Source organism: Nocardia sp. Tas62D01 (assembly GCF_055232035.1).
On record NZ_JBUYUZ010000003.1, the window covers coordinates 1 to 102,999 of the forward strand.

Sequence of the window (102,999 nt, forward strand, 5' to 3'; positions counted from 1 at the left end):
GTTCAGGGCAACGTTGCGGAGTCGCTGTTGTGAGCAGGCAGAACCCCCACCCGGCAGCGATGGAGCTGGCGGGTTCGTCACTCGACTCCTGTCGATCCGCAAGGTAGGACCGAACGGCAGCTCGAACCGTCCGACCAACCTTGCGGGCCGCAGGTCCACCGGTTGTCCGTCCGCAAGGTTCGTCGGAGTTGCCCGCGCGGGCGGGCGGAACGGACAACAGCAGCAGGGGCGGATGGCGGCGACGTGGCACGTGCAAGCGGGTCGCAACCGCGCGAAAACGATGAACGCGCGGCGCGGGACCCCGACCCACCCCACCCGCACCCCAGCCCACCCCACAGCCGCGCACGCCCCGCGCCGAATCCGACTATATAGACTTTTAAAAGTCTGACAGTCTATACTCCGGGTATGACTGAACGGACGGTGGTGGGAATCCTCAAAGGTGGTGCTGGCAAGTCCACCACTGCCTCGCAGTTGGCTATCTGGATGTCGCTGCTCGGCCTCGGGCCGGTGTTCGTCGGCGACGCCGACACCGACTTGACCACCTACGAGTGGATCATGGCGGTCCGCGAGAAGCTGCTGGAGATGAGCGGCGGCCGAGCGAGCTCGCGGCTGGACGCGTTCGACCTGACAGGCGGGCGCACGAAACGGCTGCACGAGCTGGAACGGTCCTACCCTCACTCGATCATCGATGTCGAGCCCAAGCGCGACAAGCTGCTGCGGGAGACGCTGTGGCGACCCGACACCGATCAGAAGACGAACCTGATCATGCCCATGAAGCCATATCCGCCGGATGTGCGGAAGTTGCCGCAGACGTTGGAGTTGGCCGGTGAGGTGGATCGCCACAACCCGGTCTTCCCCCGTGTGCTGCTGGTGCAGGTCCGGCTCAGTGCGGGGCACTCGACCGAGGTGCCCAGGCAGCTGGGCGAGGCTGGAATTCCGCAGTTCAAGACGATGATCACGCTCAAAGAGTCCATCGGGTACAGCCTGGGCACGACCCTCGTCGACTCCGCATACGCCGACGTGCTCACCGAGCTCGGCATCAACCCGAATGGAAAGGACAAAACCGATGTCTAGCAGCGGCGAACGCGCGGGCTCGATCACCGAGGCGCTGAAGAACGGATCCAAGCTCAGCCCCACAACCAAGGCATCCTCCACGGAGGACCGGTCCGACTGGCTGACGTGGACACTCAAGATGTCGCCTGAGCAGAGCGATCACTGGAACGACCTGCTGGCCAAGCTGGCCAAGCAGGCCGGACTGCGTGTGCGCACCAGCGGCCGCGCCAGCACCCGCAGCGTCGGCAGCATCAGCCGCCGCGACATGGTCGAGGCCCTGGTCGACCTGGCCGAGCACGACACGGCGGTCTGGGAATTGCTCGTCGACAAGATCCGGGTCTGGGAGCCGCGGTAGCTCGAAATCCAAAGCGGGCCTGGAGCATTGCTCCAGGCCCGCTTTGCGTATGCCCTGCAGAGATCTCACGATATATAGACTGTCAACAGTTGGACTGTTAGACTGTTAATAGTTGTTGAGCTCTCTCCGAAAGGGTCGCCCGCCATGTCGATTCAGCCCCGCCTCCGCTCCGCTTCTGCTTCCTGGCTGCGCCCAGCCCTGGCTCTGCGTCGCCGGATCGGCCACCTGGTCGCCTTCCTGTTCCGCACCCCCGCGCTGCTGGCGGCCATATTCGTCGCCGGAGTCGCCTTGTGCCTCTCGGTCCTGCTGACCACCGATCGCGCCCCCGCGGCCGCACTGCCGCCCGCCCCCGCAAGCGGCGACTGCGTCATGTTCTGCACCGACCGGGCCCCGGAGCCAGCGCGCGCCGCCGCGACCACCACGGCGTTCATCGCCGACCAGGGCGCACACGAGACGCAGTCCTGCTGGATGTTCTGCAAGACCTCCACCGACGCACCGGCCACCACGATCACCTTCGCTGGACCATCCAGCGCCACGACCGCTTGGCCCTTGGACCCGTAGCCGCCACTGAAACCCAGCCTGGCCAGGGTGTGCACTTTCGACACGCCGAGCCCGGATCGCACCATCACGACATGTTCACGGCACCACCAGGTGCCACCACGACAGGGGAAAAAACTCATGCTGATCATCAACGGCAACCGCCCGAAAATGTCGGGCGCGGAAAAGGCTGCGCTCGCCTGGCTTCAGGCCAGTGACCTATCCGGGATCGCGATCTCGGGCTGCCACATTCCCGACCGCAGCGGCCGCGCCAGCCAGGAAGCCGACCTGGTATTGATCACCCCCGACACCCTGGTATGCATCGAGGTCAAAGGCATCCTCGGCCGCAACAAAAACGGCGTGCTGGCCTGCGGCGTGAACTCCCGCTGGTCGCTGCCCGGCATCGACGGCGACCCCGTTCACGTCCGTGACGGTGACACCAACCCGATCAACCAGGTCTCCGACGCCATGTTCAACCTCAAGGGCGTCGCAGATCAGGCGGGGCTCGACGTGTTCGTGCCAGGCCTGGTCCTGGTCGAGCCGAACGGCGGCCAGATCACGCTCGACAAAGGCCAGGTGCCGATGCCGACAGGCCGCGACGTCGTGCTCGGCGGTGACGACGCCGCGCTGAGCGGATGGCTGCACACCGCCGCCCGCCAGCACCCACAGAACTGGACCATCGAGCGCGTCCACACCCTGCTCACCGCGCTGGACCTGGCCGACGTCGTCACCCGCCACGCCTTGGCCGACGAAGGGTTCCCCAACGCCGCCCCTGCGGCCGCGAACAGTGACGCGGTGGTCGTGCAGCTACGTCCCGCCGCTGTCATCCCCCAGCCCCCGACCGGAGGAGCGACCCTCTCCCGGACCAGCGCGCCCACAGCCGACCGCGGCGACCTCGGCCGCAGCCCCGAAGAGCAGATCCACCCAGAGACCGCGATGACCCTGACCACCGCCAGGACATCGCTTCACAACGCCCGCAACCGCCGGATCCGCAACGCCGTGCTCCTCGGCGCTGCAGTGGTCCTGATCAGTGGCGGTGTCGACGTGATGTGCTCAGTCTCCCCCGACCAGAGCTCCACCGACCACAGCACCAGCAGCGAGCCCGCACCGCTGCCCGCCGGCGACATCGTCAACGCCCCGGCCCCACAGGCCCCTGCCACGCCGGAACTCGCCCCGCCCGCCCCCGCGCCCCGCAAAGGCATTGACTTCAGCGGCGGCCAGGCCTGCTTCCCCTTCCAATCCGGCTGCTGAGACCAGCAGCAGGAAAGAAAGAAAACCGTGATGGACCACAACAACAGCGATCTGTGCCAGAGCGCCTCCTCGGCAGCCGACGCCAGCATCCGGGACCGGCTACTCGACCCGCACCAGATGCTGCCCGAGACCACATTGGCACCCGAAATCGCTGCGCTGCACGCCACGCTGCCCGCCGAGGTCCTCGACCACCGCGGCGCCCACCAGGCCATCGCACTCGCCGCCCACGGTCTGCACATCGTGAACACCCTCTACGGCGACCCGACGACCGGACGGATCGGCCGCATCATAGGCGACCTGGAGCGCCCCGAGTTCGGTGTTCTGGCGACCTACCACCACGGCGGCGGCCTGCTCGCCGCCGTCACCGCCCTGCACCAGCACCTCACCCGACTCGGAGCCAGCATCGACGACATCCTCGACGCCATCGCCGCCGACGCTTACAGCGACGCCGTGTACGGCAACGGCCGCCGCCGCGACAACCCCACCAGATACGACGAACTGCGCTCCGCCGAGCTGCTGCACGCGCACGCCCTCACCACCGGCTACCCCGCCGTCCGCGCCGAGCGACTGCGTGATGCGGTGCTGGGCACCGCATTCGACGAGCAGACCAAAGCCCAAGCCGGACGCGATCACCCCGATGTCGTTGTCCAGGCCGTCGTCGCAGTGGACCTGCATGTGCTCGCCTGCCCCGACGCGGTCACCACCGCCATAGACCTGGCCGTCGAGGACGGGATGTCGGCGCGCTGGTCGCCGGACCGCATCATCGGCCGTGCGATCGCCGAGACCGGCGCTCGGATCCGCTTCGTGCCAGAGGCTCTCGCCTTCATCGACGCCCACGCTGATCTGCGTCCACGGCTCGACGACGGCACCCGCGCCGACACCACCGTCATCGAGATGTTCGCCGACCGGCTCATCGGCAACGCGAATTTCATTGCCGCGCACCGCTACCCCGACACCTGGACCCTGGACAACCCCGAGCTGCGCGCCGCCAACGCGGCCGCCGAGCGGGATCTCGGCCAGCAACTGCGCCGCCCCGGCGCATCACCGCTGAAGAGGCATATCGCGCAGCGGCGGAGCACGCCACGACGACGGGGGCAGTCCAATGACCGGCGCGCATCCGGTTCTCGCCGCCGTTGGATTGCGCCACCAGCACAGCGCGCGGTCCGCGGTGGCTCCGGATGCTGCTCTCGGTCGTTCTGCTCATGCCGTGGCCAACGAGATCGACCTGGACATGCTGGCCTACGACATCGCCGACCTCATCGACCGGAACGAATACTCACTCGATGTCACCGCCGATGACATCCGCCTGGCTCTGCCGGATTTCCTCGCCAGAATTACCCATCACGCGCAGGCCCAGCGATGAATACACCTGAGCTGTCCAGGATTTCGTGGCGGCTGGAGGCCTACGCACGGCACTGGCTCGGCGACGAGTTGGCCGCGGTTATTGCATGGATGACCGAGAACGGCGTTCGGCGGGCGACATTCACCGAGCCGGTGACCGTCGAGCACGGCACCATCACCTATGCCCGGGACCGCTCACCGAGCTGGATCCCCGAACCCGATCGTGAGATCACCACAGAGTCGGTTGCGTTGCGGACGGCACCCCCGGTGATCCGGCGCCTGGACTGCGCACCGCAAGCACTGACCGAGTTGATCGCCACATTCGGTGAACACGTGTGGTCGGCCACCTTCGGCGGAGTGTGCGTTACCTGCTCACCCGCCGAACGCAGGGCCGATGGTCGCATGTGGGGCAACCGTAAAACCGTTGTCCGGTGGCCCTGCCAGCCTGTTCAGCACGCGATGGAGGCCGCAGGACTGGATTCCGCATCAATTCACGGGGGGACGGTCATGACCCAGTCCACCACCAATTCACCGGCTCCAGACCAGCCGTCCATTCCTGGTGTGGTTCAGCTCCCCGTGGGGTGAACAGGCCATCGCGGACATCCCGGATGCCGTACGTCACACCAGCTTGCGGATCCGAGTGATGACCGACCAAGAGGCTGTGCCGGTCGATCGTCCTCACACGGCACTGCCGACCGCACTCGGCGGCGATGTTTGCCAATTGGAACGCGAAAGCAGGGCTAGGAGCCAGTGTCCAAGGCTGCATGATCGGTCATGGTTCCGGCTGCTGCGCCTCACTGGCCGGTACGAGGGAGGTCACCGGCATCGGGAACATGTAGCCCGCATCCTCGACCGGCTTGAGCAGCGCCTGCCCGTCGTCGCTGATGGTTTCCACCCGAAAAACCGAGACACCGCCGGCGCCGATGCGGACCAGATCTTTCGCGTTCACCACGTCACGCAGACTATCTCGATCACGCGTCCAAATCCTCATCCGACAACTTCCAGCTATCGATGTGGAGTGGGCCCTCGACGCCACGCTCCCGCCGTGTCATTATACGAACATATGTTCGATAGTAATGTGGCTCCGGAGTCCAGCGGGGGCGCCGACAAGGCTCTCGCCGGTCTGCCGCGTGCCGCGCAGCTGGATGCGTTGCGAGCCCAGATGGCCGCGATCCCGGGCCGCGTCGGTGCCGAATCCGCACCGCCAGCAACCACCACAACCGATGTCCTGCCGATCAGTGGCGGACTTGGTGAAGTGCTGCCCGACGGTGGTCTGCCCCGCGGTAGCGTCGTCGGCTGTACCGGCGGTTCGGTGCTACTCGGACTGCTGGCCGCCGCGACCGCTGCAGGCGAATCGGTTGCGGTACTGGGCAATCCGCGCGCCGGATGGCTCGCCTTTCACGAGATGGGCGGCGACCTCAGAAAGCTCGCGCACATCCGGGACCCCGGTGACGACCCGATGGCCGTAGCCGCGATCCTGCTCGAAGGGCTGGCGGTGGTGGTGCTCGATGTGGTCGGATCCGCGGCGCCGTCGCGCTCGAGGGCGGTGATCGCGCGGGCCCGCAGTCACGGCGGCGTGCTCATCGTCACCGGCCCCGGGTGGGCCCGGCCGGATCTCCAACTGGAATGCCGCCACGCGGACTACACCGGCCTGGGCCACGGTCGCGGCCGACTGCAAGCAGTCCACCTCGACGTTCGGGTATCCGGCCGTGGCGCGCGCCCGCGGACCTCGCGCGTGACCCTGGCCGGAACCATTGGCGGGAATACCTGTTGGACTCACCAGGCCGCCTCGGCGGCCGCCGCCTCGTTCACTCGGACCGGATAGGCCGGCGGTGAGCGAAGAAGACAAGTCGTCGCCACTGCGGCGCGTGGAACCACCCCGACGCGTGTGGGTCGATCCGCGCCGCGTGTGGACCCATCCTCTGCGGGAGCGCCCGCGTGTCGAACCGGTCACGCTCGGGGAAAAAGCTGCAGCGCTGGACCTTCGGCTCGACGAAGAGTGGATTCGCGCCATGCTCTACGCGTGGGCTCGGCTGCGGCTGGGTCGCGACCCGGTCTGGTACGCCAACGTCGCCATCGAGTGGCGCGCCCACTCCGGCCTGGTCGCGGTGACGCTGACGCACTGGGTGCCGTGGGACGCGGTGCGCCCTCCGGTCAATCCGTAGCGGAAACCGGTCAGGTCTACACCTGACCGGCGTTGTCGATGCGTTCGAGCGCCGCAGTGATCAGCGGCATGGTGCCCTTCGCGAGGCGGTACTCCAGGATCACCGGGTTCTGCGAATTGGTGGAGTGGTGTGCTTCCACCAGGCGTGGCGGGGGAGCTACTTTCGCCGTGGCGGCACCAGCTCGGCGCATGGCCGAGATCATGCCCCCCAGGTTCTTGGCGCCGGTGAGCTCCTTGACACGGTCCGGGGTGGCTGCGCCTCCTTCAGCGACCAGCAGCCGGATCAGCTTCAGCCCAGAGGGGTGGAGGTGACGTAGGAACTTCTCGACCAACTCGTCGTCCCATACGAACTCTTCGTCGTCGTCCTGCAAGACCCGCCGCTCGCCGTTGATCCGCAGTGGCAGGCGTTCGGCCAGCGCCACCTGGGCGGCGAGCAAACCCAGTTGTAGCCGCTGGTCCAGGGTCATCGGGCCGCCCGGGTTGATGATCATCGCGAAGGTCAGCTGCTCGCGCGCGACCCTGAGTGCGTCGATGTCCCCTGACTCCCTCATACCGCTCAGGGTATACAGGTGACTCGCTGCGCCGGAGGGGATTCCGTCGGCGGCCTGGCTCCCTGCTTTGTGCAGGTGGCCGCGGCCGTACAGCAAGAGGCCCCCGGAACGGGATCTCGTTCCGGGGGCCTCTTGCTGTACCGGCGGTTACTCGGCGTTCAGGTATCCGATCGGGCCGCCGCTGGAGACCGAGATGCGGCTGGACATGATCTGCTCGACACGCTCCTTCAGGCGCGGGTCGATATCCGGTGTCAGCGGCTGACCCCAGCGGGCCAGCAGGTCGCCGCTGAACCTATGACGGGTCTCGGCTTCACCCAACGCCTGGAAGGTGTCTTCCAGGGCCGTGATGGCGTAGACCGCGACAGGCACCGTCGCGACGGTTACCGCGAACAGCTCGTTGTCGAGGATCCGTTGCGGGTCGCACCGCCACCAGCACAGCGCCGCTTCTGCGAGCTCGCGGGCGCTGAAACCGATGTGGAAGCCGATCCACTCGCGGTCGGCCTCACGTGCGGCGGCCCGTGCGGCGGTCCTCAGCACGGTCAGCTCCCCGGAGGCGACGACGAGACGGGGGCGGCTCGCCAGCGAACCAATCCGCTCTGCGTCGATCGGTGTTGGAATCACGCCGCAGGCGATGAGTTTCTCGCAGGAGGCTCGCGAGATCTTCAATACAGCCGCGGCATCGTTGATGTTCATCGGGCGGGTCGCGGTCGGCGGCTGCTGCGCGAACGTGGGCAGTGACATGTGTTGTCCCTTCTGTAGAGCTAGGCCTTTGTGGCCCTTCTTGTTTCGCCAGGTCAACTCTGGTCGAATGCGTTGAAACAGTGTAGTTGTTCAACGCACTGGCGAGTGTATGCGGTCGGCCGCATGAACGACAAACCGCCGATCGTGAGCTGCGACCCGACTAACCATCGACCGATCGCCAACGTCCTGAGACACCACACCTAGCGCGATCCTTAGAGTTTGTGGGTGCAGTATCAGGCGAATCGACCCGTCGTGATTTCCCCGGCGACACGACGCGCGTTCCGTGAGTTCGCGCCCGGCATCGTTCTCCGCGAGATCGATGGAATGTGGCAGGACGAGGGGTTTGCTCCTGGCCCAGATCCCGACCTCAACGGTCAACGGCGGAGCCTCTATCAAAGCTATCTGGACGTCGTCGACTGGACCGACCACGGACATGTACAAAGGGCACTCCGCGTGTTCGAGCGAACGATCGAGGGAGTCGAAGATGCATACCTCGGCACGGTTCGACGGGAGCTCGACCGTGACGGCTACCAGCTCGAACCCAACGGCCGAATAACCGGCGGTCCAGCTGGCCGCCTGCGTGACAGCGCCATAGCCGCAGTGAAGGACGCGTCAGCTATTCGGGAACACCTCGACCGCATCAGCCGCGCCGTCGAGCACGAAGACCCCGCCCAAGTGATCGGCTCCGCCAAGGAACTTATCGAGAGCACAGCCAAGGTCGTCCTCGGCCAACGAGGCAAGACAGTGAACGAAAAGGACGACCTGCCCAAGTTGGTCACCCTCGCTGAGCAGGCTCTGCTCGTTCATCCGACGAACTTTGCGGGTGGCCCTGACAGCAGCGAAGCTGTCCGCAAGATCCTGGGCGGCGCAACCACTGTCACGTCGGGAATCGCGGAACTGCGGAACCGGGGTTATGGCACTGGTCACGGACAGGCAGGCAAACGCGTGGGACTCAGTGCACGCCATGCCCATCTCGCCCTGAACGGAGCACGAACGTGGTGCGAGTTCATGCTGGACACGCTCGCGGACCCTCAAGCTCCCTGGCGCGACCAGCCCGGATCGACTCGAACCTGAACGCGCACGTGGTCGCGTTCCTGCGCTGGCTGGTTCACGACACCGACGACCTACCCGAGCGACCAGCCGGTGACATCAATCTCACAGCGCCCCTGCGCACGGTGTAGTCCGGATCTGTGACCGCCCGCGAGCCCAGGGCAGTGAACCCGGGGCATGCTGTGGCTACCCCGGGGTGCCCTCCTCCAGGGCACTACCCCGCTCCGGGTGCCTGCCCCCGGCCCCCGAATCGAACTGGATCGAGCCGTCGACACCCGACCCCAGTGCCCTGCCTGCGGCGTGCCCTGACGGTGCAAAAGATGTACGGGCCGCCCCGGGGCTCAACCCCGAGCTACCGGGTGTTGCGGAGCCGCAAGGTGCCGGACGCGACGAGGGCGTTGAGTAGATCGTTGGCGGCGGCGACGGTGGCGGTGTGCTCGCTGCTGGCGAGGATGCCGTCGCGGGAGCGGGCGGCGAGGGTGGTCAGAACTTCACGGGTGCTGCGTGGGGAATTGAGCACCAGGGCGACAGCCTCACGGTGCGCAGCGGCACGATTCTTCGGCGGCGTGTAGGCCGCGGGCAGCACCTCCGGCATCGCGGCGGGGTGCGATTCTTCGGCGGCGTGGTACGCCTGCCATAGCTCGTAGATGAACGGTTTCAGGCCCTTGTGTATCCACCGGTCGATGTTGGACATCGGCGGATCTGTGCGCATCCGATGCGCGAGCACGCGCAACAGTTTGCGCGTCGCCGCGCCATCGGACAGCACACGGTCGACCGCGCCATCCGCGCTGATCGGTCGGCTACGTTCGATGATCCGGTCCCGGATTTCCTCGTGGACTTCGACGACTTTTCCGGTGCTGCGGGCGGCACGGCGTTCCTCGGACGCGAGACGCCGGCACTCGATGGAGCACCATCGTCGAGGTCTGCCGCGGCCTCCTGCGGCAGGGAGCTTGGTGCCGCATCGCGGGCACGTTTTGGCCTCCATCTCGGCAGGCTACCGAATTTCGTCGGACGCAATTGCTCAAAATCACCACGTGGGTGCAAAAGGTGTGACCCCTTTCGGTGATGGTGTTGTGTTCGTTTTGTAGATGTTGGTTGTCGTTTTGTAGATGTTGTGTGTTGGTTGTGTTCGTTTTGTAGATGTTGTGTTGTGTTCGTCTGTTCTGTCCGGGGTTAGTTTGCGGGACTGGTTGCGGAGTTCGGACATAGGTTGCGGGTTTCGAGGGCATGGGCCCGCGGTCCGATCGGAAGACTGCGTGCCCGTGCTGCGGCTGGGAGTGGCAGCGGACTGGGGACGGCGAGTTCGAGATCGTCTATGTCGATGCCGAGTCCGGCGAGCGGCGGCTGGCGCTTGGTCTGAGAACGGCGCGGGCGCGTCACTCCGACAGTGACGGCCTCGTGCGCCTCCTGTTCTGTCCGTGTCGGGTCTGCCGGAAATGCACTGTGTCGCAGGGCATATCGTGCTCGCCATGCAGAGCGCGTATGCGAAGTTGTCTCGGGCGAAGAAGCACTTCACTGAGCTCCAGGCGTCCATCCACTCGTACCGGGACAGTGACGCGATCACCTTCAAGATGAGGCAGATGAACGACCCGCTCGATTCCTCGCAGGTGACCGTGGAATATGTCGCGAGGGTCAAGACGACGCCGCCGTCGGAGGAATGGGGGCTTGTGATCGGAGACGTCCTCACGAACTTGCGAGGCGCGCTCGACCACGCGCTGTTCGGCCATATCGTCGCTCGGCACACCACCCTGACCGAGAAGGAGCAGAAGGGGATTCAGTTCCCTATCGTGATCGACCCGACCAAGTGGCCTGACAAGGACAAGCAGTACGCGAAGTGGGTTGATCCAACGGTATGGGCTTTCGTGCGCGACAAACAGCCGTTCGTTCAGGCGAAGGCAGATCCGGAGTCGCACGGCCTGCACATCCTCAACGACCTAGTCAACCGGGACAAGCACAGGACGCTGCACGTCCTGGTATTCAAGGGGGCGGCGACGTTCGATCGCATCAACGAGCACATCACCGAACTTCCCGCGGCCGCACTGCCCATCACAGACGGTGCTGTTCTTGCGCGCACCAGCCTGCTGCGCGCGTTGAAGGCAAACAACCCGAAAGGGGTCGAGCCGGCCATCCTCCCCGGGGAGTCTGCGTACATCGAACACATTGATGCACCCGGTTTCGGGCGGAAACCGTCGGGGCGCTCGACCTCATGGAGAACCTCACCGCGGCCACCGAGACCTTCCTCGATGAGCTCCGCGGCAAGGGCTGCTGACCGTTCGGATATCGGTTGCGGACGTGCAGTAGTTGAACAGCGCGGTCCGGTAGGGCAGTGGCCCGATCTCTGGAAGTGCCCCGGTGAACCTGCGCGGGGCAACAGGCCTGCCCTGGGTGGCTACCCCTGGGCTACCCCAGGGCAGGCCGCCGCGACCTACCCCGGGGCACACCCCGCCACGACCTACCCCGGGGCCGCCGATGGTCCGGGAGCCGGGGCATGCCCCGGCTACCCCGGTCCCCACCTCCGGGGCACTACCCGGCCCGGTCCCTGCCTGGCTCCAGATCGAACTGGAACCGGGCCGGCCGACACCTGCCCCCGGTGCCCCGCCCGCGCGGGCGCCAGTAGTCGGCCCTCGCAGCCCGCCCGGCTGCGGATCGGCGTCGATGACGGCCGGTACGCCTTCGGCAACGTCTCCGGCCCGCACTTCCCGCGGGCGTGGGAGCACGACTGGACCCAGGACGGCCGGGCCTGCGCCGACCTCTACCCCGACGCCACAGTCTCTGAGTTGGCTGACCGCGAGCACATGAGGCGCGTCCTGGGCTGACTCGGCCTGCGGACCTCGCTCGCGCAGTGTCACCTTGAGTTGGACGTAGCGTTCACCGCAGCTCCAACTCAAGGTGGCGCGCCGCAGGCGATCGGATGGTGCGCCGCCACCTTCGGGTGGACCAGACAGCGCTCACCACGGAGCACGGACGCGAGACAGCACGAAGGCCCGGACCGCTGAACGCGCGTCCCGGCCTCCGCCGCGTGTGTTCACCCGTGAGGGGACGAAAGCATTTTTTCCGCCGCAGCAGCTCGAGATGCGCGAACTCGGCACGCGCCTGAACACGTCTTGCGAGGTCGGCCGGTGGCAGGCTGCACGATCTCCTTGCCGCACACCGAGCAGTGACTGCTCGACGTCGCCGAAGCTGGGGAAGAAATAGGCATTGGCATCGCTGACACCCCGATGCCGGGGGAAGAAATGGGCGCGGCAGGGACCGCGTGCAAAGCAGGTCGCTGAGCTGGCCGCCGCTGCCTGCTCTCGGCGGCACGTTTCGGGGCGCTGCACGCCGTTCTGACGGGATGAGCCTGCTCAACTGGCGCCGATGGAAACACAACCGGATCTGGCACGGGAGCGGGCTCTGCAGGCACGCTGTCGGACGGCTGCGCATCCCAGGTGATCTCCAGCCACATCGCGCCGCCCTTGCCCTTCTCGGCACGGTGGATGATCGGCTCGGGCTTGGCCATGAACTCGGGGGTGTCATCGAGCACCAGGCCACACCCGAGCTGGGCAGGGATCAGCCGCGGCTTCTTCTTGGGGTCCTTCGGCCGCGAGAGCCGCGCAGGCCGACCGTCGGTGAGCGCGTCGTAGGCCGGCTTAGCAGTGTCGACCAGGTTGTCCGTGTCCCGCCGCCGATTGTCTCTCGGGCGGTAGTGCAGCGTCACAGTGACATGGTCGAGGCCACGAGGCAGTCGCGCCGCCGTCGCCCGCTCATAGACCTCCTGGCGGACCTCCGCGATCTTCGCGGCGCGGGCGAACATGGCGCCACGCGTCGCACGACGCTGGTTCAGCGTGAGAGGCGGTGCCGTCCAAGACAATTCGATAATCGCGGAACCCGCGCCGATGTCCGCCCGCGCCGCCGCTGCTGGGTTGTTCACCACATCCAAGCCCTCTCGGAATCAGCCCTGAGTACGCGGGGTGGTCGGAGAGGGAATATTCTTACTTTCTTCCCCCTGCGCGACATTGTGTACCGCCGCAGTGGCATTTTTCAGCATTGCGCTGTAGTAGTCGGTTACCTCTTTGAGCCGCGTCCGGTACCGCTCGTCATCCTCGTCGCGGCGCTTCCGCTCCTTGTCCAGGTTGTCGATGAGCTGATCCACCTGCTTCCGAAGATGCACGGCTTCGTCTTCCGCGTGCTTCCGCGCCCGCTGAGCGGCCTGGACCTGGTCATGAGCAACTCGCGTATCCTCGGCTGCTTTCTGGGCAGTTGCAGCGGACTCGGCTGCAATCCGGTCCGCACGCCTCCGCTGCTCCTCGGCTTCCCTCAGCGCCTCGTCACGCTCCGCAACGGCAGCGGCAACCGCCTCGGCAGCCTCATCCTGAGCGGCCTGGATCGCGTCCACCGCCGTCTTCTGAGCCTCGGAAACAGCTTGATCCGCCTCCGTCTTCGCAGCCACTGCCTCAGCTTTCGCCTCGTCACGCTCAACCGCCATCCGACGACGCTCCTCAGCGTGCTTTTCGGCGAGATTGCGGCGCTCCTGCGCCAACTCCTCCGCGATCTTGCGCTGCGCGTTCGCGTGGACCAGCTCCTCCTCCGCAGCGGTCACGACCTGGATGATCTCGCGCTCAGCTGCCCCGGCAGCCGCGGCAGCCCCGATTACCGCGTGAGCTTCCGGAGCGATCTTCTCGGCGGCCTGGGCGATCTTCTCGGCGGCGGCCTGGAACTGCTCAACGAGCGCGGCGAACTGCTCGCGCGCCTCGGTCACCGGCCGATTGGATTCGTCACCGGCCGACTCCGCGGCGTGCGATGTAACGGAAGTGGATGTAACGAAAGTATTGGCCGCAGACTCGGCGGACACGGAAGGAACCGGCTCGGCGACGCGTGAAGGGGCAGGGGACTCCTGCTTTGGAGCGAGATGAATAGCCGGTGCCACGTTGAATCCGTGCAGCTCACGGGCCTTTGCGGCATTCTTCCCGTCGTGCCTTGCTGGAATTCCATTCTTTCCCGTGACCACCTCGCCGCAGTACTTCGGGCGGCGACCGTGGAGGGACTTCGCGTAGACCGGATTACCGCACAGATGACCCTCGTCATCCATCACGAACTCGCAGGTCCCGACCTGCTCGCCAACAGGCACCCTTTGGCCGCGCTCAGTCTCGATCATCACGTCGCCTTTCCGTTTCGTTTCCCGTCTGGTACCCTCTCATCCTACAAGAAAAATACCCCGGAAGTCAAGAAAGAAAGGAAAGAAAAAATGAGGAAGAAAGAGAAAGTAAGTAAAGAACAAACTGTTTGTTCTTTACTTACTTTCTCTTTCTTCCTCATTTTTTCTTTCCTTTCTTTCTTGACTTCCGGGGTATTTTTCTTGTAGGATGAGAGGGTACCAGACGGGAAACGAAACGGAAAGGCGACGTGATGATCGAGACTGAGCGCGGCCAAAGGGTGCCTGTTGGCGAGCAGGTCGGGACCTGCGAGTTCGTGATGGATGACGAGGGTCATCTGTGCGGTAATCCGGTCTACGCGAAGTCCCTCCACGGTCGCCGCCCGAAGTACTGCGGCGAGGTGGTCACGGGAAAGAATGGAATTCCAGCAAGGCACGACGGGAAGAATGCCGCAAAGGCCCGTGAGCTGCACGGATTCAACGTGGCACCGGCTATTCATCTCGCTCCAAAGCAGGAGTCCCCTGCCCCTTCACGCGTCGCCGAGCCGGTTCCTTCCGTGTCCGCCGAGTCTGCGGCCAATACTTTCGTTACATCCACTTCCGTTACATCGCACGCCGCGGAGTCGGCCGGTGACGAATCCAATCGGCCGGTGACCGAGGCGCGCGAGCAGTTCGCCGCGCTCGTTGAGCAGTTCCAGGCCGCCGCCGAGAAGATCGCCCAGGCCGCCGAGAAGATCGCTCCGGAAGCTCACGCGGTAATCGGGGCTGCCGCGGCTGCCGGGGCAGCTGAGCGCGAGATCATCCAGGTCGTGACCGCTGCGGAGGAGGAGCTGGTCCACGCGAACGCGCAGCGCAAGATCGCGGAGGAGTTGGCGCAGGAGCGCCGCAATCTCGCCGAAAAGCACGCTGAGGAGCGTCGTCGGATGGCGGTTGAGCGTGACGAGGCGAAAGCTGAGGCAGTGGCTGCGAAGACGGAGGCGGATCAAGCTGTTTCCGAGGCTCAGAAGACGGCGGTGGACGCGATCCAGGCCGCTCAGGATGAGGCTGCCGAGGCGGTTGCCGCTGCCGTTGCGGAGCGTGACGAGGCGCTGAGGGAAGCCGAGGAGCAGCGGAGGCGTGCGGACCGGATTGCAGCCGAGTCCGCTGCAACTGCCCAGAAAGCAGCCGAGGATACGCGAGTTGCTCATGACCAGGTCCAGGCCGCTCAGCGGGCGCGGAAGCACGCGGAAGACGAAGCCGTGCATCTTCGGAAGCAGGTGGATCAGCTCATCGACAACCTGGACAAGGAGCGGAAGCGCCGCGACGAGGATGACGAGCGGTACCGGACGCGGCTCAAAGAGGTAACCGACTACTACAGCGCAATGCTGAAAAATGCCACTGCGGCGGTACACAATGTCGCGCAGGGGGAAGAAAGTAAGAATATTCCCTCTCCGACCACCCCGCGTACTCAGGGCTGATTCCGAGAGGGCTTGGATGTGGTGAACAACCCAGCAGCGGCGGCGCGGGCGGACATCGGCGCGGGTTCCGCGATTATCGAATTGTCTTGGACGGCACCGCCTCTCACGCTGAACCAGCGTCGTGCGACGCGTGGCGCCATGTTCGCCCGCGCCGCGAAGATCGCGGAGGTCCGCCAGGAGGTCTATGAGCGGGCGACGGCGGCGCGACTGCCTCGTGGCCTCGACCATGTCACTGTGACGCTGCACTACCGCCCGAGAGACAATCGGCGGCGGGACACGGACAACCTGGTCGACACTGCTAAGCCGGCCTACGACGCGCTCACCGACGGTCGGCCTGCGCGGCTCTCGCGGCCGAAGGACCCCAAGAAGAAGCCGCGGCTGATCCCTGCCCAGCTCGGGTGTGGCCTGGTGCTCGATGACACCCCCGAGTTCATGGCCAAGCCCGAGCCGATCATCCACCGTGCCGAGAAGGGCAAGGGCGGCGCGATGTGGCTGGAGATCACCTGGGATGCGCAGCCGTCCGACAGCGTGCCTGCAGAGCCCGCTCCCGTGCCAGATCCGGTTGTGTTTCCATCGGCGCCAGTTGAGCAGGCTCATCCCGTCAGAACGGCGTGCAGCGCCCCGAAACGTGCCGCCGAGAGCAGGCAGCGGCGGCCAGCTCAGCGACCTGCTTTGCACGCGGTCCCTGCCGCGCCCATTTCTTCCCCCGGCATCGGGGTGTCAGCGATGCCAATGCCTATTTCTTCCCCAGCTTCGGCGACGTCGAGCAGTCACTGCTCGGTGTGCGGCAAGGAGATCGTGCAGCCTGCCACCGGCCGACCTCGCAAGACGTGTTCAGGCGCGTGCCGAGTTCGCGCATCTCGAGCTGCTGCGGCGGAAAAAATGCTTTCGTCCCCTCACGGGTGAACACACGCGGCGGAGGCCGGGACGCGCGTTCAGCGGTCCGGGCCTTCGTGCTGTCTCGCGTCCGTGCTCCGTGGTGAGCGCTGTCTGGTCCACCCGAAGGTGGCGGCGCACCATCCGATCGCCTGCGGCGCGCCACCTTGAGTTGGAGCTGCGGTGAACGCTACGTCCAACTCAAGGTGACACTGCGCGAGCGAGGTCCGCAGGCCGAGTCAGCCCAGGACGCGCCTCATGTGCTCGCGGTCAGCCAACTCAGAGACTGTGGCGTCGGGGTAGAGGTCGGCGCAGGCCCGGCCGTCCTGGGTCCAGTCGTGCTCCCACGCCCGCGGGAAGTGCGGGCCGGAGACGTTGCCGAAGGCGTACCGGCCGTCATCGACGCCGATCCGCAGCCGGGCGGGCTGCGAGGGCCGACTACTGGCGCCCGCGCGGGCGGGGCACCGGGGGCAGGTGTCGGCCGGCCCGGTTCCAGTTCGATCTGGAGCCAGGCAGGGACCGGGCCGGGTAGTGCCCCGGAGGTGGGGACCGGGGTAGCCGGGGCATGCCCCGGCTCCCGGACCATCGGCGGCCCCGGGGTAGGTCGTGGCGGGGTGTGCCCCGGGGTAGGTCGCGGCGGCCTGCCCTGGGGTAGCCCAGGGGTAGCCACCCAGGGCAGGCCTGTTGCCCCGCGCAGGTTCACCGGGGCACTTCCAGAGATCGGGCCACTGCCCTACCGGACCGCGCTGTTCAACTACTGCACGTCCGCAACCGATATCCGAACGGTCAGCAGCCCTTGCCGCGGAGCTCATCGAGGAAGGTCTCGGTGGCCGCGGTGAGGTTCTCCATGAGGTCGAGCGCCCCGACGGTTTCCCGCCCGAAACCGGGTGCATCGATGTGTTCGATGTACGCAGACTCCCCGGGGAGGATGGCCGGCTCGACCCCTTTCGGGTTGTTTGCCTTCAACGCGCGCAGCAGGCTGGTGCGCGCAAGAACAGCACCGTCTGTGATGGGCAGTGCGGCCGCGGGAAGTTCGGTGATGTGCTCGTTGATGCGATCGAACGTCGCCGCCCCCTTGAATACCAGGACGTGCAGCGTCCTGTGCTTGTCCCGGTTGACTAGGTCGTTGAGGATGTGCAGGCCGTGCGACTCCGGATCTGCCTTCGCCTGAACGAACGGCTGTTTGTCGCGCACGAAAGCCCATACCGTTGGATCAACCCACTTCGCGTACTGCTTGTCCTTGTCAGGCCACTTGGTCGGGTCGATCACGATAGGGAACTGAATCCCCTTCTGCTCCTTCTCGGTCAGGGTGGTGTGCCGAGCGACGATATGGCCGAACAGCGCGTGGTCGAGCGCGCCTCGCAAGTTCGTGAGGACGTCTCCGATCACAAGCCCCCATTCCTCCGACGGCGGCGTCGTCTTGACCCTCGCGACATATTCCACGGTCACCTGCGAGGAATCGAGCGGGTCGTTCATCTGCCTCATCTTGAAGGTGATCGCGTCACTGTCCCGGTACGAGTGGATGGACGCCTGGAGCTCAGTGAAGTGCTTCTTCGCCCGAGACAACTTCGCATACGCGCTCTGCATGGCGAGCACGATATGCCCTGCGACACAGTGCATTTCCGGCAGACCCGACACGGACAGAACAGGAGGCGCACGAGGCCGTCACTGTCGGAGTGACGCGCCCGCGCCGTTCTCAGACCGAGCGCCAGCCGCCGCTCGCCGGACTCGGCATCGACATAGACGATCTCGAACTCGCCGTCCCCAGTCCGCTGCCACTCCCAGCCGCAGCACGGGCACGCAGTCTTCCGATCGGACCGCGGGCCCATGCCCTCGAAACCCGCAACCTATGTCCGAACTCCGCAACCAGTCCCGCAAACTAACCCCGGACAGAACAGACGAACACAACACAACATCTACAAAACGAACACAACCAACACACAACATCTACAAAACGACAACCAACATCTACAAAACGAACACAACACCATCACCGAAAGGGGTCACACCTTTTGCACCCACGTGGTGATTTTGAGCAATTGCGTCCGACGAAATTCGGTAGCCTGCCGAGATGGAGGCCAAAACGTGCCCGCGATGCGGCACCAAGCTCCCTGCCGCAGGAGGCCGCGGCAGACCTCGACGATGGTGCTCCATCGAGTGCCGGCGTCTCGCGTCCGAGGAACGCCGTGCCGCCCGCAGCACCGGAAAAGTCGTCGAAGTCCACGAGGAAATCCGGGACCGGATCATCGAACGTAGCCGACCGATCAGCGCGGATGGCGCGGTCGACCGTGTGCTGTCCGATGGCGCGGCGACGCGCAAACTGTTGCGCGTGCTCGCGCATCGGATGCGCACAGATCCGCCGATGTCCAACATCGACCGGTGGATACACAAGGGCCTGAAACCGTTCATCTACGAGCTATGGCAGGCGTACCACGCCGCCGAAGAATCGCACCCCGCCGCGATGCCGGAGGTGCTGCCCGCGGCCTACACGCCGCCGAAGAATCGTGCCGCTGCGCACCGTGAGGCTGTCGCCCTGGTGCTCAATTCCCCACGCAGCACCCGTGAAGTTCTGACCACCCTCGCCGCCCGCTCCCGCGACGGCATCCTCGCCAGCAGCGAGCACACCGCCACCGTCGCCGCCGCCAACGATCTACTCAACGCCCTCGTCGCGTCCGGCACCTTGCGGCTCCGCAACACCCGGTAGCTCGGGGTTGAGCCCCGGGGCGGCCCGTACATCTTTTGCACCGTCAGGGCACGCCGCAGGCAGGGCACTGGGGTCGGGTGTCGACGGCTCGATCCAGTTCGATTCGGGGGCCGGGGGCAGGCACCCGGAGCGGGGTAGTGCCCTGGAGGAGGGCACCCCGGGGTAGCCACAGCATGCCCCGGGTTCACTGCCCTGGGCTCGCGGGCGGTCACAGATCCGGACTACACCGTGCGCAGGGGCGCTGTGAGATTGATGTCACCGGCTGGTCGCTCGGGTAGGTCGTCGGTGTCGTGAACCAGCCAGCGCAGGAACGCGACCACGTGCGCGTTCAGGTTCGAGTCGATCCGGGCTGGTCGCGCCAGGGAGCTTGAGGGTCCGCGAGCGTGTCCAGCATGAACTCGCACCACGTTCGTGCTCCGTTCAGGGCGAGATGGGCATGGCGTGCACTGAGTCCCACGCGTTTGCCTGCCTGTCCGTGACCAGTGCCATAACCCCGGTTCCGCAGTTCCGCGATTCCCGACGTGACAGTGGTTGCGCCGCCCAGGATCTTGCGGACAGCTTCGCTGCTGTCAGGGCCACCCGCAAAGTTCGTCGGATGAACGAGCAGAGCCTGCTCAGCGAGGGTGACCAACTTGGGCAGGTCGTCCTTTTCGTTCACTGTCTTGCCTCGTTGGCCGAGGACGACCTTGGCTGTGCTCTCGATAAGTTCCTTGGCGGAGCCGATCACTTGGGCGGGGTCTTCGTGCTCGACGGCGCGGCTGATGCGGTCGAGGTGTTCCCGAATAGCTGACGCGTCCTTCACTGCGGCTATGGCGCTGTCACGCAGGCGGCCAGCTGGACCGCCGGTTATTCGGCCGTTGGGTTCGAGCTGGTAGCCGTCACGGTCGAGCTCCCGTCGAACCGTGCCGAGGTATGCATCTTCGACTCCCTCGATCGTTCGCTCGAACACGCGGAGTGCCCTTTGTACATGTCCGTGGTCGGTCCAGTCGACGACGTCCAGATAGCTTTGATAGAGGCTCCGCCGTTGACCGTTGAGGTCGGGATCTGGGCCAGGAGCAAACCCCTCGTCCTGCCACATTCCATCGATCTCGCGGAGAACGATGCCGGGCGCGAACTCACGGAACGCGCGTCGTGTCGCCGGGGAAATCACGACGGGTCGATTCGCCTGATACTGCACCCACAAACTCTAAGGATCGCGCTAGGTGTGGTGTCTCAGGACGTTGGCGATCGGTCGATGGTTAGTCGGGTCGCAGCTCACGATCGGCGGTTTGTCGTTCATGCGGCCGACCGCATACACTCGCCAGTGCGTTGAACAACTACACTGTTTCAACGCATTCGACCAGAGTTGACCTGGCGAAACAAGAAGGGCCACAAAGGCCTAGCTCTACAGAAGGGACAACACATGTCACTGCCCACGTTCGCGCAGCAGCCGCCGACCGCGACCCGCCCGATGAACATCAACGATGCCGCGGCTGTATTGAAGATCTCGCGAGCCTCCTGCGAGAAACTCATCGCCTGCGGCGTGATTCCAACACCGATCGACGCAGAGCGGATTGGTTCGCTGGCGAGCCGCCCCCGTCTCGTCGTCGCCTCCGGGGAGCTGACCGTGCTGAGGACCGCCGCACGGGCCGCCGCACGTGAGGCCGACCGCGAGTGGATCGGCTTCCACATCGGTTTCAGCGCCCGCGAGCTCGCAGAAGCGGCGCTGTGCTGGTGGCGGTGCGACCCGCAACGGATCCTCGACAACGAGCTGTTCGCGGTAACCGTCGCGACGGTGCCTGTCGCGGTCTACGCCATCACGGCCCTGGAAGACACCTTCCAGGCGTTGGGTGAAGCCGAGACCCGTCATAGGTTCAGCGGCGACCTGCTGGCCCGCTGGGGTCAGCCGCTGACACCGGATATCGACCCGCGCCTGAAGGAGCGTGTCGAGCAGATCATGTCCAGCCGCATCTCGGTCTCCAGCGGCGGCCCGATCGGATACCTGAACGCCGAGTAACCGCCGGTACAGCAAGAGGCCCCCGGAACGAGATCCCGTTCCGGGGGCCTCTTGCTGTACGGCCGCGGCCACCTGCACAAAGCAGGGAGCCAGGCCGCCGACGGAATCCCCTCCGGCGCAGCGAGTCACCTGTATACCCTGAGCGGTATGAGGGAGTCAGGGGACATCGACGCACTCAGGGTCGCGCGCGAGCAGCTGACCTTCGCGATGATCATCAACCCGGGCGGCCCGATGACCCTGGACCAGCGGCTACAACTGGGTTTGCTCGCCGCCCAGGTGGCGCTGGCCGAACGCCTGCCACTGCGGATCAACGGCGAGCGGCGGGTCTTGCAGGACGACGACGAAGAGTTCGTATGGGACGACGAGTTGGTCGAGAAGTTCCTACGTCACCTCCACCCCTCTGGGCTGAAGCTGATCCGGCTGCTGGTCGCTGAAGGAGGCGCAGCCACCCCGGACCGTGTCAAGGAGCTCACCGGCGCCAAGAACCTGGGGGGCATGATCTCGGCCATGCGCCGAGCTGGTGCCGCCACGGCGAAAGTAGCTCCCCCGCCACGCCTGGTGGAAGCACACCACTCCACCAATTCGCAGAACCCGGTGATCCTGGAGTACCGCCTCGCGAAGGGCACCATGCCGCTGATCACTGCGGCGCTCGAACGCATCGACAACGCCGGTCAGGTGTAGACCTGACCGGTTTCCGCTACGGATTGACCGGAGGGCGCACCGCGTCCCACGGCACCCAGTGCGTCAGCGTCACCGCGACCAGGCCGGAGTGGGCGCGCCACTCGATGGCGACGTTGGCGTACCAGACCGGGTCGCGACCCAGCCGCAGCCGAGCCCACGCGTAGAGCATGGCGCGAATCCACTCTTCGTCGAGCCGAAGGTCCAGCGCTGCAGCTTTTTCCCCGAGCGTGACCGGTTCGACACGCGGGCGCTCCCGCAGAGGATGGGTCCACACGCGGCGCGGATCGACCCACACGCGTCGGGGTGGTTCCACGCGCCGCAGTGGCGACGACTTGTCTTCTTCGCTCACCGCCGGCCTATCCGGTCCGAGTGAACGAGGCGGCGGCCGCCGAGGCGGCCTGGTGAGTCCAACAGGTATTCCCGCCAATGGTTCCGGCCAGGGTCACGCGCGAGGTCCGCGGGCGCGCGCCACGGCCGGATACCCGAACGTCGAGGTGGACTGCTTGCAGTCGGCCGCGACCGTGGCCCAGGCCGGTGTAGTCCGCGTGGCGGCATTCCAGTTGGAGATCCGGCCGGGCCCACCCGGGGCCGGTGACGATGAGCACGCCGCCGTGACTGCGGGCCCGCGCGATCACCGCCCTCGAGCGCGACGGCGCCGCGGATCCGACCACATCGAGCACCACCACCGCCAGCCCTTCGAGCAGGATCGCGGCTACGGCCATCGGGTCGTCACCGGGGTCCCGGATGTGCGCGAGCTTTCTGAGGTCGCCGCCCATCTCGTGAAAGGCGAGCCATCCGGCGCGCGGATTGCCCAGTACCGCAACCGATTCGCCTGCAGCGGTCGCGGCGGCCAGCAGTCCGAGTAGCACCGAACCGCCGGTACAGCCGACGACGCTACCGCGGGGCAGACCACCGTCGGGCAGCACTTCACCAAGTCCGCCACTGATCGGCAGGACATCGGTTGTGGTGGTTGCTGGCGGTGCGGATTCGGCACCGACGCGGCCCGGGATCGCGGCCATCTGGGCTCGCAACGCATCCAGCTGCGCGGCACGCGGCAGACCGGCGAGAGCCTTGTCGGCGCCCCCGCTGGACTCCGGAGCCACATTACTATCGAACATATGTTCGTATAATGACACGGCGGGAGCGTGGCGTCGAGGGCCCACTCCACATCGATAGCTGGAAGTTGTCGGATGAGGATTTGGACGCGTGATCGAGATAGTCTGCGTGACGTGGTGAACGCGAAAGATCTGGTCCGCATCGGCGCCGGCGGTGTCTCGGTTTTTCGGGTGGAAACCATCAGCGACGACGGGCAGGCGCTGCTCAAGCCGGTCGAGGATGCGGGCTACATGTTCCCGATGCCGGTGACCTCCCTCGTACCGGCCAGTGAGGCGCAGCAGCCGGAACCATGACCGATCATGCAGCCTTGGACACTGGCTCCTAGCCCTGCTTTCGCGTTCCAATTGGCAAACATCGCCGCCGAGTGCGGTCGGCAGTGCCGTGTGAGGACGATCGACCGGCACAGCCTCTTGGTCGGTCATCACTCGGATCCGCAAGCTGGTGTGACGTACGGCATCCGGGATGTCCGCGATGGCCTGTTCACCCCACGGGGAGCTGAACCACACCAGGAATGGACGGCTGGTCTGGAGCCGGTGAATTGGTGGTGGACTGGGTCATGACCGTCCCCCCGTGAATTGATGCGGAATCCAGTCCTGCGGCCTCCATCGCGTGCTGAACAGGCTGGCAGGGCCACCGGACAACGGTTTTACGGTTGCCCCACATGCGACCATCGGCCCTGCGTTCGGCGGGTGAGCAGGTAACGCACACTCCGCCGAAGGTGGCCGACCACACGTGTTCACCGAATGTGGCGATCAACTCGGTCAGTGCTTGCGGTGCGCAGTCCAGGCGCCGGATCACCGGGGGTGCCGTCCGCAACGCAACCGACTCTGTGGTGATCTCACGATCGGGTTCGGGGATCCAGCTCGGTGAGCGGTCCCGGGCATAGGTGATGGTGCCGTGCTCGACGGTCACCGGCTCGGTGAATGTCGCCCGCCGAACGCCGTTCTCGGTCATCCATGCAATAACCGCGGCCAACTCGTCGCCGAGCCAGTGCCGTGCGTAGGCCTCCAGCCGCCACGAAATCCTGGACAGCTCAGGTGTATTCATCGCTGGGCCTGCGCGTGATGGGTAATTCTGGCGAGGAAATCCGGCAGAGCCAGGCGGATGTCATCGGCGGTGACATCGAGTGAGTATTCGTTCCGGTCGATGAGGTCGGCGATGTCGTAGGCCAGCATGTCCAGGTCGATCTCGTTGGCCACGGCATGAGCAGAACGACCGAGAGCAGCATCCGGAGCCACCGCGGACCGCGCGCTGTGCTGGTGGCGCAATCCAACGGCGGCGAGAACCGGATGCGCGCCGGTCATTGGACTGCCCCCGTCGTCGTGGCGTGCTCCGCCGCTGCGCGATATGCCTCTTCAGCGGTGATGCGCCGGGGCGGCGCAGTTGCTGGCCGAGATCCCGCTCGGCGGCCGCGTTGGCGGCGCGCAGCTCGGGGTTGTCCAGGGTCCAGGTGTCGGGGTAGCGGTGCGCGGCAATGAAATTCGCGTTGCCGATGAGCCGGTCGGCGAACATCTCGATGACGGTGGTGTCGGCGCGGGTGCCGTCGTCGAGCCGTGGACGCAGATCAGCGTGGGCGTCGATGAAGGCGAGAGCCTCTGGCACGAAGCGGATCCGAGCGCCGGTCTCGGCGATCGCACGGCCGATGATGCGGTCCGGCGACCAGCGCGCCGACATCCCGTCCTCGACGGCCAGGTCTATGGCGGTGGTGACCGCGTCGGGGCAGGCGAGCACATGCAGGTCCACTGCGACGACGGCCTGGACAACGACATCGGGGTGATCGCGTCCGGCTTGGGCTTTGGTCTGCTCGTCGAATGCGGTGCCCAGCACCGCATCACGCAGTCGCTCGGCGCGGACGGCGGGGTAGCCGGTGGTGAGGGCGTGCGCGTGCAGCAGCTCGGCGGAGCGCAGTTCGTCGTATCTGGTGGGGTTGTCGCGGCGGCGGCCGTTGCCGTACACGGCGTCGCTGTAAGCGTCGGCGGCGATGGCGTCGAGGATGTCGTCGATGCTGGCTCCGAGTCGGGTGAGGTGCTGGTGCAGGGCGGTGACGGCGGCGAGCAGGCCGCCGCCGTGGTGGTAGGTCGCCAGAACACCGAACTCGGGGCGCTCCAGGTCGCCTATGATGCGGCCGATCCGTCCGGTCGTCGGGTCGCCGTAGAGGGTGTTCACGATGTGCAGACCGTGGGCGGCGAGTGCGATGGCCTGGTGGGCGCCGCGGTGGTCGAGGACCTCGGCGGGCAGCGTGGCGTGCAGCGCAGCGATTTCGGGTGCCAATGTGGTCTCGGGCAGCATCTGGTGCGGGTCGAGTAGCCGGTCCCGGATGCTGGCGTCGGCTGCCGAGGAGGCGCTCTGGCACAGATCGCTGTTGTTGTGGTCCATCACGGTTTTCTTTCTTTCCTGCTGCTGGTCTCAGCAGCCGGATTGGAAGGGGAAGCAGGCCTGGCCGCCGCTGAAGTCAATGCCTTTGCGGGGCGCGGGGGCGGGCGGGGCGAGTTCCGGCGTGGCAGGGGCCTGTGGGGCCGGGGCGTTGACGATGTCGCCGGCGGGCAGCGGTGCGGGCTCGCTGCTGGTGCTGTGGTCGGTGGAGCTCTGGTCGGGGGAGACTGAGCACATCACGTCGACACCGCCACTGATCAGGACCACTGCAGCGCCGAGGAGCACGGCGTTGCGGATCCGGCGGTTGCGGGCGTTGTGAAGCGATGTCCTGGCGGTGGTCAGGGTCATCGCGGTCTCTGGGTGGATCTGCTCTTCGGGGCTGCGGCCGAGGTCGCCGCGGTCGGCTGTGGGCGCGCTGGTCCGGGAGAGGGTCGCTCCTCCGGTCGGGGGCTGGGGGATGACAGCGGCGGGACGTAGCTGCACGACCACCGCGTCACTGTTCGCGGCCGCAGGGGCGGCGTTGGGGAACCCTTCGTCGGCCAAGGCGTGGCGGGTGACGACGTCGGCCAGGTCCAGCGCGGTGAGCAGGGTGTGGACGCGCTCGATGGTCCAGTTCTGTGGGTGCTGGCGGGCGGCGGTGTGCAGCCATCCGCTCAGCGCGGCGTCGTCACCGCCGAGCACGACGTCGCGGCCTGTCGGCATCGGCACCTGGCCTTTGTCGAGCGTGATCTGGCCGCCGTTCGGCTCGACCAGGACCAGGCCTGGCACGAACACGTCGAGCCCCGCCTGATCTGCGACGCCCTTGAGGTTGAACATGGCGTCGGAGACCTGGTTGATCGGGTTGGTGTCACCGTCACGGACGTGAACGGGGTCGCCGTCGATGCCGGGCAGCGACCAGCGGGAGTTCACGCCGCAGGCCAGCACGCCGTTTTTGTTGCGGCCGAGGATGCCTTTGACCTCGATGCATACCAGGGTGTCGGGGGTGATCAATACCAGGTCGGCTTCCTGGCTGGCGCGGCCGCTGCGGTCGGGAATGTGGCAGCCCGAGATCGCGATCCCGGATAGGTCACTGGCCTGAAGCCAGGCGAGCGCAGCCTTTTCCGCGCCCGACATTTTCGGGCGGTTGCCGTTGATGATCAGCATGAGTTTTTTCCCCTGTCGTGGTGGCACCTGGTGGTGCCGTGAACATGTCGTGATGGTGCGATCCGGGCTCGGCGTGTCGAAAGTGCACACCCTGGCCAGGCTGGGTTTCAGTGGCGGCTACGGGTCCAAGGGCCAAGCGGTCGTGGCGCTGGATGGTCCAGCGAAGGTGATCGTGGTGGCCGGTGCGTCGGTGGAGGTCTTGCAGAACATCCAGCAGGACTGCGTCTCGTGTGCGCCCTGGTCGGCGATGAACGCCGTGGTGGTCGCGGCGGCGCGCGCTGGCTCCGGGGCCCGGTCGGTGCAGAACATGACGCAGTCGCCGCTTGCGGGGGCGGGCGGCAGTGCGGCCGCGGGGGCGCGATCGGTGGTCAGCAGGACCGAGAGGCACAAGGCGACTCCGGCGACGAATATGGCCGCCAGCAGCGCGGGGGTGCGGAACAGGAAGGCGACCAGGTGGCCGATCCGGCGACGCAGAGCCAGGGCTGGGCGCAGCCAGGAAGCAGAAGCGGAGCGGAGGCGGGGCTGAATCGACATGGCGGGCGACCCTTTCGGAGAGAGCTCAACAACTATTAACAGTCTAACAGTCCAACTGTTGACAGTCTATATATCGTGAGATCTCTGCAGGGCATACGCAAAGCGGGCCTGGAGCAATGCTCCAGGCCCGCTTTGGATTTCGAGCTACCGCGGCTCCCAGACCCGGATCTTGTCGACGAGCAATTCCCAGACCGCCGTGTCGTGCTCGGCCAGGTCGACCAGGGCCTCGACCATGTCGCGGCGGCTGATGCTGCCGACGCTGCGGGTGCTGGCGCGGCCGCTGGTGCGCACACGCAGTCCGGCCTGCTTGGCCAGCTTGGCCAGCAGGTCGTTCCAGTGATCGCTCTGCTCAGGCGACATCTTGAGTGTCCACGTCAGCCAGTCGGACCGGTCCTCCGTGGAGGATGCCTTGGTTGTGGGGCTGAGCTTGGATCCGTTCTTCAGCGCCTCGGTGATCGAGCCCGCGCGTTCGCCGCTGCTAGACATCGGTTTTGTCCTTTCCATTCGGGTTGATGCCGAGCTCGGTGAGCACGTCGGCGTATGCGGAGTCGACGAGGGTCGTGCCCAGGCTGTACCCGATGGACTCTTTGAGCGTGATCATCGTCTTGAACTGCGGAATTCCAGCCTCGCCCAGCTGCCTGGGCACCTCGGTCGAGTGCCCCGCACTGAGCCGGACCTGCACCAGCAGCACACGGGGGAAGACCGGGTTGTGGCGATCCACCTCACCGGCCAACTCCAACGTCTGCGGCAACTTCCGCACATCCGGCGGATATGGCTTCATGGGCATGATCAGGTTCGTCTTCTGATCGGTGTCGGGTCGCCACAGCGTCTCCCGCAGCAGCTTGTCGCGCTTGGGCTCGACATCGATGATCGAGTGAGGGTAGGACCGTTCCAGCTCGTGCAGCCGTTTCGTGCGCCCGCCTGTCAGGTCGAACGCGTCCAGCCGCGAGCTCGCTCGGCCGCCGCTCATCTCCAGCAGCTTCTCGCGGACCGCCATGATCCACTCGTAGGTGGTCAAGTCGGTGTCGGCGTCGCCGACGAACACCGGCCCGAGGCCGAGCAGCGACATCCAGATAGCCAACTGCGAGGCAGTGGTGGACTTGCCAGCACCACCTTTGAGGATTCCCACCACCGTCCGTTCAGTCATACCCGGAGTATAGACTGTCAGACTTTTAAAAGTCTATATAGTCGGATTCGGCGCGGGGCGTGCGCGGCTGTGGGGTGGGCTGGGGTGCGGGTGGGGTGGGTCGGGGTCCCGCGCCGCGCGTTCATCGTTTTCGCGCGGTTGCGACCCGCTTGCACGTGCCACGTCGCCGCCATCCGCCCCTGCTGCTGTTGTCCGTTCCGCCCGCCCGCGCGGGCAACTCCGACGAACCTTGCGGACGGACAACCGGTGGACCTGCGGCCCGCAAGGTTGGTCGGACGGTTCGAGCTGCCGTTCGGTCCTACCTTGCGGATCGACAGGAGTCGAGTGACGAACCCGCCAGCTCCATCGCTGCCGGGTGGGGGTTCTGCCTGCTCACAACAGCGACTCCGCAACGTTGCCCTGAACTCCGCAACCAGTCCCGCAAGGTAGCCCCGAACAGAACAGCACTCCATAACCACAACCCGGTGGACCTGCGAGCAAATAGCGTGGTTACACCTTTTGCACCCTTCCTATACCCCCCTGAGGTATTTACGTTTCCGCTGGTCACAGCGTTGCGCTGCTCGTCGCGGTGCGGGAAAGGGGTCGGTTGGGGTCGGCGACCCCGCCTCGGTCGCCGGTGCGCGGGGTGGTCGGGGTCGGCTCGGTGGGTCACCCCAACCCCACGCTGGGGTGACCCCGGGTCGGGTTGGGGTTGTTCAAGGGGTTGGGGTCGGTGACCCCAACCGCTCCGGGGTTGCCCTGACCTGGTTGTTAACTCCGAGGGCGCTGCTGCGGCGGGGTGGACCTCTGCTCGATGGGCGAGGCAGCCCGGGGTCGCCGGGTGGGCATCAACCCCATCGACCCCAAGCGAGTGTTGGGGTCGGGGTAGTTGGGGTCGGGGTCGGGTCGCCGACCCTGACCCCCCAGGTTTCCGCTGGTCATCACCAGCACACCCACAACATATGCCCGAACTCCGCAACCACTCGCAAACTAACCCCGGACACCGCAACTTACACCCGAACAGAACAGCTGTGCCGATAGTTCCGCAGGCTGGAAAACAAGCAAATAGCGTGGTCACACCTTTGCATCCTTCCTATACCCCCCTGAGGTATTTACGTTTCCGCTGGTCACAGCGTTGTGCTGCTCGTCGCGGTGCGGGAAAGGGGTCGGTTGGGGTCGGCGACCCCGCCTCGGTCGCCGGTGCGCGGGGTGGTCGGGGTCGGCTCGGTGGGTGACCCCAACTCCACGCTGGGGTGACCCCGGGTCGGGTTGGGGTTGTTCGAGGGGTCGGGGTAGTTGGGGTCGGGGTAGTTGGGGTCGGGGTAGTTGGGGTCGGGGTAGTTGGGGTCGGGGTAGTTGGGGTCGGGGTAGTTGGGGTCGGGGTAGTTGGGGTCGGGGTAGTTGGGGTCGGGGTAGTTGGGGTCGGGGTAGTTGGGGTCGGGGTAGTTGGGGTCGGGGTAGTTGGGGTCGGGGTAGTTGGGGTCGGGGTAGTTGGGGTCGGGGTAGTTGGGGTCGGGGTAGTTGGGGTCGGGGTAGTTGGGGTCGGGGTAGTTGGGGTCGGGGTAGTTGGGGTCGGGGTCGGGTCGCCGACCCTGACCCCTCCTCAGTGCTTGGGCCGGAGCTGTCGACGGACCAGAGCGTCGAGCTCGGTACAAGTCAAGTGGCCGGGAGCGGAAACCGCCCCCGGCCTTTTCATCTTTCAGGTTGGTCACTGCTGACGACTGAGCACATTTGTGTGCCGCAGCATGTCTTGGACCGCGGTCATCGCGTGGCCGCCTCCCATGCGGCGTGCTCGGTTGTCGTTGGTCCGTGATCGTCGGGAACGGTCTGCACATGCCTGGGTCGGCTGCTTGGGGAGGTGAGTTGGTCCCACCACCGCATCACCCATCGGGCGTCGCCGAGGGCGGTGTGTTGCTCGGCTTCGCTCGGGGGTTCGGCGCCGGCCGCGCGGGACAGGTCGTAGCTGCGCATCGGTTCTGCGAGGCCGAGGCGGCCTGCGGCCATGTTGCCCACATCGATCAGGTGGTAGTCCCAGCGCGGCAGCCGCCGATGACGGCGCAGCATCGCGTCCAGGGTGTCGGCGTCGAACCAGACGTTGTAGCCCACGAATCGGGCTCGCCCGTTGGTGCTGGGAGCGGTCCAGGCGTCGACGATGGCAGCGGCGGCGGCCTCTGTCAGGTAGAAGACGTCGTCTTCCACGGTGCGGCCGGCGGATTCGTTGACTATCTGCCAGGTGATCGACGGGGGCGGGTTGTCACGCACCAACGGCGGAATCAGCGCGTACTCCGGGTGTCGCTCATAGAAGCGCCCGACATCGAGCGCGCGGCGATCGGCGTGGGACAGGTCGACGTCTTCGATCAGGATCGTGATCTGCTTCTGCCAGCCGTTCGGTTCACGGCGGATCAGCGCGATCTCCCACGGCCGGCGCAGGTCTGGGTCGGTGTGGGTGGTCTCGATGTCGACGAAGACCAGCGGAGAAGCGGCAAGAGATGACACCGAATTCCTTTCGGATTGAGGGGATTTGGGAGTGGTTTCTCAGGACCTTGGTTCCACGGTCACTGCCGGGGCGGGCCAGCCGCGGCGCCTGGCGGATCGCCGACGCCGACCACGACGTCCTTACCGAGGAGGGCGATGGCCCTTCGCACGTATTCGCCGTGGGAGGCGAATAGTTTCGTGTAGAGCTGGGCGTCTATTGGCGTCCATAGCACCCGTGTCGCGTCGCTGCCCGCTGCGATCCGGACGGCGACAGCCTCGCCGGGGGTGAGGTGGTAGTGCAGGACGGTGGTTTCCATCCACGCGTTGTCGGTGTTCCGGGTGTCGTCCACGTAACCCTGGTAAAGGGTCTGGGCGTGGGCGAAGCCGAGCATCAGGCCGGCCTCCTCGCCGAGTTCCCTGCCCGCGGACTGCCACGGCTGTTCGCCCGGGTCGACTTTGCCGCCAGGCAGGGCCCACTCCCCGGTGTCGCCGCGCTCGATCAGCAGCACCTCGTGAACGCCGTGAATCGTTGTCCTGGTGACGACCGGGTCGGCGGCCTGTGTCGGTCCCCAGCGATCCAACATTCCGCGCCCCTGCAAACCCGTTCTGCCCCGGGGATTCAACGGGTAACCCTGATCATCCCGTTGCACCAGGGGCGTCTCCAGACTGGCGAAGGTTTCGATCCGCCGAGGATCGGCAGGGTCGGGCCGGTCTCCCGGTTTGGCGAATCGGGTGGCGCCTCGCGGCAGATCTACTCGAGGGGGTTGGTATTCGGGAAAGTCGGCCCGCCAAGAGATTTTGTCGGCCGGCACCGGGAACCGTTGAAGGTCGATCCCTGCTATCTCCTTGGCCATTGCCTTGAGTTTCTTGTTGATTCCCGCCGCGAACATCGGGTCACTCATCGCGATCGTGCGATTTCTTCGCGCCGGCGCAGCAGCGACGCCGGATGGAAGGTGAATGTGTCGCTTTCCCAGCGGACCTGGACGCGGGATTTGTCGTGCACCGGGATGCCGAACACGACACCGTGGCCGAACCACGGCGCGGCCGGAAGGTGTACTGGATCGCCGACTTTGAAGAGATTCACTACGGGCTCCTCGGGTTGGTGGCCGGTGCCGCCCGACTTGTACAGCCGAGCGGCACCGGGGTCTGTGGTGGTCAGGCGGCGGTCAGTCCGCGCTCGGCGAAGCGGGCCAGGATGTGCGTGCGTACAGCAGCCGCGACCGCGGCCGGGTCGGCGGGGGTGTAGCCCTCCTCGGCGGGTCCTGCGCCGCCCTGGGTCTGGATGTCGATCAGCTCGTCGAGCTCGGCGGCCGCTCCGGCGGCGCCCTCGACGTGGTCGCGCATGGAGCTCCACATGGAGCGGCCGGGCATCGAGGTCGCGCCCAGGGCCAGGGACAGCACCGCGTCTACCAGGGCGTCGGCCTGGGTGGTGATGGCGGTGGTGAGGTTGGTGTCGGTCATGAGATTCGCCCTTCCGTTGATGGTGGCGGGACCGGGCATGTTCACGATGCCCGTCCTCCTGCAAACACTTTAACAGTTTAAACTGTTATCCGTCTAGATGTTGGTTCGGGGTGTTTTGGCGGGACCGGGGGCCGCAGCGGGTTCACGCCGCTGCGGGCCCCGAAATCCCGTCAGCGACCGGGCATCTCGTCCCAAATCCGCCCATCGAGCAGCCGCCCGCCCGCCTTCGGCCGGATGCCGCCGACCTGTTTGAAGAAGAACGGGATGCCCTGCTCCTGGCAGCGGTCGCGTATGTCGCGGGCCCAGTCCAGATCCAGCGGCGTGAAACCGGGTCCGCTCTCGCCGCCGACGATGACCCAGTCGATGCCCTCGAGGTTCAGGCTCGGCAGCGGGCCCAGCAGCGGCTCCAGCGACAGGAACCGCACCGCGGCCGGCGTCGCCCGCAGCTCGTCGGCGCGCCAGCAGTACTCGTCCGACTCGATCGAGGTGCCGATCCAGACGTTCGACAGCGGCCAGGGCGCGTTGGCGGCCAGCCAGTCGCTGGCGTGGTCACCGCCGTTGCCGTCCTCGAACACCATCGCCAGCGCGATCCGCTCACGGATCGTGGTGTCGGCCAGCAGCTTCGCCAACCGGCGCGGCCTCTTCGTCAACACCTGGAACGTGTGCTGCTGCGCCATGCCCATGACCGCGAACACCGACTCGACGAACCCACGGTCGATCCGGGCGTGCCCGAGGTCACTCATGCTGTTGACGAACACCATGCGGGACCGGCGCCACCGCAGCGGCTCGCCCAGCACGTCCTGGTGGACCGCGACGCCGAAGCCTGGGCCGGACGTGCGCGGGTCACCGTCGGTCTGGTACTTCGGCGAACCCATCGCCTTGAGCCGCTTGGCCATGGCCATGGCGTAGCAGCGGTTGCAGCCCGGCGAGATCCGGTCACACCCGGTCGTCGGATTCCAGGTGGTCTCGGTCCACTCGATGCTCGTCACACTCACCGCTGTCTCCGTTCTTCGTGTTGGTTGGTGATCCAGAGCGCGGGGCCGGTCGCAGCGGGTTCACGCGGCTGCGACCGGCACGCGATCAGGTCAGGTGTGGATCGCCCAGTCGACGGGCTTGCCATGGTCGGTGGCGTAGGCGATTTCCGAGCGGGTGGATTCGCCGTGGTACCGGGTGTGATCGGTGACGACGACGATGCGGTCGGCGAGGTCGATCTTGTGGCGGTGCAGGACAGTTGGTGCTGGTCATCAGTGGTTCTCGCAATCGTGGTTGTCGACGACCTGGCGCGCCTGGCGGCGGTCATCGGCGCTGACAAGGTCGTAGGCGAGCCAGGAGCGGAATCCGCACTCGTGGGCCACATGGTGGATCTCCCACCACCCCGACGCGCGGACCAGCTCCCAGCCGGGTGGCAGGTAAAACATCACGACGTTGCCTCCTCTCCGCTCAGGGCGTGAACCATTCCGGCGAGCATCCGGCGCGCTTCTTCCACGCCGCCGTCGTGAAGAAACGCGTCGGCTTCGAGCAGCTGGCAGACGATCGCCCCGGCAGTGCTTCGTGCGATCGGAGCAGCGCCGATCAGCCGCCGCGCCTCCCCGATCCGTTCGTTCACCACGCGCATCGCCCGTTCCCGTTTCGCCTTCCGGTCGGCGATCTCGCTCTTGGCGTCGAGGTACGCCTTCGACGGCCTTCCACCAGCGGTTCGGTCGGGATGCGACCGCAGCCGGGCATTGTCATGTGCGTTCTGCGACATGATCGACTGCCGGATGCTGATGAGCGTCTGCAGCCAACGGACGCGGTTCTCCTTCCTGCGAAGCAACGCGTATTGCGTTCCGCTGCCGTGGCGGTCGCGCATGTCTGCGTTCACCATGCGTTCGAAATTTCGGTCGCAATGCCACACTGCAGTCGGCAGATGCAGGACCTCAGCCATGCGACACCTCTGGAAGGTCGGCGGCGTATCGGCGGACGGCGATCGGGGCGTATCCGACCGAGTCCGGCAAGCCGTGTTCGGCGCGGCGCGGGCTGTTGGTCATCGGTCGTCGCCGCCCTGTTCGCTGGCACGCAGGTCGGCCAGCAGCGAATCCAGGTCTTCGGCGCGCACGAGCACATCACGCGCTTTCGACCCGTCGGCTGGACCGACGATGCCGGCCTGCTCCATCAGATCCAGCAGGCGCGCGGCCTTGGCGAACCCGATCCGCATCCGGCGTTGCAGCATCGACGCCGAACCGAACTGTGACCGGACCACGAGATCGACTGCACGCAGGAACATGTCGCGGTCGTCGCCGATCTCGTCGGCGTCGAGGTCGACGATGTCGACCTGGGCGTGTTGGTCGATGCGCTCGGCCTCGGCCGCGGCGACGATGTCCGGCAGGCGTCGGTCCCATCCGGCGGACCATTCGCGGCGGTCGTCGCGGTCCTGGTCGAGTAGCTGTCGCGGCATCATCAGGCCGAGAAAGCTTTCTCCGCAGCGGATCAGCAGGGCGCGGCTGGCCGAGTGCGCCTCGATGTCGAGTGCCTGGCTGTAGGCGTTGGACGCGGCGCTGAAGCGCGCCATCATCTCACCGCCGACCGACATGTCCGTGAGCAGCGTGGCATCGCTGTCGTGCTGGCGGGCGATGAGTCCGGGGATGGTGCAGAGGGTGCCGCCGTCGGTGGGCATGCGCGGCACGGTGAGTGCGTGTCCGTCGATCAGGCCAGAGCAGTCGGTGATGGTGATCCGGTCCGTCGTGATGTCCAGGCGCAGCTCGAATTCCGGGGTGTCGCTCTTCTCCTTGCCCGCGGTGAAGATCTGCAGGATGTTCTTGATGTCGGAAGGCGCGATGTCGACGGTGCATGGGAACTGCCCGGGTTCGTCGGCGCTGCCCCAGACCGACGCGATGGCGAATCCGGCGGTGAACATGTCGGTCGCGGTGACAACGATGTTCTGCCGGTCGATGGCGAGTCGGATGCGGTGGATGGGCGGGATCTCGCTGTCGGTGCAGGCGTGCACGCGGACGGCGTTGAGGGCGTGACGGAAGTCGGTGGTACCGACGGTGACGGTGGTCATGATTCGGTCCGATCGGGGTCGATGATGTGGTGGACGCGGCCACGCGACACCTCCGCAACGTCGAGGGTGGTGGTCCGCCTGTCGGTGATGTGTTCGGGCCAGGCCTCGGCGCTTCCGCAGTCGCGGCAGGTGATCGCGATTCCGGTGTCGGTGTCGACTTCGTCGAGCGCCGCACCGCACAAGCACGTCAGGGTGGTGATCCTGTGCATCAGCTGGCCTTCTCGAGCAGCTGGAGGTCGGGGAACTCGTGCAGGGTCAGCGGGACGCCTTCAGCGATCTCGTTGCGCCACTGGAACATCCACTCGTCCATCGAGCAGCCGTCCTCCCATGCACCGACGAGGTTGCGGGCAGCGCGGTCAGCCGCGGCCGGGTCGACACGGTGCAGGACCGCCAGCAGATAGATCAAGCCGTATCCGGCGGAGTGGCGACCGAGGAGCGCCCCCAGCAGGTGGGCGTCGACGGTGCGGGCCAGATCGGGGTGATCGGTACGCAGGAGCTTGTCGGTCACCTCGGTGACGAAGTCATACTGCTGGGTGAACTTGAGCGCGAAGTCGAGTCGGCCGGCCAGCAGCGAGAGCGCGGGCTGGGATTCGTCGCCCGCCCAGTCCGGCCACGGCCAGCTCGTGTCGTCCTCGGCCATCAGCCGGTCGCTGACCGCCCGGACCTGCTGAGCCTGCTCGGCGGACAGCTCGGAGGCGTGGGTGAGCGTGGCCCAGTCGATGGGCAGGGCCTCCAGCTCGGTGGCGTAGCGGCGCAGGTCCAGCCAGCCGGAGCGGGTGACGAGCAGCCCCGTGGGGATGTGGGTCAGCGAGCGTCCGTGGTCGGCGAAGGTGACTTCGCCGTCCGGACGCACCGCGAGGGTGGGTGAGATCGCGAAGTGCGCGCTGACCTGGTCGGCGGAAATATTGATCGGCTCGTGGTCGCGGACGCGGACTGTGATGGTGGTCAGGGCCATTTTTTCCTCCTGGGTTGGGGTTTTCTTCCGGGGGGTTGGGGGATTTATGCGTCGGCGGCCGCGAGCTCCGGTGTGGCGAATCGTTCCGGCGAAGAACACCGTCGTCTTCAGGCTCATGCCGCCTCCCTCAGCCGGACGAACCTGCCCGCCACACCGCAGGTCGCCAACCGGGCGGCATCGAGGGCGCCGTAGGCAACCAGGCAAGACGGCGCGCCGGCGTTTCCGGCTGCTCGGGAGCCGTCTGGCAGGTAGAAGTGCAGGCGTCCGTGCAGGAACAACACGGCGGTCGCGCGTTCCCACACGGCGTCGATGAACCAGCGAGTCTCGGTGCGCGCGAACACAATCGCAGTTCCTTGGCCGTGCTCGGCGAGCTTGGACAGCCAGCGGTCGACGGCGGCGTAAGGCGGGTTCAGCCAGACCCGACCTATCCAGTCGGCGGCGAGACCGTCCTCCGGTGGGGCGATGTGCTGGCGCGCGGTGTCCCATGGCCGGTCGGTGGCTGCGCACGGGTCGAGGTCGAAAGGTCCGAGCGCAGTGAGGATCCCCGGCGGGGTGAGCCACACACTCGACCCGGCGCGGGTCGAATGGTGGCCGCCGATGCTGGTCAGGGTCATGATGCCGCTGACCACTGCGCGAGGATGCGCTGGACGTTGGCGTCGACGCGGGCGCCGAGGATCATCAGGTCGGCTTCGGTGATCACCACCCGCGGGTGGTCGCGGTGCCCGCAGGTGTTGGTCCAGACCTGGACGCGTCCGCGCCGGTGCGGCACGCCGCGGGGTTCGCCGCAGCGGGGGCAGCTGGTGGAGATCTCGACGGTGCGCAGCGGCCCCCACGCGCCGAGCAGCCACCAGTGCCCGCCGACGCGGTCGCGGAGGGTGACGGTGCGCAGGGAGCTGGGCTCACGGGCCTCGATCTGGGCGTGACAAGCCATGGTGTCGGGTTCGCGGCGGGCGGCGGCGGCCTCTCGGCGCACCCAGCGCCGGTACCGGAACATCGTGATCATCGGTTGTTGTCCTTCCTGTGCTGCTCGGCCGGGCTGTTCATGCGGCGCAGTTCAAGGGCGGTGTGCACCTGCGTGTGGAGGGCGTGAGCGTGGTGGATCTCGTCGGCCGGCCAGTTCGGGGTCGGGGTCATCTCGCCGCAGCTGCACGACCCGCTGAACAGCTGGCGGCCGGTGGCGTCGGTCTCTCGCGGCTGCAGCTGCAGCTGGTGTTGCTGGGTGGGCGCGTCCGCCGCCGCGAGGCGCGAATGCCGTTGGCGGTGTAGTGATTTCATGGATTCCTCCCTGGGTGCGGGTCCCGCTGTCTCACGAGGTTGGTCAGCGGCGGAGCTCGGCGCGGTTGAGCTTCGGGCCGCGCGAGGAGTTGTAGGCGCCGATCATCACCAGGGCGACAAGCGTGCCGTTCTGGCCTTTCTCGGTCTCTTTCAGTGCCATCGCGCGGGCCTTGACCTGCCGCGGTGCGAGGTCGACGAGGACGTCGCCGAAGCGGTCGTGGTCGAGCTGCTGCTCGTAGCTGCGCAGGATGAGGGCGACGCCGGCGACCAGCGGGGCGTCGACGGCGTCGAGGCGGTGCCCCCAGACGTCGACGATCAGCCGCAATGCGTTGCCCAGCAGCAACTTTCCGCCGGTGCGGTGGATCCGCTCGAGGGTGCTGGTGCAGCGGATGGCGCCGTCCTTGGCAGCCTCGGCGACGGTCAGCCCGACCTCGCCGACGATGTCCTCGATCGCGGCAACGGTCGGGTCAGCGGCCGCGCGGCGCGAGCGCCACCGGTCCCACGTGGTCAATCGCCGTGTCTTGGCGTCGATTTCGTGGAACAGACGAGCCTCGTCCGCCACGGTCAGACCGGTGTGGATGTTGGCGACGAGCACCATGTCCGGGTCGATCAGACGGGCGGCTTCGGCGCGGTGCTGGCCGTTGATCACCGCGTAGCGGGCCAGGGATCCGAGGCCGCGGTCGGCGACGTCGAGGACGCCGATCAGGCGGCGATCCCACGTCTTGGCCATCGCGCGGGCCCGGGGCTTGTCGAGCTCGCGCTGATAGCTGGCGTCGACGAACATCTCGGCCACCGAGATCGCCGAGATGTAGACCTCCGCAGCGGCGTCGACGGGCAGGTCATCGAGGGGAACAGGTCGGTCCAGGACCGCAGTGGCGGTCGCGTCAGAGGTGGTCATGATCGGTCTCTTCGTCGGTCAGGAGAGTGGTCAGTGCGTCGGCGATCCAGTCGCTGTTGTGGGCGATGGCCTCGCGGATGGCGTCGTTGACGGCCTCGACCGTCGACGGCTTGCCGATGTGCACGCGCATCCCGTCGGGGTGGGAGTCGGTGAGGACGTAGCGGTCACCGGCGTCGACGAGAGCGATGCTGATCTCGCCGAGCTTCGGCGTCCGGGGCTGGGCCGGGAAGCCGAGTTCGGCACGGCCGCGGGCGAGCAGCTGCTCGACGTGGGGTGAGTAGGCGCTGGTCACGGCAGGACCTCCGAACTGGTGTCGAATGCCGCGACGGCGGCGTCGAGCTGGCGGGCGACACGGCGCTGGAATTCGTGGAGGTCGAACGCGAGATCCTCGGTGTCGCTGGTGTTCTCGATGTCTTCGAGCGCGACGGACAGGTTGGCGGCCGCGGTGCGGGTGCGGTGCGTGGCGTCCAGGGCCCGGTTGATCGAGCCCGCCTCGATGGCAGCGGCCAGGTGCAGCGCGGCGGTGAACAGCGCGCCGGCGTCGGCGGCCGCAAGCGCGGGCAGCGCGGCGGACTCGGCGCGGGTCGCCTCTTCGTCACGGGCCTCGATCAGGTCCTGCAGCGCGGCGCCGTCGTCGGAGATGCTGGTGCTCATGCCACGGCCTCCGCGTCGTCGAGGGTGATGGCGAGAACGCGGCGGGCGATCGTCTTGTGCACGTGCTGCCAGCCGTCCTGGCTGTCGGCGAGCTTGCGGATCGTGGAGATACCGACACCGGCGCTGGCGGCGAGGCTTCGTGCGCTGCGTCCGGAATCCAGCAGGGCGTTGATGTGGCGGCGAAGGTCGGCGACCGGCGTGAGGCCTCTGCAGTCCTCGCAGGTGTTGAACTTGGTGCGGGTGGCGAACATTGCGCCGCACTCGGTGCAGCGGACCCTGGACGCCGCCGAGCGGCTGAATCCCAGCCATGCCTCCAGCTCGGCGCGCTCGTCGGGGTTGGAGGTGCGGTATCCGCCGGCGACGGCGTACTGCTCGCCGGTGCGGACCGCGATCATGCCGCAGACCTCGCGGACCGGGCAGCCCCGGCAGATCTCTTTGGCTTCGGTGGCGGGGTCGGCCGAGGAGACCGGGAACCAGAGATCCGGCTCGGGGTGGCTGGCGCAGGCCGCCTGATGACGCCAGTCGATGCTGGGGGCCGCGTCGTCGAGATAGGTGATGGTCATGGCTGTGGGCCTTTCGTGTCGAGCGGGTGTGGTCGCCGCGCGGGTCAGCGGATGGCGCGGCCGATGCCGACGACGTCGCGCAACTGCTCGGGCAGGCGCTCGCGCACGGCGGCGATCAGGGTCGACGCGGTGATGGGCAGGTCGCTGGTGTCGAGCACCTCGAGGCAGAGGGCGCTACCGGCGCAGTCGAGGCGGGTCGCCTTCTCGAGCAGGGTTTCGGGGTCGTCGAGTTCGGCCAGCAGCGTCAGCAGCTGCCGGGCGCTGGCGGCGATCTTCTCGGCCAGCGCGACCTCGGTGGGGGTGGTGGTTCGCATCGGGGCGTCCTGTCTGTGATGATCTGAAGGGGACGTCCCAGCCAGGTTCACGCTGGCTGGGGCGTCCCTGTTTGTTCAGAAGGTGGAGTAGTTGCGTTCGATGTGCGGGGCGGTAATCGTCAGCTCGGTGACGTTGCCTGCCAACGCCTTCAACTGCGGCCGACCGGCCGAGCCGGGGCGGTGGCAAGCGCGTCGGGCGCCATAAAGCTCGATCACCGCGGCTGAGGTCAGACACTCCATGTCGGGGGCGTTGAGGTGCATCGCCTCCCGGTCCAGCAGGTCGTCCATTTGCCGCCTCAGCTCGGCGAACTGCCGGTCCCGATCCGCCAGCGCCGCCCGCAGACCCGCGACCTCGTCTACCCGGGGGTGACGGCGGAACGGGTGCAAGATCGTCATGGCGCTCACCGCACCGTTTCCGCCGGGTACCACGGGCCGTTGCTGATCTCGTTGCCGCGGATGACGACCTCGCGGACCATCAGCTGCGGCTGGTAGTCCTCGGGGCGCACCCCGTAGTGATCGACGGCCTGGGCGGCCACGTCGAACATCTCGTCGGCGGCGCGGGGACGGTCGTGGAAGACGGTCGGGGTGGTGTGGTTCGGGGAGGCGACGCGGGTGGAGACCTTGCGCCACCAGCGGCCGTTGGGCAGCTTGATCGCGTACTGGTAGGTGACCGACGAGATGGCGCTCAGAGTGTCGAGCAGGGCCTGCTCGGCAGCGCTCGGCGCCGCGAGCAGGGTGCGGGCGAGATCAAAGGTGAGGGTCATGGGATTGATTGCCTTTCTGAACTGGGTTTTCTCTGTTGACCCACCCGTTGCGGGGGTGGGAGTTCAAAGCGGAACCTATATTTAACAGTCTAGACTGTTAACGATCTAGCCGTCTGGATTTCAGGCGGATTCGTCGGCATCATCGGTGTCGTCGCCGAGTTCGTCGAAGTCGATGCCGTCGAGCGGCTCGGCGTCGGCGTCGCGCTCCTCGCCCTCGGCCAGGGCGTCACCGATCTTCTTGCTCAGCTCCTCGGCCTCGGCATCTATCTCGGCCAGCAACCCCGTGACGTTGGGAATCTCGCCGTCACCGCGGCGACGACGCGCGGAGTCGATCGACACAACCGGCTTCTTCCCCCCAGCAGCGAGCTTCCCGCCGCCCGGGGTGGCGGCCTGGACGGTGGCGTCCTGCACATGCGGGTGCGGATACGGCGGGTAGGTCTGCGCGGCCCAGGCCAGGTTCTCGTCGGAGACGAAGTAGGCACGCACACGCACGATCTGGGAGCTGGAGTCGTCGAAGACGTAGGCGATACCGGCGCTGCCCTGGTCGGGGATGTTCGTGTTGTCGGCGCCGCGCTCGGCGGCGTGGTGATCGCCGTAGACCATGACCATCTGCTCCGGGCTGGACAAGCGCATGCCGATCCGGATCTGGAACAAGTCCCGCAGCATGTCGAGGACCTTTTTGTTCGCCAGCTGCGTGTACCCGGAGATGGAGATCCCCAGGGCGCGACCCAGGCGGGCGATGGACACCAGCAGCCGCAGGAAGGCGGTGCGGGTCTTCGGGTCGTCGAGCAGCTCGGCGATCTCGTCGATGATCAGGTGATACATCGGGGCCTGCGCGGTGATGACGTGCTTGGACAGGCCCAATGCCTCCATCTCGCGGCCGCGCTCCTCGATCACCGTCCAGCGCAGCCACTCCAGCATCTGTTCGCCCGAGTCCGCGTCGGTCGCGGTGCGGTGCAGCAAGCCCTTCATGCGGGCCGCTTCCACACCGAACTTCATGTCGATCATCAAGTTCACGACTAGGCCGTCACGGGCGGCAGGGGCAGTGGCCATCAGCAGCGACGCCACGAACCCCGACTTGCCGGATCCGGGCAGGCCGACGCCGAGAAGGTTGCGTTCGAACAGCGGCACGAGCCAGCGATCGCCGTCCTCACGCATGCCGGGGTTGAGTTTCTTCAGGTCGACCGGCTCGGCCGGGGCGGGCACCGGCACCAAGTCCTTGATCGGGTCGAAGTAGCGCAGGTCCAGGCAGATCTGCTTACCCCGGGACTCGACCACTCGCACCGCGTCGGCGTCGAAGGCCACCTGCATCTTGGCCAGGCGCTCCTCGAACTGGCGTCGCTCCTGGCCGTCGCACATCTGCAGCCGCAACCGCAGCCCCACGTTCACCGACTGAATGCCCCGGTCCGGCGGCCACGACGACTGCGACGGCACCAACTGCGGCCACGATCCCGGATCGCCCGTCGCCGGATCCGGCAACCGTCCCAGCCCCAGCGAGGCCCACTTCTTCGCGGCCTCCCACGAGGTGGACAGGATCTCCACCGTCTCCTGGACGTCCTCGGGGAAATCGGTGACCCAGTCCGCCCAATCCCGCAGGGCGGCGCGCTCGGCGCGCGTCACCCGCGTCTTCGCCGACCACCGTGTCCACGCGACCCGCGCAGCGACCGCACCCGCCCCGGCCACCACCGGCACGACACCGATCGACCCCGACACACCCAGGTTTTCAGCCGTGTAATACGCCGTCGCGAGCGTCACGAATCCGAGCCCGGTCCCGAGCAAGGCGACGGGAGCGATGATTTCTGGTTCGATGTCCATCTCAGGCCACCTTCTCGGTGTCAGCGGCGGTGAGGTACCGCCATTGGATTCGGGTCACGAGGCTGTCGGGGCGGCAGCCTCGGTGGGTGGCGCAGAAGAAGGTGACGAATTCCTCGCGCGTCATGTTCGGGAAGCCCTCGGCCATGAGGTCGGCCTGGCTGATCGCGGCCAGCGGCTCGCGACTGATCGCGGTGATCTCGACCTGCGCGATGCGCACCAGCGGCTCACCGGCCTTGCGGCCCATCACCTTCCGGCACAGCGTGAGCTGGTCACCGACGCGCGCCATGCGCCAGCCCATCCGCCGCGTCACGGTCTTCTCCCGGGCGATCACTTGGGGTTCGGTCAGTGAGACCGACATCAGCCGCGCCATCACGCAGCCTCCTTCCGGGTGAGCCTCAGCTCGACCTCTTCGATCCGATTGGGGGTCCAGGCCACCCGGGCCTGCCCGGCACCGAGTTCCTCGGCCAGGCGCTGCGCGCGGCGGTCCCAGTCCTGCGGGGTCTGGCCGGTCAGCATCCGCACCCGCAGCACGACCTCGCCGCCGGTGCGGCTGGTCGACATCAACTGCGGCACCAGCTGCTCGCCGCTGCGCTCCTGGGTGAGGCCGGCGTTTGCGACCGCGCGCGACCATCGGCGCCGCCGCATACCGCAGTCGCCCGAGGTGCGCAGCACCAGCACCAGCAGCGCGATCGCCGCCGCCACCATCACCACCCCGACCGCGACCGGCACCGCGACCTCAACGACCCGATCAGCCCAGCCCCCGGGCCACATCGGACGAGTGCAGATCCCCAACCCGACCGGGACGCCGACCAGCATGAACACATCCGTGCACCGCGACGACGACTTCTTGGTGTCGTGGCGTGGAGATTTCGATGCGGATGAACGTTTCGGAGCCATGTCCTCACCGTCTTCCCGCGCGGCGGCGTGTCGGGAGTTGGCAGGGGTTAACAATCCCTGCAGCAGCGGCGACGACTGGGCGGCAGCGCAACGCGAGCTCACCCACTCCCCAGCGATCTGAATTGATCAGTTGAGAGCGGAGAGCGTTCGGGTCGACGGTGTTCGAGCCGCTGTCTTCTGCCCGTGCATGTACAGGTTCGGGCGGTAATTCGCCCTTTATCCAGTGTGTTTCGGGCTGAGTCTGCCAAGTCATCGAGCACCCCTCCAAGAGGGAGATCCAGGGTCGTGTTATGTTCAGATCGTATCATCTGAACAATTCAGATATAACCCTTGAATATCACCTTGATTGCTGGTACAAGTCCCGTAGATCAGAGCTATCGCCACTGGTTGGCATGGACTGATACCGTTTGGGTGCCTCAGAAGCGCAGATCAGAGAGGGCTCAGCTGGCATGACTGAACCGACCAGTAGCGAGGCCCTGCGGTGGCAGATCGCGCGTGAGCTCAGAGATGAGATCGAATCCGGTCGGCGGCGGCCTGGCGAGAAGCTGCCGTCGAGCCGAGCGCTCGCCGAGCAATGGGGGGTCAGCCTCGGGACGGTCAACCAGGCGATGGAGCAGCTCGGCCACGAGGGTCTCATCACCACCCGCCCGCGGTCGGGGCGTGTCGTCGCCGACCGAACTGAAGCGGCTGCTGACCGGCAGCGGACGGCGAGGCCGCGGGTCGTGTTCGTCGGTGGCTACGCCGGGAGCGGGAAAACAGAGGTCGGCCGGGTTCTTGCGCGAGAAACCAGTTGGGCGATCCTCGACAAAGAAATGCTCACCCGCAGCGTCGTGGACGCGGCACTCGTCCAGCTCGGTAGCACGATTGCCGATCGGGAATCTGCGCTCTACCTCGATGTCATCGAGCCTGCCGAGTATCAGTGTTTGGCGACTGCGGTGAGCGAGAACATCGCGTGCGGGGTCAGCGTCATCGCCATCGCGCCGTATCTGGAGCAGTTCGACAACAACGCCTGGTTCGAGCGTCAGGCAGCCTCGCTCGCCGAACAGGGGGCCGACATGTCGGTGATCTGGGTTCGCTGCAGCACCGACTCGATGCGATCTCACCTCGAGCAACGCGCGGCCGCCAAGGACACCTGGAAGCTCGGCCACTGGGATCAGTACCTCGACAGCGTCGACGCGGAGTTCGCTCCGACCTGGCCACACACCGTCATCCGCAACAACCTCGATGACGAGCCGATCCAGGCCCAGGTGAAGACCTTCCTCCGACGCCCCGAGCCCCTCGCAGGAACGCACCGGCCGAAGTGATCCGGTGTTCGGCAGCGGCGGACCTATCCCCTAGCCTGGACGTCGTGGCTCGCTCATCGGCATCCGCGTTCCTGCCCGAAATGGTTGACAAGGTACTGATTTCAGCGTGCCGGGCAGCCGGTCTGGATCCCACCGATGCGGTCATGCTTCGGCTGGGGGAGAACATGCTCTACCAGCTGGCGGCGCCAGTCGTCGTCCGCATCGCACGCAACCTGCAGCACTGGGACGACGCCGCCAAGGAAGTCGAGGTCGCGAACTGGCTTGCCGCCCAGCGATTCCCGGCCGCGCAGACCTACGGCATTGGTGATCGACAGCAGCCGATCGAGATCGACGGGCACCCGGTCACATTCTGGCGTTTCATCCCAGGGCGAGCAGCCAACCTCGACGAATCCGGCACCCTCGGCGAGCTGCTCCGGCAGCTGCACCGCCTCGACCGACCGGCCGACCTGACGCTCCCAGCCGTGCAGGCATTCGGGCACGTCGCGGCGCGCCTGGACGCCGCGCCGATCCCGGCCACGGACGCCGATTTCTTGCGGCACCGAGCACGCGAGCTGGACCAGGAGCTGGAAACGCTGACCTTCCAGCTACCAGTAACCGCGCTGCACGGCGATGCCCACGTGAAGAACGTCATGATCACCGACGACGGCCAGGCGGTGCTGATCGATCTGGAGGCGTTCGCGGTCGGGCCAGCGGAGTGGGATCTGGCCAAGACGGCCGCCGAGGCGTCGATGGGGATGCTCGCCGAACGGGACTATGCCGCGTTCGCGGGCAGCTACGGCTACGACATCACCACCTGGTCCGGGTGGCCGATCCTCCAAGCAGTCCAGCAGGTGAAGATGGTCAGCTGGTTGTCGCAGAACGTCGATCACTCCGCACGCGTCCGCGGCGAATACGAGAAGCGGATCCGCACGCTGCGCACCGGCCGACTGACCGAGCCCTGGCGTGGTCTCTGACCGTCTGGATGATGAGGGACACCACCGACAACATCGCCCTGGCCGGGGCCGGTCCCGGGTCAGGATGCGGGCTGAGCAGGTGCGCGGTGGGCGCGCATCCGGCAGGCCGTTGAGCAGAAGCGGCCCGGGCGGCCGGTGCCGCGGGGGGTGAGGACCTTCTCGCATCCCGGTGCCTGGCATCGGGATTCGTAACACTCACCCTCGGCGGAGGTGTCGCTGTTACGAAACCCGGGCAGAGGCAAAGTGTCGACCTCCGAGACGCGGAGCGGGTGGTTGGACCACAGGATCTCGGTGCGGGTCCGGTGGGTGCCGCCTTGGGTGGTGGGGTTCCGGTAGAAGCGGCGGAATTTTCAACGGATTACCTGGTCACAACCCTGGCAAGGCAGGCGTGGACAGGCGTCTGAGAGAGATGTTGACTTGCATATGTGTTGTTTTTCGCGCCTCAGACCCCGGAGATGGCACAGCTAGTGACATGAAATGTGTTGTCGCGCGAGGGTTTCGGCCGATACTGTCGCACCCCTGGCTGCTCGCGGCGGCTGTGTATCGGTTAGGCTCGACGCCTATCAGCCATCCCCCCCGGCTGATAGTTGCTCGCGGCCACCGACCCCCCAGGTGCCGCGAGCCCGGATGCCGTCGGGCCCTCCACGCTCGACGGCATCACTCATTTCGGCCCGGCCATCACGGCAGGATGCGGCGGGAACGGGGCATGGGACAAATCTGCGAATTCCGATGCTACGCCCTACTATTCGTCCTCGTCCTCGAGGTCGTCGACCATATCGGGGTCCGCGTTTTCAGGGCTGCCGGAGCCGCGTACATGCTCGCGTCCACCTACGGCCAGCAGCCAGACTCAGTCGCCGGGCTGGTCGGCATCCTCGTCGACCCCGAGTAGAACGTCGAGGTACTGCCACTGGTTCTCCTCCGGCTCGTGCAAGTACACCCCGGCGTCGGTGATCCCCTCCCGTGAGAAGGTGGCGTAGAACTCACCGGTGAAGTCGAAGTCGGCATACCTGCTCGTCGTCCGCGGTTCCCACCATTCGCGGTCGTCGACGTCCTCCTCGATGTGGGCGGTGAACGTGCCCTCCAGCACCCCGGTCAGCTGAACCTCGCCGTCGACGTATCGCAGCTCATGGACGTACAGCCCGATCGGATTCGAGCTCGGCTGCCGCCACGCCTGTGTGTCGCGGAAGCGGTTCGCAGTGCTGTGGCGGATCCAGTTGTCCACCTCGTCGTCGACGTGCTCGCGGACCTGATCACGCACACAGTTCAGCGCGTAGGCGATCGGAGTGTCGAGGACATCTTCGAGGATCACCAGTGCGCGCCGTGACGTCACGTCCCACTCGATCATCGACTGCTCCTCAGGCAGCTGGACTCGCCGGCCTTCGACCTCGACGACCGGTCGCCGCTCGGTGTAGTCCTGCAAGTACGGTGCGTCGAGGATCTGCGGGAACCGTTCCCGGAAGACAGGCAGGATCACCGCTCCGAACGCCGCGACGGAGTCTGCGACCTCGTCGATGCCGAGGTCGGCCGCGGTCACCGCGAGTAGCGCTCGAACGATGCTGTCATTGGCGCGGAATCTCGTGAGGTGGCGTTGGACCTGCGGGACGGCGCCAGCGGCCGCCTTGATGACGCAGGCGATTCGGGGGATATTCCAGTACTCGCCGTTGTTTTTCTCTTGGTTGCAGGGCCCGCAGATCGGTGCGAGGTTCGCCGTCGCGTCCACGTCGAAGTCGGCGCCGAGGCCCAGATCCCCGACCGGGCCCGAGGCGGGATTGCGGGGGACGATGTGGTCGATCTGCAGGCCCCGGAATGTGGTCGGTGTCTTGCACCAGTAGCACTTGTGGCCCCACGCCTGAACCAGAGCCAGCAGCAGGAGCCGGTTGTGCGTTGGTGACGAGTGTGAGTACCGCGCATCCTCGGTGGTCACGAACAACGCACCGCCACGATCGCGGGATGGTGGGTGTGCATGAGGTCGACGAACTCCACGAGCGCGGGATGACGTGAACCCCCAGCGGGGAGCCGGTTGTAGAAGTCGTGCAGGTACTGCAGATATCTCGCTGATCGCAGGTCGCCGCCGTTGACAACGGCGGCGGCCGCGAGCGCTCCGGCTTCCTCGAGGTCGCCGGCGACCAGCGATGCGTCGGCCGCGACCATCTGGATGAACGCCCTGGTCCGGGGTGGGGTGTCGTCGGTGAGGGCATCGCTGACGAACGTGCGGGTCTGGGGCACGAGCTGCAGATCGCGCCAGCAGTGGCTGGCGTCGCCCGCGAGTTCGGCTGGGTCGTAGTAGCCGATCCAGGTCGGTTCGTCGCCGTGGCGGCGTTCGAAGAGTTGCTCGGCGCGGTGGATCGCGGCCGCGGTGCCCTTCAGATCGGACAGGCTGGCCAGCCCGCGAGCCTCCATCATCACGCACATGGCGTCGACACTGGGTGTGCCGTGTCCTCGCAGAGCGGACTGCGCCGCCCGGGCGTACATGACCGCGTCGTCGTAGCGGTGGACGAAATTGCTCTGATGGGACAGGTTGGCCAGCAGCCGGGCACCCATCCGCTGGTCGCCGGCTTCCTCGGCGAGGCGAAGGCCCTGGATGAAGTATCTGATCGCGGCCGAGTGTCGGCCGACGTCGTAGGCGCTCCAGCCCAGCAGCTGGGCGACTTCGGCAGCGGCGGAGAAGATCTCGCGGCGCACCCGCTCCGGATGCACCGCGTGCAGCTCGGGCACGACCTGAGTCTGGAAGAACTCCAGCAGCGTGCGCCGCACATGCCCACCACCCCGGGCGAAATCCATCGACATCATCGCCGCGACCGTGTCGCGGATCCGCACAGCGATCGCGACCCCGTGTACCTGCCCATCCGGCTCCACCGTCAGGGTGGGCGATTGCGCGAACAGGTACCCGGTCACGACTTGGGATGCGCCCATGCTGGTGATCGCCCCCGCGGTGGTCAGTTCCGGATCGTTGCCGCTGTCGCTGCCGGCCAACGCATCCAGCACAATGATCGCGGCGGCGATGTCGCGCTGGTACTCACGCCCTCGAGAGAGCGGGTCACCGGCGTACGGCAGATGCAGCACCTTCGCCAGCAGCCTGGAGTACATGACGTCGGGAACGACGTGGCCGTTCTCCCATCGCGACACCGACGTCTTCAGCGAGACCGGGGTCATCAGGTGGATGCCGTCGCGGTCAGCGGCCTCGATCAGGGCCGCAACGAGGACCGGAATCGACCATCCCCTCACTTTCCGGGCTGCCCGGATATCCTCGCCTCGCATCATGTTCCGCTCCCCGCATCCGCGCTGAATACCGAGGATATTCGGATTCCCGCGAATCACCGCACCGCACAAGGCTATTGCCGCTTTGTCGAACGGGCCGCATGGAATACGGGGATCAGGAGGCAGCCGGACACCACCGCGAATGATGATGGACCACATGAGCATTCCTGACGATCTCGAGGTGTCGGTAACCGGCGTCGCCCCGGACGTAGTGAAGGCATTGCAGCGTGCCGCCCGGCTCGCTACTGGAAATGGACGCCGGTGGATCGGTATCGAGGATCTGCTGTTTGCGACCATTGCCACTGCGCCCCTGGAAATGTGGTGGCCACGATACGGACAAGCAATGCTCGACGGCGGCCGGATCGCCGACCCTCAGATCGGGAACGACTACCTAGAGTTGACCTACCGGGAACTGGTCGAACTCGTCGCCGTCATGATCCCCCCAGCGCAAGACGGCGGCCTCGGGTCTGAATCGCCTCCACAGGTCCGCTACACCGCCGAGGGCCCCAATGCCGATCAGATCGCCGCCTGGATCGACGAAGAAGACACCTCAGCGACCATGCTCGCCGCCCTGCACGGCGACGACATCAACGACCCCCGCCCCTCGCCGAGACCACCGTTCCTACTGGACACAGATACCGCATGGGTGCAACCAGCCCACCTCGACGAGGCACTCGCCTACCTGTCCACACCCGGCGGCACAACCGCGACCTGGCAAGTCGCCACCCGTGAAACCGTGCCCCGCCACGAGGTGAAACACTTCCGCGCCAGCAACCCCGGAATCATTGTGGACGAGGTGTATTCGGCACCGAAGCTGGCAATGTTCGCCGGGAAACTGGCCGAAATCGGCGACGACACCAGTATCGCGGCGATTGTGTGGTCCGCTCGACCTGCAGGTATGGGGTACTGGCTGCCCAACATCGCCATCTACACCAACAGCCACAACGGATAAAGCCCGTCAATGGCCAGGCCTCGCCCTGCCTGACCTCGGTTCGATGGGCGCGCTGACCGACGCGCTGAGAAACGCTCCGACAGCAGCAACGACCGACACGACGAAAGTGACCATGGCGCGACATTACGCAGTGTTCCGGACCGTCAGGGCGGAAAGCCCCGGAGCGCATCGGCTCCGAAGATGTAATGTCCGACAACATGTCTCACTCTTCCGAGCGCCTGGACCGGTGGATCAGCCAGTTCCCCATGCTCGAACCGCCCAGAGGATCCCGTCCGCCGAGTAGGTCAACACCCTGATTGGAACGGGTAGCACCCATGGCTGGGCCGGGGTGGTGACGTCGGCCTTGCACGCGCGCGGATGGCTCCACATCAGCCGGGCGGTAGGCCGGGCGGCCACGTCGGGTCGTGTCAACGTCTTTCGAGCGGGGCGAGGGTAAGCAGGCCGCATCCGTAGGCTTTGGATGGGCCGATGCCGTGCAGCAGGTGCTGGGTGAACTGTTGTGCGTCGGTGATTTCGAGTTGACCTTCGAATGTGGCGGTGTGTACGACGACCGGTTTGTCGGTTCGCGTTTTCATGCCGGGCTCGGCTTTACCGAAGGAATGGCGGTTGCGGGCGGTGATCCGGACCTCCTTGCCGGGTACGAGCATGTCGTCGTCGTGTTGTAGACCGGGGGCGGAGGTGTCCGTTGCGGCGTCTGGGATGTGGAAACCCCAGCGTTGGGTGCGGTCGAGGAACCAGCCGAGTTGGGCGGCGGCGGTGCGGTGACCGATTCGGAATGAGCGGCGGTTCCCGTCGGCGCGGCGTTCGGCTTGGTTTGTGGTGAGTTTGGTGGGGGTTGAGGTGTTCTGCACCGGGCTGGCGGTGATGCGGAAGGCGTACCGGTCACCGGTGCGCAGGCGGTCCAGCAGTGGGGTGTAGTCGGCGACGGCGGCGTGTTCGCCGTCGGCGTCGGGCCAGCCTGCGGTTTCGACGAGGTGCGTCCAGTCGGGTTTGGTGCGGGTGAGGACATACAGCATGGGCCGGTGTGGGTTGTCGGAGTCCAGCCGCCACAGGATGCGTTCGTCGAGCGGCTGATCAGGAATGCCGTGCAGGACCGCGCTGCGCATGGCGCGGGGGTTGGCCAGCAGGTTACGGCTGTCGCGGCGCAGCGGGTTGATGCGAATTCGGGACAGATAGGTCATGGGTCCTCACCAGTCCAGCAGGGCGAACGGGTCATGATCGGTGCCGGCATCTTGCGGGTCCGGGTGGGGTAGACCGCTGGGCGCCCGCACCGAGACCCGGCGCACGCGGCGCTCGGCGAAGCGGCGGTCGCGGGGGTCGAAGCTGATGGGTAGGTCGTGGCGCACTTCGTTGCCGTGGTCGTCGTCGATGGTGACCGGCAAGTCGAGGTAGGCGGGCCGATGCTTACGACGCCGCACGAAGGCATCGCGTGCGGGTTCGGAGGCTTGCCAGGGTTCGGATTCGAGCACCTGGATCAGGGTGCCGTCGCGCAGTCCCAAGTTGACGGGCTGTGTAGGTGGGCAGCTGCGTCGTCCGAGGGTGAGCGGGAAGGCGGGGCGGGCCAGAGCCTGTGCCAGGGCGTGCAGCAGTGGCGGCGGGCCCGCGACTGCTGCCAGGAACGCTGCGTCCTGCAGGTAGTAACGCCAGGTTTGGTGAGTGTGCTTGGCTGGTGAGGTGAACTTCTGGGTGCCCTTGGCGTTGACCCCGGCTTGTCGCAGCGGAACCCCGCGGTAGTCGCTGAGGGTGTGGTAGTCGCGCAGAAGGCTGCCCGGTTGATCGACGCGGATCCCTAATTGCAGCTGTCTCAGGTCGGTGAGGTCCGCGTCGCGGGGGCGGCCGAGCGCGGCAGCGAGCAGGCCGATGATCCCGGACTTGGTGGGTTCGGGGCGGGTGTCGCGGCGGTTGAAGCTGCCTGCCTCTCCCCACGATTGCAGTGGTGCAGCCAACCGCAGCAACAGCACCGCCGCGTCGCCGCCATGGTCGTGTCGACTGGCTGGTTCGACAGGGCCGGGCAGCGTCTCCGGTGGGGAGCTGTCCACGGCCCGGCCCCCGCGTCCACTATCGGGCGGCTCGGACGACCCTGCTGCGATCGAGTCGCTCATCGCTTCAGTTGCTCCCGCAATTGGCCCTGCAGTTCTTCCCTCAGTTGCGGGAAGGCCACCGGCGTACCGAATGCGGCTGTCAGCCCGGACGCTGCGGGGGAGTCGGTGGGGAATCCGTGGGCGAGGGCGGTGTGCAGCGGTGTGTCGCCCCATTGGCTGATGCTGCGGATGTGTTCGTCGGCCAGTCGCTGCGCAGACTGTTCGGCGATTCCGTCACGGCTGGTCGATACCGGTTTCTCGAATGCAGATACCAGGTTCACCGGTTGATCGTCGCGGACCACGACTGCCACCAGGGAGGGCAGGGTGCGGTGGGCGAAGGAGTTGCCGTATCCGGTGGGCATCGATCGGGCGAAGCTGTCCACGAACAGGTCCACCGCGTCGAGGACGGCCTGCGTCTCGCCGAGATTCTCCTGCAGCTGATGCACTCCGATAGTCGCGTACCGGTAGAGGGTGGCGGAGTTGAATCCGATCGTGCCGATCATGCCGGCGCCGGTTTCGTTCTTCTCGTTCTCGTCATCGACCGCGGTGAAGTAGTCGAATTCCAGCTCGGTCGCGTGGGTGGACAGCGCGTGCGCAACCTGAACTGCGGCATCGACATTCAGGGCGGGGATGTCGGCGACCATGCGACCGAACAACGCGACGTCGACTGGGTGGCCGCTGCTGAGCTGCTGCTGGACCGGCAGGTCCTTGACCGCGTCGGCCAGGGCCTCGTCATCGAGGGCCGCCAGGTCGGCGGCGTTGTCGGCGACCTGGTCGATGATGCTTTCCAGCTGGCGTCGACCGACGAACAACAGGTACGCGGTGTCGCCGACCTTCTTGCCGCTGGAAATGCCCAACGGTTTCAGTAGCGCGCCGACGACGCGTGCCGCCTGCTCGTCGGCGAGTCCGGACCGTTGATGCAACTGGTCTACGAGTTCGGCGGCGATGCGCCGGGTGCGGGTGCCCAGATCCTGTTCGGGAACGCGGGCAGCGAATCTTTTGCGGGTAGCCCGTTTCCATGACTGTGAGGAGACGCGTGATCGGCGCGCCCCGCCGTAGATGGCCTCTTTGGGGTTGCCTTGATCGTCGCGGTTGAGGTTGGCCGGTGGCACGGTCTGCAGGATGTGCAGGTCGATGTACAGGTGTTCGGTCATGACAAGCTCCATCGTCGGGAGGTGGAATTCAGTGGGCATCGCGGGTCGAGGGCTGCTCCCACAGCTGGTAGCCCTGCGCCCAGGCACGGCGAACCCGTTGTCGGCCGTCGGGCCACGGCCACGCCTCGAGGTCGGTGAGCAGACGGTCGTAGTCCAGGGGCTGGCGGATGTCGCGGAGTTGACCGACGAGGCCGCGCAGCCGCATCAGGAGTGCGGGCATGCTGGTCGCGGTCGCGAGCGCGGCGACCCTGCGGTCCACAGCGGTGGGGCTGGACTTGTCGTGGCGACGTAGCGCGAGCAGCGCGGTGCCCAAGCCGATGCCTCGATGGTGCATCGGAGCTGTTTGCGACTGCTGATGCAACCCGTAGAGGGCGAGCGCGGCGTGTTCGGCCCGCTGCTGTGCGCTGACTTCCCCGATGCGCGCCAGGTCGTCGTTGATCGGGCTGGTGTAGAACGGCCACATCTTCGGCACCGTGAGCGCTGCGCGCCCCAGCCCGGAGCGCAGCGCGGCCAGGTCCTCACCTGGCGGGAGTCGTTTGGGGTCTTTCCATTTGCCTTTGTCGTTATCTATAAGCCGGTTCCAGTAGCGCTGCGGCATCAGCTCACGCTCCTCGCGTTTTTCGGTCGTCGGGCGGCGGCTGCCCGTGGCAGGACCTTGTCGACTTGGGCGCGGAAGTCGTTGGTAGCCAAGCCGAGTCGATAGGCACGCTTCTTCTTGCCCATCTCCACTTCGCGTCCGAGAAACGCTGTCGCGGGGACCGCGAATAGGGGGTCGGCGATCTGCCAGGTCGCCCGGTAGGCCAGTTGTTCCCAGGCCAGTTGCCCACGGTCGAGCTTGTCGGTGTCGGCCCCGTCGGCACCGACACCGACAAGCAGCCGACGTACCAGGGGGTCCAGGGCATACAGCAGTTGCTCGCCGGGGCGTTGTCCCTTGTCCCACGGGATCGGATCGGCGCCGATGGCGCGGCGCAGATCCGCCGAAAGGTTGTTGACCGCGGCGGCGAGGCGCTCGGCTTGTTCGGTTGCTTCCAGGACCAGCGCGTAGGCGTCCCCGCTGCCGCGCAGCGCGGCCACCGGCAACGGCATCGCGTCGTGCAACAGGTCTTCGACCACGGCGGACTGGTTGCCGTACACCATGCCGAAGGTCTCCACCCGCAGCGGATAGCCGTCCTCGAGTAACCCCTCGGCTTCGAGTTCGGCGAGCTGATTGAGCAGTTCACTGGTCTGGAACGCGTCGGAGGGGGTTGCCTCCAGCGCGAGCAGAGCCTGCATGCCACGCCAGATCGCCTTGCCCGGGGTGTGCCGCAGCGGACGAAGCGGAGAAGACCGTGGCTTCGCTCCTTTGGTCGGCTTGTCGAACCGCCAGGCAGTGTGCGGTTCCCATTCGGGAGCACTGCCGCCGGCGAGCCGATCACCGGCCGCGACGATCACTCGAGTGACGACCACATTGTCATCGGATTCCGTGGGGAACAACCGAATCCGGCGCGACTGCCAGGTCCACCAGTCCAGCAACCCGTCCGGTGACCGATTGTCGTCCCACTGCGGGTCAGCCGGGTCCCGCCGCCACTGCGGCGAGCCGAGACGATCCTGCGCACCGATCGGGATGTTCAGCAGCAACGTCTCATGCAGCGTGCGCCCGATCGGCATCACGATCCCGAGCTGCCCCAGCGGGCCGGTCGGATTGCCCACCGTCTTGCCGTTCTTGGTTTTCCCGTCACCCACCACGCCGGTCTTGATCGCGGCGGTATCCCAGCAGTGGGTATGCAGCAGCCAGCGGGCGGCTTGCTCCGGCGTCAACGGCAGCGGATCCCCCTCGGTGCGGGCAGCGAACACGGGCACGTTGTTGCCCGACGCGGCAGTCGCCACCAGCAGCGCGGCTCCCTTGGTTTCGTTCTTGGCGGTATGCAGACCGGCCGCCTGCGCGAACGGGCGGGTCGCGCCGAAGAGATCGAACCGGTCCTGGTATTTGTCGAGATAAACGCTCAGCCGTTGCCGCTCATCGTCGTCGAAGCATCCGCGACGAAACCGGGCTGCCCACTCGCTGCGCGTGGCGGGAGAACCCAGCACGTCCACCACGATCGGCAACAGCACCTGCCGCAGGATCGCCGGATACATGGTGGGCACGTCGACGGTCAGTCCGGCGACCTCATGGGAGCCCAGCAACACCTCCCGGACACCGAACCGGGCAAGTCGGCCGTCGTGGCGCAGGCAGTCCAGCCATCGCATGCCATCGATCAGATCAGCCGGGTTCACTGGATTCTCCAATCTGCTATGTGTAGAAAATCCGCGGCTGATGCTACCCGGATTCCTGCGGTCTGTCTGCCAAACTGGGGAGGCACCTGCCCCGTGATGGCACCCACTGGAAGGTGAAGGATGGCTCGCGGGGATGGCCCACTGCTGTGTGTGGGCGCCAGGTCGGCCCCGCCTCGGCGGGGACCGAGGTCGGGGCCCGAGCATCGGGTCCCGACCTCACTCAACGATCAATCCCAGTTCCTCGTCGTATCGGATCCGGCGGGTGCCGACCACGCCAGCACCCGAGTCGTCGAGCGCTAACGCGCGGCTGTAGCGCAACCATGGGTGGTCACGCCACCCGTCCAACGGCACAAGCTCACGCTCGGCCGCCGCAGTGAGCTTGGCTGGCAGTCGCACGGTTCCGCCGAGGACCTCGTCGATCAGTTCCGGCGGCACCTCACCATGCGGCCCCAAGCGGTGGCCGGTCATCGTGTGGTAGCCGAGGCCGTCATGGCGGACCAATACGACCTCCACGGTGGGATCGCCATCGCGGACGACCATCTGCATCCGCTCATCCCCGAGATCGCCCGGTGTTCCGCTGCGGTGCAGCCCCTCGAGAGTGGGTCGGCTGTGTTCGCCGAACCGGGTCAGCAGCAACGGCGCCGCGTTCGTGGCCCGCTGCTGCTGCTCGTCCCGCCACGCGGTATACGCCTGCCCGGTGTCGTGCTCCCACTCCGTGGGCACCGGAACCCGCGGATCGTAGGCGTCGGCGACCAGGGAAGGTACCTGCGCGGGAATCGACCATGTGCCGCTCTCGGCTTCCAGGACAAGCGCCGCGCTGCGCAGCAGCGGGTAGCGGCCGTAGATGTTCTCGCTTTCAGGCGTAATCCACGGTGCCAGCCCGGGGCGCGGTGCGAATCCGGTGATCACGACCGTTGGATCTTGCAGTCGCTCGGGGCGCTGGACTCCGTCGTGCCGGTGCATCCTGCCGATGCGCTGCAACAGCAGATCCATCGGCGCAAGGTCGGTGACCAGCAAGTCCACATCGACATCGAAAGACTGCTCGGCGATCTGGGTCGCCACGAGGATCAGCCGTGTAGGTCGTGACCGGTTCGGACCGGGCGGACCCAGCTTCTGCAGGCATTCACCGGTGCGGTCGGCGCGGTGGACCACATGCATGCGGCCGTGCAGGAGGACCACATCATCCCCGAAGTGCTTCTTCAACGCCTGGTAGGTGCGTTGAGCGCGGGGCACCGTATTACGGATCACCAGCGCGCAGCCGCCATCGGCCAACCGGTGGGCCAACAACGACAGCACAGCGTCGCCGTCGGGACCTGGTCGGCCATCGTCGGCGCCGGCCGGTTCGGGCAGGACCTCGACCCTGACCGGTAGATCCTCCGCACGCCACGGCTTGGCGTCTTCGACGATGTATCGCGACCGGCCGTCCTGTCCCGCCCAAGCCGCGGTTGCACTCGGATACCCACCCGGTTCGGGCAGCTCGCAGACGTCAGCTGTTTCGGCGGACCCAGCGCCTGCCAGGTATGCGGCGACCAGGTCCTTTCGCTGCTGGGGAGCAAGGGTCGCCGACAGCAACACCACCGGCACCCCCGCCTGACCCAGCCAGCGCAGTCCCTCCTTCAGGAACTGCGACATGTACACGTCGGCGGCGTGCACTTCGTCCAAGACGACAACCTTGCCCGCCAGACCCGCCTGGCGCAGCATCACATGCTTGGTGCGGGTCGCCGCGAACAGCAGTTGATCGATCGTGCCGACCACGAACGGAGCCAGCAGCCCCCGCTTGCTACCCAGGAACCATTCCGCCGGCGCGGTGCGCTGCGGGCGACCGACCTCCCCGAATTCTTGAGCTCCCCCGCGGTAGGGGTCCTCGACGACGAATTCGTCCTCATCGACGCTGCCGTAGACAGCGTCAGGGTGGTCCCGCCCTTCCAGCAGTCGCTGCCACTCCTTGTTGAACCGGCGTTTGCCGTGCAGCAACGCGACCTGACCGGCCAGCTCCGGGCGCAGCTTGTCCAGCCAGCACCGCACATTAGTGAACATCGGGTCGCTCGTCGCCTGCGTCGGCATCCCCACGAACACACCATCCAGACCGAACCGAGCCGCCAAGACCTCGGACGCCAGCAACGCCGCCTTGGTCTTCCCCTCCCCCATCGGTGCCTCCACAATCAGTAACCCCGCCCGCTCCATCCGGGCAGCGACACCAGTCACCAACAGCTGCGAATTCCGAGGTTCATCCCCGAATCTTTCGAGGAAAGCGTCGGCAGCAGGAGTGGGCAATCGACCCCAGCCACCACACAACCCGAGCCGCGCCCACGCCAACCGAGCACGCGCACCGGCGACAGCCACACTGACCTGATCGAGCTCATCGATGCCGGGGAAATACCGTTCATCGCTGGCGATCCAGTCCGCCATCACGATGAACCCACTCAGCTGCAGCTGCACCGCCCGATTCGGAACCCGTTTCGGAACCACGTCGGCGAGATCGGCGAACCCCAAGGCCGTGGTGAACCGCTCCACCACAAGCCGTTGAGCCTGTCGCCAATCCGCGGTCCTCCCACGCAACTTGCCTCTGGCTTTCCGCGGCTCGAGCACCTCCCCCAGCGACGGGAACTTCCCATGATGGCCCGCGATCAACGGCCACACCCACTCCAGATGCTCCTGCGGCCACCCGACCTCAGCAAGAATGTCGCGGGCCAACACAGCCCCCGCATGGTCATGCCGCCAGCGACTCGAAGCCACAGCAAACCGATCCCAGCTCAACCCCACCGATTGCACCGACGCCGCCCCCGCCGCGTCGATGTGCTGAAACGCTGGAGTCGCTTTCCCCCAGTCGTGTATTCCACACAGCCATGCGAAAAGACGACGCCCCCGTTCCGCGCCTCCGGCGACCTCGGCAACCACATCGCGCACCGACACGGCCAGATAGTGATCCCAGATCAACTCCCCCACCGCGGCGGTATCAAGCAAGTGCGACAGCAGCAGATTCGTCCGACCCCCGGCCCGCTTCGCCGACTTCCCCCACAACGCCCCCAACCAACGCTCTTCCGTCAAAGCCCACCCCCAACTGTTCAGCTGCTGCGACCATGCCATCGGCCGATCGACACAGCCGCGAGAATAAACACCCCCACCGACAACTACGACCACCACAACTGCCAGGCCCCAACCAACCGAACGAAAACAACTACCCTGTCCACCATCGCCACACGTCAACAAGTGCCGGCCCCGCACCCGCGGGGATGGTCCCCGTTCCCGAGCGCCAGCCACACCACCTGCGGCGTCGGCCCCGCACCCGCGGGGATGGTCCCGTCACCGTGTAGTCCACATGACCCGGCGCGGTGTCGGCCCCGCACGCGCGGGGATGGTCCGTCGTCACTCACGGCGCAACCTCTCCGCTGTGAGTCGACCCCGCACGCGCGGGGATGGTCCGGATCTGACGCCGCAGGAGCTAGCCAAGCAATCGTCGGCCCCGCACGCGCGGGGATGGTCCCACCCGCGATGAGCAGATGATGCATGCGGGTATGTCGGCCCCGCACGCGCGGGGATGGTCCGGGTTTCGACACCTGGCGTGAAGCGTTCGAAGAGTCGGCCCCGCACGCGCGGGGATGGTCCGGTCGAGCCGATCCGGTCCCCCGGCATGACCATGTCGGCCCCGCACGCGCGGGGATGGTCCGTTGACTTTCAGGAAGTGGTTCGGGTTGTCCGGGTCGGCCCCGCACGCGCGGGGATGCTCCCTGCTGGCCGGTACCCGCTCCAGTCGGCCCCGCACCCGCGGTGGATGCTCCCGTAGACGGCACACCGAAGAACCACACCTTCGAGTCGATGTCGGCCCCGCATGCGCGGGGGACAGCCCTCAGACTCCACGCCGAGTGGTACCACATCGGTCCCTGGCAATACTGCTATGAGTGAGGTTGAACTCTGAACAGATCACAACGCCATCGAAAGTGAATGCAAATCCGTAGACTCCATCGAATTAGCCCTGCTCAGGAAGTGTCGGCCCCACACGCGCGGGGATGGTCCTCGGGCTGGGTTGGACTCGGCGAGTTGACCGGAGTCGGCCCCGCACGCGCGGGGATGGTCCGGTGATGCACAACGCGCAAATCATCGGAGAGGTGTCGGCCCCGCACGCGCGGGGATGGTCCCGCCACGACCCCTACGGTCCGCCGCCCCGCGAGGTCGGCCCCGCACGCGCGGGGATGGTCCCACCCCGTTACCCCGCTCGGATGGCAGAAACCCGTCGGCCCCGCACGCGCGGGGATGGTCCGTCGTCGGTGAGCTGGTAGCCGAGGTGCTTGGTGTCGGCCCCGCACGCGCGGGGATGGTCCGTGGTTGCGGCTGATTGCGTCTCGGAGCTTGGCGTCGGCCCCGCACGCGCGGGGATGGTCCCGCCACATCCCTTACGGGAGGCGTGTATTCGCCGTCGGCCCCGCACGCGCGGGGATGGTCCGGGACTGTTCCGGGCATCCAGCTCGAGGACGGCGTCGGCCCCGCACGCGCGGGGATGGTCCCAGCTCCGGCCACTGCGCATCACCATCCTCCGCGTCGGCCCCGCAACGCGCGGGGATGGTCCCTAGGCCACCGAGAGGGAGAATTGCACCATGATGTCGGCCCCGCACACGCGGGGATGGTTCCGTCGAGAACGGCCGCTACTACAACTCCCGAACGTCGGCCCCGCGCGGGCGGGGATGGTCCTCTGTGAGGACGTCCGGGAGGTCGCCCCACTCGGCCCCGCACGCGCGGGGATGGTCCCAAGGGCCGCGCCGCAGCGATATCAGTGCTTCCGTCGGCCCCGCACGCGCGGGGATGGTCCGTCCTCGAGGTCACCGGCCACCCGTACTCCAGCGTCGGCCCCGCACGCGCGGGGATGGTCCGCATTCGCGGCCGGACAGACGATTGGAGACGACGTCGGCCCCGCATGCGCGGGGATGGTCCCATCACCGTCAGGACGAGGTCCAAGCTGAGCCCGTCGGCCCCGCATGCGCGGGGATGGTCCCAACACTGAGTGGCGGTCCAGCACCTGCTCGCCGTCGGCCCCGCATGCGCGGGGATGGTCCCCAGTCACTACCGTGAGTCCCGGTCGCTCCGGTGTCGGCCCCGCATGCGCGGGGATGGTCCCGAGCACCATTACGCGATCGATCGGCACCGCCCATCGGCACCGCACGCGCGGGGATGGTCCGGCGTTCACCTTGGACGGGCTGATGGCGGGCCGGTCGGCCCCGCACGCGCGGGGATGGTCCGCCATTAGATAGCCGTTAACCGTGCTGACACTGGTCGGCCCCGCACGCGCGGGGATGGTCCGTACCGCCGGGTGCGCAAGCTGACTCAGCAGATGTCGGCCCTGCACGCGCAGGGATGGTCCGTCGTCCAAGGTCGGGCGGCCGTGCTCGTCCCAGTCGGCCCCGCATGCGCGGGGACAGCCCTCAGACTCCACGCCGAGTGGTACCACATCGGTCCCTGGCAATACTGCTACGAGTGAGGTTGAACTCTGAACAGATCACAACGCCATCGAAAGTGAATGCAAATCCGTAGACTCCATCGAATTAGCCCTGCTCAGGAAGGGTCGGCCCCGCACACGCGGGGATGGTCCCACGACCGTGGGCACGGTGACGACACCGCCGACGTCGGCCCCGCACACGCGGGGATGGTCCCGGGGCGCAAAAGGTGAGGGGTGGAACGACTTGGTCGGCCCCGCACACGCGGGGATGGTCCCGGCGGTGTCGGCCCGGTCGGACCTTCCAGCATGTCGGCCCCGCACGCGCGGGGATAGTCCGTGGATTCAGGACGGTCTCACCTCCGCACATGAGTCGGCCCCGCACGCGCGGGGATGGTCCCGAAACGAGACGCTGAATTAGCCCTGCTCAGGAAGTGTCGGCCCCGCACGCGCGGGGATGGTCCCACGGCGGTTACTCTGCCGATCGGGATGGAGGCGTCGGCCCCGCACGCGCGGGGATGGTCCCACTTTGATCAGCCGCAGCCGTGCCGGAACACCGTCGGCCCCGCACGCGCGGGGATGGTCCGTGGGCTCCGGCGAACTGATCCGCCCCGGTCTGGTCGGCCCCGCACCGCGCGGGGATGGTCCCTCATCGACGACTCGGGCGTTACTAGCCATGAGGTCGGCCCCGCACGTGCGGGGATGGTCCCCCGATCGACGGGCACACCTTGTACGGAGTGGTGTCGGCCCCGCACGCGCGGGGATGATCCCTCCGACTTGAGGTCTTTGTCGAAGTTGCGGAAGTCGGCCCCGCATGCGCGGGGATGGTCCCTGGGAGACGTACGCCAACAGGATGCTCGGAGGGTCGGCCCCGCACGCGCGGGGATGGTCCGGTTCCGGAGCCTCCGTCCTGGAGATAAACCTGGTCGGCCCCGCACGCGCGGGGATGGTCCCAGCGGTGTCGGCTACAGCGACGCCCGTGCTTAGTCGGCCCCGCACGCGCGGGGATGGTCCGCCCGCAACACACCAACCTCCCACTTGCCCAGGTCGGCCCCGCATGCGCGGGGATGGTCCTCTGTGAGGACGTCCGGGAGGTCGCACCACTCGGTCGGCCCCGCACGCGCGGGGATGGTCCCGCACACGACGCAAGGAGCCGGTGTGTCGTGTCGTCGGCCCCGCACGCGCGGGGATGCTCCCGGGTCCATCCCCGGCATGGCCAACCGCACCCAGTCGGCCCCGCACCCGCGGGGATGCTCCGCGGACCTTCCGCAGTGTGGGAGAGAGCGCGTGTCGGCCCCGCACCCGCGGGGATGCTTCCCTCTCCCAACGCGCCGTGTCCGAGCAAGCGGGGTCGGCCCCGTGCGCGGGGACAGCCCTCAGACTCCACGCCGGGTGGTACCACATCGGTCCCCGGCTCAATACTGCTATGAGTGAGTTGAACTCTGAACAGATCACAACGCCATCGAAAGTGAATGCAAATCCGTAGACTCCATCGAATTAGCCCTGCTCAGGAAGTGTCGGCCCCGCACGCGCGGGGATGGTCCCTGGTCTTTCCGTAGCCCGGTAACCCGTACACGGTCGGCCCCGCACGCGCGGGGATGGTCCGGCCGCGGTGACTCACTCGACCAGATCCGCCGGGTCGGCCCCGCACGCGCGGGGATGGTCCGGCGTCCTGTACGTCCGCTACATCGGTGAACACGTCGGCCCCGCACGCGCGGGGATGGTCCCCCTCTAGGCCACACGATCACGTCGCCGCGGTTGTCGGCCCCGCACGCGCGGGGATGGTCCTGGTCGTGCCCATCCGGAGTTGGCGACCCGTCCGTCGGCCCCGCACGCGCGGGGATGGTCCTCCCATGCCGGGCATGTTCGCTGCACCCATCGGGTCGGCCCCGCACGCGCGGGGATGGTCCCAGGCTCGTGATCCGGTTGAGTCCGGCGGTCGTGTCGGCCCCGCACGCGCGGGGATGGTCCGTCAAGATCGTCGCATCCGCGGTGGCCTGCGTGGTCGGCCCCGCATGCGCGGGGATGGTCCGGCACTCGGTAACGGGATGGTCCTCTGCTGCAACGGCAAGTCGCGGACTTCCGGCGTCGGCCCCGCACGCGCGGGGATGGTCCGGAGCAGCCGCGCGAGACCCGCGCCAAGGAGCCGTCGGCCCCGCACCCGCGGGGATGGTCCCTGCTCGGATATCCTCGCCTCGCATCATGTTCCGCTCTGTCGCGGACCTGTTCGCGCCGCAGAAATTCCGCCGCCTCGAGCTGTGCGAGTTCGAGCTCTATGGAGTCCTCGGCGGCCCACGCACGACATCGGCCACGGTCACCACCCACCCCTCCGGGTAGGCAGCTATCGCCGCCAGAATCCCCAGCGCCCGCAAGCTGAACCGCGCGGTCGCCGCGCCACCGCCTCCCGCGGGCTCATAGGCTCCGCGTTCGGCTAACCCCGATCGCCGGTGTGTGTTGCCTTGGGACGAGTTGTGAGCGCTTTCTCGATGCGGCGCGCGTGCTGGACGAGAGCAGCGGCGAAGGCGCGCGCTTCGTCCGGGTGCTTCTGGGCGCGCTTGGCGACCTTGTCAGCGAGGGTGGCGACCCGATTGCCTTCGGCCTGGAACCATGAAGGCGAATCATCGGTCTGGTCGTCGGTGAGGGGTTCACCGGTCATTCCGAGGATGGTCCGCACGACCTCGGTGACGGTTTCTCGGTCCCATGCGGTTCCGGGCGGCAGAGCGGCGACGGTCGCGGCGACGGTCTTCTGCACGAGGCCTGCGGTGACCCTGGGGCCGCTGCCGTTGGTGGTCTCCTGAACCAGGGTGAGATACAGCTCGGCCGCGGCCTGGTCGCCGCGTTGGTCGGCCAGGGGAAGCAGTTCCCGGACTTGGCGTTCGTTGATTTTGTCCCCCATGGGGGACAACGCGATGGGCTCGGCGACGGCCGCGGCGCTGATGAGCCGGTACGCCTGGGAGGTCTGCATCTGCCAGCGGTCCACCACGTACGCCTCGAACGTGTCGTGGGTTTCCCGGTACAGGCGGGCGCTGGAGATGACTTTGAGGGCCTTGCCGGCTCGCCAGAACGCGATCCGCAGCACGTCCAACGCGGCCTCGCACGCGGCGAGATGGCTGCGCTCTTGCGCGGTGAGTTCGCCGATGGCGTCGGGCTGTTCGTACGGCTCGGGGATGTCGGCAACGGCCACAGAGGCTGCAACCGGCCGGCCGATCGCGCCGCGCTCGGCGGTGCTGGTTCCCCCGGAGACTCCGCGCTCGAGGACGACAGTGGTTCCTTCGACTTTCGGGATCTCTCGGCGTGCCATCAGTTCGTCACTTCCTGGACCTGGTGCTCGCCGATCGCGGCGAGGTAGTTGTCAACGTAGGACTCCGCGGCAAGTTGCATGGCGATACGGGACTTGGCGTCGTCGGCGGCTTGAGGTGGCTCGGAAAACTCGACGGCACGCTCGGCGCCGGCGGACAGATGCAGGTGCGGTGTCCAGACGGCGCTCCCCCACGTCTTGACCGCTTCGTCGGTCCGCTGCTTGTGGGTGAGGACGTTAGTGCGGACTTGGTTGATGACCACGCCGATGAAGCGGGCACGCATGTTCAGCGACAGCTGATAGTGCGGGTCGCCAATCATGGCGTCCAGGCGGCGCACACCACGCAAGCCGTCGTAGTTGGGCGTCATGACGGCGATGACACTGACCCCCTGGCTGTTGTTGTCCGGCTCGACGGAGGCGAGTCCGAGGTGCAGCAGATGCCCGAGCGTCGGGGCAGCGTCGATGAGGACATCGTCGTAGTGATCGAGCAGAGGGGTGAGGGCCTTCCGCAGCCGCAGATGCGAACCCGGTATCCCAGCCTCGGGGACTCGGTTCTCCAGTTCGATGCGAGACGGAGCCACCGTGATGTTGTCGGCCCAGTCGCCTTCCCACTGGCAGGGCAGCAGGCAGCTCTGGAGGACCTCGGGTGAGGCGGTCTGAATCACTTCGGCCATGCTGGGCCGCTGCTCGATCTGTTCCTCGAGGTAACCCATCCGGCGGGTGAGATTTCCTTGCGGGTCAAGGTCGATACACAGAACCCTGCGGGACTTCCCGTCGCGTCGGCGCCGCTTGGCCAGCTCGGCGGCAGTGAGTGTGAGCACCTGTGTTTTCCCGACACCACCCTTGTGATTGCCGAAAACGGTGGGTCGCGCCGCCATGATGCGAGTCCTTTCACGATGCCTTGTCGCCGTGACGATTCCGCCTGACCAGCCCTCTCGGCCGAGGGACAGCAACTGTGCGCGGATGAGGTTTGTCCCCCATGGGGGACAAACGGTGTCCGGCTCGGATCGCTGCCATCAAATCCTGGCGGCGACACAGGGGATCATATAAGTCAGACCGACACCGCGCCTTGATCCAAAGCCAGTGCGGGAGTTCATCCCATCGCCATGGTGCATACCCAGGGTCCACAAGTTCCCGGAGCTGTAGACACCAGGGTCGCCGTTCACATCGCCACGCCGCCCCGATTTCACCCGGTGAGCGCGTATTACGGGCGTAATATGCCAGGTGTGGGCTACGACTGGCCGGAATGGGCGCTGGATCGGTTACGCGGCATCGAGCCGTGGGAAGTGGTGCAGGTTCTGACCGGGAAGCGCCCGCGCTGGCCGCGCCGCGGCCGGGACGGCACCGGAGCGTCCATCCTGACCATTTGGGGCCGCACCACCGCAGGTCGGCCGTTGGTTGTGGGTGTCTATCAGGTGTCGGAATGGCAGTGGCACATCGCGTCCGCGCGAGACATGACCGTCGGCGAGCGGACCACATTCGAGAACTGGGAGGAGACCCGTCGATGACCGAGAAGAAATATCCGATACCGACACCCGAACAGGTCGATGCCCTGATGGACAACCCCGCCCTGGCATGGGAGGACGTGCCCGAAGATCAGGCACCGCCCGAGCTCGGCGATGCCGAGGCGGTGATGGTCGTCAGGTCCCTGCGTATGCCGCTGGAAATGGACCAGCGCATCCGCGCCGAAGCTGCCGCCCGCGGCGTCACCTGGTCAGAGCTGATCCGGGATTGGGCCGCCATCGAACTGGCCGCACTCGCCGACGATCAGCCCATTTCGCGCGCCGACGCGATGCGCGCTCTGGCCACCGTTCGGCCGCGCCGCACCGCCTGAGACGTCATCCAGCCAAATCCGGAGGTCACACCTTTACACCCTCCCTATACCCCTGGGCGGTATAAGAGTCGATGGGGGTCGACCCCAGGGTCGGTTGGGGTCGGTTGGGGTCGACCGAGATTCGGGGGCACCGTTCGGTCGCCCGATACCATCGGTACGCCCCGATACCACCTGAATTACCCGGCAGAAAGGTAGTGTCTGTGGGTATGGCAACGACGAAGAAGACCCTCAGCATGGACACGGTGGCGCTGTCGCTGGCCGAGCGAGCGGCCGAGCTGTCCGGCACGTCGGTATCGGCGGTGGTTTCGGCCACCCTGGTCCGCCACCTGCTACACGATTACGCCCCCACCCCGCTACCACCAGACCCGGCCCGCGACCAGGCCGAGGCCGAGGCCGCCCGCGCGGACTTCGAGCTGGAGGCCACCGCCGCGCGCTACGACCAGGGCAGGGGGATGCGTGCGGCGGGGTGAAATCTGGCGCTACCAGGTGCCCGGACTCGCTGGCCGAACCGTGGCGCTGATCGCGGCGCAAGCCGTCCTGGACGGACCCGGATACCGGGTGTTCCCGGTGTTGCAGGTGTCCGACACTGACCCTGGACACCTACTGTCGGTCTCGGCCGAGGTCGACGGAAACCGGGTGTGGCTGGACGCAGCCGGGGGCTGGCTGGCCGCCCGGCGCTCAGTACTCGCCGAACGACTCGGACAACTCCCGGACGAAACCCTGGCGACCCTGGACGCGCGGATAGCCGCCGCGCTTGGACACCCGAACTGAGTCCGGCCCAGACTCCGAACCATCAGACCAGATAGACGCCGCACTCCGCGCAACCCTGGCACTCTAACGGCCATTCAGCACACCCTTTTGCACCCTCCCAGCGAGCAGCTGGTGTCCCGCGTGCCGATGATCAGGGCAACATCATCGAGTGACCGGCCTGGCGCCGGGCCCGCCGACGTTCTCCCGGTCGACCGTAGACGAGCTGTAACCGGATCCGCAGTCGAGCAGCAGCCCAACGGTCGGCCGGGGTACTCGGCACAGGCCACATCCGTGAGACCTCCGCGTTCTCCATACATCGTTCGACGCAGGCCTGTCCGGCACGGTTCTCCTTCGGTCGCTCGGTTGTCCGACGGTGAGCGCCTGAACAAAGGGTGTTCACGGTGGCACACCCAGTGTGCCCAAACCAAAGCTCCAACCACTCGGGCTCCAACCACTCGGTTGAAGCTTTTCTCGTTTCTGCAGGCCCTCAGCGATTCGCTGGGGGCCTTTCGTTGTTTGGGAGGATTTCGTGATGGTCGATGCCGCGGGCCGCTGTCGCCGCTGACTGGGTGCTGTTCTGAATCGAGCTGCCGGTGCGCCGGGCCTTGCTCGAGCGAGCCGATAGTTCAGGCCGCGAGTAGGCGACTGGTGTACCCCGCGTCGACGAGCCGCGAGTATGCCCGGCACACGTCGTCAGGAATGGGTACTTCGACGGCCCATCCCTTGGTGGGATAGACCCAGAGCCGCTGGGTGTCACCTACCAGCATGTTGATCACACGGTCGACGTCGCCGATGCTGCTGATGTACTCGTCGAGCGGCAACGGAAGAGATGAGCAGAGGACGTCTACCTCCGGCCACCGCTTGCGGCAGATAGCCCAGCTGCGACGCTGCTGGTACGGCCGAGAGATGAGGATGACGGACCGAATCTTGTCCAGCTCACCGTGTTCGCGGAGAACCTCTCGGGTGAAGTCGATGTTGTCACCAGTGTTGGTGGCCTTGGGCTCGACCAGGATCGCGCTGTCCGAAACACCAAGGCTGAGGGCGTGCTCGCGGTAGTGCACGGCTTCTCCACGGGGAAAACGCTCGACGGTCGTGGGCGCGTTTGCGCCGGTGAAGACGATCAGCGGGGCCATGCCCAGGTGGTAAAGGTCAGCCGTGTAGGTGGCGACCCCAGGTCGTGACTGCCGAGTCCGATTGCTACATCGACTGGCCGCACCTCATCGTTCAATTGGTTGTACTCCCAAAGGATTTCGACGTCGGAACGGAGATCACTAGAAGGAAGTGTCGTCGACGGCATGGTGGAGTCCCTTCAGTCAGGCAGTTTGAAGTCGTATGTCCAGGAGAATCGGGATGCCGCATGTACTCCGCGCGCGAACTCGACCGAGCATGGCCACCATTACTGCAGCCGGGTTCGAGATGGCGGGTCACCGCATCCCTGAATCTCCATGAGGCAGCGATGAGCAAATCCGTGCCTGGTGGACTACGCAGCGCAGCGACGCGTTCCTGTATCGCCAGCACCGACGCCCAGCGACCTAACAAGTCCATCCGTAGGCGCAGCCGAACGGCCTTGATGCACCGTCCGCCACGGACCTAGCCGCCGAAAACAGCTGGAAAGCCCTGGTCAGGGCGAGAATTCCTGTGGTTTGGGCTGGAATCCATTCACAGCCGGGGTCAGCCTACTAGAGGTAGATCTCTAAAGGAAAGAACTAAAGGCCGACTCGATTTTGTGCGTGTCACCTGCGCAAATGCAGGGTCGTGGTCGGCAAGGTATGCGAGTCGGTCGGCAAAGTATTCGTGCGTTCCTGGGAAAACACGGCCGTCCTGGTCGGCAAGGTATGCGAGGACAACTTGCTGGCAGCAGCCGCTCGTCCCCAGATTGAGGATGGGTCGGCAAGGTATGCGAGGACAACACCGCATCGGAGCTGGTCGGCAAGGTATGCGTGGATAACCGTCTCGGGTCGGCAAGGTATGCGAGCAGTGGTGCGATTCCTGGTGCGGCGCCCGCAACGGTCGGCAAGGTATGCGAGCGGTACCGCCACAAGGGCTCGATGGTCTGGCAGGCTGGCCAGCATGCCCCGGCAGAAACGCAGCGACCTGGACTTCTTCAACGCTGCGGTTGAACTGTGGGACGCCGAACCCGAAATCGGTTACTTGGCGCGGCTGTTCACCCAAACCTCCCTGCCGTACAAGGAGCCCAAAGACAATCCTGCGGCGTGGCGGCGGGTCAACGGCAACACCCAGCTCATCGTGCGACCGGGGGTGATCTTCGGCCCGGACGGCGAGGCCAAGTCGCTCGGATACCCGTTCGGCAGCATCCCGCGGCTGATCCTGACGTGGATGAGCACCGAAGCGGTCCGCACGAAGAATCGAGACCTGGTGTTGGGTGCGAGCCTGACCGAGTTCATGCGCAAAGTCGGGCTGATAAAGGACCACGAGCTACCCAGCGGCGGCAGGAAAGGCAACGGCACCCGCGCCAAGCAGCAGATGGAACGCCTTTTCCGGTCCACGGTCTCCGTGGAGTACATCGGCGACGAGCACCGGCAGTTGGGCGCCCAAATGTCGGTGGCGTCGGGATATGACCTGTGGTGGAAACCGGGCGCCGAAGATGACCAGCCGTCGCTGATGGAGTCCATGGTGCGGTTGTCCCCGGAGTTCTTCGAGCAGGTCGTTGAAGCCCCGGTGCCTGTGGACATGCAGGCGCTGATGCTGCTGCGCGAGTCGCCGATGCGGCTGGATATCTACACCTGGTTGACCTACCGCATGTCGCGACTGAGGAAGCAGACCACCGTGCCGTGGGCCTCGCTCAAAGGCCAGTTCGGATCCGAGCTCGCCGACACCAAACAGGGCAACTACCAGTTCAAACGCGATTTCAAGAAGCGCCTCGCCGAGGTGACCACGGTGTACAAGGAGGCGAACGTGGACGTCACCGACTCAGGCCTGGTGCTGCGCCCCAGCCTCACCCACGTACGCAAGAGTCCCGGCTTCCTGGCCTTGGAACGCGGCCAATAGTTCCGGTTGGCTCAGCCCACTTCTGGTCGACCGAATCGTGGGCGGGACACACCAGTTAGGAATCAGCGATTGGTGCGAACTCGGGTGCCATCCTCGGCGCGGCGAAGGTATTCGGTGACTTAAGCGTTCGGGAGGCTGAACAGTGTCCACCGCGGTAAAAGTCAAGAACGGTGCGGAACCGACCGATCAAGAGGCTGAGCGCTGGCTCGCTGCGACCGAGTTGGCCAGCGATCAGCAGGCAGCCATATTGCTGTCGCGCGCGATGTTTCCGGCACGGTACGGGTTCGCGAAACGAGAACCCCTGATCCCGCCAGCCGCGGACAGTGATTCCGCCGCCAAGGTGATGTGGCTGCTGAAAGTTGGGCAGACGCCCACGCCTGTGGCTGTTCTGAAAGCGGTTCCTACTGAGGGGTCGGCGCCCACCAAGTCCGCGAAGAAGCTGGCCAGAACGCACGAATGGTTCGCCAGGCAACAGCGCGCGAAGAAGGTCATCGCCACGACCAAGGACGCGAAAGCTCTCAGCAAGCTGCTGGCCGAAGCGGTGGCAGCACATTGGCGCGAGCACGGCACCGGCCCGCACTGGAGCGAGGCTGTGGCCGCCCCCGAGGTTGCGCAGTGGTGGACCGAGGCGACCGGCATGGCGTACCTCGGCAAGGACTTCCGACCAGCCATCTTCCTGACGGCCCGGAAATTGGGGTGGATCGCGTTCAACACCCAGGAACGCTCCTTATGCACCGGGCGGCGGTTCCACCGCCGCCACCTCGGCGACGAAATCTCAAAGGCTCCGCACGAGGACATCGGCTATTTCACCGCCGCCTACATCAGCATCCATCAAGCCATTCACGGCCACAGCCCGGATTGGGCGCAGATCGCCGAATCAGCCACCGACCAGGACGGTCTCCGGTTATTCCTCGATGCCGATGATGCGACGGCACAATCCCGGTGGATCGCCACGCATGGCTGGATCGTCTTGCGAGACGGAAGCATGCAACCAGGAAAGCGCGTCGCTGCAGAGGCTCGCAGTCGGGGCCACAGCATGCCCGATCGACCGCTGACCTGAGCGTTGCTGCGCGCTCAAGCTGTGTGCGGTGCCTGTCAGGCAGATAGACCGTGCGCCGGTGAGATTCGCTGGTTCGGCTGACCCGTAAACGACGAAGCGCCCCCAGAAAATCTGGGGGCGCTTCAGCCTTCGGTCTATCTACGAAGGGAGTGGGCTGATGGCTCTGCAGAAGCAGAACGACTGCGCCCACTTACGTCTGTAGCGTAACACGTCGTGGCGATCGTCGAGAAGGCTGGTCAAAAGGGGTTCATCACGCGGGTTCGTGAGATCGCGTCCAGCGGAACTCCATGGCATCGTCGGTTGTGGCGTGGAGGGACCCTACAGATCGCTCGGGAACTGCTGGATGAGAGCGTCACGCCGGGTATGTCGGTCAGCGCGGTTGAGGATCTGCGCGCGTACGCCAAGCACCTGCTGCAAACCGATCCTGGTCTCGGTACCTTGCGCAACGTTGTCGGCAAAGCGGCCGGCGCGATCAACCCCGGAATCACCACCGGGAGCCACTCCTACGTGCAGCTGTCCGAACATGTGCGACGCACGGACCAGTCGTATTTGTCGAACTGGGCCGCCGAATTCGACAAGGGCAAACCGATCGATGTGGAGGGGGCGGCACGGCGGATCGCCGCCCACATCCTCGATTCCGGCTATCACAAGAGCAGTCTTCACACCTGGATCGGAAGCATGCAGCAAAGCGGCACCTTCACGGTCCCGGATTTCCTGAACACGGCCGCGGACCGGCTCTCCAAGCCCGAACGGGTCTTCACCTTCTGCGTGCCGATCACCAACAACACGCCGTTCGAGATCACCCCTGACCGCGCGCCGGGCTGGTTGACCGCAGTGGATACCGCGGGGTGGAAGAAGCAGCACGCACCCGATGCCGACTCGATCCGCTACCAGGGGTCGTTCCTGCTGGAAGTGTGCGCAAAGGAGATCAACTCCGCCGCCGACCGCGCTCGCGCCCGGATCTCCGATCTCGAGGCGAAGTTCCAAGTAGGTGGCCGCCCTCAGATCCAGCTCGCGAAACAGATGTGGTCGAAGGAGAAGGGGAAGATCTTCGCCACTCAGGCCACCAATCGCATGCTCGATGTGCGCTCCTTCGAGCGCCTCGATCAATTGCAGGACTTGCAGATGCCCGACTACATCACCAGCGCCTTGGCGCTAATTCAGCCTGTCCGAACTGGGGCCGCTCACCTGGCCATCATGAGCGGCTGGTCGGCCATCGAGTCGTTGCTGGTAGGTCCAGACGACCGCGACGTTGTTGGGGCCGAACGGTTTTCACTCATCGTCGCCGCAAGTATGCCCCGCGCCGAGCTAACCAGGCTTGCCCACAACTACCGCAACAGCAACGACGACGCCCTTGCCCGAGAGCTGACGGACTGCCCCGACAATCTCAGCCGCGCCAAGCGGTTTCAGCAGCACCTGTGCTCGGGCACGCCGGTCACGATGCCGAGCGACGTCGACAATCTGGCGATCAAGCGCCTGACCCCGTTCCTGGTCGGCCCAGGACCCGAAGTCCGCAAAATCGCTGACATCCTCACCAACGAGTTCGTGCGGTTCTACCGCAAGCGAAACCTGATCGTGCACGGCGGGAAAACACACGCCGACAACCTGCATCCGATCTCTGAGACCATGTCTCCCCTGATCGGCGCCGGTGTGGATCGGCTAATCCATGTCGGGCTCAAGTTTGGGATCCGTCCTATCGCTCTGGCCGCGATGGTCGCGACCAACCTTGACTATCTCGTGCCCGCCACCGCAGATAACGCCGGCAACCTGCTCGAAATCATGGAACTGCCAGGGCGGTGAGCGGGAGCGCGTAGTGCCATTGGCCGCACTCGCCGACGATCAGCCCATTTCGCGTGCCGACGCGATGCGCGCTCTGGCCACCGTTCGACCGCGCCGCACCGCCTGAGGCGTTTTACGAACGGAATCCGATCGATAGGCCGCACTTTAGCCAGTCGGAGGTTTGCTCCTACGATCAGAGGTATGAGCACACCGCTGGATCCGAAAGCGCCGTACTGGACCCGGCGAGACGTTGCGGATTACTTGGGCTGGTCACCACAGACGGTGAGCTCGTACCTATCGGCAGGTCGCCTGCCGGAACCATTTGATCGTGTCGCGGGCTCACCGATCTGGGAACCACAGACGATCATCGCCTGGAACGAAGGGGGTCGGCCAAAACGGTTGGTCGACTGAAATCACTGGCCTGACCAGCATCGCTCGCTCGGGCTTGCGAGATTAGTTTCGTACTACGTAGTCCACGACGGCGGCGGCCAAATCGCCAGTTCCCTGTTCCAGGACCTCGTTCCGATATGCGTCCCAGTTGGCCAGTTTTCCGGCGTCGCGAGGTGCGCCCCGGCGGGCCATCCGCTCACGGATCTGGTCAGGTTCGGCCGACACCCAGATGGTCTGGACCTGCCGCGCCGGTGCTGACACGGATGACTCGATGTACTCGCCGAGTGAGATTCCCTGCTGGGCAGCGCATCGGACGTGACCAAGGAACGGCGCGTCGACAACCACCGGCGTGCGGTGGCCAGTGATGAGCGCGTGGCGGATCAGGGCGCTGTAGATGTGTGGGTTGATGATCCGCGCGTAGACGCTGCTGTCCCGGTCGTGCGGGTCGCCGGTCAGCTCGGTCATAACGGACTCTTCGAGCTCGGGCGCGAAGCTGTCCTTGTCGATGAGCACGGCGCCCATGACTTCGGTGAGATGACGGGCCGCTGTCGACTTTCCCGACGCCGGAAAACCACACACGATCGTGACGCCGGTGTCCGTTGCAGCCGCGATCCGGTCCAGCTCGCGAGTCATCACGAACTGCGCGACGGCAAATGGTTGGGGCTGACTCGCTGGTCGCATCAAGTTCTCCTTCACCCCCTGATCAGGAAGGGGGATCGGTCGCCGCAAGCAGCTTCAGCAGAGCGTCGGAGATCTGCGGATTCGCTGCGATCGTGTGAGCGGATGACAGGGTGTGGCCACTGCCGTCGGAGTCGGTGACGATCGCGCCGGCCTCGCGCGCGATCAATACTCCGGCCGCGACATCCCACGGTTTATTCGACAAAAGCACACAAGCGTCGATGCGTCCCTCGGCGACCCACACAAGATCCAGCGCGGCTGAGCCCAACATCCGAACCCGCTCGATCTGCTCGGCGAGCGCGGCCGTCACAGCGAGCCGCTGCCGGTTCTTTACCGCCGCGCCCGCACCGACGGCGTAGTCACCGATCGAGACGATGGCGTTCGACAACAAATCCGTGGCGCTCGCGGTAATGCGTCGGCCATTGCAGATCGCGCCTTTCCCAGTGGATGCGTGATATTCCAGGTCGAGGAACGGTGCGCCGATCACGCCGACTATCGGCACATCGTCGCAGGTCAATGCCAAGGAGACCGCGCACAGCGGCAGGCCGTGGATGAAGTTCGATGTTCCGTCAATCGGGTCGAGAATCCACCGATATCGCGAACCGACAGCCGTTTCGGCGCCGTCGGCCTCTTCCCCCAGAAAGTCGATGCCCTCGGCGGCGCCCTGCAGATATCGCCGCACCGTTTCCTGGATACGCATATCGAGGTCGGTCACGAAATCACGGTCGTCCTTGCTGCGCACTTCACCCGGCCCGACGGTGCGCAGCAGCTCGCAACCGCGCGCCACGGCCACTCTCGCCACATCGAGCATCGCTGCCACCTCAAAGCTCATTGGACGCGCCTTTCCCCGCTGTCGACCCACATGCTCTCGAAAACATCGGAGAACGTAGTGAAGATCCCCCGCCCGCTGGACTTGCGCGCCACGAAGGTTGGAGACTCGACACCCCGCGCCGTAGGCATGTATGGCTGCATGACGCACACGGCGGCGTCAATGATCGTGATGTTGAACCGGATTGGCTGGTCGTAGACACGGATCAGCAGCGAACCGGGCGCGCTCGGGCTGGTTTTGTTCCGAATGCGTTCAAGGGTGCGGATATTCGTGTCGGTGAGGTTTGTCAGCAGCCCCGCCGGATGCCCCTCCTCGATCTCTCGATCCCGAATGCTGGTGCCGTCCGGATCAAGGAACAGGCATCGAATGACCGTCCCGGTGTCCAACAGCCGCACGATGTCGGAGTCGGAATACTGCTGGCACAACATGTTCAAGGACAGTCCGGCCATGTCGATCTGCTGAGCCGTCTCGAACAGTTCCTGCGGCGGCATCGCCCGCATGAAGTCCAGTCGAGTCGCGAAAACCGCCTCGACATCGGCCATTTCGCCCCGGCTGGAAGTTCCTCGTGGTCGCGGTGGCTCAGGATGCCGCACCAGATCATCTGGATCCCCCGAGAATTCCTCGAACAACTCCGCGATCTTCCATTCGGGGAACATGGCCTGAAGGATCCGGCAGTGGTGCGGATAGGGCAAGCGGGAAACATCACCAGCAAGCCACCGGTAGAACTGCGCTTTCCGCGGGCCACCCCCAACAAGTTCGGGCTCCAGGGTTCTCGCGAGCTGGTCGTACTCGCGGTTGAACGACGAGACCGTTTGCAGGTGACGTTGCTGGAGAAGAGCTTTCAAGACGGTGCCCATAGCCGCCTGCCTTCAGTATGAAACATCAGTGTTGACCGAAGGGTACGCCGGAGGAGACAAGGAAGAGACAAGGAAGAGACACAAGCGCGCAAGGTGAGACATTTGCGGCGGCGAGACGATACCTGGCACGCCGATACCTTGTTGATGTCCGGCACTGGTTCCAATGCCGCTTAGCTCGCCCCCTGTAGAGCTGTGACCGGCGGTTTTGCGGATGGTCGTCGTTGTGTCGGCGTGATGCAGCTTTGGTTGGCCAGCCGGATGGTAGCGGGTCCGGTGTGACGGGTTCCCTTGTCTGCCTTGCGTTTTACTCGGAAGCTGTTGTGTCTGGCGCGTTTGACGACGCGGGGGTAGGAGCGGTGGCGGCGGGGGTTGAGGTGGCGTTTTGCGGTGATCTGTTCGGCGAGTTCGGTGTGGAGCTCGAGTTGGCGGTCAGGGGAAAAACCGTCCGGGCCTGCGATGGTGTCGCGGGCGAGTCGGACGGTCTGGGTGAACTTCACGCGGTCGGGATCGATGCCGGTCTCGACCGCGGCCCGGCAGATCAGCGAGCAGATCGCGTAGTGGGCGATGAGGAATCCGTATATTTCCTGGCGGACCATGTCCGGGGTTTGCGAGCGCAGGGTTTTGGCGGGGCCGCGGAGCTGCGTCTTGATTTGCCTGTTCGCGGCTTCGTGTTCCCAGCGTTGGTGATAGGCCTCGGCCAGGATCAGCGAGGGTGCCTCGTGCGGGTCGAGGATGGTGGTGAGCAGGCAGATCAGCTCACCGCCTTCGCCACGGTCGGTGATCTCGTACTCGATGACGCGGGCGAAACGAGTCCGGTCCCAGTCCAACTCCTCCCCGGCTATGGCCGCCTCCAGCAGCTCGGCCCGCATTTTCGCCGGGGTTTTGGGCGCGAAAAGCAGTGTCACATAGGAGCCGTCACCGAGGCGGTCCACGATCGGCAGGTCCATAATGTCACCGAGACGCCACAACAGGTCGGCGTCGGTGTCGGCGCCCTGGCACCACAGTTTGAAACTGTAGAACCCCTGGTCACACACCAACATCATGCCGGGTTCGAGTAACCAGATCAGTTCGGCCGCGGCGGTGCGTTCACCGGTGCCCTTGCCCACGACCGGCCCGATCACCGCGCCCAGGCTCACATGCGAGCCGCATTCGGTCAACGTCACCACCCGTGCCTGTGGCAACACTCCCTTGCTCGGTTTACCGAATTCCGTTGCGTTGGCCTCGGTGTCGGCCACGTCGAACACCATGCCATCAATCGAGACCAGCCTGCGTCGCGCGTAGAACGCGTCCAGGGTCAGCCGCGACGCCACCGGCACCGCGATCCGCTCGAACAGTGTTTTCATCGGCTCGAACCCCAGCCGCTGCCGGGCCTGGGTGATCCCACCCGAGGTCGGCAAACTCCACTTCGGATCCCAACAACGCCAAAGCCGCAGCGGCCCAACCAGTTTCCGCATCACCCCCTCGTAGTCCACACCTGCGAACAACGCCAACGCGACCACGAAATACATCACCAAATGCGGCGGCAACGTCCCACCACGACGCTTGGGCGCCTTGCCGTGCTCGGAAATCGCCATCTCCACCGCATCACGGTCCACCACAGCGGTCAACACACCCAACGACACCTGATCGATCAACGACACCGCACCCACATCCACCACGTCGGCGACGCTAACCCCAGCACCGACACGATCCGGCACCGACACGCCCAAAAACGCTCCACACCAACCAGTCTCACAGACCAACCAGCTGGCACTACATCGCAATCATGCCGATGACCTGCGAAAACACGTCAAGCTAAGTGGCATTGGCACTGGTTCCCAGCTCAACGCCCCGATAACCCGAGGGCTTTGCGCTCTCGTAGCTTGCGCCGAACCGAGGGTGGCTGGCTAAAACGGCTGGTCGGCTGAAATCAACCCTGGACGTGTAGGAGGTACGCTCCTACACTCGATAAATACGTAGGAGCATCCCTCCTATGACCTGGAAGGAGAGAACCGATGGCCGCATACTTCCAGTCCTTGTCGACTCAGACATGCACTTTCAGTAGCGCATTCGCCGATCGAGAGTTCAGTGAGCGTTTGGCCCCCGAGGAGGCCGCCGAGGTCCGGAAAAGACTCGGGCCTGCCGGCGTGGTTGCGATGCGGGAGTTGCTGCTACTGCACCAGAAGGGCGTTCTCGACGCGGTCGTTGCCGAGGACGGCGAACTGAATTTCTACGCCGTCGAGCGGGACTTCTATGTCTCCGACCAGGTTTCAACACGTCCGTCGTGACGCCCTCGGCGACAGGGGTGTTAACCGCTGCCAACTCCCGACACGCCGAGTGCTGCGGTGACGGTGTGGTGGAGGGCGTTCGGTTCGAAAGGGGCAGAGATTGTTTCGGCGCGCGGTGCTCGCGGCTTTGGGGCTGACTTCGATCGACTGCTGCAGTAGAATCACACTAACTGTAAACAGTCTAAACTGTTAGAATGTTTACATGTCTGAGCATCGTGAACGTGCCCAGGCTCTCCTGCCCGTATCTCGTCCCAAGGGGATGCTCCGATGAAGATCTTGTCGAAGAAGAAGTCCGCGGATCTGCCCGCTGATGTGCTGGAGCGCCGCGTCCAGGAGGCGCGCGTCGTGCTGGCCCACCAGCACGACCCGGCGCTCGTCGATGCGCTGTCCAAGCGGGAGCTGGCCGCGAACCGGGCACTGGCCGAGGCCATGCGCGACCACCAGCGCAAAGACCAGCTCGTCCGGATGGACTCGGCCGCAGCCGCGGCCGCGCGGACCCGGAGCACCGTGGCCGCGCTCGCGGACCGTGAGGCCGAGGAGCTGCTCCTGGCGCAGCGCGCCATCAGCGAGGCGCGGCGTGCCACCAGCCCGCAATCGCGCCTCGCGCGCCTGTACAAGCGCCGCACTCTGGTGCTGCGCATCCTGACCTTCGTCATGGTCGCGTCGATGCTCTACTCCGCGGTCACCGTGCAGCAGAACATCGCCCCGGCCGGCGGGGCCAGCAATCCGATGTTCTGGTTCTCCTACGCGCTGGAGGCTCTGATCAGCGGCTCCCTGCTGGCGATCATGCTCATCGACAGCGACACCGTCGAATGGCTACCGGAGATAGAGAAGCAGAAGGGCATCGAGGTGGCTCTGCTGGCGGTGACGATCGGACTCAACACCTTCCCGTACATCACGCGCTTCAACTTCTACGGCACCGTCGTCCACACGATCGCTCCGGTCATGATGGGCGTCGCGCTCTCCATCCACGACCGAGCAACGCGCCGCTACGGGAGCGCGATCATTCGGGCCACCGAGACCATTACCGAAACCGATGAGATCACCACGCGGCTGGCCGAGCTGACGCGGATGAACGTCGATCCGATGGACTCCTTCGCACACGCCAACGCCGCTGTGACCCACCACCGGACCGCCGAGCGCGTCGACGTCTCCCCCGCACCCGCACTGGAGCAGCCCGCACCCGCAGTGCGGGACGACGCGGAAACCCGCACCCCGCACCTGGAAACCCGCACCACTGCGGGTTCGGGTCACCCCGCACCCGCAGTCGATCCCGCACCCGCACCTGCACCCGCAGTCGATCCCGCACCCGCACCTGCACCCGCAATCGACCCCGCACCCGCACCTGCACCCGCAATCGACCCCGCAGCGGCCCGCACCACTGCGGGCCCCGCACCCGCACCCGCACCTGCGCCCGCAGTGCGGGACGACGCGGCGGCCGCGACCCCGCACGACACCGCCGATTCGGTCGCTGAACTGGCGTTGGTGCGGACCCGCACCGAAATCCCGCACCCCGCAGCCAGCGCCGCCGCGATCGACACCGAAACCCGCACCACCAGCGCCATCGACGACCTCAACAGCGCCGACCAGAGCTCCGCTGCGGGCACCGAGACCAGCGACAACGCCGACATCAGCATCGATACCGGTACACGGCCCGCAGTGAATGAGCCGACCGACGCGGCGCATGCCTCCGTCGACGAGCTCGTCGGCGCGCCGGCCGGCGACATCGACACCGACGACGACCAGGCGCACACCGAGGCACCGGCAACGGTGGGCGAGCCGCCCCTGTCGGACGCCAAGCCCGCAGTGCGGACCCGCACCACCCCGCACCAGCTGACGTCTCCCCGCCTCAGCCCGGCGCCCGCACCGGCCCGCACCGGCGCTCCTCTCGTCACGGCGGCCGCGACGGCCCGGCAGCTGCCGGAGTGGATGTCGCCGGTGTTCGAGCTCGCCGAGCAGGTCAAGGCGCGCGGCATCACCAAGACCAAGACGGTCGAAGAGGTTGCCGCGGTCATCACCGCGATCGACGCGGGCGCGGCGAACAACGCCATCGCGAAGGCACCGGAAACCCAGATGTCGTACAGAACCGTCGCGAGCATCCGCAAGGCCGCGGCCGAGATCCGCAACGAGCACCGCGGTGGCGGCCGCGTCATCGAGCTGAGGAAGTAGGGAACCGACGTCATGGACTACCACCGCCATCACATCCACGACGAGCAACCCGTCAAAAACACTGACGGTTCCGCGATTTCGAACCGTCAGCACTACTAGCGGTCAAAACCGTCAGTCGGCCCGACGCTTTAGTCGTATGACTCACAACCGCTCAGGCGAGACCCCACGAACGACTCGAAGGCGTGAGAGGCACAGGATGGGCCAGGACGACAGCTCGGTGGCGGCACGGCGCGCAGTGGTGTGCCGCGCCGTGCAGGTGTGCACTTTCAAATCCGGAATGGGGCCTGGTACAACAGCTCTCAGAGCTCTACCAGAGTCGACGCGGGCAATCCGCTGGCCACACACACCCGGTGTGGATGCGTGTCGCAAACGGCTTTTTCGGTGCGATTGTGGTGGGGTGGGAACAACAAATGGCCGCTCAGCGGCCGATCTGACCGAAGCTCGACAGCAAGAAACCCCGGTCTCGTTTCGTTTGGCCGCGAGAGAGATCCGGGGTTCCGTAACCCAAGCTGGGTGCGAAGCCTCAAATGAGGGGTCCGCTGCGACTCCTCGAACGAGGGCCCGCGCGTATCACGATACAGGTCCACTCGGACATCGTCCGAGCGGACCGGGTGATTTCACGGGGCGTGTCGCATCCGGCTCTGACCAGAAGGACATGCAGAGACCGATGCCATCCGGCACCCGAGGAAAACGATCAGCAGCCACGTCGAGTACGCTCCGCGGCCATCTCTTAGACCACGCACCGGATCGCGACTCCGGCGCGCGGGGCATGCGGCCGATACCCGCATGCCCCGCTGCCGCCGGACTCCGGTGTGCGCCAGGACATTCCGTCACCTACCGGAGGAGGTGCTGCTGACCTGACCAATACCTAACTTCACCCTCAGTGCAGCTGTGGTGTGACCCAACAAAATCGCGCCAACGATTGGTCTCACCCGCTGTTCTTCGAAAGACGCCTGCGAATCGCAGATGCGTCCCTCTTTTGTGTCCCTAGGAAGGACTGCCCAGTTGAGCAGGTCCAATGGTAAAGCACGCCCGGGCCCGGGCGCGGCGCTCCTGATCGAGAAGGTTCGCCACCGGGCTGGTATCGACGACGACGCGACCGCCTCGAGCAGACGATCGCCGAGCTCAACACCGGTCAGCGTGGCGCCAGCTGGTCGCTGCCGGTCCCTGACGGCGCTTCAGCGCTGGTGCCTGTGGTCAGAGTGAAGGACTGGCTGCCCGGCGTGGCTCCGGCTCTGGACAGCACGGACGCCGAGATCGTCGCCGGACTCAACCGCCACCAGACCGGCACAAGTTGGTCGCTGCCGCTCGCGGACGGCGCCTCCAACAAGGTGCCGGTGTGGGACAGCCCGCGGCAGTGGCTGCACTGCCTGCGCCTGGAGTTGGACACCGAATGTGGCCGCGGGCTGCTCAAGCGGCTGCGAACTTGCGCGAAGACGGTGCTGAAGATCGCCAAGGTGATGGCGGCGGCCGCCAATACGGGCAACGGCCGCAACCTCACTGCCTCGATCGCGACCATCGTCAAGCGGTCCGGGTTCCAGAAGGCGGCAGTAGAACGCGCCCGCGCCGTCGTGCTGAAGCTCGGGTTCGCCGTGGACATGGCCACCGGCCGGCACCTGTACAAGCATGAGCGGGTCGCCGCGCTGGCTCACCATGGCGGCTACCAGGCTGCGGCCGCCAGCGTCTGGCACTTGACGGTCCCCCGCGCCGCGGTCGGCCGGGCAACACCGCTGAAGCCTCGCCGCAAGTCCGCGAGCCTGGGCCGGTTAACCCGCGGTGCACACATTGCTGCGGCCGTAGCCGCCGGTGGAGGCCAGGACAACAGCCGGGAGGACCTATCTTCAAGAACTTTAGTTCTTGAAGAATCTCTAGTTGGTAAGAACTCACCAAAACGCGCGCGAGCGCACGCACGGCGCGGAAAATTCTCGAAAAAAAGCAGCAGAGAACGCCAGGAGCGGCCGCTACGGCCGTTGCATGCGCAGCAGGCGGCCGCCGAGCTGGTCGCCGCATCCATCGGCCTGGACCACGGGCACATCGGCGCGATCACCGACGTGCTCATCATCGTGGGGATCGACACCCTCCTTTTCGACGGCTACGCCATCAAAAAGCGCATGGACCAGCACAACCAGGACCGCGGCCTGTCCTGGCCGGACCGGATCCAGAACCCAGCTGCATTCCTGCGGGCACTGCTGCCTGGCATCGACTGGACCACTCAGATCCCGTCGGAACCGGCCGCTATGGTGCGTGCACGCCGCACCGCACGCCGAGCCGCCGAGCACCAGGCCGCCGCCGAACGCCAGCGGGCCAGGAACATGCCCGCACAGGTCACAGACCGCATCGAAAATGGCACCTACCAGGCATTCCGCGCTCTCATGGACCACAAGAAACCACGCCTGGCGAAGAAGTCCCCTGAACCGGCCCCTGAACAGCCCGCTGAGCCTGAGGAGAGCGGGAAGCCGCTACTGTCCTGGCTCGTCGAAGATGACGCGGCTGCGGGCCCCACAGGCGGTATTTCAGGTGCCGACGACGCAGGCTCGGACCGCCGCGAGATCGAACTCACCGCCGCCGCAGGTGAATGCCGCTGCGTGTTCTGCCCGGAGCCAGGCATCGTGCGCGAAACTGTGCCGTCGCGATCGGCTGTGTGTGAGGACTGCTGGCACAGCACCGGATTCGCCGCGCTCTACCCCGACACCGGCCTGGTCACGGCGATGACGGAGGCGGTGTAGACCACGGTGCGCATCCTGCCTCTCGCACCAGCAGCAAGCGATGACGTGACGATGACCAGTGAGTCATTGCTGGGCCTGTGGCTGTCGCATCGGGTCGGGGTAGCGGGCAAGTAGTTCGGGGCTGCTCGCTCCGGATTGGACGTACGGAAGCGGGATCATCCGCGGATCGTCGCCCGGCCGGAAAGCCTCTACGACATCGAGATGGTCAAGAAGTCTGTCAAGATCCGGTTTCCACCAGCCGTGCTTTTCGGTTGAGTGGCCGACGAGATCCAACTCAATGCTGGAGTCGGCCAGGCGATTCGATGTCTCCGAAAATGACAGCATGAAGCTGGTACGGCGTTCCCAGACCATGTCAGCGCGGCGCTCTGGTCTGAACTCTGACGGCGGATAGAACCACGTGAGCGCATTGTCACCGGAGTACTCGCGATCGAGCTGCCAGCCGCGTGCCTCCAGCCGGGTCGCCAACAACTCGGCGTCAGCAACCAGCTCCTTCACGTCCTCGTCGAACTCTTCGATCAGCTCATCGCCCAAGATGACCTCACGCACGCCGCGAGGATCGCGGATTACCAGACGCCTCGCCGGCGCCGGCGCTGCTGTCACTGCGCCCGACACCTGCATCGAACCCTTTTTGCCGCTCCGCGCCTGTCTACGTGCTTTCTTCTGCCCACTCTGTTTCCCCATGGCACTGGCGTACCAGCATCCCTACGCACCTGGGCGCCGCCACGCCGGAACAGCAGCACCCATTTCGCCAATGCCGGTTGACGAAAGCTATTGGGCAGGAAGAAGACTCACGACATGGCGGCCATATTGAACTGTGTGCCCCAGCTGCGAGGACCACCACGCCGCCGCGCTCTGACATCTGCCCTGGCGGGAGCGTGACTGCGACACGTTCACCCGGAAGGAGGCTGCGTGATGCCGCGGCTCTAGATCTAGACTGTTGACAGTCTAGACTGTTAGAATTGAGTCATCTGGTCAGCACGCCAGGAAGAGATACAGATGACCGCCAAGAGTCACCCCACCGATCTCGCCACAGTTGGCCAATCCGATCGGACAACGCTCAAATGCTCGTGCGGCGCAACCCATGGCATCACCAGTAAGCGCATCCAGAGCCCGTATAACCCGGCACTTGCCACCAGCGTCGTCAGCACCGCCGATTTTCTGGCACAGCGCGCCTGGATTAAGGCCCACCGCGAGCACGGGCGGATCTCTCAGAGGTGAGAACCTCGCGGGGTGCCTGCGGCGGCCGCGCGGCCGAGGAGGACCGGCGCGCGGCGGAGCTCGACGCCGCTGCGGTGGAGACGTGCCTGATGTGCTCGTCGGCGCCCGGCACCCGTCCGGACGTTCGATGCCGTCGCGCCCAGCTGTGAAGACCACCAGGCCGTCGCCTCGAGCTGACATCCGCCCTGGTCGCAGCATCTAACAGTCAAAACTGCCCAGCTTATAGACTCATAACAGTTTAAACTGTTATGATTGGGAAAGCGGAAACGCCGCGAGGCAGTACAAATCGAAATCGACAGGGAGAGAACGAAATTGGACACTGAAACGACTGCACCAGGCTTCATCGACTTCGAGGATTTCGCGGCCATCGACCCTGCTCTTGCCGCCGCGGCCCGGTGGTACAAGGGCCTGATCCTGGATCGGTGCCGAGCATGCGCGCGGATATCCCTACTGGGTGGGAAAATTCCCGCACATGGTCGATGGTGAGCCCGACGAGCGGGAGGAATGGTCGGTCAGTATCGGGCGCGCCCGCGAAACCGGGGAGTGGCACATTGAAGTGTCGACAAACGATCTGGTGGCTCACCAGCTGTCCGACGCTGGCGCTGAGGGCTTGATCACCACAATCCGCGCCGCTCAGGCCACACAGCGCGGAGACGAGCAGCACCGCGATCGATGGACAGGGCCTCTGCGGTTCGCCGAGTTCGTCACGCGGGGCCGGGCGGAATACCCCGCCCTGTAGCCGCACCACCGCACGGGCCGGGACTTTGGCCGGCCAGTGGCCCGACGATCCGCAGGCACTCGGGCAGTTGTAGGCGACTTGCCGACCGCGGAGCGGACGGCGCATACTTCCCGGAAGAGAAGGAAGAAAAGAATGTAACGAAAGCCGCTAAGGAATGGAAATTGAGGGAAAATTACCTTATTATTGTAGATAGCAGCACACAGGGAGAGGGAGAAAACGGCAATGAACGCAATCGACAAGCTCGACAACATCGAAGCGGTGACGACTCGCCTGCGCGAGTACGATCTGGTACTGCTCGATCAGGCGATCGCGCGGTGGAAGATGGAAATCGGCTCGCGGAAGATCGATGTCGGTATCGCGCTGAACGCCGCAGTGCTTATGATCCTTCGCGCGGACAACGAGGAACTGGTCCGAGAGCTTGCCGCATCGAAGGGATACTCGGAGGAGAAGGTGGCCCAGATGATCAAGGTCCACAAGTTCTTCATGGACGAGTTCTTCGACGTGCTGGAGGATGTGGTCGAGACGCGGAAGCGGTTGGACGGACGAATCAAGTCCAACAAGAAGATCGCATAGGAATAAATAGTGCGGGTTGGAAAAAAGTCCGGGAAACAACGTGACAAAACCCAGCCCGCACGCTATATACTAGCTATGACCAAAGGGAGAACGCGAGAAACGCAAACTACAGCGAAAGGGAAGATTACCATGGTAAGGAATAATGGAAGAAATGGAAGAAAAGGAAGTAAAGAAGAAAGTAGTTATAAGAATAAACAGTTTATTCTTATAACTACTTTCTTCTTTACTTCCTTTTCTTCCATTTCTTCCATTATTCCTTACCATGGTAATCTTCCCTTTCGCTGTAGTTTGCGTTTCTCGCGTTCTCCCTTTGGTCATAGCTAGTATATAGCGTGCGGGCTGGGTTTTGTCACGTTGTTTCCGGACTTTTTTCCAACCCGCACTATTTATTCCTATGCGATCTTCTTGTTGGACTTGATTCGTCCGTCCAACCGCTTCCGCGTCTCGACCACATCCTCCAGCACGTCGAAGAACTCGTCCATGAAGAACTTGTGGACCTTGATCATCTGGGCCACCTTCTCCTCCGAGTATCCCTTCGATGCGGCAAGCTCTCGGACCAGTTCCTCGTTGTCCGCGCGAAGGATCATAAGCACTGCGGCGTTCAGCGCGATACCGACATCGATCTTCCGCGAGCCGATTTCCATCTTCCACCGCGCGATCGCCTGATCGAGCAGTACCAGATCGTACTCGCGCAGGCGAGTCGTCACCGCTTCGATGTTGTCGAGCTTGTCGATTGCGTTCATTGCCGTTTTCTCCCTCTCCCTGTGTGCTGCTATCTACAATAATAAGGTAATTTTCCCTCAATTTCCATTCCTTAGCGGCTTTCGTTACATTCTTTTCTTCCTTCTCTTCCGGGAAGTATGCGCCGTCCGCTCCGCGGTCGGCAAGTCGCCTACAACTGCCCGAGTGCCTGCGGATCGTCGGGCCACTGGCCGGCCAAAGTCCCGGCCCGTGCGGTGGTGCGGCTACAGGGCGGGGTATTCCGCCCGGCCCCGCGTGACGAACTCGGCGAACCGCAGAGGCCCTGTCCATCGATCGCGGTGCTGCTCGTCTCCGCGCTGTGTGGCCTGAGCGGCGCGGATTGTGGTGATCAAGCCCTCAGCGCCAGCGTCGGACAGCTGGTGAGCCACCAGATCGTTTGTCGACACTTCAATGTGCCACTCCCCGGTTTCGCGGGCGCGCCCGATACTGACCGACCATTCCTCCCGCTCGTCGGGCTCACCATCGACCATGTGCGGGAATTTTCCCACCCAGTAGGGATATCCGCGCGCATGCTCGGCACCGATCCAGGATCAGGCCCTTGTACCACCGGGCCGCGGCGGCAAGAGCAGGGTCGATGGCCGCGAAATCCTCGAAGTCGATGAAGCCTGGTGCAGTCGTTTCAGTGTCCAATTTCGTTCTCTCCCTGTCGATTTCGATTTGTACTGCCTCGCGGCGTTTCCGCTTTCCCAATCATAACAGTTTAAACTGTTATGAGTCTATAAGCTGGGCAGTTTTGACTGTTAGATGCTGCGACCAGGGCGGATGTCAGCTCGAGGCGACGGCCTGGTGGTCTTCACAGCTGGGCGCGACGGCATCGAACGTCCGGACGGGTGCCGGGCGCCGACGAGCACATCAGGCACGTCTCCACCGCAGCGGCGTCGAGCTCCGCCGCGCGCCGGTCCTCCTCGGCCGCGCGGCCGCCGCAGGCACCCCGCGAGGTTCTCACCTCTGAGAGATCCGCCCGTGCTCGCGGTGGGCCTTAATCCAGGCGCGCTGTGCCAGAAAATCGGCGGTGCTGACGACGCTGGTGGCAAGTGCCGGGTTATACGGGCTCTGGATGCGCTTACTGGTGATGCCATGGGTTGCGCCGCACGAGCATTTGAGCGTTGTCCGATCGGATTGGCCAACTGTGGCGAGATCGGTGGGGTGACTCTTGGCGGTCATCTGTATCTCTTCCTGGCGTGCTGACCAGATGACTCAATTCTAACAGTCTAGACTGTCAACAGTCTAGATCTAGAGCCGCGGCATCACGCAGCCTCCTTCCGGGTGAACGTGTCGCAGTCACGCTCCCGCCAGGGCAGATGTCAGAGCGCGGCGGCGTGGTGGTCCTCGCAGCTGGGGCACACAGTTCAATATGGCCGCCATGTCGTGAGTCTTCTTCCTGCCCAATAGCTTTCGTCAACCGGCATTGGCGAAATGGGTGCTGCTGTTCCGGCGTGGCGGCGCCCAGGTGCGTAGGGATGCTGGTACGCCAGTGCCATGGGGAAACAGAGTGGGCAGAAGAAAGCACGTAGACAGGCGCGGAGCGGCAAAAAGGGTTCGATGCAGGTGTCGGGCGCAGTGACAGCAGCGCCGGCGCCGGCGAGGCGTCTGGTAATCCGCGATCCTCGCGGCGTGCGTGAGGTCATCTTGGGCGATGAGCTGATCGAAGAGTTCGACGAGGACGTGAAGGAGCTGGTTGCTGACGCCGAGTTGTTGGCGACCCGGCTGGAGGCACGCGGCTGGCAGCTCGATCGCGAGTACTCCGGTGACAATGCGCTCACGTGGTTCTATCCGCCGTCAGAGTTCAGACCAGAGCGCCGCGCTGACATGGTCTGGGAACGCCGTACCAGCTTCATGCTGTCATTTTCGGAGACATCGAATCGCCTGGCCGACTCCAGCATTGAGTTGGATCTCGTCGGCCACTCAACCGAAAAGCACGGCTGGTGGAAACCGGATCTTGACAGACTTCTTGACCATCTCGATGTCGTAGAGGCTTTCCGGCCGGGCGACGATCCGCGGATGATCCCGCTTCCGTACGTCCAATCCGGAGCGAGCAGCCCCGAACTACTTGCCCGCTACCCCGACCCGATGCGACAGCCACAGGCCCAGCAATGACTCACTGGTCATCGTCACGTCATCGCTTGCTGCTGGTGCGAGAGGCAGGATGCGCACCGTGGTCTACACCGCCTCCGTCATCGCCGTGACCAGGCCGGTGTCGGGGTAGAGCGCGGCGAATCCGGTGCTGTGCCAGCAGTCCTCACACACAGCCGATCGCGACGGCACAGTTTCGCGCACGATGCCTGGCTCCGGGCAGAACACGCAGCGGCATTCACCTGCGGCGGCGGTGAGTTCGATCTCGCGGCGGTCCGAGCCTGCGTCGTCGGCACCTGAAATACCGCCTGTGGGGCCCGCAGCCGCGTCATCTTCGACGAGCCAGGACAGTAGCGGCTTCCCGCTCTCCTCAGGCTCAGCGGGCTGTTCAGGGGCCGGTTCAGGGGACTTCTTCGCCAGGCGTGGTTTCTTGTGGTCCATGAGAGCGCGGAATGCCTGGTAGGTGCCATTTTCGATGCGGTCTGTGACCTGTGCGGGCATGTTCCTGGCCCGCTGGCGTTCGGCGGCGGCCTGGTGCTCGGCGGCTCGGCGTGCGGTGCGGCGTGCACGCACCATAGCGGCCGGTTCCGACGGGATCTGAGTGGTCCAGTCGATGCCAGGCAGCAGTGCCCGCAGGAATGCAGCTGGGTTCTGGATCCGGTCCGGCCAGGACAGGCCGCGGTCCTGGTTGTGCTGGTCCATGCGCTTTTTGATGGCGTAGCCGTCGAAAAGGAGGGTGTCGATCCCCACGATGATGAGCACGTCGGTGATCGCGCCGATGTGCCCGTGGTCCAGGCCGATGGATGCGGCGACCAGCTCGGCGGCCGCCTGCTGCGCATGCAACGGCCGTAGCGGCCGCTCCTGGCGTTCTCTGCTGCTTTTTTTCGAGAATTTTCCGCGCCGTGCGTGCGCTCGCGCGCGTTTTGGTGAGTTCTTACCAACTAGAGATTCTTCAAGAACTAAAGTTCTTGAAGATAGGTCCTCCCGGCTGTTGTCCTGGCCTCCACCGGCGGCTACGGCCGCAGCAATGTGTGCACCGCGGGTTAACCGGCCCAGGCTCGCGGACTTGCGGCGAGGCTTCAGCGGTGTTGCCCGGCCGACCGCGGCGCGGGGGACCGTCAAGTGCCAGACGCTGGCGGCCGCAGCCTGGTAGCCGCCATGGTGAGCCAGCGCGGCGACCCGCTCATGCTTGTACAGGTGCCGGCCGGTGGCCATGTCCACGGCGAACCCGAGCTTCAGCACGACGGCGCGGGCGCGTTCTACTGCCGCCTTCTGGAACCCGGACCGCTTGACGATGGTCGCGATCGAGGCAGTGAGGTTGCGGCCGTTGCCCGTATTGGCGGCCGCCGCCATCACCTTGGCGATCTTCAGCACCGTCTTCGCGCAAGTTCGCAGCCGCTTGAGCAGCCCGCGGCCACATTCGGTGTCCAACTCCAGGCGCAGGCAGTGCAGCCACTGCCGCGGGCTGTCCCACACCGGCACCTTGTTGGAGGCGCCGTCCGCGAGCGGCAGCGACCAACTTGTGCCGGTCTGGTGGCGGTTGAGTCCGGCGACGATCTCGGCGTCCGTGCTGTCCAGAGCCGGAGCCACGCCGGGCAGCCAGTCCTTCACTCTGACCACAGGCACCAGCGCTGAAGCGCCGTCAGGGACCGGCAGCGACCAGCTGGCGCCACGCTGACCGGTGTTGAGCTCGGCGATCGTCTGCTCGAGGCGGTCGCGTCGTCGTCGATACCAGCCCGGTGGCGAACCTTCTCGATCAGGAGCGCCGCGCCCGGGCCCGGGCGTGCTTTACCATTGGACCTGCTCAACTGGGCAGTCCTTCCTAGGGACACAAAAGAGGGACGCATCTGCGATTCGCAGGCGTCTTTCGAAGAACAGCGGGTGAGACCAATCGTTGGCGCGATTTTGTTGGGTCACACCACAGCTGCACTGAGGGTGAAGTTAGGTATTGGTCAGGTCAGCAGCACCTCCTCCGGTAGGTGACGGAATGTCCTGGCGCACACCGGAGTCCGGCGGCAGCGGGGCATGCGGGTATCGGCCGCATGCCCCGCGCGCCGGAGTCGCGATCCGGTGCGTGGTCTAAGAGATGGCCGCGGAGCGTACTCGACGTGGCTGCTGATCGTTTTCCTCGGGTGCCGGATGGCATCGGTCTCTGCATGTCCTTCTGGTCAGAGCCGGATGCGACACGCCCCGTGAAATCACCCGGTCCGCTCGGACGATGTCCGAGTGGACCTGTATCGTGATACGCGCGGGCCCTCGTTCGAGGAGTCGCAGCGGACCCCTCATTTGAGGCTTCGCACCCAGCTTGGGTTACGGAACCCCGGATCTCTCTCGCGGCCAAACGAAACGAGACCGGGGTTTCTTGCTGTCGAGCTTCGGTCAGATCGGCCGCTGAGCGGCCATTTGTTGTTCCCACCCCACCACAATCGCACCGAAAAAGCCGTTTGCGACACGCATCCACACCGGGTGTGTGTGGCCAGCGGATTGCCCGCGTCGACTCTGGTAGAGCTCTGAGAGCTGTTGTACCAGGCCCCATTCCGGATTTGAAAGTGCACACCTGCACGGCGCGGCACACCACTGCGCGCCGTGCCGCCACCGAGCTGTCGTCCTGGCCCATCCTGTGCCTCTCACGCCTTCGAGTCGTTCGTGGGGTCTCGCCTGAGCGGTTGTGAGTCATACGACTAAAGCGTCGGGCCGACTGACGGTTTTGACCGCTAGTAGTGCTGACGGTTCGAAATCGCGGAACCGTCAGTGTTTTTGACGGGTTGCTCGTCGTGGATGTGATGGCGGTGGTAGTCCATGACGTCGGTTCCCTACTTCCTCAGCTCGATGACGCGGCCGCCACCGCGGTGCTCGTTGCGGATCTCGGCCGCGGCCTTGCGGATGCTCGCGACGGTTCTGTACGACATCTGGGTTTCCGGTGCCTTCGCGATGGCGTTGTTCGCCGCGCCCGCGTCGATCGCGGTGATGACCGCGGCAACCTCTTCGACCGTCTTGGTCTTGGTGATGCCGCGCGCCTTGACCTGCTCGGCGAGCTCGAACACCGGCGACATCCACTCCGGCAGCTGCCGGGCCGTCGCGGCCGCCGTGACGAGAGGAGCGCCGGTGCGGGCCGGTGCGGGCGCCGGGCTGAGGCGGGGAGACGTCAGCTGGTGCGGGGTGGTGCGGGTCCGCACTGCGGGCTTGGCGTCCGACAGGGGCGGCTCGCCCACCGTTGCCGGTGCCTCGGTGTGCGCCTGGTCGTCGTCGGTGTCGATGTCGCCGGCCGGCGCGCCGACGAGCTCGTCGACGGAGGCATGCGCCGCGTCGGTCGGCTCATTCACTGCGGGCCGTGTACCGGTATCGATGCTGATGTCGGCGTTGTCGCTGGTCTCGGTGCCCGCAGCGGAGCTCTGGTCGGCGCTGTTGAGGTCGTCGATGGCGCTGGTGGTGCGGGTTTCGGTGTCGATCGCGGCGGCGCTGGCTGCGGGGTGCGGGATTTCGGTGCGGGTCCGCACCAACGCCAGTTCAGCGACCGAATCGGCGGTGTCGTGCGGGGTCGCGGCCGCCGCGTCGTCCCGCACTGCGGGCGCAGGTGCGGGTGCGGGTGCGGGGCCCGCAGTGGTGCGGGCCGCTGCGGGGTCGATTGCGGGTGCAGGTGCGGGTGCGGGGTCGATTGCGGGTGCAGGTGCGGGTGCGGGATCGACTGCGGGTGCAGGTGCGGGTGCGGGATCGACTGCGGGTGCGGGGTGACCCGAACCCGCAGTGGTGCGGGTTTCCAGGTGCGGGGTGCGGGTTTCCGCGTCGTCCCGCACTGCGGGTGCGGGCTGCTCCAGTGCGGGTGCGGGGGAGACGTCGACGCGCTCGGCGGTCCGGTGGTGGGTCACAGCGGCGTTGGCGTGTGCGAAGGAGTCCATCGGATCGACGTTCATCCGCGTCAGCTCGGCCAGCCGCGTGGTGATCTCATCGGTTTCGGTAATGGTCTCGGTGGCCCGAATGATCGCGCTCCCGTAGCGGCGCGTTGCTCGGTCGTGGATGGAGAGCGCGACGCCCATCATGACCGGAGCGATCGTGTGGACGACGGTGCCGTAGAAGTTGAAGCGCGTGATGTACGGGAAGGTGTTGAGTCCGATCGTCACCGCCAGCAGAGCCACCTCGATGCCCTTCTGCTTCTCTATCTCCGGTAGCCATTCGACGGTGTCGCTGTCGATGAGCATGATCGCCAGCAGGGAGCCGCTGATCAGAGCCTCCAGCGCGTAGGAGAACCAGAACATCGGATTGCTGGCCCCGCCGGCCGGGGCGATGTTCTGCTGCACGGTGACCGCGGAGTAGAGCATCGACGCGACCATGACGAAGGTCAGGATGCGCAGCACCAGAGTGCGGCGCTTGTACAGGCGCGCGAGGCGCGATTGCGGGCTGGTGGCACGCCGCGCCTCGCTGATGGCGCGCTGCGCCAGGAGCAGCTCCTCGGCCTCACGGTCCGCGAGCGCGGCCACGGTGCTCCGGGTCCGCGCGGCCGCGGCTGCGGCCGAGTCCATCCGGACGAGCTGGTCTTTGCGCTGGTGGTCGCGCATGGCCTCGGCCAGTGCCCGGTTCGCGGCCAGCTCCCGCTTGGACAGCGCATCGACGAGCGCCGGGTCGTGCTGGTGGGCCAGCACGACGCGCGCCTCCTGGACGCGGCGCTCCAGCACATCAGCGGGCAGATCCGCGGACTTCTTCTTCGACAAGATCTTCATCGGAGCATCCCCTTGGGACGAGATACGGGCAGGAGAGCCTGGGCACGTTCACGATGCTCAGACATGTAAACATTCTAACAGTTTAGACTGTTTACAGTTAGTGTGATTCTACTGCAGCAGTCGATCGAAGTCAGCCCCAAAGCCGCGAGCACCGCGCGCCGAAACAATCTCTGCCCCTTTCGAACCGAACGCCCTCCACCACACCGTCACCGCAGCACTCGGCGTGTCGGGAGTTGGCAGCGGTTAACACCCCTGTCGCCGAGGGCGTCACGACGGACGTGTTGAAACCTGGTCGGAGACATAGAAGTCCCGCTCGACGGCGTAGAAATTCAGTTCGCCGTCCTCGGCAACGACCGCGTCGAGAACGCCCTTCTGGTGCAGTAGCAGCAACTCCCGCATCGCAACCACGCCGGCAGGCCCGAGTCTTTTCCGGACCTCGGCGGCCTCCTCGGGGGCCAAACGCTCACTGAACTCTCGATCGGCGAATGCGCTACTGAAAGTGCATGTCTGAGTCGACAAGGACTGGAAGTATGCGGCCATCGGTTCTCTCCTTCCAGGTCATAGGAGGGATGCTCCTACGTATTTATCGAGTGTAGGAGCGTACCTCCTACACGTCCAGGGTTGATTTCAGCCGACCAGCCGTTTTAGCCAGCCACCCTCGGTTCGGCGCAAGCTACGAGAGCGCAAAGCCCTCGGGTTATCGGGGCGTTGAGCTGGGAACCAGTGCCAATGCCACTTAGCTTGACGTGTTTTCGCAGGTCATCGGCATGATTGCGATGTAGTGCCAGCTGGTTGGTCTGTGAGACTGGTTGGTGTGGAGCGTTTTTGGGCGTGTCGGTGCCGGATCGTGTCGGTGCTGGGGTTAGCGTCGCCGACGTGGTGGATGTGGGTGCGGTGTCGTTGATCGATCAGGTGTCGTTGGGTGTGTTGACCGCTGTGGTGGACCGTGATGCGGTGGAGATGGCGATTTCCGAGCACGGCAAGGCGCCCAAGCGTCGTGGTGGGACGTTGCCGCCGCATTTGGTGATGTATTTCGTGGTCGCGTTGGCGTTGTTCGCAGGTGTGGACTACGAGGGGGTGATGCGGAAACTGGTTGGGCCGCTGCGGCTTTGGCGTTGTTGGGATCCGAAGTGGAGTTTGCCGACCTCGGGTGGGATCACCCAGGCCCGGCAGCGGCTGGGGTTCGAGCCGATGAAAACACTGTTCGAGCGGATCGCGGTGCCGGTGGCGTCGCGGCTGACCCTGGACGCGTTCTACGCGCGACGCAGGCTGGTCTCGATTGATGGCATGGTGTTCGACGTGGCCGACACCGAGGCCAACGCAACGGAATTCGGTAAACCGAGCAAGGGAGTGTTGCCACAGGCACGGGTGGTGACGTTGACCGAATGCGGCTCGCATGTGAGCCTGGGCGCGGTGATCGGGCCGGTCGTGGGCAAGGGCACCGGTGAACGCACCGCCGCGGCCGAACTGATCTGGTTACTCGAACCCGGCATGATGTTGGTGTGTGACCAGGGGTTCTACAGTTTCAAACTGTGGTGCCAGGGCGCCGACACCGACGCCGACCTGTTGTGGCGTCTCGGTGACATTATGGACCTGCCGATCGTGGACCGCCTCGGTGACGGCTCCTATGTGACACTGCTTTTCGCGCCCAAAACCCCGGCGAAAATGCGGGCCGAGCTGCTGGAGGCGGCCATAGCCGGGGAGGAGTTGGACTGGGACCGGACTCGTTTCGCCCGCGTCATCGAGTACGAGATCACCGACCGTGGCGAAGGCGGTGAGCTGATCTGCCTGCTCACCACCATCCTCGACCCGCACGAGGCACCCTCGCTGATCCTGGCCGAGGCCTATCACCAACGCTGGGAACACGAAGCCGCGAACAGGCAAATCAAGACGCAGCTCCGCGGCCCCGCCAAAACCCTGCGCTCGCAAACCCCGGACATGGTCCGCCAGGAAATATACGGATTCCTCATCGCCCACTACGCGATCTGCTCGCTGATCTGCCGGGCCGCGGTCGAGACCGGCATCGATCCCGACCGCGTGAAGTTCACCCAGACCGTCCGACTCGCCCGCGACACCATCGCAGGCCCGGACGGTTTTTCCCCCTGACCGCCAACTCGAGCTCCACACCGAACTCGCCGAACAGATCACCGCAAAACGCCACCTCAACCCCCGCCGCCACCGCTCCTACCCCCGCGTCGTCAAACGCGCCAGACACAACAGCTTCCGAGTAAAACGCAAGGCAGACAAGGGAACCCGTCACACCGGACCCGCTACCATCCGGCTGGCCAACCAAAGCTGCATCACGCCGACACAACGACGACCATCCGCAAAACCGCCGGTCACAGCTCTACAGGGGGCGAGCTAAGCGGCATTGGAACCAGTGCCGGACATCAACAAGGTATCGGCGTGCCAGGTATCGTCTCGCCGCCGCAAATGTCTCACCTTGCGCGCTTGTGTCTCTTCCTTGTCTCTTCCTTGTCTCCTCCGGCGTACCCTTCGGTCAACACTGATGTTTCATACTGAAGGCAGGCGGCTATGGGCACCGTCTTGAAAGCTCTTCTCCAGCAACGTCACCTGCAAACGGTCTCGTCGTTCAACCGCGAGTACGACCAGCTCGCGAGAACCCTGGAGCCCGAACTTGTTGGGGGTGGCCCGCGGAAAGCGCAGTTCTACCGGTGGCTTGCTGGTGATGTTTCCCGCTTGCCCTATCCGCACCACTGCCGGATCCTTCAGGCCATGTTCCCCGAATGGAAGATCGCGGAGTTGTTCGAGGAATTCTCGGGGGATCCAGATGATCTGGTGCGGCATCCTGAGCCACCGCGACCACGAGGAACTTCCAGCCGGGGCGAAATGGCCGATGTCGAGGCGGTTTTCGCGACTCGACTGGACTTCATGCGGGCGATGCCGCCGCAGGAACTGTTCGAGACGGCTCAGCAGATCGACATGGCCGGACTGTCCTTGAACATGTTGTGCCAGCAGTATTCCGACTCCGACATCGTGCGGCTGTTGGACACCGGGACGGTCATTCGATGCCTGTTCCTTGATCCGGACGGCACCAGCATTCGGGATCGAGAGATCGAGGAGGGGCATCCGGCGGGGCTGCTGACAAACCTCACCGACACGAATATCCGCACCCTTGAACGCATTCGGAACAAAACCAGCCCGAGCGCGCCCGGTTCGCTGCTGATCCGTGTCTACGACCAGCCAATCCGGTTCAACATCACGATCATTGACGCCGCCGTGTGCGTCATGCAGCCATACATGCCTACGGCGCGGGGTGTCGAGTCTCCAACCTTCGTGGCGCGCAAGTCCAGCGGGCGGGGGATCTTCACTACGTTCTCCGATGTTTTCGAGAGCATGTGGGTCGACAGCGGGGAAAGGCGCGTCCAATGAGCTTTGAGGTGGCAGCGATGCTCGATGTGGCGAGAGTGGCCGTGGCGCGCGGTTGCGAGCTGCTGCGCACCGTCGGGCCGGGTGAAGTGCGCAGCAAGGACGACCGTGATTTCGTGACCGACCTCGATATGCGTATCCAGGAAACGGTGCGGCGATATCTGCAGGGCGCCGCCGAGGGCATCGACTTTCTGGGGGAAGAGGCCGACGGCGCCGAAACGGCTGTCGGTTCGCGATATCGGTGGATTCTCGACCCGATTGACGGAACATCGAACTTCATCCACGGCCTGCCGCTGTGCGCGGTCTCCTTGGCATTGACCTGCGACGATGTGCCGATAGTCGGCGTGATCGGCGCACCGTTCCTCGACCTGGAATATCACGCATCCACTGGGAAAGGCGCGATCTGCAATGGCCGACGCATTACCGCGAGCGCCACGGATTTGTTGTCGAACGCCATCGTCTCGATCGGTGACTACGCCGTCGGTGCGGGCGCGGCGGTAAAGAACCGGCAGCGGCTCGCTGTGACGGCCGCGCTCGCCGAGCAGATCGAGCGGGTTCGGATGTTGGGCTCAGCCGCGCTGGATCTTGTGTGGGTCGCCGAGGGACGCATCGACGCTTGTGTGCTTTTGTCGAATAAACCGTGGGATGTCGCGGCCGGAGTATTGATCGCGCGCGAGGCCGGCGCGATCGTCACCGACTCCGACGGCAGTGGCCACACCCTGTCATCCGCTCACACGATCGCAGCGAATCCGCAGATCTCCGACGCTCTGCTGAAGCTGCTTGCGGCGACCGATCCCCCTTCCTGATCAGGGGGTGAAGGAGAACTTGATGCGACCAGCGAGTCAGCCCCAACCATTTGCCGTCGCGCAGTTCGTGATGACTCGCGAGCTGGACCGGATCGCGGCTGCAACGGACACCGGCGTCACGATCGTGTGTGGTTTTCCGGCGTCGGGAAAGTCGACAGCGGCCCGTCATCTCACCGAAGTCATGGGCGCCGTGCTCATCGACAAGGACAGCTTCGCGCCCGAGCTCGAAGAGTCCGTTATGACCGAGCTGACCGGCGACCCGCACGACCGGGACAGCAGCGTCTACGCGCGGATCATCAACCCACACATCTACAGCGCCCTGATCCGCCACGCGCTCATCACTGGCCACCGCACGCCGGTGGTTGTCGACGCGCCGTTCCTTGGTCACGTCCGATGCGCTGCCCAGCAGGGAATCTCACTCGGCGAGTACATCGAGTCATCCGTGTCAGCACCGGCGCGGCAGGTCCAGACCATCTGGGTGTCGGCCGAACCTGACCAGATCCGTGAGCGGATGGCCCGCCGGGGCGCACCTCGCGACGCCGGAAAACTGGCCAACTGGGACGCATATCGGAACGAGGTCCTGGAACAGGGAACTGGCGATTTGGCCGCCGCCGTCGTGGACTACGTAGTACGAAACTAATCTCGCAAGCCCGAGCGAGCGATGCTGGTCAGGCCAGTGATTTCAGTCGACCAACCGTTTTGGCCGACCCCCTTCGTTCCAGGCGATGATCGTCTGTGGTTCCCAGATCGGTGAGCCCGCGACACGATCAAATGGTTCCGGCAGGCGACCTGCCGATAGGTACGAGCTCACCGTCTGTGGTGACCAGCCCAAGTAATCCGCAACGTCTCGCCGGGTCCAGTACGGCGCTTTCGGATCCAGCGGTGTGCTCATACCTCTGATCGTAGGAGCAAACCTCCGACTGGCTAAAGTGCGGCCTATCGATCGGATTCCGTTCGTAAAACGCCTCAGGCGGTGCGGCGCGGTCGAACGGTGGCCAGAGCGCGCATCGCGTCGGCACGCGAAATGGGCTGATCGTCGGCGAGTGCGGCCAATGGCACTACGCGCTCCCGCTCACCGCCCTGGCAGTTCCATGATTTCGAGCAGGTTGCCGGCGTTATCTGCGGTGGCGGGCACGAGATAGTCAAGGTTGGTCGCGACCATCGCGGCCAGAGCGATAGGACGGATCCCAAACTTGAGCCCGACATGGATTAGCCGATCCACACCGGCGCCGATCAGGGGAGACATGGTCTCAGAGATCGGATGCAGGTTGTCGGCGTGTGTTTTCCCGCCGTGCACGATCAGGTTTCGCTTGCGGTAGAACCGCACGAACTCGTTGGTGAGGATGTCAGCGATTTTGCGGACTTCGGGTCCTGGGCCGACCAGGAACGGGGTCAGGCGCTTGATCGCCAGATTGTCGACGTCGCTCGGCATCGTGACCGGCGTGCCCGAGCACAGGTGCTGCTGAAACCGCTTGGCGCGGCTGAGATTGTCGGGGCAGTCCGTCAGCTCTCGGGCAAGGGCGTCGTCGTTGCTGTTGCGGTAGTTGTGGGCAAGCCTGGTTAGCTCGGCGCGGGGCATACTTGCGGCGACGATGAGTGAAAACCGTTCGGCCCCAACAACGTCGCGGTCGTCTGGACCTACCAGCAACGACTCGATGGCCGACCAGCCGCTCATGATGGCCAGGTGAGCGGCCCCAGTTCGGACAGGCTGAATTAGCGCCAAGGCGCTGGTGATGTAGTCGGGCATCTGCAAGTCCTGCAATTGATCGAGGCGCTCGAAGGAGCGCACATCGAGCATGCGATTGGTGGCCTGAGTGGCGAAGATCTTCCCCTTCTCCTTCGACCACATCTGTTTCGCGAGCTGGATCTGAGGGCGGCCACCTACTTGGAACTTCGCCTCGAGATCGGAGATCCGGGCGCGAGCGCGGTCGGCGGCGGAGTTGATCTCCTTTGCGCACACTTCCAGCAGGAACGACCCCTGGTAGCGGATCGAGTCGGCATCGGGTGCGTGCTGCTTCTTCCACCCCGCGGTATCCACTGCGGTCAACCAGCCCGGCGCGCGGTCAGGGGTGATCTCGAACGGCGTGTTGTTGGTGATCGGCACGCAGAAGGTGAAGACCCGTTCGGGCTTGGAGAGCCGGTCCGCGGCCGTGTTCAGGAAATCCGGGACCGTGAAGGTGCCGCTTTGCTGCATGCTTCCGATCCAGGTGTGAAGACTGCTCTTGTGATAGCCGGAATCGAGGATGTGGGCGGCGATCCGCCGTGCCGCCCCCTCCACATCGATCGGTTTGCCCTTGTCGAATTCGGCGGCCCAGTTCGACAAATACGACTGGTCCGTGCGTCGCACATGTTCGGACAGCTGCACGTAGGAGTGGCTCCCGGTGGTGATTCCGGGGTTGATCGCGCCGGCCGCTTTGCCGACAACGTTGCGCAAGGTACCGAGACCAGGATCGGTTTGCAGCAGGTGCTTGGCGTACGCGCGCAGATCCTCAACCGCGCTGACCGACATACCCGGCGTGACGCTCTCATCCAGCAGTTCCCGAGCGATCTGTAGGGTCCCTCCACGCCACAACCGACGATGCCATGGAGTTCCGCTGGACGCGATCTCACGAACCCGCGTGATGAACCCCTTTTGACCAGCCTTCTCGACGATCGCCACGACGTGTTACGCTACAGACGTAAGTGGGCGCAGTCGTTCTGCTTCTGCAGAGCCATCAGCCCACTCCCTTCGTAGATAGACCGAAGGCTGAAGCGCCCCCAGATTTTCTGGGGGCGCTTCGTCGTTTACGGGTCAGCCGAACCAGCGAATCTCACCGGCGCACGGTCTATCTGCCTGACAGGCACCGCACACAGCTTGAGCGCGCAGCAACGCTCAGGTCAGCGGTCGATCGGGCATGCTGTGGCCCCGACTGCGAGCCTCTGCAGCGACGCGCTTTCCTGGTTGCATGCTTCCGTCTCGCAAGACGATCCAGCCATGCGTGGCGATCCACCGGGATTGTGCCGTCGCATCATCGGCATCGAGGAATAACCGGAGACCGTCCTGGTCGGTGGCTGATTCGGCGATCTGCGCCCAATCCGGGCTGTGGCCGTGAATGGCTTGATGGATGCTGATGTAGGCGGCGGTGAAATAGCCGATGTCCTCGTGCGGAGCCTTTGAGATTTCGTCGCCGAGGTGGCGGCGGTGGAACCGCCGCCCGGTGCATAAGGAGCGTTCCTGGGTGTTGAACGCGATCCACCCCAATTTCCGGGCCGTCAGGAAGATGGCTGGTCGGAAGTCCTTGCCGAGGTACGCCATGCCGGTCGCCTCGGTCCACCACTGCGCAACCTCGGGGGCGGCCACAGCCTCGCTCCAGTGCGGGCCGGTGCCGTGCTCGCGCCAATGTGCTGCCACCGCTTCGGCCAGCAGCTTGCTGAGAGCTTTCGCGTCCTTGGTCGTGGCGATGACCTTCTTCGCGCGCTGTTGCCTGGCGAACCATTCGTGCGTTCTGGCCAGCTTCTTCGCGGACTTGGTGGGCGCCGACCCCTCAGTAGGAACCGCTTTCAGAACAGCCACAGGCGTGGGCGTCTGCCCAACTTTCAGCAGCCACATCACCTTGGCGGCGGAATCACTGTCCGCGGCTGGCGGGATCAGGGGTTCTCGTTTCGCGAACCCGTACCGTGCCGGAAACATCGCGCGCGACAGCAATATGGCTGCCTGCTGATCGCTGGCCAACTCGGTCGCAGCGAGCCAGCGCTCAGCCTCTTGATCGGTCGGTTCCGCACCGTTCTTGACTTTTACCGCGGTGGACACTGTTCAGCCTCCCGAACGCTTAAGTCACCGAATACCTTCGCCGCGCCGAGGATGGCACCCGAGTTCGCACCAATCGCTGATTCCTAACTGGTGTGTCCCGCCCACGATTCGGTCGACCAGAAGTGGGCTGAGCCAACCGGAACTATTGGCCGCGTTCCAAGGCCAGGAAGCCGGGACTCTTGCGTACGTGGGTGAGGCTGGGGCGCAGCACCAGGCCTGAGTCGGTGACGTCCACGTTCGCCTCCTTGTACACCGTGGTCACCTCGGCGAGGCGCTTCTTGAAATCGCGTTTGAACTGGTAGTTGCCCTGTTTGGTGTCGGCGAGCTCGGATCCGAACTGGCCTTTGAGCGAGGCCCACGGCACGGTGGTCTGCTTCCTCAGTCGCGACATGCGGTAGGTCAACCAGGTGTAGATATCCAGCCGCATCGGCGACTCGCGCAGCAGCATCAGCGCCTGCATGTCCACAGGCACCGGGGCTTCAACGACCTGCTCGAAGAACTCCGGGGACAACCGCACCATGGACTCCATCAGCGACGGCTGGTCATCTTCGGCGCCCGGTTTCCACCACAGGTCATATCCCGACGCCACCGACATTTGGGCGCCCAACTGCCGGTGCTCGTCGCCGATGTACTCCACGGAGACCGTGGACCGGAAAAGGCGTTCCATCTGCTGCTTGGCGCGGGTGCCGTTGCCTTTCCTGCCGCCGCTGGGTAGCTCGTGGTCCTTTATCAGCCCGACTTTGCGCATGAACTCGGTCAGGCTCGCACCCAACACCAGGTCTCGATTCTTCGTGCGGACCGCTTCGGTGCTCATCCACGTCAGGATCAGCCGCGGGATGCTGCCGAACGGGTATCCGAGCGACTTGGCCTCGCCGTCCGGGCCGAAGATCACCCCCGGTCGCACGATGAGCTGGGTGTTGCCGTTGACCCGCCGCCACGCCGCAGGATTGTCTTTGGGCTCCTTGTACGGCAGGGAGGTTTGGGTGAACAGCCGCGCCAAGTAACCGATTTCGGGTTCGGCGTCCCACAGTTCAACCGCAGCGTTGAAGAAGTCCAGGTCGCTGCGTTTCTGCCGGGGCATGCTGGCCAGCCTGCCAGACCATCGAGCCCTTGTGGCGGTACCGCTCGCATACCTTGCCGACCGTTGCGGGCGCCGCACCAGGAATCGCACCACTGCTCGCATACCTTGCCGACCCGAGACGGTTATCCACGCATACCTTGCCGACCAGCTCCGATGCGGTGTTGTCCTCGCATACCTTGCCGACCCATCCTCAATCTGGGGACGAGCGGCTGCTGCCAGCAAGTTGTCCTCGCATACCTTGCCGACCAGGACGGCCGTGTTTTCCCAGGAACGCACGAATACTTTGCCGACCGACTCGCATACCTTGCCGACCACGACCCTGCATTTGCGCAGGTGACACGCACAAAATCGAGTCGGCCTTTAGTTCTTTCCTTTAGAGATCTACCTCTAGTAGGCTGACCCCGGCTGTGAATGGATTCCAGCCCAAACCACAGGAATTCTCGCCCTGACCAGGGCTTTCCAGCTGTTTTCGGCGGCTAGGTCCGTGGCGGACGGTGCATCAAGGCCGTTCGGCTGCGCCTACGGATGGACTTGTTAGGTCGCTGGGCGTCGGTGCTGGCGATACAGGAACGCGTCGCTGCGCTGCGTAGTCCACCAGGCACGGATTTGCTCATCGCTGCCTCATGGAGATTCAGGGATGCGGTGACCCGCCATCTCGAACCCGGCTGCAGTAATGGTGGCCATGCTCGGTCGAGTTCGCGCGCGGAGTACATGCGGCATCCCGATTCTCCTGGACATACGACTTCAAACTGCCTGACTGAAGGGACTCCACCATGCCGTCGACGACACTTCCTTCTAGTGATCTCCGTTCCGACGTCGAAATCCTTTGGGAGTACAACCAATTGAACGATGAGGTGCGGCCAGTCGATGTAGCAATCGGACTCGGCAGTCACGACCTGGGGTCGCCACCTACACGGCTGACCTTTACCACCTGGGCATGGCCCCGCTGATCGTCTTCACCGGCGCAAACGCGCCCACGACCGTCGAGCGTTTTCCCCGTGGAGAAGCCGTGCACTACCGCGAGCACGCCCTCAGCCTTGGTGTTTCGGACAGCGCGATCCTGGTCGAGCCCAAGGCCACCAACACTGGTGACAACATCGACTTCACCCGAGAGGTTCTCCGCGAACACGGTGAGCTGGACAAGATTCGGTCCGTCATCCTCATCTCTCGGCCGTACCAGCAGCGTCGCAGCTGGGCTATCTGCCGCAAGCGGTGGCCGGAGGTAGACGTCCTCTGCTCATCTCTTCCGTTGCCGCTCGACGAGTACATCAGCAGCATCGGCGACGTCGACCGTGTGATCAACATGCTGGTAGGTGACACCCAGCGGCTCTGGGTCTATCCCACCAAGGGATGGGCCGTCGAAGTACCCATTCCTGACGACGTGTGCCGGGCATACTCGCGGCTCGTCGACGCGGGGTACACCAGTCGCCTACTCGCGGCCTGAACTATCGGCTCGCTCGAGCAAGGCCCGGCGCACCGGCAGCTCGATTCAGAACAGCACCCAGTCAGCGGCGACAGCGGCCCGCGGCATCAAG

105 protein-coding genes, 1 pseudogene and 5 CRISPR repeat arrays are annotated in these 102,999 nt (G+C 65.5%); of the genes and pseudogenes, 40 read left to right on the forward strand and 66 right to left on the reverse strand.

From position 1 onward, the window contains the following. Positions 1-405: 405 nt before the first annotated feature. The 6 genes from ACV7NQ_RS47685 to ACV7NQ_RS47710 all read left to right on the forward strand — a co-directional run bounded on the left by ACV7NQ_RS47685 (position 406) and on the right by ACV7NQ_RS47710 (position 5,122). Positions 406-1,074 carry a hypothetical protein gene (locus ACV7NQ_RS47685; protein WP_463366195.1) on the forward strand — a complete coding sequence of 223 codons (669 nt, stop codon included), beginning with the start codon at positions 406-408 and terminating at the stop codon, positions 1,072-1,074. Then, positions 1,067-1,408, forward strand: coding sequence for a hypothetical protein (locus ACV7NQ_RS47690; protein WP_463366196.1), 342 nt, complete (start codon positions 1,067-1,069; stop codon positions 1,406-1,408). The genes ACV7NQ_RS47685 and ACV7NQ_RS47690 overlap by 8 nt, the downstream gene beginning before the upstream one ends. Before the next feature lie 144 nt (positions 1,409-1,552). Further along, positions 1,553-1,969: a hypothetical protein gene (locus ACV7NQ_RS47695; protein WP_463366197.1), complete on the forward strand. Its 417-nt coding sequence runs from the start codon at positions 1,553-1,555 to the stop codon at positions 1,967-1,969. A gap of 117 nt (positions 1,970-2,086) precedes the next feature. Continuing rightward, positions 2,087-3,196 (forward strand): nuclease-related domain-containing protein, encoded by a 1,110-nt coding sequence (locus tag ACV7NQ_RS47700; RefSeq protein ID WP_463366198.1) that lies wholly within the window; start codon positions 2,087-2,089, stop codon positions 3,194-3,196. Between the two features lie 30 nt (positions 3,197-3,226). Continuing rightward, positions 3,227-4,495 carry a hypothetical protein gene (locus ACV7NQ_RS47705; protein WP_463366199.1) on the forward strand — a complete coding sequence of 423 codons (1,269 nt, stop codon included), beginning with the start codon at positions 3,227-3,229 and terminating at the stop codon, positions 4,493-4,495. Between the two features lie 60 nt (positions 4,496-4,555). Further along, on the forward strand, positions 4,556-5,122 hold the full coding sequence (locus tag ACV7NQ_RS47710; protein WP_463366200.1) for a hypothetical protein: 567 nt from the start codon (positions 4,556-4,558) through the stop codon (positions 5,120-5,122). 187 nt (positions 5,123-5,309) lie between these two features. Here ACV7NQ_RS47710 and ACV7NQ_RS47715 read toward each other — a convergent pair whose 3' ends face one another. After that, the gene (locus ACV7NQ_RS47715) at positions 5,310-5,528 is read right to left on the reverse strand and encodes a hypothetical protein (RefSeq protein ID WP_463366201.1); all 219 of its coding nucleotides are present in this window, start codon (positions 5,526-5,528) and stop codon (positions 5,310-5,312) included. A 72-nt stretch (positions 5,529-5,600) separates the two neighbouring features. Between ACV7NQ_RS47715 and ACV7NQ_RS47720 the strand changes: the two genes are divergently transcribed. Beyond that, the gene (locus ACV7NQ_RS47720) at positions 5,601-6,362 is read left to right on the forward strand and encodes a hypothetical protein (RefSeq protein WP_463366202.1); all 762 of its coding nucleotides are present in this window, start codon (positions 5,601-5,603) and stop codon (positions 6,360-6,362) included. Between the two features lie 7 nt (positions 6,363-6,369). After that, the gene (locus ACV7NQ_RS47725; RefSeq protein WP_463366203.1) at positions 6,370-6,702 is read left to right on the forward strand and encodes a hypothetical protein; all 333 of its coding nucleotides are present in this window, start codon (positions 6,370-6,372) and stop codon (positions 6,700-6,702) included. Between the two features lie 16 nt (positions 6,703-6,718). Here the strand turns inward: ACV7NQ_RS47725 and ACV7NQ_RS47730 are convergent, their stop codons facing one another. Both ACV7NQ_RS47730 and ACV7NQ_RS47735 read right to left on the reverse strand, forming a co-directional pair. After that, positions 6,719-7,252, reverse strand: a complete 534-nt coding sequence (locus ACV7NQ_RS47730) for a hypothetical protein (RefSeq protein ID WP_463366204.1) — start codon at positions 7,250-7,252, stop codon at positions 6,719-6,721. Between the two features lie 147 nt (positions 7,253-7,399). Next, complete coding sequence (locus ACV7NQ_RS47735; protein ID WP_463366205.1) at positions 7,400-7,993, reverse strand: hypothetical protein; 594 nt, start codon at positions 7,991-7,993, stop codon at positions 7,400-7,402. A gap of 252 nt (positions 7,994-8,245) precedes the next feature. Between ACV7NQ_RS47735 and ACV7NQ_RS47740 the strand changes: the two genes are divergently transcribed. After that, complete coding sequence (locus ACV7NQ_RS47740) at positions 8,246-9,067, forward strand: abortive infection family protein (protein ID WP_463366206.1); 822 nt, start codon at positions 8,246-8,248, stop codon at positions 9,065-9,067. Positions 9,068-9,395: 328 nt separating this feature from the next. Here ACV7NQ_RS47740 and ACV7NQ_RS47745 read toward each other — a convergent pair whose 3' ends face one another. After that, positions 9,396-10,028, reverse strand: coding sequence for a hypothetical protein (locus ACV7NQ_RS47745; RefSeq protein ID WP_463366207.1), 633 nt, complete (start codon positions 10,026-10,028; stop codon positions 9,396-9,398). Positions 10,029-10,623: 595 nt separating this feature from the next. On the opposite strand from ACV7NQ_RS47745, the gene ACV7NQ_RS47750 reads away from it, so the two are divergent. Next, complete coding sequence (locus ACV7NQ_RS47750; RefSeq protein ID WP_463366208.1) at positions 10,624-11,859, forward strand: hypothetical protein; 1,236 nt, start codon at positions 10,624-10,626, stop codon at positions 11,857-11,859. A gap of 209 nt (positions 11,860-12,068) precedes the next feature. On the opposite strand, the gene ACV7NQ_RS47755 is transcribed toward ACV7NQ_RS47750, so the two are convergent. Then, positions 12,069-12,953 carry a RusA family crossover junction endodeoxyribonuclease gene (locus ACV7NQ_RS47755; protein ID WP_463366209.1) on the reverse strand — a complete coding sequence of 295 codons (885 nt, stop codon included), beginning with the start codon at positions 12,951-12,953 and terminating at the stop codon, positions 12,069-12,071. A 21-nt stretch (positions 12,954-12,974) separates the two neighbouring features. After that, positions 12,975-13,781 carry a hypothetical protein gene (locus tag ACV7NQ_RS47760; RefSeq protein WP_463366210.1) on the reverse strand — a complete coding sequence of 269 codons (807 nt, stop codon included), beginning with the start codon at positions 13,779-13,781 and terminating at the stop codon, positions 12,975-12,977. 177 nt (positions 13,782-13,958) lie between these two features. On the opposite strand from ACV7NQ_RS47760, the gene ACV7NQ_RS47765 reads away from it, so the two are divergent. The 3 genes from ACV7NQ_RS47765 to ACV7NQ_RS47775 are packed head-to-tail and all read left to right on the forward strand — an operon-like array spanning position 13,959 to position 16,537. Beyond that, complete coding sequence (locus tag ACV7NQ_RS47765) at positions 13,959-14,384, forward strand: hypothetical protein (RefSeq protein WP_463366211.1); 426 nt, start codon at positions 13,959-13,961, stop codon at positions 14,382-14,384. A gap of 44 nt (positions 14,385-14,428) precedes the next feature. After that, entirely contained in the window at positions 14,429-15,631 is a 1,203-nt protein-coding gene (locus ACV7NQ_RS47770) for a hypothetical protein (protein WP_463366212.1), read from the forward strand. Positions 15,632-15,652: 21 nt separating this feature from the next. Continuing rightward, on the forward strand, positions 15,653-16,537 hold the full coding sequence (locus tag ACV7NQ_RS47775) for a RusA family crossover junction endodeoxyribonuclease (protein WP_463366209.1): 885 nt from the start codon (positions 15,653-15,655) through the stop codon (positions 16,535-16,537). A 756-nt stretch (positions 16,538-17,293) separates the two neighbouring features. Here the strand turns inward: ACV7NQ_RS47775 and ACV7NQ_RS47780 are convergent. Then, complete coding sequence (locus ACV7NQ_RS47780; protein ID WP_463366213.1) at positions 17,294-17,983, reverse strand: hypothetical protein; 690 nt, start codon at positions 17,981-17,983, stop codon at positions 17,294-17,296. Between the two features lie 595 nt (positions 17,984-18,578). Here ACV7NQ_RS47780 and ACV7NQ_RS47785 point away from each other — a divergent pair. Further along, positions 18,579-19,211 (forward strand): hypothetical protein, encoded by a 633-nt coding sequence (locus ACV7NQ_RS47785; protein ID WP_463366207.1) that lies wholly within the window; start codon positions 18,579-18,581, stop codon positions 19,209-19,211. 328 nt (positions 19,212-19,539) lie between these two features. Here ACV7NQ_RS47785 and ACV7NQ_RS47790 read toward each other — a convergent pair whose 3' ends face one another. Continuing rightward, a complete protein-coding gene (locus ACV7NQ_RS47790; protein ID WP_463366206.1) occupies positions 19,540-20,361 on the reverse strand; it encodes an abortive infection family protein in 822 nt (273 codons plus the stop codon). 252 nt (positions 20,362-20,613) lie between these two features. Here ACV7NQ_RS47790 and ACV7NQ_RS47795 point away from each other — a divergent pair, with 252 nt between their 5' ends. Next, complete coding sequence (locus ACV7NQ_RS47795; protein ID WP_463366205.1) at positions 20,614-21,207, forward strand: hypothetical protein; 594 nt, start codon at positions 20,614-20,616, stop codon at positions 21,205-21,207. A 147-nt stretch (positions 21,208-21,354) separates the two neighbouring features. Next, entirely contained in the window at positions 21,355-21,888 is a 534-nt protein-coding gene (locus ACV7NQ_RS47800) for a hypothetical protein (protein ID WP_463366204.1), read from the forward strand. Between the two features lie 16 nt (positions 21,889-21,904). Here ACV7NQ_RS47800 and ACV7NQ_RS47805 read toward each other — a convergent pair whose 3' ends face one another. Next, positions 21,905-22,237 carry a hypothetical protein gene (locus tag ACV7NQ_RS47805; protein WP_463366203.1) on the reverse strand — a complete coding sequence of 111 codons (333 nt, stop codon included), beginning with the start codon at positions 22,235-22,237 and terminating at the stop codon, positions 21,905-21,907. Between the two features lie 7 nt (positions 22,238-22,244). After that, positions 22,245-23,006: a hypothetical protein gene (locus ACV7NQ_RS47810; protein ID WP_463366202.1), complete on the reverse strand. Its 762-nt coding sequence runs from the start codon at positions 23,004-23,006 to the stop codon at positions 22,245-22,247. A gap of 72 nt (positions 23,007-23,078) precedes the next feature. Here ACV7NQ_RS47810 and ACV7NQ_RS47815 point away from each other — a divergent pair, with 72 nt between their 5' ends. Continuing rightward, on the forward strand, positions 23,079-23,297 hold the full coding sequence (locus ACV7NQ_RS47815; protein ID WP_463366201.1) for a hypothetical protein: 219 nt from the start codon (positions 23,079-23,081) through the stop codon (positions 23,295-23,297). 187 nt (positions 23,298-23,484) lie between these two features. On the opposite strand, the gene ACV7NQ_RS47820 is transcribed toward ACV7NQ_RS47815, so the two are convergent. The 30 genes and pseudogenes from ACV7NQ_RS47820 to ACV7NQ_RS47965 form a co-directional block, all read right to left on the reverse strand. Next, positions 23,485-24,051 carry a hypothetical protein gene (locus ACV7NQ_RS47820; RefSeq protein WP_463366200.1) on the reverse strand — a complete coding sequence of 189 codons (567 nt, stop codon included), beginning with the start codon at positions 24,049-24,051 and terminating at the stop codon, positions 23,485-23,487. Between the two features lie 60 nt (positions 24,052-24,111). Next, positions 24,112-25,380: a hypothetical protein gene (locus ACV7NQ_RS47825; RefSeq protein ID WP_463366199.1), complete on the reverse strand. Its 1,269-nt coding sequence runs from the start codon at positions 25,378-25,380 to the stop codon at positions 24,112-24,114. Between the two features lie 30 nt (positions 25,381-25,410). Continuing rightward, a complete protein-coding gene (locus tag ACV7NQ_RS47830) occupies positions 25,411-26,520 on the reverse strand; it encodes a nuclease-related domain-containing protein (protein WP_463366198.1) in 1,110 nt (369 codons plus the stop codon). Between the two features lie 117 nt (positions 26,521-26,637). Next, positions 26,638-27,054 carry a hypothetical protein gene (locus ACV7NQ_RS47835; RefSeq protein ID WP_463366197.1) on the reverse strand — a complete coding sequence of 139 codons (417 nt, stop codon included), beginning with the start codon at positions 27,052-27,054 and terminating at the stop codon, positions 26,638-26,640. A gap of 144 nt (positions 27,055-27,198) precedes the next feature. Continuing rightward, positions 27,199-27,540 (reverse strand): hypothetical protein, encoded by a 342-nt coding sequence (locus ACV7NQ_RS47840; protein WP_463366196.1) that lies wholly within the window; start codon positions 27,538-27,540, stop codon positions 27,199-27,201. Further along, positions 27,533-28,201 (reverse strand): hypothetical protein, encoded by a 669-nt coding sequence (locus ACV7NQ_RS47845; protein ID WP_463366195.1) that lies wholly within the window; start codon positions 28,199-28,201, stop codon positions 27,533-27,535. Before ACV7NQ_RS47845 ends, ACV7NQ_RS47840 begins: the two co-directional genes overlap by 8 nt. Positions 28,202-29,307: 1,106 nt before the next feature. Further along, entirely contained in the window at positions 29,308-29,835 is a 528-nt protein-coding gene (locus tag ACV7NQ_RS47850; protein ID WP_463366214.1) for a hypothetical protein, read from the reverse strand. Between the two features lie 106 nt (positions 29,836-29,941). Continuing rightward, positions 29,942-30,676, reverse strand: a complete 735-nt coding sequence (locus ACV7NQ_RS47855) for a hypothetical protein (protein ID WP_463366215.1) — start codon at positions 30,674-30,676, stop codon at positions 29,942-29,944. Between the two features lie 59 nt (positions 30,677-30,735). Further along, positions 30,736-31,557 (reverse strand): ADP-ribose pyrophosphatase, encoded by an 822-nt coding sequence (locus tag ACV7NQ_RS47860; RefSeq protein WP_463366216.1) that lies wholly within the window; start codon positions 31,555-31,557, stop codon positions 30,736-30,738. Then, the gene (locus ACV7NQ_RS47865) at positions 31,554-31,739 is read right to left on the reverse strand and encodes a hypothetical protein (RefSeq protein ID WP_463366217.1); all 186 of its coding nucleotides are present in this window, start codon (positions 31,737-31,739) and stop codon (positions 31,554-31,556) included. Before ACV7NQ_RS47865 ends, ACV7NQ_RS47860 begins: the two co-directional genes overlap by 4 nt. Positions 31,740-31,810: 71 nt before the next feature. Then, complete coding sequence (locus ACV7NQ_RS47870) at positions 31,811-32,116, reverse strand: hypothetical protein (RefSeq protein WP_463366218.1); 306 nt, start codon at positions 32,114-32,116, stop codon at positions 31,811-31,813. 170 nt (positions 32,117-32,286) lie between these two features. After that, entirely contained in the window at positions 32,287-33,111 is an 825-nt protein-coding gene (locus ACV7NQ_RS47875; RefSeq protein WP_463366219.1) for a DUF5131 family protein, read from the reverse strand. A gap of 249 nt (positions 33,112-33,360) precedes the next feature. Further along, the gene (locus ACV7NQ_RS47880; protein WP_463366220.1) at positions 33,361-33,537 is read right to left on the reverse strand and encodes a hypothetical protein; all 177 of its coding nucleotides are present in this window, start codon (positions 33,535-33,537) and stop codon (positions 33,361-33,363) included. Beyond that, a complete protein-coding gene (locus ACV7NQ_RS47885; protein WP_463366221.1) occupies positions 33,534-33,965 on the reverse strand; it encodes a hypothetical protein in 432 nt (143 codons plus the stop codon). The genes ACV7NQ_RS47880 and ACV7NQ_RS47885 overlap by 4 nt, the downstream gene beginning before the upstream one ends. Positions 33,966-34,139: 174 nt before the next feature. Beyond that, a pseudogene (locus ACV7NQ_RS47890) lies at positions 34,140-34,415 on the reverse strand (DNA translocase FtsK); the annotation flags it as partial. A 737-nt stretch (positions 34,416-35,152) separates the two neighbouring features. Then, positions 35,153-35,365 carry a hypothetical protein gene (locus ACV7NQ_RS47895; protein ID WP_463366222.1) on the reverse strand — a complete coding sequence of 71 codons (213 nt, stop codon included), beginning with the start codon at positions 35,363-35,365 and terminating at the stop codon, positions 35,153-35,155. Continuing rightward, a complete protein-coding gene (locus ACV7NQ_RS47900; RefSeq protein ID WP_463366223.1) occupies positions 35,365-36,228 on the reverse strand; it encodes a hypothetical protein in 864 nt (287 codons plus the stop codon). Before ACV7NQ_RS47900 ends, ACV7NQ_RS47895 begins: the two co-directional genes overlap by 1 nt. Then, on the reverse strand, positions 36,225-36,725 hold the full coding sequence (locus ACV7NQ_RS47905; protein ID WP_463366224.1) for a DNA N-6-adenine-methyltransferase: 501 nt from the start codon (positions 36,723-36,725) through the stop codon (positions 36,225-36,227). The genes ACV7NQ_RS47900 and ACV7NQ_RS47905 overlap by 4 nt, the downstream gene beginning before the upstream one ends. Then, entirely contained in the window at positions 36,722-37,114 is a 393-nt protein-coding gene (locus ACV7NQ_RS47910; RefSeq protein ID WP_463366225.1) for a hypothetical protein, read from the reverse strand. Before ACV7NQ_RS47910 ends, ACV7NQ_RS47905 begins: the two co-directional genes overlap by 4 nt. Further along, positions 37,111-37,386, reverse strand: coding sequence for a hypothetical protein (locus ACV7NQ_RS47915; RefSeq protein ID WP_463366226.1), 276 nt, complete (start codon positions 37,384-37,386; stop codon positions 37,111-37,113). The genes ACV7NQ_RS47910 and ACV7NQ_RS47915 overlap by 4 nt, the downstream gene beginning before the upstream one ends. 43 nt (positions 37,387-37,429) lie before the next feature. Continuing rightward, positions 37,430-38,284: a DUF6551 family protein gene (locus ACV7NQ_RS47920; protein ID WP_463366227.1), complete on the reverse strand. Its 855-nt coding sequence runs from the start codon at positions 38,282-38,284 to the stop codon at positions 37,430-37,432. Continuing rightward, positions 38,271-38,576 (reverse strand): hypothetical protein, encoded by a 306-nt coding sequence (locus ACV7NQ_RS47925; RefSeq protein WP_463366228.1) that lies wholly within the window; start codon positions 38,574-38,576, stop codon positions 38,271-38,273. The genes ACV7NQ_RS47920 and ACV7NQ_RS47925 overlap by 14 nt, the downstream gene beginning before the upstream one ends. Next, complete coding sequence (locus ACV7NQ_RS47930; RefSeq protein ID WP_463366229.1) at positions 38,573-38,938, reverse strand: hypothetical protein; 366 nt, start codon at positions 38,936-38,938, stop codon at positions 38,573-38,575. The genes ACV7NQ_RS47925 and ACV7NQ_RS47930 overlap by 4 nt, the downstream gene beginning before the upstream one ends. Then, positions 38,935-39,501, reverse strand: coding sequence for a WhiB family transcriptional regulator (locus ACV7NQ_RS47935; protein ID WP_463366230.1), 567 nt, complete (start codon positions 39,499-39,501; stop codon positions 38,935-38,937). Before ACV7NQ_RS47935 ends, ACV7NQ_RS47930 begins: the two co-directional genes overlap by 4 nt. Before the next feature lie 44 nt (positions 39,502-39,545). Then, a complete protein-coding gene (locus tag ACV7NQ_RS47940; protein ID WP_463366231.1) occupies positions 39,546-39,815 on the reverse strand; it encodes a hypothetical protein in 270 nt (89 codons plus the stop codon). Between the two features lie 75 nt (positions 39,816-39,890). Next, entirely contained in the window at positions 39,891-40,211 is a 321-nt protein-coding gene (locus ACV7NQ_RS47945) for a hypothetical protein (RefSeq protein ID WP_463366232.1), read from the reverse strand. A 5-nt stretch (positions 40,212-40,216) separates the two neighbouring features. Beyond that, entirely contained in the window at positions 40,217-40,579 is a 363-nt protein-coding gene (locus ACV7NQ_RS47950; protein WP_463366233.1) for a hypothetical protein, read from the reverse strand. Positions 40,580-40,699: 120 nt separating this feature from the next. Beyond that, positions 40,700-42,394: an FtsK/SpoIIIE domain-containing protein gene (locus tag ACV7NQ_RS47955; RefSeq protein WP_463366234.1), complete on the reverse strand. Its 1,695-nt coding sequence runs from the start codon at positions 42,392-42,394 to the stop codon at positions 40,700-40,702. Between the two features lies 1 nt (position 42,395). Next, positions 42,396-42,767 carry a hypothetical protein gene (locus tag ACV7NQ_RS47960; protein WP_463366235.1) on the reverse strand — a complete coding sequence of 124 codons (372 nt, stop codon included), beginning with the start codon at positions 42,765-42,767 and terminating at the stop codon, positions 42,396-42,398. Beyond that, the gene (locus tag ACV7NQ_RS47965; protein ID WP_463366236.1) at positions 42,764-43,291 is read right to left on the reverse strand and encodes a hypothetical protein; all 528 of its coding nucleotides are present in this window, start codon (positions 43,289-43,291) and stop codon (positions 42,764-42,766) included. The genes ACV7NQ_RS47960 and ACV7NQ_RS47965 overlap by 4 nt, the downstream gene beginning before the upstream one ends. A 449-nt stretch (positions 43,292-43,740) precedes the next feature. On the opposite strand from ACV7NQ_RS47965, the gene ACV7NQ_RS47970 reads away from it, so the two are divergent. Beyond that, on the forward strand, positions 43,741-44,595 hold the full coding sequence (locus ACV7NQ_RS47970) for a P-loop nucleotide/nucleoside kinase family protein (protein ID WP_463366237.1): 855 nt from the start codon (positions 43,741-43,743) through the stop codon (positions 44,593-44,595). A gap of 44 nt (positions 44,596-44,639) precedes the next feature. Continuing rightward, positions 44,640-45,548, forward strand: coding sequence for a phosphotransferase enzyme family protein (locus ACV7NQ_RS47975; protein ID WP_463366238.1), 909 nt, complete (start codon positions 44,640-44,642; stop codon positions 45,546-45,548). 59 nt (positions 45,549-45,607) lie between these two features. Here ACV7NQ_RS47975 and ACV7NQ_RS47980 read toward each other — a convergent pair whose 3' ends face one another. The 3 genes from ACV7NQ_RS47980 to ACV7NQ_RS47990 all read right to left on the reverse strand — a co-directional run bounded on the left by ACV7NQ_RS47980 (position 45,608) and on the right by ACV7NQ_RS47990 (position 48,809). Further along, a complete protein-coding gene (locus tag ACV7NQ_RS47980; RefSeq protein WP_463366239.1) occupies positions 45,608-45,790 on the reverse strand; it encodes a CGNR zinc finger domain-containing protein in 183 nt (60 codons plus the stop codon). Positions 45,791-46,395: 605 nt separating this feature from the next. Next, positions 46,396-47,472 carry an HNH endonuclease gene (locus tag ACV7NQ_RS47985; RefSeq protein WP_463366240.1) on the reverse strand — a complete coding sequence of 359 codons (1,077 nt, stop codon included), beginning with the start codon at positions 47,470-47,472 and terminating at the stop codon, positions 46,396-46,398. After that, positions 47,469-48,809, reverse strand: coding sequence for a helix-turn-helix domain-containing protein (locus tag ACV7NQ_RS47990; RefSeq protein ID WP_463366241.1), 1,341 nt, complete (start codon positions 48,807-48,809; stop codon positions 47,469-47,471). The genes ACV7NQ_RS47985 and ACV7NQ_RS47990 overlap by 4 nt, the downstream gene beginning before the upstream one ends. Positions 48,810-48,963: 154 nt before the next feature. Here ACV7NQ_RS47990 and ACV7NQ_RS47995 point away from each other — a divergent pair, with 154 nt between their 5' ends. Then, positions 48,964-49,758 carry a hypothetical protein gene (locus ACV7NQ_RS47995; protein WP_463366242.1) on the forward strand — a complete coding sequence of 265 codons (795 nt, stop codon included), beginning with the start codon at positions 48,964-48,966 and terminating at the stop codon, positions 49,756-49,758. A 407-nt stretch (positions 49,759-50,165) separates the two neighbouring features. On the opposite strand, the gene cas6e is transcribed toward ACV7NQ_RS47995, so the two are convergent. The 6 genes from cas6e to cas3 form a co-directional block, all read right to left on the reverse strand. After that, on the reverse strand, positions 50,166-50,939 hold the full coding sequence (cas6e, locus tag ACV7NQ_RS48000) for a type I-E CRISPR-associated protein Cas6/Cse3/CasE (protein ID WP_463366243.1): 774 nt from the start codon (positions 50,937-50,939) through the stop codon (positions 50,166-50,168). 6 nt (positions 50,940-50,945) lie between these two features. Next, the gene (gene cas5e, locus ACV7NQ_RS48005; protein ID WP_463366244.1) at positions 50,946-51,860 is read right to left on the reverse strand and encodes a type I-E CRISPR-associated protein Cas5/CasD; all 915 of its coding nucleotides are present in this window, start codon (positions 51,858-51,860) and stop codon (positions 50,946-50,948) included. Continuing rightward, a complete protein-coding gene (cas7e, locus tag ACV7NQ_RS48010) occupies positions 51,857-52,993 on the reverse strand; it encodes a type I-E CRISPR-associated protein Cas7/Cse4/CasC (protein ID WP_463366245.1) in 1,137 nt (378 codons plus the stop codon). The genes cas5e and cas7e overlap by 4 nt, the downstream gene beginning before the upstream one ends. A 28-nt stretch (positions 52,994-53,021) precedes the next feature. Beyond that, the gene (gene casB / locus ACV7NQ_RS48015) at positions 53,022-53,591 is read right to left on the reverse strand and encodes a type I-E CRISPR-associated protein Cse2/CasB (protein WP_463366246.1); all 570 of its coding nucleotides are present in this window, start codon (positions 53,589-53,591) and stop codon (positions 53,022-53,024) included. Then, positions 53,591-55,246 carry a type I-E CRISPR-associated protein Cse1/CasA gene (gene casA / locus ACV7NQ_RS48020; RefSeq protein WP_463366247.1) on the reverse strand — a complete coding sequence of 552 codons (1,656 nt, stop codon included), beginning with the start codon at positions 55,244-55,246 and terminating at the stop codon, positions 53,591-53,593. The genes casB and casA overlap by 1 nt, the downstream gene beginning before the upstream one ends. Positions 55,247-55,462: 216 nt before the next feature. Then, positions 55,463-58,333: a CRISPR-associated helicase Cas3' gene (gene cas3 / locus ACV7NQ_RS48025; RefSeq protein WP_463366248.1), complete on the reverse strand. Its 2,871-nt coding sequence runs from the start codon at positions 58,331-58,333 to the stop codon at positions 55,463-55,465. Positions 58,334-58,458: 125 nt separating this feature from the next. Beyond that, positions 58,459-58,975: direct repeats of the CRISPR family, unit length 28 nt; unit sequence GTCGGCCCCGCACGCGCGGGGATGGTCC. 257 nt (positions 58,976-59,232) lie between these two features. Next, positions 59,233-59,749: a CRISPR direct-repeat array (repeat unit 28 nt; unit sequence GTCGGCCCCGCACGCGCGGGGATGGTCC). A 1,050-nt stretch (positions 59,750-60,799) separates the two neighbouring features. Beyond that, a CRISPR array of direct repeats spans positions 60,800-61,258; the repeat unit is 28 nt; unit sequence GTCGGCCCCGCACGCGCGGGGATGGTCC. A gap of 94 nt (positions 61,259-61,352) precedes the next feature. Next, positions 61,353-61,989: a CRISPR direct-repeat array (repeat unit 28 nt; unit sequence GTCGGCCCCGCACGCGCGGGGATGGTCC). 198 nt (positions 61,990-62,187) lie between these two features. Beyond that, positions 62,188-62,847: a CRISPR direct-repeat array (repeat unit 28 nt; unit sequence GTCGGCCCCGCACGCGCGGGGATGGTCC). Between the two features lie 26 nt (positions 62,848-62,873). Here cas3 and ACV7NQ_RS48030 point away from each other — a divergent pair. After that, positions 62,874-63,008, forward strand: a complete 135-nt coding sequence (locus tag ACV7NQ_RS48030) for a hypothetical protein (protein ID WP_463366249.1) — start codon at positions 62,874-62,876, stop codon at positions 63,006-63,008. Between the two features lie 94 nt (positions 63,009-63,102). On the opposite strand, the gene ACV7NQ_RS48035 is transcribed toward ACV7NQ_RS48030, so the two are convergent. Together ACV7NQ_RS48035 and ACV7NQ_RS48040 are read right to left on the reverse strand one after the other, a co-directional pair. Continuing rightward, positions 63,103-63,972, reverse strand: coding sequence for a hypothetical protein (locus ACV7NQ_RS48035; RefSeq protein ID WP_463366250.1), 870 nt, complete (start codon positions 63,970-63,972; stop codon positions 63,103-63,105). Further along, entirely contained in the window at positions 63,972-64,847 is an 876-nt protein-coding gene (locus tag ACV7NQ_RS48040; RefSeq protein ID WP_463366251.1) for a ParA family protein, read from the reverse strand. Before ACV7NQ_RS48040 ends, ACV7NQ_RS48035 begins: the two co-directional genes overlap by 1 nt. 339 nt (positions 64,848-65,186) lie before the next feature. On the opposite strand from ACV7NQ_RS48040, the gene ACV7NQ_RS48045 reads away from it, so the two are divergent. The 4 genes from ACV7NQ_RS48045 (at position 65,187) to ACV7NQ_RS48060 (ending at position 66,574) form a co-directional block, all read left to right on the forward strand. Beyond that, a complete protein-coding gene (locus ACV7NQ_RS48045; protein WP_463366252.1) occupies positions 65,187-65,477 on the forward strand; it encodes a hypothetical protein in 291 nt (96 codons plus the stop codon). After that, positions 65,474-65,803, forward strand: coding sequence for a hypothetical protein (locus tag ACV7NQ_RS48050; protein WP_463366253.1), 330 nt, complete (start codon positions 65,474-65,476; stop codon positions 65,801-65,803). Before ACV7NQ_RS48045 ends, ACV7NQ_RS48050 begins: the two co-directional genes overlap by 4 nt. A gap of 200 nt (positions 65,804-66,003) precedes the next feature. Beyond that, positions 66,004-66,273, forward strand: coding sequence for a hypothetical protein (locus ACV7NQ_RS48055; RefSeq protein ID WP_463366254.1), 270 nt, complete (start codon positions 66,004-66,006; stop codon positions 66,271-66,273). Continuing rightward, the gene (locus ACV7NQ_RS48060; protein WP_463366255.1) at positions 66,260-66,574 is read left to right on the forward strand and encodes a hypothetical protein; all 315 of its coding nucleotides are present in this window, start codon (positions 66,260-66,262) and stop codon (positions 66,572-66,574) included. The genes ACV7NQ_RS48055 and ACV7NQ_RS48060 overlap by 14 nt, the downstream gene beginning before the upstream one ends. A 605-nt stretch (positions 66,575-67,179) precedes the next feature. Here ACV7NQ_RS48060 and ACV7NQ_RS48065 read toward each other — a convergent pair. Then, the gene (locus ACV7NQ_RS48065) at positions 67,180-67,686 is read right to left on the reverse strand and encodes a YdcF family protein (protein ID WP_463366256.1); all 507 of its coding nucleotides are present in this window, start codon (positions 67,684-67,686) and stop codon (positions 67,180-67,182) included. 937 nt (positions 67,687-68,623) lie between these two features. On the opposite strand from ACV7NQ_RS48065, the gene ACV7NQ_RS48070 reads away from it, so the two are divergent. The 3 genes from ACV7NQ_RS48070 to ACV7NQ_RS48080 all read left to right on the forward strand — a co-directional run bounded on the left by ACV7NQ_RS48070 (position 68,624) and on the right by ACV7NQ_RS48080 (position 72,422). Next, positions 68,624-69,562, forward strand: a complete 939-nt coding sequence (locus ACV7NQ_RS48070) for a replication protein RepA (protein ID WP_463366257.1) — start codon at positions 68,624-68,626, stop codon at positions 69,560-69,562. A 142-nt stretch (positions 69,563-69,704) separates the two neighbouring features. Next, positions 69,705-70,622 (forward strand): hypothetical protein, encoded by a 918-nt coding sequence (locus ACV7NQ_RS48075; protein ID WP_463366258.1) that lies wholly within the window; start codon positions 69,705-69,707, stop codon positions 70,620-70,622. Positions 70,623-70,835: 213 nt separating this feature from the next. Beyond that, a complete protein-coding gene (locus tag ACV7NQ_RS48080; protein WP_463366259.1) occupies positions 70,836-72,422 on the forward strand; it encodes an integrase in 1,587 nt (528 codons plus the stop codon). Positions 72,423-72,854: 432 nt separating this feature from the next. Here the strand turns inward: ACV7NQ_RS48080 and ACV7NQ_RS48085 are convergent, their stop codons facing one another. The 4 genes from ACV7NQ_RS48085 to ACV7NQ_RS48100 all read right to left on the reverse strand — a co-directional run bounded on the left by ACV7NQ_RS48085 (position 72,855) and on the right by ACV7NQ_RS48100 (position 76,858). Then, positions 72,855-73,472 (reverse strand): P-loop nucleotide/nucleoside kinase family protein, encoded by a 618-nt coding sequence (locus ACV7NQ_RS48085; protein WP_463366260.1) that lies wholly within the window; start codon positions 73,470-73,472, stop codon positions 72,855-72,857. A gap of 22 nt (positions 73,473-73,494) precedes the next feature. Continuing rightward, the gene (locus tag ACV7NQ_RS48090) at positions 73,495-74,301 is read right to left on the reverse strand and encodes an inositol monophosphatase family protein (RefSeq protein ID WP_463366261.1); all 807 of its coding nucleotides are present in this window, start codon (positions 74,299-74,301) and stop codon (positions 73,495-73,497) included. Next, the gene (locus ACV7NQ_RS48095; RefSeq protein ID WP_463366262.1) at positions 74,298-75,155 is read right to left on the reverse strand and encodes a DUF5919 domain-containing protein; all 858 of its coding nucleotides are present in this window, start codon (positions 75,153-75,155) and stop codon (positions 74,298-74,300) included. Before ACV7NQ_RS48095 ends, ACV7NQ_RS48090 begins: the two co-directional genes overlap by 4 nt. A 170-nt stretch (positions 75,156-75,325) precedes the next feature. Further along, complete coding sequence (locus tag ACV7NQ_RS48100) at positions 75,326-76,858, reverse strand: IS4 family transposase (protein ID WP_463366270.1); 1,533 nt, start codon at positions 76,856-76,858, stop codon at positions 75,326-75,328. A gap of 291 nt (positions 76,859-77,149) precedes the next feature. Between ACV7NQ_RS48100 and ACV7NQ_RS48105 the strand changes: the two genes are divergently transcribed. The 3 genes from ACV7NQ_RS48105 (at position 77,150) to ACV7NQ_RS48115 (ending at position 82,317) form a co-directional block, all read left to right on the forward strand. Then, positions 77,150-77,422, forward strand: a complete 273-nt coding sequence (locus ACV7NQ_RS48105) for a hypothetical protein (protein WP_463366263.1) — start codon at positions 77,150-77,152, stop codon at positions 77,420-77,422. A 267-nt stretch (positions 77,423-77,689) separates the two neighbouring features. After that, on the forward strand, positions 77,690-79,591 hold the full coding sequence (locus ACV7NQ_RS48110) for a hypothetical protein (RefSeq protein ID WP_463366264.1): 1,902 nt from the start codon (positions 77,690-77,692) through the stop codon (positions 79,589-79,591). Between the two features lie 1,193 nt (positions 79,592-80,784). Further along, a complete protein-coding gene (locus ACV7NQ_RS48115) occupies positions 80,785-82,317 on the forward strand; it encodes a hypothetical protein (RefSeq protein ID WP_463366265.1) in 1,533 nt (510 codons plus the stop codon). Positions 82,318-82,380: 63 nt separating this feature from the next. Here the strand turns inward: ACV7NQ_RS48115 and ACV7NQ_RS48120 are convergent, their stop codons facing one another. Continuing rightward, on the reverse strand, positions 82,381-82,935 hold the full coding sequence (locus ACV7NQ_RS48120; RefSeq protein ID WP_463366266.1) for a hypothetical protein: 555 nt from the start codon (positions 82,933-82,935) through the stop codon (positions 82,381-82,383). Between the two features lie 378 nt (positions 82,936-83,313). On the opposite strand from ACV7NQ_RS48120, the gene ACV7NQ_RS48125 reads away from it, so the two are divergent. The 3 genes from ACV7NQ_RS48125 to ACV7NQ_RS48135 all read left to right on the forward strand — a co-directional run bounded on the left by ACV7NQ_RS48125 (position 83,314) and on the right by ACV7NQ_RS48135 (position 84,847). After that, positions 83,314-83,535 carry a hypothetical protein gene (locus ACV7NQ_RS48125; RefSeq protein ID WP_463366267.1) on the forward strand — a complete coding sequence of 74 codons (222 nt, stop codon included), beginning with the start codon at positions 83,314-83,316 and terminating at the stop codon, positions 83,533-83,535. Between the two features lie 472 nt (positions 83,536-84,007). Further along, positions 84,008-84,274: a hypothetical protein gene (locus ACV7NQ_RS48130; RefSeq protein ID WP_463366268.1), complete on the forward strand. Its 267-nt coding sequence runs from the start codon at positions 84,008-84,010 to the stop codon at positions 84,272-84,274. Positions 84,275-84,496: 222 nt separating this feature from the next. Continuing rightward, on the forward strand, positions 84,497-84,847 hold the full coding sequence (locus ACV7NQ_RS48135; RefSeq protein WP_463366269.1) for a hypothetical protein: 351 nt from the start codon (positions 84,497-84,499) through the stop codon (positions 84,845-84,847). 392 nt (positions 84,848-85,239) lie between these two features. On the opposite strand, the gene ACV7NQ_RS48140 is transcribed toward ACV7NQ_RS48135, so the two are convergent. From ACV7NQ_RS48140 to ACV7NQ_RS48150, 3 genes are all read right to left on the reverse strand, one after another. Then, positions 85,240-85,590: a hypothetical protein gene (locus ACV7NQ_RS48140; protein ID WP_463366269.1), complete on the reverse strand. Its 351-nt coding sequence runs from the start codon at positions 85,588-85,590 to the stop codon at positions 85,240-85,242. A gap of 222 nt (positions 85,591-85,812) precedes the next feature. Beyond that, a complete protein-coding gene (locus tag ACV7NQ_RS48145) occupies positions 85,813-86,079 on the reverse strand; it encodes a hypothetical protein (protein WP_463366268.1) in 267 nt (88 codons plus the stop codon). Positions 86,080-86,551: 472 nt separating this feature from the next. Then, entirely contained in the window at positions 86,552-86,773 is a 222-nt protein-coding gene (locus ACV7NQ_RS48150) for a hypothetical protein (protein WP_463366267.1), read from the reverse strand. Between the two features lie 378 nt (positions 86,774-87,151). Here ACV7NQ_RS48150 and ACV7NQ_RS48155 point away from each other — a divergent pair, with 378 nt between their 5' ends. Further along, positions 87,152-87,706 (forward strand): hypothetical protein, encoded by a 555-nt coding sequence (locus ACV7NQ_RS48155; protein ID WP_463366266.1) that lies wholly within the window; start codon positions 87,152-87,154, stop codon positions 87,704-87,706. Between the two features lie 63 nt (positions 87,707-87,769). Here the strand turns inward: ACV7NQ_RS48155 and ACV7NQ_RS48160 are convergent, their stop codons facing one another. The 3 genes from ACV7NQ_RS48160 to ACV7NQ_RS48170 form a co-directional block, all read right to left on the reverse strand. Next, positions 87,770-89,302: a hypothetical protein gene (locus ACV7NQ_RS48160; RefSeq protein WP_463366265.1), complete on the reverse strand. Its 1,533-nt coding sequence runs from the start codon at positions 89,300-89,302 to the stop codon at positions 87,770-87,772. A gap of 1,193 nt (positions 89,303-90,495) precedes the next feature. After that, complete coding sequence (locus tag ACV7NQ_RS48165) at positions 90,496-92,397, reverse strand: hypothetical protein (RefSeq protein WP_463366264.1); 1,902 nt, start codon at positions 92,395-92,397, stop codon at positions 90,496-90,498. A gap of 267 nt (positions 92,398-92,664) precedes the next feature. Beyond that, positions 92,665-92,937 (reverse strand): hypothetical protein, encoded by a 273-nt coding sequence (locus ACV7NQ_RS48170; RefSeq protein ID WP_463366263.1) that lies wholly within the window; start codon positions 92,935-92,937, stop codon positions 92,665-92,667. 291 nt (positions 92,938-93,228) lie between these two features. On the opposite strand from ACV7NQ_RS48170, the gene ACV7NQ_RS48175 reads away from it, so the two are divergent. The 4 genes from ACV7NQ_RS48175 to ACV7NQ_RS48190 all read left to right on the forward strand — a co-directional run bounded on the left by ACV7NQ_RS48175 (position 93,229) and on the right by ACV7NQ_RS48190 (position 97,233). After that, on the forward strand, positions 93,229-94,503 hold the full coding sequence (locus tag ACV7NQ_RS48175; protein ID WP_463365544.1) for an IS4 family transposase: 1,275 nt from the start codon (positions 93,229-93,231) through the stop codon (positions 94,501-94,503). 429 nt (positions 94,504-94,932) lie between these two features. After that, positions 94,933-95,790 (forward strand): DUF5919 domain-containing protein, encoded by an 858-nt coding sequence (locus ACV7NQ_RS48180; protein ID WP_463366262.1) that lies wholly within the window; start codon positions 94,933-94,935, stop codon positions 95,788-95,790. Beyond that, positions 95,787-96,593 (forward strand): inositol monophosphatase family protein, encoded by an 807-nt coding sequence (locus ACV7NQ_RS48185; protein ID WP_463366261.1) that lies wholly within the window; start codon positions 95,787-95,789, stop codon positions 96,591-96,593. The genes ACV7NQ_RS48180 and ACV7NQ_RS48185 overlap by 4 nt, the downstream gene beginning before the upstream one ends. Positions 96,594-96,615: 22 nt before the next feature. Further along, positions 96,616-97,233: a P-loop nucleotide/nucleoside kinase family protein gene (locus ACV7NQ_RS48190; RefSeq protein WP_463366260.1), complete on the forward strand. Its 618-nt coding sequence runs from the start codon at positions 96,616-96,618 to the stop codon at positions 97,231-97,233. A gap of 432 nt (positions 97,234-97,665) precedes the next feature. Here the strand turns inward: ACV7NQ_RS48190 and ACV7NQ_RS48195 are convergent, their stop codons facing one another. From ACV7NQ_RS48195 to ACV7NQ_RS48205, 3 genes are all read right to left on the reverse strand, one after another. Then, the gene (locus ACV7NQ_RS48195; RefSeq protein WP_463366259.1) at positions 97,666-99,252 is read right to left on the reverse strand and encodes an integrase; all 1,587 of its coding nucleotides are present in this window, start codon (positions 99,250-99,252) and stop codon (positions 97,666-97,668) included. Positions 99,253-99,465: 213 nt separating this feature from the next. Continuing rightward, a complete protein-coding gene (locus tag ACV7NQ_RS48200) occupies positions 99,466-100,383 on the reverse strand; it encodes a hypothetical protein (RefSeq protein WP_463366258.1) in 918 nt (305 codons plus the stop codon). Positions 100,384-100,525: 142 nt separating this feature from the next. Further along, positions 100,526-101,464, reverse strand: coding sequence for a replication protein RepA (locus ACV7NQ_RS48205; RefSeq protein WP_463366257.1), 939 nt, complete (start codon positions 101,462-101,464; stop codon positions 100,526-100,528). A gap of 937 nt (positions 101,465-102,401) precedes the next feature. On the opposite strand from ACV7NQ_RS48205, the gene ACV7NQ_RS48210 reads away from it, so the two are divergent. Continuing rightward, positions 102,402-102,908 (forward strand): YdcF family protein, encoded by a 507-nt coding sequence (locus ACV7NQ_RS48210; protein WP_463366256.1) that lies wholly within the window; start codon positions 102,402-102,404, stop codon positions 102,906-102,908. Positions 102,909-102,999: the final 91 nt, after the last annotated feature.

Coding starts and splice junctions, on each gene's coding strand:
- ACV7NQ_RS47815 (WP_463366201.1), top strand. CDS start 23,079: ATGAGGATTTGGACGCGTGATCGAGATAGTCTGCGTGACGTGGTGAAC.
- ACV7NQ_RS47905 (WP_463366224.1), bottom strand. CDS start 36,725: ATGACCCTGACCAGCATCGGCGGCCACCATTCGACCCGCGCCGGGTCG.
- ACV7NQ_RS47895 (WP_463366222.1), bottom strand. CDS start 35,365: ATGCACAGGATCACCACCCTGACGTGCTTGTGCGGTGCGGCGCTCGAC.
- ACV7NQ_RS48035 (WP_463366250.1), bottom strand. CDS start 63,972: ATGGCACGCCGAGAGATCCCGAAAGTCGAAGGAACCACTGTCGTCCTC.
- ACV7NQ_RS48150 (WP_463366267.1), bottom strand. CDS start 86,773: ATGACCGCCAAGAGTCACCCCACCGATCTCGCCACAGTTGGCCAATCC.
- ACV7NQ_RS47870 (WP_463366218.1), bottom strand. CDS start 32,116: ATGACCGACACCAACCTCACCACCGCCATCACCACCCAGGCCGACGCC.
- ACV7NQ_RS48170 (WP_463366263.1), bottom strand. CDS start 92,937: ATGGCCGCATACTTCCAGTCCTTGTCGACTCAGACATGCACTTTCAGT.
- casB (WP_463366246.1), bottom strand. CDS start 53,591: ATGCCGCAGCGCTACTGGAACCGGCTTATAGATAACGACAAAGGCAAA.
- ACV7NQ_RS47825 (WP_463366199.1), bottom strand. CDS start 25,380: ATGGACCACAACAACAGCGATCTGTGCCAGAGCGCCTCCTCGGCAGCC.
- ACV7NQ_RS48030 (WP_463366249.1), top strand. CDS start 62,874: ATGTTCCGCTCTGTCGCGGACCTGTTCGCGCCGCAGAAATTCCGCCGC.
- ACV7NQ_RS47780 (WP_463366213.1), bottom strand. CDS start 17,983: ATGAACGACCCGCTCGATTCCTCGCAGGTGACCGTGGAATATGTCGCG.
- ACV7NQ_RS47965 (WP_463366236.1), bottom strand. CDS start 43,291: ATGGCTCCGAAACGTTCATCCGCATCGAAATCTCCACGCCACGACACC.
- ACV7NQ_RS48190 (WP_463366260.1), top strand. CDS start 96,616: ATGCGACCAGCGAGTCAGCCCCAACCATTTGCCGTCGCGCAGTTCGTG.
- ACV7NQ_RS47885 (WP_463366221.1), bottom strand. CDS start 33,965: ATGCGCGACCGCCACGGCAGCGGAACGCAATACGCGTTGCTTCGCAGG.
- ACV7NQ_RS47710 (WP_463366200.1), top strand. CDS start 4,556: ATGAATACACCTGAGCTGTCCAGGATTTCGTGGCGGCTGGAGGCCTAC.
- cas3 (WP_463366248.1), bottom strand. CDS start 58,333: ATGGCATGGTCGCAGCAGCTGAACAGTTGGGGGTGGGCTTTGACGGAA.
- cas7e (WP_463366245.1), bottom strand. CDS start 52,993: ATGACCGAACACCTGTACATCGACCTGCACATCCTGCAGACCGTGCCA.
- ACV7NQ_RS48070 (WP_463366257.1), top strand. CDS start 68,624: ATGCCCCGGCAGAAACGCAGCGACCTGGACTTCTTCAACGCTGCGGTT.
- ACV7NQ_RS47935 (WP_463366230.1), bottom strand. CDS start 39,501: ATGACCATCACCTATCTCGACGACGCGGCCCCCAGCATCGACTGGCGT.
- ACV7NQ_RS47820 (WP_463366200.1), bottom strand. CDS start 24,051: ATGAATACACCTGAGCTGTCCAGGATTTCGTGGCGGCTGGAGGCCTAC.
- ACV7NQ_RS47690 (WP_463366196.1), top strand. CDS start 1,067: ATGTCTAGCAGCGGCGAACGCGCGGGCTCGATCACCGAGGCGCTGAAG.
- ACV7NQ_RS47720 (WP_463366202.1), top strand. CDS start 5,601: ATGTTCGATAGTAATGTGGCTCCGGAGTCCAGCGGGGGCGCCGACAAG.
- ACV7NQ_RS48205 (WP_463366257.1), bottom strand. CDS start 101,464: ATGCCCCGGCAGAAACGCAGCGACCTGGACTTCTTCAACGCTGCGGTT.
- ACV7NQ_RS48140 (WP_463366269.1), bottom strand. CDS start 85,590: ATGAACGCAATCGACAAGCTCGACAACATCGAAGCGGTGACGACTCGC.
- ACV7NQ_RS48105 (WP_463366263.1), top strand. CDS start 77,150: ATGGCCGCATACTTCCAGTCCTTGTCGACTCAGACATGCACTTTCAGT.
- ACV7NQ_RS47970 (WP_463366237.1), top strand. CDS start 43,741: ATGACTGAACCGACCAGTAGCGAGGCCCTGCGGTGGCAGATCGCGCGT.
- cas6e (WP_463366243.1), bottom strand. CDS start 50,939: ATGACCTATCTGTCCCGAATTCGCATCAACCCGCTGCGCCGCGACAGC.
- ACV7NQ_RS48185 (WP_463366261.1), top strand. CDS start 95,787: ATGAGCTTTGAGGTGGCAGCGATGCTCGATGTGGCGAGAGTGGCCGTG.
- ACV7NQ_RS47950 (WP_463366233.1), bottom strand. CDS start 40,579: ATGACCCTCACCTTTGATCTCGCCCGCACCCTGCTCGCGGCGCCGAGC.
- ACV7NQ_RS47835 (WP_463366197.1), bottom strand. CDS start 27,054: ATGTCGATTCAGCCCCGCCTCCGCTCCGCTTCTGCTTCCTGGCTGCGC.
- ACV7NQ_RS48180 (WP_463366262.1), top strand. CDS start 94,933: ATGGGCACCGTCTTGAAAGCTCTTCTCCAGCAACGTCACCTGCAAACG.
- ACV7NQ_RS47735 (WP_463366205.1), bottom strand. CDS start 7,993: ATGTCACTGCCCACGTTCGCGCAGCAGCCGCCGACCGCGACCCGCCCG.
- ACV7NQ_RS47715 (WP_463366201.1), bottom strand. CDS start 5,528: ATGAGGATTTGGACGCGTGATCGAGATAGTCTGCGTGACGTGGTGAAC.
- ACV7NQ_RS48110 (WP_463366264.1), top strand. CDS start 77,690: ATGAAGATCTTGTCGAAGAAGAAGTCCGCGGATCTGCCCGCTGATGTG.
- ACV7NQ_RS47750 (WP_463366208.1), top strand. CDS start 10,624: ATGAACGACCCGCTCGATTCCTCGCAGGTGACCGTGGAATATGTCGCG.
- ACV7NQ_RS48095 (WP_463366262.1), bottom strand. CDS start 75,155: ATGGGCACCGTCTTGAAAGCTCTTCTCCAGCAACGTCACCTGCAAACG.
- ACV7NQ_RS48065 (WP_463366256.1), bottom strand. CDS start 67,686: ATGGCCCCGCTGATCGTCTTCACCGGCGCAAACGCGCCCACGACCGTC.
- ACV7NQ_RS48045 (WP_463366252.1), top strand. CDS start 65,187: ATGCCAGGTGTGGGCTACGACTGGCCGGAATGGGCGCTGGATCGGTTA.
- ACV7NQ_RS48040 (WP_463366251.1), bottom strand. CDS start 64,847: ATGGCGGCGCGACCCACCGTTTTCGGCAATCACAAGGGTGGTGTCGGG.
- ACV7NQ_RS48210 (WP_463366256.1), top strand. CDS start 102,402: ATGGCCCCGCTGATCGTCTTCACCGGCGCAAACGCGCCCACGACCGTC.
- ACV7NQ_RS48125 (WP_463366267.1), top strand. CDS start 83,314: ATGACCGCCAAGAGTCACCCCACCGATCTCGCCACAGTTGGCCAATCC.
- ACV7NQ_RS47730 (WP_463366204.1), bottom strand. CDS start 7,252: ATGAGGGAGTCAGGGGACATCGACGCACTCAGGGTCGCGCGCGAGCAG.
- ACV7NQ_RS47990 (WP_463366241.1), bottom strand. CDS start 48,809: ATGATGCGAGGCGAGGATATCCGGGCAGCCCGGAAAGTGAGGGGATGG.
- ACV7NQ_RS48165 (WP_463366264.1), bottom strand. CDS start 92,397: ATGAAGATCTTGTCGAAGAAGAAGTCCGCGGATCTGCCCGCTGATGTG.
- ACV7NQ_RS47845 (WP_463366195.1), bottom strand. CDS start 28,201: ATGACTGAACGGACGGTGGTGGGAATCCTCAAAGGTGGTGCTGGCAAG.
- ACV7NQ_RS48090 (WP_463366261.1), bottom strand. CDS start 74,301: ATGAGCTTTGAGGTGGCAGCGATGCTCGATGTGGCGAGAGTGGCCGTG.
- ACV7NQ_RS47920 (WP_463366227.1), bottom strand. CDS start 38,284: ATGACCACCTCTGACGCGACCGCCACTGCGGTCCTGGACCGACCTGTT.
- ACV7NQ_RS48145 (WP_463366268.1), bottom strand. CDS start 86,079: ATGGTCGATGGTGAGCCCGACGAGCGGGAGGAATGGTCGGTCAGTATC.
- ACV7NQ_RS47795 (WP_463366205.1), top strand. CDS start 20,614: ATGTCACTGCCCACGTTCGCGCAGCAGCCGCCGACCGCGACCCGCCCG.
- ACV7NQ_RS47830 (WP_463366198.1), bottom strand. CDS start 26,520: ATGCTGATCATCAACGGCAACCGCCCGAAAATGTCGGGCGCGGAAAAG.
- ACV7NQ_RS48130 (WP_463366268.1), top strand. CDS start 84,008: ATGGTCGATGGTGAGCCCGACGAGCGGGAGGAATGGTCGGTCAGTATC.
- ACV7NQ_RS47810 (WP_463366202.1), bottom strand. CDS start 23,006: ATGTTCGATAGTAATGTGGCTCCGGAGTCCAGCGGGGGCGCCGACAAG.
- ACV7NQ_RS47685 (WP_463366195.1), top strand. CDS start 406: ATGACTGAACGGACGGTGGTGGGAATCCTCAAAGGTGGTGCTGGCAAG.
- ACV7NQ_RS48155 (WP_463366266.1), top strand. CDS start 87,152: ATGCAGGTGTCGGGCGCAGTGACAGCAGCGCCGGCGCCGGCGAGGCGT.
- ACV7NQ_RS47840 (WP_463366196.1), bottom strand. CDS start 27,540: ATGTCTAGCAGCGGCGAACGCGCGGGCTCGATCACCGAGGCGCTGAAG.
- ACV7NQ_RS47785 (WP_463366207.1), top strand. CDS start 18,579: ATGGAGGCCAAAACGTGCCCGCGATGCGGCACCAAGCTCCCTGCCGCA.
- ACV7NQ_RS47745 (WP_463366207.1), bottom strand. CDS start 10,028: ATGGAGGCCAAAACGTGCCCGCGATGCGGCACCAAGCTCCCTGCCGCA.
- ACV7NQ_RS48135 (WP_463366269.1), top strand. CDS start 84,497: ATGAACGCAATCGACAAGCTCGACAACATCGAAGCGGTGACGACTCGC.
- ACV7NQ_RS47995 (WP_463366242.1), top strand. CDS start 48,964: ATGAGCATTCCTGACGATCTCGAGGTGTCGGTAACCGGCGTCGCCCCG.
- ACV7NQ_RS47860 (WP_463366216.1), bottom strand. CDS start 31,557: ATGAGTGACCCGATGTTCGCGGCGGGAATCAACAAGAAACTCAAGGCA.
- ACV7NQ_RS47695 (WP_463366197.1), top strand. CDS start 1,553: ATGTCGATTCAGCCCCGCCTCCGCTCCGCTTCTGCTTCCTGGCTGCGC.
- ACV7NQ_RS47930 (WP_463366229.1), bottom strand. CDS start 38,938: ATGAGCACCAGCATCTCCGACGACGGCGCCGCGCTGCAGGACCTGATC.
- ACV7NQ_RS48050 (WP_463366253.1), top strand. CDS start 65,474: ATGACCGAGAAGAAATATCCGATACCGACACCCGAACAGGTCGATGCC.
- ACV7NQ_RS48120 (WP_463366266.1), bottom strand. CDS start 82,935: ATGCAGGTGTCGGGCGCAGTGACAGCAGCGCCGGCGCCGGCGAGGCGT.
- ACV7NQ_RS47940 (WP_463366231.1), bottom strand. CDS start 39,815: ATGCGAACCACCACCCCCACCGAGGTCGCGCTGGCCGAGAAGATCGCC.
- ACV7NQ_RS47915 (WP_463366226.1), bottom strand. CDS start 37,386: ATGAAATCACTACACCGCCAACGGCATTCGCGCCTCGCGGCGGCGGAC.
- cas5e (WP_463366244.1), bottom strand. CDS start 51,860: ATGAGCGACTCGATCGCAGCAGGGTCGTCCGAGCCGCCCGATAGTGGA.
- ACV7NQ_RS47955 (WP_463366234.1), bottom strand. CDS start 42,394: ATGGACATCGAACCAGAAATCATCGCTCCCGTCGCCTTGCTCGGGACC.
- ACV7NQ_RS47945 (WP_463366232.1), bottom strand. CDS start 40,211: ATGACGATCTTGCACCCGTTCCGCCGTCACCCCCGGGTAGACGAGGTC.
- ACV7NQ_RS47770 (WP_463366212.1), top strand. CDS start 14,429: ATGATCGAGACTGAGCGCGGCCAAAGGGTGCCTGTTGGCGAGCAGGTC.
- ACV7NQ_RS47700 (WP_463366198.1), top strand. CDS start 2,087: ATGCTGATCATCAACGGCAACCGCCCGAAAATGTCGGGCGCGGAAAAG.
- ACV7NQ_RS47900 (WP_463366223.1), bottom strand. CDS start 36,228: ATGAGCCTGAAGACGACGGTGTTCTTCGCCGGAACGATTCGCCACACC.
- ACV7NQ_RS47910 (WP_463366225.1), bottom strand. CDS start 37,114: ATGATCACGATGTTCCGGTACCGGCGCTGGGTGCGCCGAGAGGCCGCC.
- ACV7NQ_RS47800 (WP_463366204.1), top strand. CDS start 21,355: ATGAGGGAGTCAGGGGACATCGACGCACTCAGGGTCGCGCGCGAGCAG.
- ACV7NQ_RS47705 (WP_463366199.1), top strand. CDS start 3,227: ATGGACCACAACAACAGCGATCTGTGCCAGAGCGCCTCCTCGGCAGCC.
- ACV7NQ_RS48085 (WP_463366260.1), bottom strand. CDS start 73,472: ATGCGACCAGCGAGTCAGCCCCAACCATTTGCCGTCGCGCAGTTCGTG.